Below are 90,225 nucleotides of genomic sequence, written 5' to 3'. Positions count from 1 at the left end.
TGATGAGGTGGCGTTTACCTGGAGTCACAGCCGGGGCATGTTGCACGCCAAAGCACAGTTACAGGACTTTACCGGTACCTTGCTCACAGATGGCTATGCCGCTTACACCAAAACGGTTGAACAATTAAATCAACACGAACGGCAGATTGTGCACGCTGCCTGTTGGGTACACATGCGCAGAGGCTTTGAAAAAGCCCTCGACAGTGAGCCTCACACCGCACAACAGGCATTGGATATTATCGCCACACTCTACCGGCATGAAAAACACATCCGGGATAAGCAATCAGACCTGGCCGATATCCATACCTACCGCCAACAACACAGCGAACCACTCGTGACTGACTTCTTCCGGTGGGTCTACCAACAACGACAGCGCACTGATTTACTACCCAAATCCCCCTTCGCCAAGGCGCTTCATTACACCGCTGAGCGAGAGAGCCAACTCAAGGTGTTCCTGAGTAACCCCGCGTTACCCATGGACACCAATCATCTTGAGCGGGCACTGCGGGTAATCCCCATGGGCAGAAAAAACTATTTGTTCTGTTGGTCCGAACTCGGGGCTGAACAACTGGGCATATTACAAAGCCTGATGGTGACTTGCCGCCTGCAAGGCGTCAATCCCTACCATTATCTGGTGGATGTATTGCAGCGTGTAGCACTGCACCCGGCCAAAGATGTACTCGACCTGACGCCAAGAGTCTGGAAAGAGAAATTCGCGGACAAAAAATTGACGAGCGATTTAGATAAAATGGGGTGATCCGGGTCTATATTGATCGCTTACGTTATACTACACCCGATAATTCGGGGGATTTATGGATCAGCAACTCAAACAATATCAAAAGTCGTTAATCGCGCTGACGGAGCGAGTTAGCACTGAAGAAGGCTTCAACGACACCAATGTACCAGGTGTCAGAACGTTACGCAGTTCGTCTAAAACCTGCAATAGTCCGACTATTTATGAGCCTATGGTGTGTCTGCTTTTACAAGGCAGCAAAAATTTGTACGTGGGTGATCAGAAAATTCACTACAACGAGTTAAGCTATCTCATTATCCCGATTATGATGCCGGTCACTGGTGAAATTGTGCAAGCTTGTGAAACCAGCCCCTATATCGGAATTAGTGTCTCACTGGATTTGCGAGAATTGTCTGAACTGTTGATTGACATGGCCGAACACAAATCTGAACCCTGTCAAAAAAGCTGTATTAAGATGGTCGATGCCGATGTTGAATCCATGTCAACCTTTGCACGCTTGCTCGCGTTACATGATTCACCGCAGGATATTCCGATTATGCTGCCAATGTTAAAACGGGAACTGATGTACCGTATGCTTAAAGGCCCTGCCGGTAATCAACTTCGACAGTTTTTGTTATATGACTCCAACGCTAACCGAATTAGTAAAGTCATTGAAATTATTCGTAAGAATTTTAATTCACCGCTAAAAGTGAAAGATCTTGCTGATGTAGTGCATATGAGTGAGTCAGCGTTATACAGCGGCTTTAAATCGATTACTGCAATGTCCCCGCTTCAGTATCAAAAACATATACGCCTGAATGAAGCACGTCGCATTATGCTGTATGAAGGCATTGAAGCTTCTGCAGCAGGCTATCAGGTGGGCTATGAAAGCCCTTCACAATTTAGTCGTGAATACAGCCGGTTGTTTGGTGCGCCCCCCATTACCGACATCAACCGGGTTAAACAGAATCAGTCATTGGCAACGGTATCCAGTTAACTCAGCAAACATCCCTGCTCCTTTCAGAGTGAAAACATGTAGTATGACTATTCAGAGAGTGCAGTACGCGATCTAAAACGTTGTTTGGGTACATTATTCCACTGTGTACCTGGCAAAGCATGGCGGAGAGTAACAACATAGTGTGATTAGGTGAAAATCCCTTGGTATTTATACCGTCAGCATTGCTTTACTCAGTTGCAGCGTTTGAAAAGAGTTCTTACTGGTGGTTCGAATTTCTTTCGTAATCACCAGTAAGAGAGGCTCCAATTTATTTACCTGTTTTTTGTGCTAGATAACGCCTCGTTCTGCAAACACAGATTTAGCTACTGAAGCGGCGTTCAATGCGGCTGGAAACCCTGCATATACGGATATTTGTATGATCACCTCAACAATTTCATGCGGCAGGCACCCGACATTAAGTGCTGCATTTATATGTACTTTTAGCTGAGGAGCTGCATTACCCATCGCAGAGAGTGCTGCGACGGTGGCGATTTCGCGTGATTTTAAGTCTAAGCCATCCCGGCTATAAACATCCCCAAAAGGGAACTCTATTATGTAACGTCCTAAATCTGGCGCAATATCCCTCAAAGCGTCAATAACGTTCTCGCCAGCCTCCCCATCTATTTCTTTAAGTTTTTGCCAGCCTCGAGCATATCGGTCATTCACATCGTTATTCATTTCCTGGTTCTCCCTAAAAGTTGGTTTTGGCAGGATTGAGCAGCCACCTAAAGCGAGATGGCCATAACAAACAGCAATTAGGATTGTCGACGTTTTTAGAAAACTACGCCTTGATTTGTTTGGCATTTCTTTGTTTGTCAGCACCGTAACACCATTCATTGCTCTACCGTGACTCTTAGGCTACAGCTTAGAGTTTACTCTCAGTCAAGCATTCTTTTTTCTCCAGCTCGGATTGATAAAAATTAATCTTATCTTTAAGTTTTTCGAGATGTAGTTGCTGTGTTTGAATCTGCTCACTGAGCTTTGATGAATGGGCCTTAAGCATGGCATGTCGTGAAGCTAGTGTGGCTTTCCCCTGTTTGCGCAACTCCGCATATTCGCGTATTTGTTTAATCGGCATCCCTGTGTCTTTCAGGCGTTGGATAAATTCAAACCAAACTATATCTTTTTCCTGGAAATACCGGTGTCCACTCGATAATCGGTGAATATCATCCAATAACCCCACCTTGTCATAATAGCGAATGGTATGAGGACTAATATTCAGTCGCTTAGAAAATTCCGCTACATTCATAATGCTCTCTCTTTAACGGCTAGTTATATTATTACGTTAATCAGGCCCTGAGTGCATACAGCCCGTGGTATTGCCGATGGGATAGTTATTGTAAACGTTGTGTGACGAGCCCGGTATTAAGCAGAAGCGTTATTGCCTGCGCTCGTTTATTCACACAGAGTTTCTTAAAGAGTTTCTTGAGATGAAATTTCACTGTGTTTTCTGAAATACCAAGCTGATTGGCAATTGCCTTATTTGAAAGCCCCTCACATAACAATTCTGCAAGCTGAAATTCTCGATGTGATAACACTAATGCGTTTTGATGTCGAACAGCGCTTCGTTCAGATTTTTGAGCTCTGTAAATTTCAATTAACTGACGAACCATTGGGCTGCACTCGTGCCAGTAATGATTGCGTATCTGTCCGATAATCCCTTCAAATGCGTCGGGTAATAACATTAACACTTGCACCAGATTATGTGTATGCACCTGTTCGAGCAGAGTAATTGCTGTGCTACAAGCTTGTTCAGAATGACCTTGGCCGTGTAAGCAAACACATTTCAGCCCTTGCGAATAAGCAAACTCAAATGGCGCATGAATGTTGTGTGACTCCTGACAGCTGTATTCTGCGTATTCGCAGGCTTTGCTTAAAAAATGCTTTTTATAGAAATACAAACACAGTGCATTAGCCAATGTGAGTCTGATTGACCAATGTACAATGGCATCTTCCTGCTTTAACAATCCTTCCCAGGGCAACACTGAATCTGGCAGTTCATTGGTTAACACCGCCACTTTTAATGCTGATATATTGAGGTATTGACGCAATACGGTAAACCGTCTTTTACGCGCAACAATCAACCCTCTTTCAATATGCTCGCGGGCCTGTGTGACGTTATTATTCAACAGAGCAATATCTATCGCAGCCTGATAACAAACAATATATAACTCCACCCAACAATCCATTGATTCCAGTACTGGCAAGCATGAGCCAAGCGCCCTGCTCGCCTCCTCCTGCTGGTTTTGCTGGTAAAAAACCAACGCCATACCAGCCTGCGACATATATTTAAGTCCGGTATCAAGTCCAAACAGCTGTTTAGACATGTCTTCTGAACGTGTAAAAATATCTTTCGCTTCGTCTAAAAAACCGCGGTATAACAGACTCAGACCACAATGAATTAACAGATAGTTCACCCCCACCTGACACTGCCCGAGTTGCATCTGCGTAATGGCCTGGCGAGCGTAGTGTTCGGCTTTTTTAAACTCACCAATATGGTTGAAACTAATCACTACAAACGCCAGGAGAGTTGCATGCCTGACGTAGTCGTCCTCTTGCAGAGTACCGATCAGCGCCTGACACTCTTTGATCCTTGCCAATGACATTTCTTCACTACGGTAAGTCGATAGCAACACATCAATAGTATGGACATCTTTATGCAAATCATTGCCGGGTTCAATGCCTTCGACCAATTGCCTGGCGAGTTCAAAATACTCCAGTGAGGCATACAACTGACCAAATTTAATGGCCAGGTAGCTTTTTAATAAACTTAAAGTCACCGAAGACGAAATAATATCGGTAGAAAATTGATTGACCAGAGACTCTGCAATCCCAATTCCTTTTGTCATAACAATTTGCCACCCTCCCCCTTGCTTTATCAATTCTATGGCATGCTCGGGTCTATCCGCTTTAATAGCCTGGTTAACGGCCTCTAATACTTCATCTTGTATCACATACCAGGAGGATGCTCTTAAGCGCATGTCCCTGATAAAGTGACTGCCGTATGTCTGCAGTGCCTTTTTTTGTAAAAATGACGCAAATAAGTGGTGAAAACGAAAAGAAAACTGGGCTTCGTTGATCGGCAATAACAGAGCGTAATCCGTAAACAGTGGTTGCAGAATTTCCAGGCTGTTGTCACGTTGCAGCATGTAATCTACCTGCTGTGCACTAAATCTTTCCAGAAAGCAAATCCCCAGAATGATCTCCTGCGTTTCATCAGCAAGTGAGCTAAACACTTGTTCTTCTAAATAGCGATTGAGCATTTCACTACTGCCAGCAACGATATCACGGTAATTGCTTTGCGGGCGCTGACGATACCATATGCTGGCAAGCTGGGCTGCAACAGGCCATCCTTCCGAACGCTCATAAAAGGCATTCAGATCCTCTTCATTCATAATTTCACCCAGTAATTCCTGTACCTGGGTCCGGGAGAAACGTAAGTCACTGGTTTCAAGCTGCAAGGCCGTTCCTGACACTATTAAATGGCCGATATTCATGTTCGGGGTGACTCTTGAGCCCAGTAGTAAGTGGAGACCGGTTGCCTTGATGCTCAGTAATTCCTCGACAAACTGAAGTATCCGCCGCGAACGAATATGATGAAAGTCATCAAAAATAAAGACCACAGGCCTGGAATACTTGATCAGGGCATCCAGAATATCCTGACTAAAGTTATCGAGCATCTGACTGTTTGCATTGTTGCTCGATTGAAGTGATGTCCAGCTAACAATATTCAGATGGGCCATTGCAGCACTGATCAATCGGAAAAACTGATTTTCCTCGTTATCTGAGCTTTCCAAAGAAAACCAGGCTACCGTAACATTACTGTCCTGCGCTGCTACATGTGCCGCATATTGCGATAAAAATGTTGTCTTACCATACCCTGCGGGACTTACTACCTGGGTTAGCAACAGCGGTCCGGCGGTATCAATTTTAGCCATTAGATCACTACGCTGACATACCTTTAAGTGCTGTATGGGAGGTGTGAATTTTTGCTGAATCAGTGACGAGTCCTGCATAGCGATGGGAGCTTATCTACCTGTATGACGGCTGGGTTCAGCCCATTTTATATAACTACCCAAACGGGTAGTGATGTTTTTATCCTACCCCTTCGGCTTGTAGTCATCAACCTCTTATTTTCATACGCTTGTTTTCAACCGGTTGTGGCCTAAATGATCGCCCCAGCCTGCGAAAAATAATATTTGAGGATAGACCAATGCACACATCGCCCCATCCTAAACCCACAAAGCTGCGCATCGCGATACTCAGTGCGTTATTCGGCGCAAGCGCAGCTTCAGGCATTGCTTCAGCGCAAGAAGCGCCGCAGGATAAAAAAATGCTTGAGGTTATTGAAGTTACTTCACGTCAACGGGTAGAAAGCATTCAAAATGTGCCGATTGCTATCACTGCTTTTGGTGCGCTGGAAATTCAGGAAATGGGCATCGAGCGGCCGGCGGACTTTATTGGTTTAACGCCCAATGTGACATTAACCGAAGCGCAAAACGCAGGGAGTAGTTTCATCACCATTCGGGGTCTCTCTCAGGTAAGGAACGGCGAATCGCCTGTTGCCATTTCGGTTGATGGTGTTTTACAGGTGAGTCCGAATCAGTTTAATGCCGAATTGGTTGATATTGCCCAGATTGAAGTCCTTAAAGGTCCACAAGGTGCCTTGTATGGCCGTAATGCTATCGGTGGGGCAATTAATATTACCACCAAAATGCCGGATGACTTTACAACCGGTTTTGCCGAACTCGATTTAGGTAACGGTGGACTACAAATGTTAACGGCTGGTATCTCTGGCCCGGTAACCGAGAATTTCAGGTACCGTGTTTCCGGCGCGGTTAAGACGTTCGATGGGTTAATCGACAACGTATATCTTAATACCCCCGTTGATTTTCAGGATGAGAGTAGTGCCAGAGGGCGTTTTGTGTGGGAGATTAACGAAACCTTTAGCGCGGATCTAAGACTAAACTATATTGATACGGATGGTGGTGCACTTAACTATGTGTATCAGCCCTTGTTCGGTATAGATGACGCCAATGATACTACTGTGGATATCGAGGCGAATAACCTGGGCCAGAACGAAAGGACGATTTCTTCAATTGCCTTAAAGCTTGACTGGCAGGTAGCGACAGGTACCGCTACTTTTACCGCAGCACAGGACTCCATCGAAGAATATATTGCCGGCGATCAACTTCCCTACTCTCGCTACAACTCACTCACTTCGCTATTTGGCGAATATGTGCTGGACGGCACTCAGACTCAGTATCTGGATACCAACGCCGATAGCTATGAACTCAGGTTTACCTCAGATAGTGATAGTCGGCTACGCTGGATTGCGGGTGTGTATTACCTGCAAACTGATCGATTTATCTCGTCGTCTACCGGCTATGATCTGGGATTAGGTATCAATCGCATACAACGGGATCCCGGCTTGGCCACAGCATCTAATCCGCTGACAAGCTTTTTAGCCGATGATAACGACAATACTGCACAAGCTGTATTCGCCCAGATTAACTATGATCTGACCTCTACTACTGAAGTGACTGTCTCCGGCCGGTACGACAAAGACGAACGTGAGCAAATCAATAAAGCGCCGCTGAGTTTTGATACTAGCAGTGGTGAAGTACGCAAGGCTGAGTTTTCAAAATTCCAGCCCAAAGTTTCAATCGTTTATAAAGGTATTGAGGATATCAGTCTTTATGGTTCCTATGCTCAGGGCTTTCGCAGTGGTGGCTTCAATCAAAGTGGCGTTGGTGAAGCAGCTGAGAGTGTTGGCCTGGTAGGCGTCAATGATTTATACAAAGCCGAAGAAACTGAAAACGTTGAGATTGGCCTGAAAGGGAAACTGCCAGCATTAAACGCCCAGTTTAACGCCTCTGTTTTCCACAATACCATCGACAATCAACACTATTACTTGTTTGTTGGCGATGTTGGCGCCCAGGTACTGACGAATATTGATGAAGTTGAATTGTCAGGTGGTGAAATTGAATATAAACAGCAAATAACCAATGCGTTGTCATTTTATGTCAATGCCGGAATCACCGATAGCGACATCAAGGCCTATTCACTTGAGCCGGCAGCCATCGGTAATAAAGCGCCTTATGTAGCCGACTACACCTTTAATACCGGGGTCAGCTATTTAAAGCCTGTTTTCGATGGTTGGAGCGGCTCTTTCAGAGTGGACTGGGAACGTCGGGGGGCACAGTACTGGGAACCCAATAACACGACTCAGCGCAGCGCATTAAACCTGGTCAGTAGCCGTGTTGGGTTGTTAAGTGACGATGGCAAGTGGAGTGTTTTTCTGTGGGCCAAAAACCTGCTTGATGAAGAATACAACGCTGAGTACGTTTTAGGTGGTTTTGTTCAACCTGGCATACCACGATCGTATGGTGTTGAAGTTCGTTGGGATTTTGAGTAACACGATGCAATCTATCAGTTTGAATAGCGCCTTTGAAACTCGCCCCTTAGCCCAGGCTTGCGAAGTGTTGTATCAACACCTCGCAAGGGCCTGCCCAGTAGGGTTGTTTACCCTCAGTGAAGTAGACGATGAGCGGCAATTGGCGACCCGGGTTTACTCATCCAATGAAATCGTTTATCCGCTATCCGGTACCAAGTCATATCCGCAAAACGCCTGGACTGATAAAGTCATCAGAGACAAACAAATCTTTGTGGCGAATTCACTGGCGGCGATTAAGGACGTTTTCTTCGATTACGAAACCATTGCTGCGTTGGGGCTTGGTGCGGTAATTAATCTGCCGGTAATAATCAATAAGCAGCTAATAGGTTCAGCGAATATTCTCGCCGCCGAAGGACAGTATGGCCCTGCTCAAATCAATACCCTGCAACAATTTTACCCGTGGTTTACTTCAGCCCTGTTACAGTATTCGTTAGATAAAGGTATCTGAATGATGAAAAATTATGTCTCCACCGATGTGGGGGGAACGTTTACAGATTTGGTACAGTTTGTTCAGGATGAACAGGGACACCAGATAATAAAAACGTCCAAATCAGACACAACACCGCCAAATTTTGAGCAAGGCGTGCTCAATGTTATACACAAAGCCGGAATAACACTATCAGATGTCACTATGATGACTCATGGTACAACGGTCGTCATTAATGCTCTCACTGAGCGCAAAGGCGAAGCCACTGCATTAATTACTACTCGTGGTTTTAGGGATGTGTTAGAGATTGGGCGCGGTAACCGCCCCGACTTTTTTAATCTTAACTACAGTAAACCAGAACCCTTCATTCCGCGCAGTTTGCGCTTTGAAATCACCGAGCGAATCAACCATCACGGCCATATTGAAACACCATTAGCAGCGTATGAGCTTGACGCGCTAATCGTTCAACTCAGTGAACAACAAGTGAAATCAGTCGCCATTTGTTTGCTGAATGCTTATTGTAATCCGGTGCATGAGCAACAGCTCGCCGATATACTAAAAAAGGCCAAACCGGACTTGTCTGTGATTACGTCCAGTGAGATATGTCGGCAATGGCGAGAGTATGAAAGAACCAGTAGTACAGCCCTTGCCGCTTATGTTAAACCCACTGCCGAGCGATATTTACAGCACCTTCAGGATGGCCTGCATGCCGATGGATTTAACGGCAAGCTTTACGTCATGCAGTCGAACTGTGGCGTAGACACACTGGCAGCGGCTAAACAAGTGCCTATTACCATGGTTGAGTCGGGCCCTGCGAGCGGTGTAGCAGCAGCTGCATACATTGGCCGTTTGATTGGTGAAACCAATATTATCGCCCTGGATATTGGCGGTACTACGGCAAAGTGCAGCTTAATTAGTGAGAGTGCCCTGCCCATTACGTCGAATTACTACATCGAACGTAACCATAAAAGCGCAGGCTATCCCATTATGGTACCAGTGGTTGACCTGATTGAAATTGGTAATGGCGGCGGTTCCATCGCCTGGTGTGATGAATTTAACCGTTTACATGTGGGACCTCAGAGCGCTGGAGCCAGCCCTGGTCCCGTTGCTTATGGGCGAGGCGGTACCGGCATAACCACTACAGACGCTAATCTGGCCTTAGGTCGCATTAACCCGGACTTTTTCTGCGGTGGTAGTGTGACGGCCGATATGTCGCAAGTCGATAAGCACCTTGACCAACTCGCGCAACAGCTTGACTTATCTGCAGATGAACTTGCCCGGGGGGTCGTTCGTATTGCCAATAATAATATGGTTAATGCGTTGAAACTGGTCTCGGTAAACCGTGGCCACGATCCGCGGGATTTTGCGTTGGTTGCCTTTGGTGGGGGCGGTGCCATGCATGCAGCGGCGCTAGCGAAAGAATTAGGCATGAAAAAAGTTATTATCCCGGCTAACGCAGCAGTGCTCTCGGCATGGGGAATGTTGGTATCAGATTTACGCCGCGATAAATATTTAACTTACATAACCCCCTGGCAAGCACAAACACTGCCGCAAATATCTGAACAGGTAGAGCAGCTATGCCGTGAATTATTACACGCCTTCAACGCCGAGAATATCCGCGAAGATCAGGTTGAGTTTAAGGTTTATGCGCGTCTGCGATATCAAAACCAGGAACACGCCATAGAAGTTGAGATGGCGCGAACTCTTTCGTCTGATCAATTACAACAGGTAGCCAACAATTTCCACCAGGCCTATGAACAGGAATACTCCTATCGTTTGGACGTCCCTATAGAAATAATTGGTCTGCATGTTTGTGCCTCTGTCGATGTCGGCAAAATTATGATGATGCCGTTGAACAAAACCGGCCTGGACATTACGCAAACCATTAAAGGTGAGCGTTGGGTCGATTTTGATGATGACGGCCGCCATAAAACACCCCTCTACGACGGTGATTTAATGGCTCCAGGTATGCAACTGACCGGCCCCGCTGTCATTGAGCAATCTGGCACAACAATCGTTATTCACCCCCAGCAATGTGCTGAACTTGATGAATATGGCAATGTTATTATTCATTTGCCCGAGGAAGTTTAATGATGAAAATTGATGCGATCACGCAGGAAATTATTCAAAGTTCACTGCGGGCAACCAGTGAAGAAATGTTCTTAATGATAGCTAAAACCGCCATGAGCCCAATTATTTATGAGGTGCTGGATATGGCGACAGCAATAACCACCGCTGAAGGTGAACTGGCCAGTGCAGGCTCAGGGATCCCTGCATTTGTTGGAGCTCTGGATAAAACGGTGCAGGTTATCATTGGTAAGTTCGGCCTTGAAAACATTAAAGACGGTGATATCTATGTGACGAATGACCCCTATTTCGGTGGCGTCACCCACCTCAATGATGTGATCTTTGTTAAACCTGTCTTTGCCGAACAACAGTTAATTGCATGGACTGCGAATATTGCGCACTGGAATGATGTATCAGGAAAATCCGCTGGTTCAATGAGTCCGGATGCCGTAGATATATACCAGGAAGGGATCCGTATCCCGGCAATTAAAATATTTCAGGACGATCAACCTATTGATAGCGTACTGGATATTATTACCCACAATTCACGTATGCCTGACTTTTTGCAGGGTGACTTATGGGCCCAGATTGCTGCACTTCGGCTAGGCACTCGCCGTCTGCAAGAGCTGTCCAAAAAATTTGGTGTTGCCCTGTTTCTTGCTGCGCTAGACAACTATCTGGACTTCGGTGAAGCGAAGGCAAGAACAGCAGTTTGTAATCTGCCTGATGGTACCTATCAACTGACTGAACCACAGGACGACAACAGTCAGCTGGCTGTTTCTATTTCCGTTAATAACGAGCACCTGACCATTGATTTAACCCAGGCACCTGCTCAGGTGCCCGGTCCATTGAATTTGTCCCGCGATGGTACCCTGTTGGCCTGTCGAATGCTGCTATTATCGCTGGTGGGTGACCGCGATGTAACTAACGGAGGTTCGTTCAGAAACCTTGAGGTAATTACTCGTCCGGGCTCTATTTATGATGTTGAGGCACCCGGTGCCTGCGGCATTTATTTTGAAACTATGATCCGTCTTAACGATGTATTATGGCGTTGCCTGGCTGAGCAAATTCCAGGCGCGTTACCGGCAGGCAACTTTGCATCAATATGTGCCACCATTTTAGGAGGGCAACACCCTGATAGCGGCCAACATTATTCGATAGTAGAGCCCGAGATGGGGGGATGGGGAGCAAGTGCTATGGGCGACGGCGCTAGTGCTGTATTCTCGGCCATGCATGGTGATACTTTTAATTGCCCGGCCGAAATTGCCGAAGTCCGGTATGGCGTAGCGGTTGATCAGGTTGCACTAAACCCCGAAGAGTGCGGAGCTGGCGAGTATCGTGGTGGCAAAGGCATCGTTGTGGATTACCGTATTAAATCGAACGATAGCTTCTTAACCTGCGCTTATACCCGCTCTGTTGTGCCACCCTGGGGTCTCAACGGTGGATTCGATGGTACGACAAACCGGATAGAGATTTTGCGTCCCCAACAGGCCCCCACCCGTCATGCCATGGAAAGTGAGCTCAGTTTGCAGGCTGGTGACACGGTACGAGTGATTACGGCTAATGGCGCAGGCTACGGCGATCCGAAAAAACGCAATCGAAAAACACTTCAGGACGATATTCGAAATGGCTATATTTCAAAGGACTATGCAATTGAGGTTTACGGCTGGTAACCACTGTAAGTAAACTTCACTCTAATGACTTTGAGCGATAAACGGGGGCTTTCTCAGACCCGTTTATCGCCGGAATTAGTGCCCTTCACCAGGGACATCAGCGACATTAAATTCTAACCGTTCTCAGCTACGGTCTTTTGGGTACATTTAAAGCAAAACTAGCAAGGCCATACTCGTTAATGGCGTCGAAAGCTTCTATCGATAGATCAGGATTTTCTAGTATGATTAATTTCCTGCCATATAAATTGTGTTCTTTCAGCGTGGCAGCGTAATATTTTTCAAAATGCTCACTAAATAAACCTTGTGCTATCGCTTTTTTTAGCCCCAACTGTAAACGTTTATGAATTCTGGGATGATTCACACTCACAAAAGCAAAGTCAGCCTGCGGGTAGATAATTGATATATACTTATCTACCTGGAGTTCATACTCCTGGTAGGTTACCAACTCCTGATCAACCTCATGCATGCTTCGTAAAAAGCAATCGAAACGACCTTTATGTAACATCGGGAACAACTGTTCGTACACAGGACTATGCATAACCTTTAGCCCATTGTATTCCAGTATTTCTCTGTCCGGCCAGTGCGACCCCACTCCAACAACAATGCGGTTATTCATAAAGTCAGTTAATGATGTTATTTTTTTCAGCGACCTGGCGGTTTTATTTTGCAAACACACTCTGAATCCGAGTAACCCTCTGTCTAATGGAACATAAATAGGTAGGCCCAGCCTTTCACGTTCGCTGCTAATGCCTGCAACCATTACGTTAAGGAGCTCACCTTCTGCCAAACTAATAAATGCCCGACCCTGTTCAATAACCCGCGATGGTCTTATTGTGTAAGGTCCGAATTCCGGTTCACTTAATTTGGCTGCCATCTCTATAATGTCAATTAACGCGATTTTTTCATAGGTTCTGTGCCAAACGACAATATCATCAGCACCATACACAGAGCGCATTCCAATAAATATAAGAATAAGTAAAACTATCTTTCGCATCATTGTTTATTCTGGTGATTGACGAAACTGAATATCCCATACTGATTTATACTATTCAACGCATCCGAAGACAGTAAGGGGCTATGTAAAAATAATATCTTGCGCTCGTAGAGTTGATTATCTGCTATCAGTTTTCTGAAATATTTATTATAAATTTCCTGAAATGAGCCGTCAGCATAAGCTTGTTCAAGTCCAAACTGAACCGCCTCAACTAGAGCCGACGCATTTTTGCGAAAGTACAGTATGTCCGCCTGAGGGTACACCAATACAAAATCGGCTTCGATAAGGAGATCTTTAGCCTCCGCAAATTCTGACTGAATCTCAAAAATACTTCTCGAATAACAAACGTTTTGGTTTTGTCTGGTATAGTCGAGGCGTTCGGCATGGGAATTAAGTTCAACTATGGGAATGTTATTTGACTGCAAAATTTCACTGTCTGGCCAGTTTTCGTCAGTGACAATGCTTAAGGATAAGTGCTTAAAATCGGTATTTTTATTGACTAAAGAATAAGCCGGTTGAGCGGCTTCGCTGATAAGGCAAAGTCTGACGCCTAACAATCCGCGCTCAAGGGGGAAATACAACGGAATAAGACCTTCTTCACGAGCTAAATTTGACGCGGAAATCATGGCATCAAATCCGGCTTCGTCATTCTGGAGCCGTTCAAACGCTCGCTTATAACTGCTGGCGTTGGCCGGTAGCAGTTTTATTTTACCAAACCGGGATTCTGCTTTAAGCAACGCGTTGGATATCTGTTCTTTGTAGACTTCGAATTCTAGATTGTCTGACCACAAATACAATTCGCGAACTTTAAGCTCTTCCGACAACACATTCAGGCAAACCGCCATGTTGATTATTACCAGGAGTAGTGCCCGAATCAAACCTGTAAGCACCCACTTTTTTCGTGAATTTCGGTTATCTATGCAGTTCACCGGGCTAGTCCATAATGTAATATGCTGACTATTAATTGTATAACATATTAAAACACTTTAAATTACTTGCAATAGTATTTTAGTAATCCAAAAGGCTGAAGAAATGAAATTAAACCCTGTAAATAAAAGCGGATTACATTTACTTAAAATAGTAGCGTTGTCACTTTTTATGCCACTTACTGTTCATGCCGACAATAAGCCAGTTAAGGTTACGTTAATTACTGATAGCAATTATAAGCCGTATAGTTATATGGAAAGTGGCAAATTATCGGGTATTACTGTTGATTTGATTAAAAAAGTGGATGAGGCACTTCCTCATTATGATATCCAGCTTCAACCTATGAGCTGGCAAGACGGGCTTCGTAAGGTGAGAGATGGCGAAACACTGGGAATTGTTGGCACGTATTACTCCGGCCCGCACCGTCCGTGGATCTACCCTTATTCACAGCCACTTTTATCAGAGCAAGTAGTTGTTATATGTCGACCAGATGTGCAGCTTGCTACTCCAGTTTTATGGCCAGACAGTTTTGCCGGCTTGTTAGTATTAAATATTGCAGGCTACGATGGCTGGCTTGATTTCGATATAAGAAATAAGCGCAATACACAGCTCATCAACTTTTTAGAGGTCCCCTCTATTTCAACTGCTTATAAGATGTTAAAAAGTAGCAATGCCGATTGCTCACTCACTGAAAAAGCCTATGTAGAAATGACGATTGCCAATGAAACCGACAAAACTGAATACATTCCCAAGGTTGTTACTGACGTTTCGTCTAACTCCGTACATTTAGGCTTTTCCTTTAAGGCGATAGAATCCGGTAAATACCCTTTTGCTTATGAGTTTGCCAGGGCATTTGATATCGCATTGTATACAGTACAAAATTCCAAAAAGCAGTGATTCTCAGAATGTTTACCCTAAACATAAGAGCGGATTTCATTGATTTGCCATTAAACCAAAGAGCCTATTGTTATTTTGCGCATTGCCGAAATTCCGTATAAAAAGCGATTCTAAGACGGTAGAGCTGAGGGGGCAAAAAAACATGAATTTTAGCTAACGTTTAACAGCATTATTGCTGAAGATGTACTTTCAGAATTTCATACAACTCAGGGCGGTTTTCCTTAATCTCCTGAGCACTGAGCCCCTCTAATGAATGCGGGTACTTAAGCCAGGCTTCTGTTTCATAGAGATAATAATCTGGCACCAGTTCGGTTTGATTACGCTGTGGCTTGTAATATGGCACAGCTACACGAATATCCTCCGGCGTATTAAGGCGGCACAAATCAGTCAGTTTATTAATGATGGCTTGCACGGAACGGCCGCTATCAAACACGTCATCAACTATTAACAGCTTGTCCTGATGCTGAATATTCTTAACCAAGTAGTTTAAGCCATGTACTTTGACTTCTTTGGCCTGATCATCAATACCCTGATAGGAAGACGTTCGAATAGCAATGTTATCGGTTTCGATGCCATGAAACGCCAGATATTCCTGCACCGCTATGCCAATGGGGGCGCCGCCACGCCACACAGCAATAATAAAAGTCGGCTCAAACCCTGAATCATAGACCTGAGCTGCCAGTTTAAATGAATCATCCAGCAACCCCTGGGCATTTAAATATGTTTTGCTTTTCATTGCTTGTCCTGTAAAAGGTATTAACTAACCGGCCAGTCAAGTGCTATGGTAGCCTTAACATGGCATTGTGTCACACTGGAGATGCTCGGTGGAAAAGCGTTATCTTGAAGAACAACAGATTATTGAAGATTCTTTTCGTTTAGGGGTTCAGATTTTTGAAAGTGGTTTTCGGCCTACCTTTATTGTGGGCTTGTGGCGCGGCGGCAGCGCTGTAGGCATTTACGTGCAGGAGTGCCTGCAAACGCTGGGCGTACAAACGGACCATATAGCGTTAAGAACCTCTTATCCAGGATTGCCCGAATACCAGAATATGGTAGAAACGCCTGAGCGCATACGAGTGCATGGAACCCAGTACCTTATTGAAAATCTGAATATTGATGACGGCTTGCTGATTGTTGATGACGTGTTCAGTTCGGGCCATAACATCACTGCGGTGATTAATCGCTTAAGTACCAAGCTCAAACGAAACATGCCCGAAAAAGTCCGAATAGCCACCCTTTATCAGCGAAGTGGATATAACCGCACTACCCTCAAGCCCGACTTTTGCCTGCATGAAACCTCAGACTGGTTGGTATTCCCCTACGAATTAAAAGGGCTGAGTCATGAAGAGATCGCAGCCAATAAGCCTTATGTAGCGCCCTATTTACGAACCTGACTATCTGATATTACATCTTGATTAGTTTATTAAGGTAAGCTTTTAGCGGCGTGTTGATAACTTTGATTTCCGGGCTGTCATTTATTTTAAGGGCGGTAATTAATATCGACTTTAGATACTGAAACTCCTCAGAAATTTCGGGAATATCGAGGCGTTTTGTAAGCGTTTCCAGCTCTGCATCGCTAAGTTTTTTACGGTTAATGTAACGCCGGATATAGCTACGCCATTCATCAACATGGCTAATTTCCAGACGTTCCGGAAAAACTCTGAGATCCTCAATATCCTGCTTAAAATCATGTGGCGGCTGCGGTTCGTTGAGTAGATAACGGTAAGTAAATAGCGTGACGATTTCATTGTTGTTGTTCTTATGCATTGGCTTTACCTGCTTTGCTTGGCTTATTGCCTTCTACGCATGAAAAGCTCATCTGTATCACCTCCGAAGGGCAAAGCGTCACACACCAGAGGCCGTCAGTGGCTTCTGAAAATTGTGGCCAAAACGCTATACAAATGGTTCATATCAATAGGTTTACCAATATGCTCATCGAACCCCAGTTGCAGGTATTTTCGCACTTCATCAGCCATTACATCTGCCGTTAGCGCGATGACGGGCAGATTCGGGAATTGCGCTTTAATTTCCTTGCATGCCTGAACACCATCCATCACCGGCATTTGAATATCCATCAGCACCACATCATAACTGCCCTTCTTGCTGTTAACAGTATCCAGCGCCAACTGACCATTTTCTACAATATCAAAGCTCACATTGGTCGACTCCAGCATAGACTCAATGACGGTCTGATTAATCATATTGTCTTCTGCTATTAACACGTATTTGCCGGTAAAGTCGGGTACCGTCAGGCTTGAAGGTAATTCGGCTTCCCTGGCCAGGTCGGTCTGCGGTAATGGCAGTTCCACCGTTATCCGGGTGCCCTGCTGTTCGGCGCTTTTTAGGCTGAGTCGTCCATCCATTATGGCTACCAGACCATGGGTGATAGCCATACCAAGGCCGGTACCACCAACCTTACGTGTGCTGGATGCATCGGCCTGAGAGAAGCGCTCAAAAATCTTACCCTGCATCGTTTTACTCATGCCGATACCTGTATCGGTTACTTCTATTACAATTTGTTCTTGTTGGTTACTGACGGGGGCAAGGCTTAACCTGATGATTACCGAACCCGACTCGGTAAATTTCACCGCATTAGATACCAGGTTAACAATGATTTGCTTAACCCTAACCGAATCGCCCAGCCAGCCATCCTGGAAGGAGCTCTCAACCTCCACCTCCAGCTTCAGTTCTTTGCTCTGTGCCAGTGCTTGAAGATCCGACACGGCAGACTCGGTAATTTCCAGCAGTGAAAATGGTTGTTCCTCGAGTTCGAGTTTATTGGCCTCAATTTTGGAGTAGTCGAGTATGTCATTGATGATGGTTAACAGGTGTTTAGCTGAAAATAATGCTTTGCTGACCCGTTCTTTGGTTTGGCTGGCTAAATCTGCACGCTCCAGCACCTGCAGAGTGCCCAGAACACCATTCATCGGCGTTCGGATTTCGTGGCTCATATTAGCCAGAAACTCGCTCTTAGAACGGTTGGCGCTGTCAGCATCCACTAAAGCTTTTACCATATTTTTATTATGTAAGTGGGCGCGATACAGCATGAATATGGTCATAACAATGATAACGACCAGAAAAAAACTCACAATAACTAGTACCACCTCTAAGGAGTAAACCGAGGGTTCTTCATTCACCAGTTCAGCGCCAGGCGGCAACGCATCTGCATCAATATCCCAACGGTCCAGCTGCTGTGCGTTGAATTGCTGGCTGACCACATTATTTTGATGAACAGGCAACTGCTTACCGGCAGCCAGGGCAATGGCGGCATCGGCAATTCTTTCCGGTACCACGACAGCGCCACCGGCATAACGGCTCACATTATGAGCAAATATGGTAAACACAGGATTCCTGGTTTGCGTGGTTAACCAGTTATGTACTGTCTCCCAGTTACGTTCATGAAATTTATAGTTGATGTATATAATCGGCGTACCTGCTTCGCTATTGTGTAATGCAGTCAGCGTTTGCTTTGGGTTTTTTCTGGGATTGAAGTAGCTTAGCTTAATCCCGGCAGGCACCTTGGATTCGAAATTATGCACCAGACCATTATCCTGCTCCAGGCCAATATTGCCATGTACTAGTAATATTTCGGTAGTATCGGGCAGCGCCGCTAATATCTGTGAGTAAGATAACTCAGGCTCATAATCTGAGCGCACCAGCGTGCCCGATCTGGGATTCCAGTCAATGTGTAAAAAAAAGCGTTCTGCATTGGGTAGGATGCTCGGGTTGGTATCCACAAATACACTGGCATGGCGACCAATTGCTATCAGTCTGGAAAAGCTCGCGTTATGTTTATCACTAAGGAGGTTTTGTAATTGATAGTTAAAGTTATCGAGAATGGTTTTTCTGACGTCAGGTCCAAAATCTTCAACGGAATCGGCGTAATAGGCCGGTACCGTTAACACCAGGATATTCTCCGTCGCAGACACCTGCCCCATTAATCGGTACATCATTTTGACTTCAAAATCAGACTCATTAAACGAGTTAACCAGGATAACACTATAGTCTTCGACTTGTCTGGCAGATGTGCTGATCGAAAAAAAGAACAACAACAATACAAAAAGTCGCAACATCATAATATGCAATCACTATTAGAAAATACGAGCCTTAAGCGATAGGTTAAGGTTAACCAAAGGCAATTTCATTTAGACTAGCTAATTTTTGCAATATTGTTAATTTATTTTATTCGCGGAAAATCTCCTTCACGTTCTATCCATATTAGGCAAAAGTTTGGTTAAACACCGCCGTTACCACCGTGTATAATGCGGTGAGTTTTACCGGTAAAACAGAATCATCTATGGCTACTCCCCTTACCTACCTGTCTCATTATCCGCATCATTTGCAGGATCAGATTGCTCAACTATTGGATGCCAACAAGCTTGGAGACTGGCTGCGCGCTCGCTATCCCCGGGTGCATAACATGAATAACGATAAAGCGTTACGTGATTATGCAATGGCAATCAAAAATCAGTACATGAAAAAAACACAGCCATTGAGTAAGGTAATTTACGACAATAAAATTCACATTGTTAACCATGCACTGGGCCTGCATTCTTATGTTTCGCGGGTTCAGGGCGGCAAGCTGAAAAGTAAAAATGAGTTAAGGGTGAGTGAGCTGTTTAAAACTACCCCGGAAGCTTTTTTAAATATGATTGTGGTGCATGAGCTCGCCCACCTGAAGGAAAAAGAACATAATAAAGCTTTTTATCAGCTGTGCCGGCACATGTTGCCCGACTACCATCAAATTGAGTTTGACGTTCGTGTGTACTTAACCGAGCTGGAAAATACCGGCCATGTATTTGTACCACCCACTGCCTGAGATAAACCATGGATTTTGAATTTTTAACCGATGTCACCGGGGAACCGCTGGCAAAATGCGATGTGGAAAGTGAATACTTTGGTGACTGGCTAAGCCATGATATTGGTGCAGACACTGAAGCTGTTACCAATCTACTGACAGCGATTGAAAAGTTACTCGCCAGACAGCAAATGGAATTTGAATATACCGGCAAAATTTATCACCTGATGATAGCCGACGACGAAGTAGAACTGTTCCTTAATAACACCGAACTCAATCACAGCGAGTTCGATGTAGATTTAGCTGAAGGCCCCGTTTCAGGCTGTGGTCTGATGGATTTTGCTAATCTGCTCGAAAACTGGCTGGCGTTTATTCGTTAGAGCCTTACACAAGGTGTTCAAATTGTAACAGTTTTTCTGTAGTTAAGTGCATTCCTTAGAAGTACAGTGATTAAACATGTTTAGCGCAGCAACACATCTGGCTGTGTGAGCTGACGACAATGAATGATCTTTAATTTCTTAATGGAGTGTTAGTAGTGCGCTACTTATTAACCTGTTTGTGTGTGTTGCTGCTAAGCGGCTGTGGCGGTGATGATGGCCCTGATGATCTGCAAGCCTTCGCCGCCCGCCAGGCAGAAAGGCGAGGTTTTACTGCTGTCCCAAACCAAGACAATGTCTTGCTGGCTGATCTGGATTTGAGTACTGAGCAGGATTACGCAGAAGTTCGATTGGTTTTTTCCGATTCAGTCGCTTCAGATTATGCAGTGATTAAGTCATTCGATGCCGATATTAAGGCGTCTTTAAGTGAAGCCCTATTATAAGCAAAATGAAGACGGTTACTTAACGCTAACGATATGGTCTGATTATAGCGGTAACTCAGGCGTTGACCTGGTTCAGCAAACCCTGGCAACTAAACAAACTAATATGGTGTGTTAGCCGCATTACCCTGGCACCATGAATAGCGGTTGGCCCAGAAGATCCGCTTGGTCATGGTGTCATGGGTATCGTGTTGATTGAGATACATGGCACCCAACAAGTAAGCTTCCAGTTCGCCCTGATTACTACACTGCCATTGCTTAACTGCTTTTGAATGCCACTGAACGTGATGCACCAGTTCATGCAGCAAAACCTCTTTAAAATTGGGGTTGTCTAATGGATTGTCATAGTGGCGGGCATTAGTAACCGACTGCGGGTCCAGAATATAAATAGTACCATAAGCGCCATCCTCAAAAGCATAGAGTGCTTTGAGCCGCATATCGACATCCGATTCAGGCGCTACTCCGTCGGCATTTCGATAATATTCCTCAGTGAGTTCTTTGTGACTCAATACCACAACTTCAGGATGCGGCAGCTCATGCGTACGATAGTTCGTATGCATCTCAATCCAGCTTAGCAGTGTGGTGATCAATAACTCCATATCTGGCCCGGGCAATAACCTGAGTTATTATCATTACGTTAAAGCTGATGAAAAAGTGCACCAGTTACGCTGCGCAGAATAAAAAAGCCGGCTATCAATGATAGGCCGGCTGTTGAATGTGGTTGGATACCATTCAAAACTGGTTAGGTGTATACCCCTAAAAAACTCTCCGGCACATGCAGAGACTGTGAAAATGCGGCATGGCCAAGTTCATCCATGGTCCAGGTTAATAGCGGCATATCCGGATAATAGGTATAACCGTCGCAGAAAACTTCGTTGCGATTACCTGATGGATCGAAGTAATAGACCGTTTTAACCTGAGTCACACCATGGCGGTCATTCATTTCAACCGGTATTTCATACTTGCCAATCAGATCAGCAGCTCGAATATGATCCTGGGAGTTTTCAAGGCGGAAGGAAACATGGTGAATCAGGCCGGGATTGGGGTTTACCCCAAAAGCAATGTCATGAGCCCGGCTAGAGCAGCTAACGAAGAACAATACTGTATTGCCCTCACCATCAATAACTCTCTCGGTATAGCTAAAATCAAATACTTCGGTAAAGAGTTTTAAGTTTTGGTCAGCATCTGGCCCAACGATAAACACATGATCCAGACCGTTTATGCGAAAACCTCGACACACATCATCATCGGGGATCACATCAGGATTGTGCGTACCCAATGAGTTACCCACCTGCTCTTTTTCGGCAAACAGATGCATTTCATGTCCGGTGGGCAGGATAAACTTTAAGCGGCGACCACTTTTAGGGTAAACGCCAGCATCCACACGTTCTACCTCAATGCCAAAGTCGATAATTTTCTTTTCTAGATCATCCAGAGTAGCATCGTCGTATACTTTAAAAGCGATATGATCCAACCCGGCCTGATCAGTCTCCCGCAATACCAGACTATGGTGATCGTGTTCCGCCCAGGCTTTAAAGTAAACCAGGCCATTATCGTCTGTCATCATCTCGTGTAAGCCCATCCGGGTACCGTAATGTTGTTTGGAGTCGGCCATATCCAGTACTCGCATCTGAACTTCAGCCAGTCTTAGCACACCACGCATTGACATATTCACCACCTTGTATTTGTTACATTTTTTATGACTGTGGAATGAGTTGGCAACAACTTGTTAAACTTATTGTGTCGCTGACTTACTTTTTGTACTGGTGAAAACAATCCAGCGTCCAATGGTAGGTGTTTGTTATACCTGGGTTTACGTAACAGATAAAAAATAAACGATACGATCACTCAGGTTAAACGTAGCTACCTTTACCAAGCCATTCGTTAACATAGTGTAAACTTACACGCGCTTCGATTGGCTGGGAAATACCTTTTACTCGCCACTTCTATACCCTGAAGGTATACTCCCTTTTGTTAGTATGGTTTCTTGGGTATGAATACACGAGTCTCATTGTGTCGTTTGTGATTACGCCAGGCGATACATTTGCGGTTCAGTAATGATGACTGCCCCTCTCTCTGCCCTTCAGTTGTACGTTTTCTTACAGATTTTTGCTTGTAAGAAAAGTGTCGAATTTTAAAATAAGTCGATTTCAACGACCGGCAAGGAAAAGCTTAACATGAGAATAAAACTGATAGCGGTGGCTACAATGGCATTGTGGCATGGCGTCACGCTGGCAGACGAAATGATCCTCAACAATTTCACCCTCGTGTCGGCACATCTTAATGCTGCTCAGAAAAATACGCAGGTAAGAATTGTCGATGGCGTTATCACCGAGGTAACCACTGTTCCGCTGCGGCCATACAACCCCGCTGCCACTATTATTGAAGGTGAAGGTAAATACCTTACGCCCGGTATTATGGATAGCCACGTGCATGTAGGCAGTATCCCGGGGATTGGTTTTCTTGATTCGCCTAATGCCAGGCAGTATGCCGGGATGGTTGATGAGTATTTAACGCAATTACCCAGAAGCCTGTTGTATTTTGGGATTACTCAGGTACTTAACCTGGGGGGTAGTGATGGAGAATCCAGATTTACCGCTGCACAGCAACACCCTGATTATTTTACATGTCAGTCCATTCCTGTGATTGGCGGTTACCCTCACCTGTCTGCAGAGTTTACTCTGCAAAAGGCTAAATATTTTGTCATTGAAACCCCTGCTAAGGTTACTTTACCTGACAATATAGATCCTGCCCAACATACGCCGGAAGCGGTGGTGACTGCGATAGCCAAAACAGGCTCACCCTGCATCAAAATATACATTGAGGATGGATTTGGCGGGGCTTCTCACTGGCCGCTATTAACCGATGATACACTGCAACGCATCCGCAAAGCCGCAGATAAAGCTAATCTGCAGATTTGGGCCCATGCCAATGCCCTCGACATGTATCAGATTGCCCTGGAACATAAGGTAGATGGAATCGCCCATGGCCTATGGAACTGGCAATGGCAGGCTGCCCCGGATAACCCACCGGTTAACGCCACCCTAGACAGGCTGATTAACACAGATACCGCCTATATGCCTACTATCCAGGTGATGCTATCGCTGCAGGGGATGTATGATAACAGCACGCTCAGTGACGAACGGCGAAAAAAAGTGTTACCTGCAGCGCTGCTTCAATGGTATTCGACTCATGAAGGGCAATGGTTTAAACGCGAAATCAGTGCAGATTTTGGTGGATTACCCGACGCCAAAGTATTTGAACTGAGTGGCTATGGGGTAAACCGGGCTAAACAGGCTGCCGCTTATCTTGCCAGCCACAATCATCCATTGCTACTGGCTTCTGATTACCCGTCAAGCCCCTCTTTTGCGGCCGCTCCGGGGCTCTCTACCTATTATGAAATGCAACAAATGGCCGCGACGGGAATAAGCGCGTCACAAATCTTTGCCGCAGCGACTATAAACGGCCCACAGCAATTTGGATTGGAAAACCAGTATGGCACCATTGAGCCGGGAAAAATCGCAAACTTGCTTATTCTGCACAAAAATCCGAAACAAGACGTGGAAAACTGGCAAACCATCGACACCGTTATCCTGCATGGCGAACTTATCCAGCGTGAGTCACTGGCCGTTACCCCAAATGAGGGGTAACTGGCTCAGTGTTAAAACAGAGACAACAGCCCTTCTGCACCAACCATAACTATTTCAAAGGCAATAAGGATGATAATGATCCACTCTAAAAACGAAGAGTGCTTATGCTTAAGTTCGTCGGCCAGCATATCGAACAATTCGTGGATAACATTAAGTTTGTTCGATAACAGCTCAACCCGGGGGCGAATATCAAGATACTTCGCTGCCGTATTGTAGGCCAGTTCGTAAACCGGGTATTCCCAGAAAAACTCAGGGGTATCGAGCAGATTATAATGCAGGAAAATGTCGCTTTTAGTGCTAAACAGATGCCCGCGAATACTGGCGATGTCACGTCGCCCCAGCTTGATAGAGCCGGTCTCGGCGAGCACTTTGGGTAAGTGACTGTATTCAGCAATAGTATGCTGAGCTCTGAGTTCATAATCATTAAGCTTGATGGACTGCGCCAGCGCGTGACTTATCGCCAGACGGAGCAAAGGATCATCCGACGATAGCGTAATATGGTCTTTTTGCAGCTTGACCTCACCGGCACCAACGGTAAACCGAAAATGCTCCTGATGTTCACCAGCCAGCAACTCGCTTTGAATCTTTAAGCGATGTAACAGCGACAAACGTTCATCTTCGTCGATGCCCCAGAAAACCATAACACCGTAGTCAAATACCCAGGCTTCGCCACCTGGTAGCTCGATCAGTGAGGCGTCGCGATAACGGGTACCAATATCAATCGCATAGTCTGAAGTCAGCTGACTTTCCGGCAATGCGTAAACGGAAACACGGTCATTAGTAAATTGCATGAATGCTGTAACCAATAGATGAAAACCGCGCGATTATGCGCTTTGTCGGTCCATCTACCTATGACATTCAGAGTGGAAAATATTCTTCGACAGGACAAATTATTTTCATCGGCACAATAATGGTAAAACGCAATTCGCTAGCTGAGCGTATAGTCGTTGGGATCGTAAAAACGAAAGTTGTTTTTACCCTGGCGTTTTACTTCATAAAGTGCCGCGTCGGCATTTTCTATTAGCGCGTGTTGCTCGGTACCATGGTTGGGAAATATTGAGATACCAATACTCACGCCTACCTGTAAACGGTGGCCATTAACATGCATTGGCGCTTCGAAAGCACGGATAATGCGGTTGGCTACCTCTCTTATTGCCCCTTTATCAAGTGGTTTGTAGAGCACAATGGCAAACTCGTCGCCGCCCAGACGGGCAATTAAATCGATTTGCCGGCAGTTTTCACGAAATTCCTGAGCGATAATATGCAGGAGCTTATCCCCGGTCTGATGACCATAATTATCGTTAACGGATTTAAACCTGTCCAAATCGAGGATCATTACGCCGAGTAGCGCACTATCCCGCTCAGCCATAGAAATGAATTTGTCAAAGGTGGCATAAAACTGGTTGCGGTTAGCCAGCCCGGTTAGCTGGTCCGTCATGGCCAATTGCTTAATTTTTTGCTGCGCTAGTTTGCGTTCAGTGATGTCCTGAACAATGCCATGGGATTGCACTACGTTGCCCATCACATCACGATCGTGCACGCACTTCTCATGTACCCAGCGCACCTCGCCATTATCCTGGCGGGTGATACGATGCTCCACATCAAACGGCGTATTCGTGGTTTTAGAAAGATCAAACCGCTGCAGCACGTATTCTCTGTCATCAGGATGGATGACGGTGATAAAGAGTTCTTTACTGGTCGAGCGGACAGACTGGGGAAATCCACAAATGTTGTAGATTTCTTCTGACCAAACCAGCTTTTCAGTTGTCTGATTCCAGTCCCAACTACCAATATGACCAACTCGCTGCGCCTGGTTAAGGGTTTCTTCAGTGCGCTTTTGCGCCGTAATGTCGGTACGAATGGCGATATATTGATAAGGCTTGTCGTGTTCATCCAGCACCGGAACGATGGTGGCATTTACCCAGTAAAAGGTACCATCTTTCGCCCTGTTTTTAATATCACCGTGCCATACATTGCCGCTGGAAATCGTCGACCAAAGCGCTTTGAAGAAGCCTTTGCTATGATAACCCGAGTTGACAATTCGATGATTCTGACCAAGTAGTTCCTCGCGAGTAAAGCCGCTTATCTGGCAGAACTTATCATTAACATAGATGATTTCACCGCTTTTACCTGCGGTACTCACTATGGCGTGTTCATCGAGCGTTCGTTTTTGCAACGCAAGGTCGTTATTCACCTGCTTCAACTGACAAAGGATACGCTTTTCGTCAGCACGCATCTTAAGCAGACTCTTCTCATAGGGCTGGATGACTAAGAAGTAAATCACCGGCATGGAGAGCAAAGCAAGGAATGCTGCATCAACCAGTGCATATTGCCACGGCGATAACTCAGTAGGTAATGCGTAAAGCCCAACCATTATCATTGTTTCAACAACAATAATAACCGTCAGAATTTTGATAAACAGTTTTTGAGTACCGATTAGCTTTAACTCCTGAATAACCTGACTATCACTGCAGACAGACCTGCATAATACCAAATGCAGCCACCGGCTAAGGACAAGTATCACAAACATTATAGCGCAAGATTAGCCTATCTAAACGCCCCGAAAAGATAGTTTAGTTCGAATCGGCGGTGAATTCCGGGAGTTATAACCAGCCGTTTTTTTCCCTTGAGCGGGTAAAACCAGCACGCTAATTTGCTTGGGAGTAGTGTAAAAACAGACCTGAACATTCCTTAATAATAGCCATGCGGGTGCTTGCTACACGCGTGAAACAATCGTTTCATAGAGGAACCAGCCAACTATTCTCCTTTCCGGCCGGATGCTACCAACATTGCTTTTACGGGAGAAACACACTGAAAACCTGGCATAAAGCGTTACGCGTAACCATTTATGGTGATTATATAACCAAAATCCCGATGTATTGCCAATCTGCAGAGTAAGCTCCTTGTCAAACAACCCACCCCCGACGCGTTCCTTTTTGGGTTCCAATTGCTTTTTCAAACGTATTTTATTCGTAGCTAATAAAACCAATCGCAGTATACACCTGGTGTTCTATTCCTGAAGAATAAAAGGCTCCTGTGATGAGTTAAACAGTGAGGCGTGGCAGACAGAGGAGAAAAACAACGACAGAGGATTTTAAATTTCGGTGATAGAAAAACAATGCTCCCCTGGTGTAAGGGGAGCTCGTCAATCAATCAGGCATTCACGTCGACAACAATTCGACCCTGCACCTGACCTGACAGAAACTGAGGAGCAACCTCAAGCGCTTCCGCCAGGGTAACCTGTTTGGTAATGGTCGAGAGGCTGCTTTCAGGTAAGTCTTTTATAACCCGTGCCCAGGCTTTCTCACGCACCGCCAGGGTTTGTGTCACACTGTTAATCCCCATCAGTTTTACGCCGCGCAGAATAAATGGCGCTACGGTAGCCGGAAAGTCCATACCCTGAGCCAGACCACAAGCTGCAACCGCTCCTTCAGACTGAGTGGCAGCACAAGCATTCGCCAGGGTGTGACTGCCTACCGAGTCGACGACTCCTGCCCAGCGTTCTTTAGCCAATGGGCGGCCGGGTTCACTGAGCGTTGCACGATCGACTACCTCTTTAGCACCCAGGGCTTTTAAGGTATCCGCCTGTTCCAGGCGGCCTGTGGAGGCAACTACCTCATAACCAAGATTCGCCAGAATTGCGATGGCGGTGGTGCCTACTCCACCATTTGCACCGGTAACCAATACCTCTCCCTTATCGGGCGTAACGCCCTGTGACTCAAGTGCCATTACACACAACATGGCGGTATAGCCGGCAGTGCCCACGGCCATAGCATGCTGACTGGATAGACCCGCAGGCATTTTTTGCACAAAATCAGCGTTAATACGGGCTTTTTGGGATAACCCACCCCAATACTGTTCACCAAGGCCCCAACCATTTACCAGCACTTTATCGCCAGCGGAAAATCTCTCTGAGCGGCTTTCCAGCACTGTCCCTGCTAAATCAATACCCGCTACCATAGGGAATTGTCTGACTACCGGGCTTTTACCGGTGATACCCAGCGCATCCTTATAGTTTAACGTGCTGTACTCCACTGCTATCAGGACATCTTCATCCGGTAATGCCGACTCATCGAGCTCGGTAATCTGTGCGGTGTAGTCCTGATCGTCTTTATTAATATAAATCGCTTTAAACATCGTGCCCTCCAGGGTTAACGCTTGATAGTAAGTTGATGGATAAAACCATCGGCAAATTTTTGCATTGGTGAGCTGGACTGCATTACCTTGGCAGTCAGAATGGCGCCTTCCCAGCCAATCCAGAAAAACTCAGCCTGCTGTAAACAGTCTGTCTCCTGCTCAATTAAACCGAGAACTTTTGCCTGCTCCAGGTTATGAGCCAGCATGGATGTCCAATTTTTTAAACACTGAGCCAGCGGTTGCTTGAAAGACTCCGCCAGTATTGGCATTTCCTGGCCAAAGTTACCGATTAAACAACCTCTGCTAAACCGATACTTTTCCATGCCATCGATGGCTTCACTAACGAATGCCTCGATTCCTTTAAGAGGTTCTGATGGCTGAGAAGCCAGGCACCGTCGTAATTTAGCGCAAAAATACTGGTCATAACGCTCTATAACCTGCAGACCAAAATCGTCCTTATTTTTAAAGTAGTGATAAAAGGAACCCTTTGGTACGCCTACACGCTTCAGGATCATATCGATACCTACAGTGTTAAAGCCCCGCTCGGTAAGAATAGCCATGCCAGCTAACAACAATGCTTCTTTCGTATCTGCAAAATTTCTGGCTGATTTTGGGGGTCTTCCCCGTCGAACTTGCTGCATACAATACCTTTTTAGACCGACCGTCTAACTATTATAGACCGATCGGCTATAAATAAAAGTGCTCTTTGCATCAAGTAGACCTATAGCATTGTTTAATATGCCTATTTATTCTTTTATGAGGAAGGTTTTGTACTTTTCCAGCGCGCGCTGGGACTGGATAGACAGAATGGGATTTTGCAGCTTAATAATATCTCTGCCTTTGAGTATCTTAAAGGCGGATTGAGCGAAGGGTTGCTTGTTGTAAAGCGCAGACAGACTACCATCTTTTAACGCCAAATCGAGTCCTTCATGAAGCCTTTCGGCGAGCATCCGGTTGCGCTTATTAACGAAAAAATACATTGGGGATGGATAGTAAAAAGCTTTGGCCGGTTCAATCATTAATGGCGCGTTCTGACGAGATGACAATTCAAATTCCACTTCCATAACAGAACGGGGAAAGTAATCGGCCATTTTCGACTCAATCAATTTAAACATCATTGACATGGGTACTTCTTTAACGCGATAACCATTAAATCGCATAATATCGGTATCAGGCCAGCCAATTCCCTGCACTGATAAACTCTCTTTTAATTCGCTAACAGGCTTTTTGAGATAGACATTTTTATTGTCGTGGTGAATAAGAAAAACACGATAGCCAAGCAAGCCTCTTGCAAGCGGAAAAAACACGGCCTGATTCGCTTCTTCCCTTTCGATTGATGTTACCGCCCAGGTCACATCGGTTGAGCCCTCTTTAACCTGACGAAGGAGTCTATCCTGGTTGGCATTAAAAGGATCCGGCACAATTCTGAAAGGTAAACCGTTACGTTGGGTTTTATTAAGCGCCAGGGTAAGAACATCTACAAAATAAGAGTGGATAGTATTGTCATCAAAAACCCGGGCTGGCACCCGGATATTATGAACCTTGCCTTCCTCGTTTGTTGCCCACACAAAGTTACAAACCACGGTTAATACCGCGGCAACAACTGTCTTTACCAAACCAAGGCGTATAATTGATATGTTTGAGAGAGACACGATGCCCGTTTACCTGTTATATCCACTATTGCTAAGCCTAGATGGCGAAAGGTAAAAAATACAGGTAAACGGGTTATGTTTAAAAATACTGACTGTCAATCGCCTGGTGGAGTTTCACTACACCAAGCTGAATGTCATCAATGACTTCGTGGAGTCTGTCCTGAGTCAGTTCATGGGTATCGAGTTGTTGTAATTCCTCTGATAACGCTTTGACCTGCTGTGAAATACTTTCAGAGTTCGGCAGCTCCAGCAGGCATTTGCCAATTTGCATCAGGCCATGCTGAAGTGAACGCGGGAATTGTTTATTGTTGATTAAAAATTCCAACACGTCAGCACGGTTAATTCTGATACGCATTTCCTGGCGGTACATCTGATACGCCGTTAGCGACTTTAACACTCCCATCCACTGGATATTTTCGAACGCCGACTGCTCCGGTGAAAGATCCGGTAACAGCGACGCTGAACGTACATCAATAATGCGTGATGTCATATCGGTACGTTCCAGATGGCGGCCGAGTCGCAGGAAGGCATATCCTTCGCCACGCAGCATGGTTCCACCAAGCAAGCCGGTAATGGTTTGGTTGGCCACAATAATGCGATGCAGACAGTTAAACCGGTGCCGGCGGGTTAACACGCTCTGGCCATCGGCTTTGGCTGCAATATACAGATTGTTGATTTGTTCCCAGGCCTCCGATGGGATAATTTCACGAATGATCCGCGCATTTTCGCGCACTGCCGCCAGGCAGTTGATGATAGAACCGGGATTTGCGGTGTCAGTCACCATAAACTTGATTACGCTTTTTTCATCGGCTTCTTTATACAGATCGTAGAACACATCCCGAAACGACAACATGTCGATGATCGGTTCCCAACCAAGGGTGACATTACGTGGTAAGTCGAGTAAAAGGTGGGTGTTTACCTGAATCAAGCGAGCGGTGTTTTCCGCGCGTTCCAGATAACGCTCCATCCAGTAAATATGATTAGCTACCCTAGATAACATCGTTAGTCGGCCTCCATGTCTACAATCCAGGTATCTTTACTACCACCACCCTGCGACGAATTAACCACAGTAGAGCCTTTACGCATGGCTACCCGGGTAAGCCCGCCAGTGGTCACGCTGATGTCATTGCCGCTTAAGATAAACGGTCTGAGGTCAAGATGTCGGGGTTCGGCTTTAGTGCCGATAATAGTAGGAGCGGTCGATAACAACAACATGGGCTGAGCCACGTAATTACGGGGGTCACGACGGATAAGGCGAACAAATTTTTCACGTTCTGCTTTAGTGGCGTGAGGACCAATCAGCATGCCATAGCCGCCCGATTCATTAGCCGGTTTGACTACCATCTTTTCAATGTTCTCAATAACGTAATCCCGTTCGTCTTTATTAACACACTTATAGGTGGGTACATTAGGCAGTAGCGGCTCTTCATCGAGATAGAATTTAATGATCTCAGGCACAAAAGCATACACTACCTTATCGTCGGCAACGCCGGCGCCCGGTGCATTGGCCAGGCCTACGTTACCGGCTTTCCAGGCCCGCATTAATCCGGGCACACCCAGCATGGAGTCTTCCCGGAAAGCTTCCGGATCGAGAAAGGCATCATCGATTCGACGGTAAATAACATCCACCCGCGACAGGCCGTCAACGGTACGCATATACACAATGTCGTCGTCAGCGACGACTAAATCACTGCCTACCACCAGTTCGGCCCCCATCTGCTGTGCAAGATAGGCGTGCTCAAAATAGGCGGAGTTATAAATTCCCGGTGTTAGTACCACTACTTCGGGCTGTTCAATGTCGCGCGGCGACAACTGGGTAAGCATGTCGTACAACTGCGACGGGTAATCGTCAACCGGCAGAATGTTGTATTTTTCAAACATATCCGGGAACACACGTTTCATCACATGGCGATTTTCTAGCATGTAAGATACACCCGACGGTACCCGTAGGTTATCTTCCAGTACGTAAACAGTGCCATTGTGATCGCGCACCAGATCCGAGCCACAAATATGCGCCCATACCCCGTGTTTAGGTTTAATGCCCATACACTCAGGTAAAAAGTTCTTCGACGCATCCAGCAGGCTTTTAGGCACAACTCCAGCTTCAAGAATACGCTGCTCGTTGTACAAATCGTCTATAAACATGTTGAGCGCTTTTACACGCTGTTTAAGGCCCTTTTCAATTTGCAGCCATTCTTTTTTGTCGATAATGCGGGGGATAATGTCGAACGGCCAGGCTCTGTCGATTGAGCCCTCTTCTTCGGTATACACCGTAAAGGTAATACCCATTACATGGATAGCGGTGTTGGCGGCGGTTTTATATTCTTCTAATTCCTGGTCAGTAAGGTTGCGCAGGTATTTACAAATTTCTTCTGCAGCAGGACGCGGTTTATTTGCAACGCGAATGAGTTCATCGTAAAACTCCCCTGCCCGATAATTTCCCCATCTTATTGCCATCTACAATCCCTAGAGCTTATTTTCGGTATACAAAATACCATCTAAGCGACTTTTGACTGAAATTGCAACGAAAATAATGACAAATTGATGACAAATTGATCTGGAAAAATGCGCTGAATCACTCCATGCTATCGTTATTGTTTTTCGTGTGTTTTCAGAGAGTTTCCCTTGACCTATTGTTTAGCCCTAAAAGTAAATCGCGGATTAGTTTTTGCATCAGATTCGCGCACCAATGCCGGTGTCGATTACGTCGCTACGTACAGTAAAATGCGCCGTTACTGCTGGCCCGGAGAGCGCGTTTGTGTGCTGATGACATCCGGCAGCCTGGCAACTTCTCAGGCAGTTATGAATGCCATTAATCGCGACCTTAACGATCCGGACGCCGAATTCAGCTTGCGTCACGGCAAGCAGCTTTATGAAGTAGCGCAATACATTGGCAAGCTTAGTCAGGCAGAACAAACGCTGCACGAGAAAGCGATGGAAAAATCCAACGCCAGTGCAGAGTCTAATTTTATTCTTGGCGGGCAAATAGCCGGTCAGGCAGCGGAAATTTTTCACATCTATCCGCAGGGTAATTTTATCAGCGCGTCGGAAGACACGCCCTACCTGCAAATTGGTGAAACCAAGTACGGAAAGCCAATTCTGGATCGTATTATTGCTAAAACCACAACGCTGGAGGACGCCGCGCGTTGTGCTATGGTGTCACTGGATTCGACTATTCGCAGTAATATTTCTGTGGGGCCGCCTATTGAACTGGCGATGTATCAGGATGACTCTCTCGATGAGCCCTTCCATCACACCTACACCTTAAACAGCCCGATGTACAAATCCATGAAAAAACAGTGGACAGACGGCCTGCACCGCGCGTTTGAACAATTGCCCCGGTTTGACTGGGAAAAGGTTAAAGCGGACGAACCAGCAGGTGAATAAAATGGAGCTTTTCACGGGTCTTGTCGTTGATTACAAACGGATAAGCATCGTCCAGACCCATGCTGTTATTCAGAGAGTTAAGCAGGTTAGTGAGCTGATCCCAGTCGTCAATTAAGGTATCAAAACTTTCTTCATTGTAACTGGCGGTATGCGGATGATCGGCATTTAGCGGGTTGGAGAGCAACCGGTTTTCCAGACTCGTTTCATATTCGTTGGCTGTTTCCAGGGTATCTACCATATGCAGATAGTGCGCCCAGGTCTCGGCCCAGTCTTCCCATGGATGCATGCTGGCATAGGCACTGATACAGCGTTGTTGCCAGTCAGCGGCAGGCCCGTTGGCATAGTAGTTTTCCAGACTTTGCTGATAATCCTTACGCTCGTCACCAAATAACGCTCTGAAGGCCTCAATATACAGACTGCCTTTGATCAGCACATCCCAGTAATAATGGCCTGACTCATGGCGAAAGTGACCAATCAACGTACGGTAGCGTTCGTTCATTAGCTCTCGCATAGCCAGGCGCTTGGTCTCCTCGGCTTCTCTGAGGTTTATTGTAATCACCCCATTACTGTGACCGGTTAACACCGTGTTTTGCACGGTGAGTTCCCGGTCGTACAACGCCTGTACCACCTGGTCTTCGAGAAAACGAAAAGATAACCCGCGAGGATTATGCCGTTTACCTATAACCGGCAACTCAAGCTTATACAACGTGTAGAGTAGATGCCGCTTGGCCTGCTCCATTCGAAACCAGAGTTTGATGTTGTCCGGTTTCGACAAATCGGGAATGGTATCGGTAAGTTGGCAGGACGGACAAAGATTCTGTTCGATTTCAGCCGGTACCAGCCAGTTGCAGATATTCTGCTTTGCATAATTGCTGCACTGGCGGTAAGCCTGCCCATTGTGGCCAGCTATCCAGTTACCGTCTGCATCAATGTCGCAGGAGGAAATCACCTTGGCATCCGACAAAAACCCCACCGGGCGCTGGCAGGACAAGCACTGGCTATTGGCGAAATATAAAGTGTTACCACACTGACAAGTATAAGTTTTCAAATCTTTTGCTTCTGTTCTGGCAAACTGCAATTAGCTTACTAAGACTATAGTAGCAAAGGATATCACAGCAAAGTAATGACAGTTTCACTACATGACGATTATTTTGCTGTGGTGTGTCGTGAACGGGCACTACTGCAGCGCTTTGAACAGTACTTTACTTCCGCCCAGTTTTTTTCCCATTTCTTACGCCACATAAACGGACGCTGGCATACCGGGCATATTTTACGGGGTAAATCCGCTTTACGCATCGTCAATAGCCGAAAGTAACTGCTCTGCCTGTTCCTGCATGGCATCCACCGTATCCTGGGACATCCGATCGAGGCTTTTATAGATAAGCCCCATTCGGTGATTTTTGCTTAGTTTATCGCGGTGCTTAATTAAAAAGTCCCAGTATAAGTAGTTAAACGGACACGCGTTTTTACCGGTCTTTTTAGACACCGCATAGCCGCAGTTTTTGCAATAATCCGACATCCGATTGATGTACTGACCACTCGCCACATAGGGTTTACTGGCCAGATTACCGCCATCAGCAAACAGGATCATGCCGCTTACATTGGGCATTTCCACCCATTCAAAGGCGTCGGCATACACCAGCAGGTACCATTCATTTACCGCTTCAACCGATAATCCGGCCAGCAAACTAAAATTACCTATCACCATTAAACGCTGGATGTGATGCGCGTAAGCATGGCGTTTAGTATCGCCAATGCACTGGCGCATGCAGTTCATATTGGTATGCCCACTCCAGTAAAAGTCTGGCAACTTGCGCTGATGATTAAAATAATTTTCCTGCTGCAGGTCCGGCATGCAGTGCCAGTAAAAACCCCGAACGTATTCCCGCCAGCCCAGGATCTGACGAATAAAGCCTTCTACCGCATTGAGCGGTGCGACGCCGTCGAAGTAGGCCTGTTCCGCCGCTTTCATCACCTCCATGGGCAGCAATAACCCGCAGTTGAGATAGAATGACAAGTGGGAATGAAACAGCCACACGTTGCCCTCGCGCATGGCATCCTGATAATCGCCAAACTCTTTAAAGCGCTGTTCTATAAACTGATCGAGTACCTCTAATGCTTCGTCGCGGGTTACGGCATAATTGAAGTCTTTAGCATCCCCCATGTGATCGGCAAACTCAGCTTCTACCAGTTCAATCACTTCGCTGGTAATGTCATCCGGCGAGACAGTATAAGGCTTAGGCGGAGACACCTCCGCCGGTAGTGACTTGCGATTATCCTGATCGTAGTTCCATTTACCGCCGATGGGTTTATCGTCTTCCATCAACAGCCCGGTTAACTTGCGCATTTCCCGGTAAAAATACTCCATGCGCCATTGTTTGCGCCCTTCGGCCCACTCGCTGAACTGCTCAAGCGAGGCAATAAAGCGATCGTCATCGCAAATTTCAACCGGTATTTCCAGCTGATGTTGCCACTGCTGCATGCTCTTGAGTAGCCGGTATTCACCGGGAAACGTCACTACAACTTTGTCAAAACTGTGTTGGCTGCACGCGAGTTTAACTTCATTGAGCAGCGACCCCTGATTATTATCATCGTCGTAGCGCCGGTAAATAACATCGTAACCGTCGTCGCTTAACGCTTTAGCGAAGTGGCGCATGGCCGAAAATAACAACACAATCTTTTTCTTGTGATGCTTCACATAGGTGGCTTCTTCGCGCACCTCGGCAAGCAGGATATTATCCTGTGATTTGTTGCACTCCCTCAGGCACGACATCTCGCGGGAGAGCTGATCGCCCAGTACTAAACGTAATACCCCGGCCATTAATCCTCCTTAGTGTCCGCGTACGCGTCGAGTGCGCGCTGGCGCGATTGCTTGAGGTCAGCAATGGGCTTGGGATAGGTGCTGCCCAGTTCCACACCGGCTTTTTTCAATACCTCTTTGGGCGCATCCCAGGGTTTGTGGAGGTATTTGTCTGGCATGTTGGCAAGCTCAGGGCAGTATTTTTTTACATAACTGCCCTGCTTATCGAATTTTTCTCCCTGGAGTACCGGGTTAAAAATGCGGAAATACGGCGCCGCATCCGCACCTGATCCCGCGACCCATTGCCAGCTGGCAGCGTTACTGGCCCGGTCGGCGTCTACCAGGCAGTCCCAGAACCAGCGTTCACCTTTACGCCAGTCGATAAGCAGATTCTTGACTAAAAACGAGCCGACAATCATTCTTACCCGGTTATGCATATAGCCGGTTTGCCACAGCTCGCGCATACCTGCGTCGACAATGGGGATACCGGTTTTGCCTTTGGTCCAGGCGGTGTATTTTTCGTCCTGATTAAGCCACTTAAATTTATCAAACTGGCTGTTAAAATTTTTATCGGTAATGTCAGGAAAATGAAACAGCAGGTAGTAGCTGAACTCACGCCAGCCCAGCTCACTTAAAAAACAATCCAGGTCACTACTACTCTCATCGTCAAAGGCATTTAGCAGCGCATACCACACCTGATTAGGCGAGATTTCGCCAAAGTGCAGGTGCGGGGATAAGCGGGATGTGCCCCGTACCGAAGGGATGTTACGTTGATCCTGATACCCTTTTGCCGCGTGTTGAATAAATTCACTGAGTTTGTCAGCAGCGCCCTCTTCGCCCGGTTTCCAGTGTTTGGCAAATTCACTGTCCCAGTTTATCTCTGGTAGCAGTCCGGCATCATCGATGCCGTGCCCTTCATTTGCTACGTCGGCGTAGGTAATTCGTTCGGGCGCAGAAGACGGATAACGAGGGGCTGAAGCCTGCAGACAGCCTTTACGGTAGTAAGGGGTAAACACACGGTATACGCCGCCGTCCTGCTTGCGGATACTCATTGGCTCCCACAGCAGTGATCCGTTAAAGCTACTGACCAGGCAATCGCGTTCGCGCAAGGTCTGTTTTATCTCCTTGTCTCTGTCGATAACCGCCGGCTCGTAGCAACGGTTCCAGAATATCGCCTGAGCACTGAATTTATCGACTAATTCGGTGAGGATCTTCTTTGGCTCACCGGTAAAGCACTGCAGGTGACCATTAAGACGCTTGTTCAGTGAAACCAGAGAATGATGAAGCCACCAGTTTGAAGCCCCACCAGGTTGGTCAGCCTCATCGAGCTCTGTGTCAAAAATATACACCGGTACCACGGTGCCGTGCTCAACTGCTGCAAGCAATGCCGGGTTATCAATTACGCGTAAATCCTGCCGGAACCATACAATACATACGGGCTGACTCACTCTATTGTTCCTTTTTTAATCGTTGTTTTTGATGTGCCCTGCTTTGTACGTAAATAGCCTGAAAACGATCGCAATCATCACCATGGATTATGGGTTAATTTAGCCATTAAAACAGGCGGACTGTTTATTTTAAATTTTCTCATCTATGCTTAAATCCATATCGATAAGGACATCGTAAAGACTGCTATGAATATGACTTCTTCTAAAACGGGCCTGTACTGGTTCAGACACGATTTACGCCTCGACGATCAGCCGGTATTAACAGAGCTGGCTTCGCGTTGCCAAAAATTAATGCTGGTGTATTGCATCGACGAAGAATGGTTTACCCCCAATCAGTTTGGTTATTGCGCCATGGGGCACCACCGTCAGCAATTTTTGTACGAATCACTCTGTGCGCTAAATCAGCAATTAAATAACTACCAGCAAACGCTGCTGGTTGTCACCGGTGAGCCAGTAGAAGAGATTGCTCAACTTATAAAGGCTTATGGTGTTGATATACTCGGTGTCGGTGAGTATCCGGGGCTCAATGAACGGGAACAGCTTAAGCAACTCACCGCAAAGTATCCTGGGGTGCATGTGATCACGGGCAGTAATAACAGCCTGTTCAAGCCAACGAACCTGCCGTTTGAAGTAAGCGCGATGCCTGATAAATTCAGCCCGTTCCGTAAAAAAGTTGAAAAAGCCATGACACCGCTCCCTACTGTGGAGCCCGCCGCGCTGATACCTCCGCCTCCCATTGCGCTGCAAACCGACTGGCCATCACTGCCATTACAGCGAGGGAACTCTTCATCTTATAACGGCGGAGAACATGCCGCGCAGAAACAGCTTAAGTATTATTTTTTCGATAAACACCTTATTAGCCAGTACAAAGAAACACGCAACGGCCTCGACGGCTGGGATTATTCGAGCAAATTCTCGGCCTGGCTGGCCAACGGTTGTATTTCTCCGCGCCGCATTTATGCAGAATTAAAACGATTTGAAGCAGAGCACGGCGCAAACGACTCTACTTACTGGCTCTACTTTGAATTACTGTGGCGGGAATTTTTCTGGTGGCTGCAAGTAAAACATGGTGCCAAGTGGTTTGCCCCGGGCGGCATCCAACAGCAAACGACTCCAAGCATGCAGCCATCTGCTTCGTTGCTGGACTGGCAACAAGGCACCACTGACAACGCGCAGATAAATGCCTGCATGCGACAATTGAATGCGACTGGCTATATGTCCAATCGGGCCAGACAATGGGCGGCCAGTTATCTGGTCAACGAACTCGATGAACACTGGCGATATGGCGCAGCCTATTTTGAACAGCAACTGATTGATTACGATGTGGGAGCCAACTGGGGAAACTGGCAGTATCTGGCCGGTGTAGGCAGCGATCCCCGTGGTCTGCGCCATTTCAATATTGAGAAACAAGCGCAGATGTACGATCCTGACGGTAAATTCGTCAGCCTCTGGTCATGAGCCGGTTATGCCAGCCAACGTAGTTGCGCTTAACGGTTGTGATCCTTAAGCCATTCGTTTAATAGCTTTACCTGGCCACAGCGGTAAGCCGCATACATTAACCGAATGGAGTTTGACAGTACTTCGCTGTCATTCCAGCCGGTCTTTTCCTGTATTTCTTCATAACAGCTTAATGCCTCTGGCGTCACATAACCTCTGACCTGACGCTTACCGGCTTCACGCTGGCGTTCGCGGAAGCGTTTTTGTTTATCAGCATTAGCACGTGGATTTTTCTTAGATTCTGTCATGATACCCTGTATTTAGTCGAAATTTTTGTAGTGCAACAACCGCCGTTTAGTTCCCTGAATCAAAGGTGGTCACTAAGGTTGTGCACCACTTCGCGCATTTTAGCCTAAAATTAGAGTATATCCTTGCCTGACGGCAAAAAAATTACTGTTCAGAGTTGTTTAGCGTACAAGTGTTCGCTAAATTACGCACGTTAAAAATAATCGATGGGAATACAATGACAACGAAACAATCCAGTTTTAGCAAAGAAGACCTGTTAGCCTGTAGTCGCGGCGATATGTTCGGCCCGGGTAACAGCCAGCTTCCGGCTCCTAACATGCTTATGATGGACCGTGTGAGTCTGATCACTGATGAAGGCGGTGAGTTTGGTAAAGGCCAGATTATTGCTGAATTAGATATCACGCCGGATTTATGGTTTTTTGACTGCCACTTCCCTGGCGATCCGGTAATGCCTGGTTGTTTGGGCCTTGATGCCATGTGGCAGCTGGTGGGCTTTTTCTTGGGCTGGAGCGGTGGTCCGGGCAAAGGTCGCGCATTAGGGGTTGGTGAAGTGAAATTTACCGGTCAGATCCTGCCTACGGCAAAAAAAGTGACTTATAAAATTCAAATGAAGCGTGTAGTTAAACGTCGGTTATTTATGGGCCTTGCAGATGGCATTGTAGAAGTTGACGGCCGTGAAATTTACTCTGCGAAAGACCTGAAAGTGGGTCTGTTTCAGGATACCAGCGCTTTCTAACATTGGCTGCTACCTTTAGCTACCTGATAGTCTTTGTGCTAACAGTATTGCCAAGAAAAAAGCCCCTTTTACGGGGCTTTGACTCAAGAGATGTTAACGAACCACCACACCTAACTGGCGGTCTTCCATGGCCTCTCTGTACCCGCCTAACCATTCTGAGCGAGTATCGCTCGTTTGAAAGGGACATATTTCCTTAGAGCGACCGCTGATTCCTGCCTGATAGCCTTTAGCGTGAGCGCGAGTCAGTTTATCTCTTTTTTGTCTTTTCATTGAATAGCCTCATTTGTTGGGTTAACAGTGAACAGAATAGGCCAGCAACTCAATACAAAATCAGTGGTAGTGTGGCGTTTTCTGAGCACTATTTATTAGATAGTGCAAGGCTGGTTTTGGTTCAAGAGCGATTCGTTTTTTTTACGCTTGACAAACTATAACGATCTGAAATTTCTATTCATTTTATATTACATTTTTTTTTCATAATTGTTTCAGCATTTAAAAAAAATTGGTCTAAAAAGCATTGCAAGTTGGTACAGGTCGAATTATGACCACTTTTTAGATGCAATTTATGCTTATATAGCAGTTATTTAGCGCTTAATTATACGAATATTCAGGGTGTTAATTAACGATACGAGTACAAAGCTCAGCAACATCAACAAATACCACGAACTCAGCTTGGCTAGAGACACCATTTTCCATTCTTCATGCTGATTAGGGTATATCCAGATATTAGCAAATGTTGCGATATTTTCTGCCAACCAGATAAATAAAGCCACCAGAAACCAGCCAAGCAATAATGGCATATAGCGGTGTGTTTTAATGATCCGAAAATAGATACGGGTGCGGTAAAACATTACCACGGTAGCAGCCAGTAATAGCCAGCGAAAATCCGGGATAAAGTGATGCGAAAAGAAATTAATATAGATCAGGCAAACTAAAGCCACGGTGAGTTTTTTAGGTGGATAATGACTATATTCAAACTCAAATATCCGCCATACGCGGGCAATATAGCTCCCCACCGCACTGTACATAAAGCCGGTAAATAAAGGCACGTTGCCGATACCAAATACATAAGCTTCAGGATACGTCCAGGAACCAATGGCATCTGATGTCTTGAATAACTCCATCACTGTGGCCACCAGATGAAAAACAATGATGACCAGCGATTCCCTGAGCGTTTCCAGTTTTAAAACCAGCAGGACAACCTGAAATACTATCGCGGCGATGAATATAAAGTCGTAACGGTGCAATTCGTCCAGCGGATACCAGAGGTTCGTGCCTATCATTAGTGCCAGCAAAAAGCCGCCAAATATACAGGCATTGGCCTGCTTAAGTCCGAATATCCACAGTTCCCTGATAAATTGCTTCACCGTTGTTGGTTTTATTATTAGCGTTGGTCAGTAAAAAACACCCGGCTAATTGCCGGGCACTTTGAATGATTTTTGGTGTAACGGTTGTTTATTTTTTAACGCGGCGGCGGAACACGGCCAGCAACGATAACAACGCAATGCCATACCAGCTTGCTGAGGCTCCCTGGCGCTCATAAGGTGCTTCTTCAACACCATCACACTGCTCAATGCTGCCGGTGCTGTTAGGCGTAAGCTTAACGGCGACAACACGGTCTGTCTCAACGGTATCACCTGCATCGGTTAATACTTCTTCACCGGTAATGTAGCGCTGTGTTGAAATGTAGCGGGCATTGGCAATAATTTCGTCATTATCGTTTATGTCCATAGCGGTGACCAACGTATACTGCTCACGCTGTTCACAGGTAAGAAGCGTATTAAGATCAACAAACTCACCCACATTCATGTCGTACATAAAGGCGCGTAACTGACGACCCGTCTGCACATCTGACTCGTATTCGCCCTCGCCTACAACAATGCCGTTATTGTTGATAGCACGTGGAGTGACCGCGGCTGTCTGGAAGAAACCTTGCGGATATTCCGACTCACCGCTGTCGATGTTATAGATAAACATCTGGTTACGGGCCACACCGTTGTTCTCGCGCAGCACAGTACCGACAACCCAGTTATCGTCGTTAATATCTACCGCTGAACTGCTAAGGTTTTCTTCACGAGGTAACAACTCTGTGGTTTCACCATTGGCGAAGGTAGCAGCAACAATATTGGCGTAATAAGCCGCCCGGCCACCTGGTAATGTATAAATAATACGCTCACCAGTATGAGAGGTACCTACTGCGATGCCATTGTTGTTGATGGCATAAGCGGTACTGGTGTACCCCGTAGAGTCTTCATCTTCTGCCGGTTCAAACACCATACCGTACTGGGTAGAGGACAATACGTTGCCCTGGGCATCCAGTTGCCAGGTTACCGCACGGCGGTAACTGCCAGCCGTAATGCTTCTGGCCAGATTGTAGATACATAGCTCTACCGGCGTATCGCCCCGGGTTTCATCATCATAGCACTCGTCGATATCAGTTTGATAATCTTCAGTAAGCGCAACGCTGCCCCAGCCAGCCACTTGTAACGGTTCATTGATGGCAAAGGCTTCACTGAAGCCATTAATACCGGTATCGCCTGGCATCGTTGGTGGCAAAGCCGTGGTTACACCATTAGCTTCAACGAAAGCCTGAGTCAGCGTGTCGTTTACGATATAAGTAAACTCATTACTGTCTTCATCGGTGTAATCCACTTTGAAAAACGGCGTGCTGCCGGCGCCCACAAAGAAGTCGCCACCTACGGAGTCATTTACCTGGCTATAGGCACTGCGGGTGTAGTCTTCGAAGGTTTCATCAATAACGTCAAAGCCGGGGATTAAATCGGCAGTCACCGTATCGCCATGATAACTACGATAAGTCGCTAATGACTGAATAAGAATATTGATACCGTTGCTGCCACTGCGACCGTTCACAACATAGGCATACAGCGCCTGGTAGTCGGCATTACTGAATACCCCCTGTTGAACCGCTTCAGGATCTTCAAAGCGATCGGTAAATAGCTCGTTTTCAAAGTCCAGTATCGACAGGTCGATTGGCGGATTATATTCCGACTCACTCACCACCACCATGGTGCCCGTGTTATCAATGGACTGAGCAAAGTTAAAAAATGATTTGTCCTGCACCGGTGCCAGGGTTAAATCATAGGTTGCTGCAGTCGCTAATGGCGATACTGCAACGGCAGTGACCGCGGAGGTTGCAAGGATTACTGCAGATGCAAGCTGTTTTAGTTTCATTCAAAATCCTGTTTACTGCTGTCAATCTTCCAGCATACTTTCTAGTTCGTCCCAGCGCGCATAAGCCTGGGATAATTGTTCTTCACTCTCAGCTAGCGCATTGAGTACGGCGCTGGTCTGTTCGCTGTCCTGTTTAAAAAATTCAGGATCATTCACCAGCGTCTGTTGTTCTTCTACCTGTTTTTCTAATTTCTCAATTAGCGCAGGTAAGTTATCGAGTTCGCGTTGATCTTTATATGATAACTTTTTCGCCTTGCGCGGAGAAGCCTTTGCAGTCGGACTGGCTTTTTCTGATTTAGTTTCATTTTTTACCGATTTAGCGGAAGAAATATAAATGGACTTCCCCTGCCCGGCATACCAGCTCTCTATATCAGAATAACCGCCGACAAATTCCTCTACTTTGCCGTTTTCGGTAAACAGCAAACTGGAATTTACAACATTATCAACAAATTCGCGATCGTGGCTGACTAAAATCACCGTACCTGTGTAATTAATCAATAACGTCTCGAGCATTTCGAGAGTTTCCACGTCCAAATCATTGGTTGGTTCATCCAGAATAAGCACATTACTGGGTTTAAGCATTAAACGCGCTATCATCAGACGGTTTTTCTCGCCACCGGATAAAGACTTCACCGGCGCATTGACTCGCTCCGGGGTAAACAGATAATCCTGCAGATAGCTGATAACATGACGAGGATGGCCGTTGACCATTAAGTCTCGCTTACCATCAGCCACGACATCAATTACTGATTTTTCTAAATCCAGGCCCAGACGGTGCTGGTCAAAATACGCCACTTCCAGGTTAGCCCCCTGCCGACTACTGCCGGATACCGGCTCAAGCTCGCCTAACAGCAACTTGATTAAAGTACTTTTACCACAGCCGTTAGGGCCAATCAGGGCAATCTTATCGCCGCGCAATACGGTTAAATCCAGGTCTTGTACAATAGTCTTGCCTTCAATGGCATAGCTTAAGGCCTGGGTTTCAAACACCAATTTTCCGGAACGAGCCGCGGCCTGCTGCGCCATAGCTGCATTTCCAGTGAGTTCACGGCGGGCAGCGCGCTCTTCGCGGAGCTTTTTCAGCGCCCGCACCCGGCCTTCATTACGGGTACGCCGGGCTTTAATCCCCTGACGGATCCAGACTTCTTCCTGAGCCAGCTTTTTGTCAAACTCTGCCTGCTGGCTGGCTTCCACCTCCAGGTCGTGCTCTTTTTTATCCAGGTACGTCTGGTAATTACCCGGGTAGCTGGTGAGCTGGCCACGGTCTAAATCCACGATGCGGGTAGCCATGGCTCGGATAAACGCCCGGTCGTGACTGATGAACACAATGGCGCCCTGATACTGCTGCAGGCTTTGTTCCAGCCAGCGGATCATTTGCACGTCCAGATGGTTGGTGGGCTCATCGAGCAACAGAATATCCGGCGAACGTACCAGCGAGCGCGCCAGCGCTGCCTTTCGTCGCCAACCACCCGACAGCGATGCCAGCGAGGCATTGCCATCCAGTTGTAACATGGTCAGCGTCTGTTCAATTTTTTGTTCAAATTGCCAGGCATTCTGAATTTCAAGCTGCTCCTGTAGCGTCTGCAACTTGTTGAGGTTTTTTTCGCTGGGATCGTCTGTGACCAACTGAATTTGTTTGAAATAGCCTTTAAGAATATCGCCCACTTCAGCCAGTCCTTCGGCCACGTAATCAAATAAGGCAATGTCAGTGGTTTGCGGCGGATCCTGCTCAAGACGAGCAATAATGGTATCCCGTTCCACAACGCGCTGGCCGTCATCGGGGATCACATCGCCACTGATCACTTTCATCAGGGTGGATTTACCACTGCCGTTGCGGCCCACAATACATACCCGCTCGCCCGGTTGAACCACAAGTTCAACACCGTCGAGCAAAGGCGGCGTGCCAAATAGGACAGAAATATTTTTAAGTTGTAACACACTCACTTCAGAAACAGCTCCAGTTCATCGAGCGTAAACGGCCAGCCAAGTTCTACGCCGTTATCCTCACGCTTTAATACCGGTATACGCACCGCGTACAAATGATAATGGTCGGTATTATCACGGATATTATGTTTGGTAATTTGCAGTTGCTCGTAGACGGATGATTGCCTGAGCAGCTCATCCGCATCGTCACATAAACAGCACTGTGGCCCGGTAAAAAACGCTATCTTCATGATAAGGTCAACACATAGCACTGGTGAATGTTGCTGTGGCGGGCAAAATCCTGCGGAATGGTTTGTGCCGAGATATTATCAACCGCTAAGCCCAGCTCTGCCATGGCCTCGTTGTCCAGCTTAAACCCACGTTTATTGTTAGAAAACACAATCATGCCGCCCGGATTCAGACAGCGTCGAACCTGAGTTAATAACATCACGTGATCTCGCTGAACGTCCCAGGTAGTATCCATTCGCTTGGAGTTGGAGAATGACGGCGGATCAACAAAAATCAGGTCGTACTTACCATTGTGACCGACTAACCACTGCAAACAATCGGATTGTACAAAGTGGTACGCCCCGTTGAGTTGATTGAGTTTAAAATTGTCTTTCGCCCAGTTGATGTAGGTGTTGGACATATCGACTGTTGTTACCGAGCGGGCACCACCAAGCGCCGCCGCAACCGACACACTGCCGGTATAAGAAAACAGGTTTAGAACGTCTTTACCATTGGCCATCTGTCGGACTTTCTGACGGGTAATACGATGATCCAAAAACAAACCGGTATCCAGGTAATCGGTGAGGTTAACGTAGAGTTTGGCGCCGTTTTCCCACACCACTTTACGGTTACCGGTGGTATTCACCTTTTCGTACTGTTGTTTGCCTTTTTTCTGCTCACGCACTTTGAGCATGATTTGCTTAGCCGGTACGCCTGTGACTGCCGGTAAATACAGCAGTACTTCCTGCAGACGGCGACGGGCTTTCTCGGCATCAATGGTTTTAGGCGGTGCGTATTCCTGCACTACCAGGCAATCATCGTATACATCAATGGCTACGTTATATTCGGGCAAGTCGGCGTCATAAATACGGTAGCAGTTGGTATCCTGTTTTTTGAGCCAGGGCTTAAGCTTTTTAAGATTCTTTTTCAGCCGGTTGGCAAAATCGTTATCCTGACTGTCACCAAACTGTTGGCAGTTGTTGGCGTCGAGCTGATAATTAACCAGTTTACACTCGAGTTTGCCGTTCATCAGGCTGTATTCTTTATTCCCGCGCAGCTTTAACAGCCGTAATAATTCCCGGTTACTGCTTAACAACGACACCTGCCAGCCCTGCCAGTGTTGCTTTAACTGCTCGCCCCACTGAGCAAACAAAGGAATAAGTTCGGTGAGCTCACCTAAACGCTCGCCATATGGCGGGTTAGACACCAGATAGCCCGGTTCAGTTATGGCTGCAGGCGGGGTAAATTTGGTCGCATCAATCACGTTGAACTCGATGAGTTCAAACACCCCTGCCTCATTGGCATTCTGTTTGGCAATGGCGATTAATTTACGGTCGATATCGCTGGCAAATAACGTAACGTCGGGCTGAATTTGGGCAGACTTAGCGTCTTCAATTAATGCCTGCCAGTCACCTTCCCGGTGACCCAGCCATTTGCTGAACCCCCAGCGAGTCCGGCCAAGACCCGGGGCTTTATTCCTTGCCATGAGCGCAGCTTCGATGACCAGCGTACCGGAACCACACATGGGATCCAGTAACGGCTTCTCCATATTGGCAACCCAGCCACTACGCATCAGCATGGCTGCCGCCACATGCTCTTTTAAGGGGGCAAGGCCGGTATCCTGACGGTAGGCGCGCTGGTGCAGGCTGCCACCAGAAAGCTCAATACCAATGAGTACTTTATCGCGGTGCAAACGGCCGCTGATGACGATATCCGGAACGTCGCGATCTACGTTAGGGCGCGAACCGTCTTCTTCATAGAAGTGATCAACAATCGCATCTTTGATTTTTAAGGCACCGAACTGAGTATTATTAAAGGCTTTACTGCTGCCATTAAACTGTACTGAAAATGTATTATTCACGGCAAAATGCAGCGACCAGTCGACGTCGCGGGCGCTATCGTATAGCGCTTCAGCCGTGCCTGCGTTACCTTCGTTTAAGATCCAGATAACCCGGTTAGCCAGGCGCGACCACAAACATACCTTATAGGCCGCCTGTAAGTTGCCTTTTACCCTGACGCCACCACGGGCTATGGCCAGCTCTGCATCAGGGCAAAGCTCGCTTAGCTCCTGTTTGAGCAGCTCGTCGAGACCGCGACTGGTGGTAACTAAAAATCCGGGCTGAGTTTGTGAAACAGACATTAAAGGCCTTCAACCAGTTGTTTAATTAACGCTGGTCCCTGATAAATAAAAGAAGAATATACCTGAATAAGCTCGGCACCGGCCGCCATTCGGGCTTTAGCACTGGCGACGTCATGGATACCGCCGACCCCGATAATGGGCATTGTACCGTTAAGTGCTGTGTGTAATTGTTCGGTGATCAGCTGGCTTTGATTCACCAGCACCTCACCGCTTAAACCACCTGCTTCATTGGCATGCTCGAGGCCTTTCACTGATTCGCGATCCAGCGTTGTATTGGTGGCAATCACGCCGTCCATTTCTGATTTTATCAGCGACTCGGCAATGCCATTCACTTCTTCAGGGCTTAAATCCGGCGCAATTTTAATAAACAGCGGTACATACTTACCGTGCACCTGAGCCAGTGCGCCCTGGGCTTCTTTCAGACCACCCAGCAGCGCCTCCAGTGCTTCGCCATACTGCAGGTTTCGTAGACCCGGCGTGTTTGGCGAGGAAATATTGATGGTTACATAACTGGCATGTTCATACACTTTGTTGAGGCATTTTAAGTAATCGTCCAGCGCGTTAGCTTCTTCGGTGTCTTTGTTCTTGCCAATGTTAATGCCCAGCGCGCCGTCATATCGACTGGCCTTTACCTGGTCAACCAGATAATCTACGCCTTTATTGTTAAACCCCATGCGATTAATGATGGCGTTTTTTTCCGGTAAACGGAACAAGCGCGGCTTGGGGTTACCCGGCTGCGGACGAGGTGTGACTGTCCCAACCTCTATAAAGCCAAAGCCCATGGCGGCAAACGCATCAATGCACTCACCGTTTTTATCCAGGCCGGCAGCAAGCCCTACCGGATTTCTGAAGGTAACACCTGCAACCGTCACCGGCTTATCCGGAGTGTTTACCCGGTACAGTGCCGACAGCGGTGTGCGCTGGGTGCGGTGTAACCATTTAATACTGAAATCGTGGCTCTTTTCGGGTTCGCAGTTAAGCAAAGCTTTTTGGATAAGTTCGTACATGAAGTGTAATAGCGCCATAAATTAAAGCCCCGGCGGCTAATTATACCGGTCGGGGCTGTGAAGATATTGTATGCAACCTTACGCTGACAAACGCCAGCGAAAAGCAGGTATCAACCCATGGTTGCGTAGTTTACTGGTTAGACTTCATGCTTAAAAGCATCAATTCACGCAGAGCAACAGAAAACTTCGCAAAATCGTGGCTCGAGCTGGTTTTAAACTCACTCATCATATGATACCAACGTTTTAGCAAAGCTTCATTATTTTGCATCCAGTTGTCTAAAATCGCATCCGCATCTTTCGATTTACCGTTGCCGGCCAGTAAAGTGGCCACAATCGAGCGCTGCTGCCAGTCGAGCTCTTCACGATATGATGCCCGGGCGAGTGCCTGCCAGTGATTACCCACCGGTTGATTATTAATTTGCTCAAGGAACCAGTGCAGTTCAAGGGTTGAGCCTAACTGATAATACAACCGCCCGACTACATCGATGCTGTGCGAGCCCTGCTCCACTACCTGAGTGAGATCCAGCGCACTGAACAGATTACTGAAGGCTGCAACCCGGGCCGCGATGTCCTTCGGAACGCCTTTTTCCATCCAGTTTTGAGTGGCTTTCTCGAGCTGGCTGATTTCCTGTTCTACCAGATAGTTCGACAGGTTCTCACACAGGTCATTTACCGCAGGCTGATACTTCTCGATGCACTGCTGAATATCATTGCAGTTATCACCGTGGCGAATATACCAGCGAGTGCCGCGACGCATTAAACGGCGCGCCGATTCCAGCATAGACAGTTGTACCTTGGCATCCACTTTATTGTCGAGGCTTTCAATGTCCTTCCACAACTGGCCGATACTGAAGACCCCCTTAACGATACTGTAAGCATTGGTGATTTCCACAATATCTGCGCCGGTTTCTTCCTGCATGCGATAGACAAAGTTCGCGCCCATATCGTTAACCATATTGTTAGTTAACTTGGTGGCAATAATCTCTGCCCGCAGCGGATGCTGCTGCATTTGCTCAGCAAAGCGCTCGCGCAATACCGGCGGAAAGGCACTGATCAGCAACTTACCGTGATACGGATTGTCGGTAAGGGCCGGGATATTCAGCTGGTCTTTTAACACCATTTTACCGTAAGCGGTAACCACACTCAGCTCTGGTCGGGTCAGGCCGCGATTCTGTACCGCGCGGTCGGAGATTTCATCATCGTTAGGGATAAACTCCAGTTCGCGATTTAACGCGCCATCGCGCTCAAGGCCATGGATAAAGCGTAACTGCTCTTTAAGCGAGGAAACGCCGGTCATCTCGGTGACCGAGATAGTTTGGGTCTGACGGTAACAATCCTGTAGCACTATTTTAGCTACATCATCGGTCATTTCATACAACAGGTTATTTCTTTGCTTAACGGTCAGATCACCATTGCTTACTAATGCATTCAGCAGAATTTTGATATTGACTTCATTATCCGAGCAATCAACCCCACCGACGTTATCGATAAAATCGGTGTTCACCCGGCCACCATTCGCTGCGAATTCCATCCGCCCTAGTTGGGTAGCTCCCAGGTTACCGCCTTCACCGATAATTTTGGCTTGAATGTCGCACCCATTCACCCGCAACGCGTCGTTGGCTCTGTCGCCCACATCGCTGTGGCTTTCCTTTTTGCTTTTCACATAGGTGCCGATACCGCCGTTCCAAATAAGATCGACCGGCATTTTAAGGCAGTTATGGATAAGCTCCGTAGGTGTCATCAAGTTCTGACGGGTACCCAGCCAGGTTTTCATTTGTGGCGTTAAGGTAATCGATTTAGCCGCTCGGCTAAACACACCGCCGCCCTTGGAGATCAGCGATTTATCGTAGTCATCCCAGGTCAGGCTGGGGTTTTCGAATAACCGCTGACGCTCTTTATAACTTTTCGCCGCGTCCGGATCCGGATCAAAGAAAATATGCAGGTGGTTAAAGGCAACAATCAGGCGCGTATGCTCAGACAGCAACATACCATTTCCAAATACGTCACCGCCCATGTCGCCTACGCCAACACAAGTGAAGTCAGTGGTCTGACAATCGATACCAATTTCGCGGAAGTGACGTTTAACCGACTCCCAGGCACCGCGGGCAGTAATGCCCATCTTCTTATGGTCATAGCCAATACTGCCGCCTGAGGCAAAGGCGTCGCCCAGCCAGAAGTTGTATTCTTCCGAGATGCCGTTAGCAATATCCGAGAAAGTCGCTGTGCCTTTATCGGCGGCAACTACCAGGTAAGGATCGTCTTCGTCCAGTCGCACCACATTTTTCGGCGGGACAATCTCACCGTCGACAATGTTATCGGTAATGTCCAGCAAGCTGCGGATAAACGTACGGTAGCAGGCTTTGCCTTCTTCGAAAATTTCCTGACGGCTGGCACCCACAGGCAGTTGCTTACACACAAAACCGCCTTTAGCGCCTACTGGCACAATCACGGTATTTTTAACCTGCTGCGCTTTTACCAGGCCGAGAATTTCGGTACGAAAGTCTTCCTGACGGTCAGACCAACGTAAGCCACCACGAGCTACGCGGCCGCCGCGTAAATGCACACCTTCAATTTTCGGGCTATACACAAAGATTTCATACTTCGGCAGCGGCAATGGCATTTCCGGGATCAGCTCAGGCAGCAATTTAAACGACACATAAGGCTTGTCGCTGCCGTCTTCTGCCGGTTGATAGAAATTGGTCCGCAGTGTGGCGTTGATCATATCCAGATAACGACGAATGATACGGTCGTCATCCAGGTTACTCACCTGGTCCAGCGCTTCGGTAATTTTATCCTGCAGCGTTTGCTGACGCTTCTTACTCGGCTTACGGCCCGGATTAAAGATCAGCTCAAAATAGCTGATCAGCATTTCGGCGATGTGCGGATAATTCGACAGTGTATTAGCAATATAATCACGGCTGAAACTGCTACCGGTCTGGCGCATATACTTAGCAAACGCACGCAGAATGGTCACGTTACGGCCAGTCAGCTCTGCACTCAGTACCAGACGGTTAAAGCCGTCGTCTTCCAGATCGTTGTACCACACCTTGGCAAAGGCATCCTGGAATAACTGCTGGGCTTTAACCATATCCAAATCGTGGCCGCTCTTGTGCAGCATAGTAAAGTCCATAACCCACTTGAGCGTGTCATCAGCGCACTGGATCTTATAGGGGCTTTCGTCGATAACCCGTAAACCAAAGTTTTCCAGGATCGGGAGCACATCAGATAAATGAATCGGTTCAAACAAGTGGAACAGCTTTAGCTTCACTATCTGGCTGTCGGATTGCTCTTCCTGTGGCCGATAAAACAACATCCCGAGGTTTTCTTCGGGTGTCAGTTGTTCCAGCTTTTCGATATCGACTAAGGCTGCACTGGGCAGGTTTTGCTCGGTGTAAGAAGGCGAAAAGGCATTGAGGTAATTACGCTCCAACATTTTCGCTTTTGCTTCACCATAGGCCGAAGATAATGCAGACGACAGGCGGTCATTCCAGGTTTTGGTTAACTCAATAATATTCTGCTCGATATCCTTCACGTCTAATTCCGCATTGTTGTCTTCTACCCTGGCGATGTAGTGAGTCCGGGCATACACAGACTCTGAGAAAAAGGTAGTAAATTCCACTTCCCCACTGGCATTCAGCGAACGCTTCAATAATGCCTGGGTTTCCTTACGTAACTGGGTGTTATAGCGCTCTCTTGGCACATACACCATGCAGGAGAAAAAGCGGCCAAAGGTGTCTTTGCGCACGAATAAGCGGGTAATACCACGCTCCTGCATCTGGAAAATGCCGCGGATAATTTCGGCCATTTCCTCTTCCGGCGTTTGCAACAGCTCATCCCGGGGGTAGGTTTCTACAATGTTGTTAAACGCTTTAAAGGCATGGGTGTCCGGATCGAACTGCGATAACTCGCAAATCCGCCGAATTTTATCCGACAATAACGGAATATCCTTGGTACTGCTGTTATAAAAACTGGCAGAGTATAAGCCCAGGAAGCGGTGCTCGCCGGTGACCTGGCCATTACTGTTAAACTCTTTAATGCCAACATAATCCATATACGCAGGACGGTGAACCCGTGAACGGCTGTTGGTTTTAGTCAGTAATAACAGGTGCTGACTTAACGCCTCGTCCCGCGCGGTTGCCGGCAGGTTAGATAATAACCGCGGTTTATCGCTGATGGAGTTTTTCATCAGGCCCAGGCTGCTGTCATTATCCGGTGTCCACTGGTGATCGCCCTCAATGGCACTGACCGAATAGTAGCGATATCCCATCAGCGTAAAATTGTGATCGCTTAGCCAGTCCAGAAAACGCAGCACGGTATCTTTATGGGATTTATCCACCGGTAATGTTTTGGCTTTACTAACCTTACCGGTAATGGCTTTAAGCTTATCCAGCATCGGCTGCCAGTCGGCTACCGCCAGTGACACTTCGTCGATGGTGGAATGCAGCTCTGAGGCCAATTGTTCCAGATCAGCTTTACTGGTTTGACGATCAACCTCGATAAACACCACGGTTTGTCTTAAGTTGCTGGTTTGATTGGCATCGAGAAAATTTACCAGTTTGTTGCTATCATCGCGCTCAATATTCATTGGGCTGTGGATCAGCAAATGAGCGGTAATGCCCAGACGATTTAGTGCCATACGCACTGAGTCGACTAAAAAGGGGACGTCTCGGATGATCAGCTCAACAATGGTATGGCTCGACTTCCAGCCGTGCTTTTCTATTTCCGGGTTGAATACGCGTACGTGGGGTGAGCTGGCATCGAAATGGGAGAAGGTATTCCACAGGCTGAGTGTGGCACCGTATAGATCGCTGTCGTTACGATTCTCAAGGTCGTCCAGAGAGATATTTTTAAAAAAATGCCGTCCAAAGGTGTGAATATGCTCACGGCTTTTGGCATCTACTTTTTTGTCGATAAGTGAAAAAACATTCTCAAGCAAAACTGAGTAGCGCTGAGAGTTAGCTGTCATGTGCTCTACCTAATGATGATTTGTAGTTAAGTATAGATTGTACCTACATATTTTCTCGAAAATATGACGGAATTAAAAGCCCTGTTTTTACATCATATTTACATTTTGGGTAACTATTCAGATTATGCAAATAAAAAGGAGCCTGAGCGGCTCCTTTATTGGTTACTTATGCGAAAAAATTTACCTTTCGCTTCGGTTAAACCATAACAGTCTGGCCAGCGCCGGTAGCACAACTATGGCACCAAGCATATTTACCAGGAACATGAAAGTCAGCAAAATACCCATATCCACCTGAAACTTGAGTGATGAAAACACCCAGGTGCTCACGCCAATCGCCAGGGTAATACCGGTAAACAGTACTGCACTGCCCCGCTCCTTAAGTGCCTCAAGGTAGGCTTTTTCAACCGACATGCCCTGTTTAATTAAACCGTTCATGGTCGACAGGATATAGATACCGTAGTCCACACCAATACCCACACCCAGTGCAATTACCGGTAACGTGTAAACAGTGAGGCCGATATTCAGATAGGTCATTAATGCCTGTGCCAGTACCGACACCACATACAATGGTAATACTACAGAAATAGTAGCGCGTAGAGAGCGGAAACTCAGCAAACACAGGATAATTACGGCACCAAACACGTACATCATCATCGGCGTTTGCGCTGCCTGTACCGCTTCATTGGTAGCCGCCATTACACCTACCGGACCAGACGCCAGACTAAAGCGGGTATCTCCGGTCTGATATTCCTGTCTGAAATCCTTCACCGCATCAACTACCCGGGTAATGGTTTGCGCCTTATGATCTTCCATAAACAGGATGATAGGCATGACCGAGCAGTTACCGTTTAATAAACCAGACGATGTCGGCACCCGGGAGATTGCCTGCACCAACGTTTGCTGATTACGCGGCAATACCTGCCATTTTGGGTTACCTTCGTTGTAGCCGGCATTCACCACTTTCGCTACCGAAGCAAGGGATACCGCAGACTGCACACCATCCACATTGGTCATCTTCCACTGGAAGTCATCGATAGCGCGCATAGTTTCGTAGCTGGTACAGGCCTCCGGTGTGGTTTCCACCAGAACCGAAATATAGTCTACCGTCACTTCAAAGCGGTCGGTGATCAGAGCCGTGTCCTGATTGTAACGTGAGTCCTGATGTAATACCGCAGCCCCGGCCTGGATATCACCAATCTGCATTTGCTTGGACTGCACAAAACCCAGCGCAAACAGAATACCGGTAACCAGTACGATAGTAATCGCCGTATTTTTACGGGTACACACATCCAGTACTTGCCACAGACCTTCTGACTTCGATTCCTTACCGGCAAAGCGGTCGAGGTAGTGCTCCGGGAAGCGGATAAAGCTCATTAATACTGGCAACAGAATAAGGTTGGTCAGAATGATTACCGCCACACCCAGGCTGGCAGTAATCGCCAGTTCGCGAATAATACCAATATCGATCACCAGTAAAGTTAAGAACCCTACCGTGTCAGATAGCAGCGCTATGCCGCCGGGAATTAACAGTGCGCGGAACGCGGTCATTGCTGCCTGTTTGGCATTGTTACCTTTAACAACGTTTTTCTCTACCGCGTTAATCATCTGCACGCCATGACTCACGCCAATGGCAAAGACCAGAAACGGCACCAGTATCGACATGGGGTCCAGACCAAAGCCTAACGTGGTAAGCAAGCCCATTTGCCAAACCACTGCGATAACCGAACACATGATAGGCAGCACGGTGAGCATGATATTTCGCGAGAAGAAATACACCATGAAAGCCGTAATCACGATAGCGATGGCAAAGAACAGCACTACAAATTTCGCGCCGGTCGCCACATCGCCAATCATTTTGGCGAAACCGATAATATGTACACTTACCTGGTCGTCTTCATACTGCCCGCGCAGCTTGGTTTCCAGCTCATCAGCTAGTGCCAGGGTGTTAAGCGCTTCACCGGTTTCCGGATCTAACTCAAGTAACTGGGCTGTTACCATGGCACAGCGGTAGTTATTAGACACCTGACGGCCAACAATCTTGGCTTTTTCGATATTTGCGGCAACTGTCTCTAACGCTCTGGGGTTAGACGAGTCAAAATCAGCCGGGATCACCGGGCCGCCGGCAAAGCCACCCTCAACAATTTCGGTAAACCGGGTGGAAGGTGAATACAGTGAAACTACCAGTGAACGATTCACGCCGTTAATAAAAAACAACTCATCGTGAACATTCTTCAGCGTGTCGAAGAAGTACTGATTAAAAATATCACTGTCTTTGTCGCATACTGCCACAAGCACATTGTTAGCACCGCCAAAGTCTTTACGGTGCTCCATGTAGGTTTGCATGTATTCGTGGTTCAGCGGAATATTTTTTTCGAAGCCGGCATCGAGCTGCATACGTGATGCCTGAAATGCCAGCACCAGCGTGGCAAAAATAAAGAGAATGATAACCAGCGGTCGATTATTGAAAATCAGACGCTCTGAAACTTGACTAAAAGAAGACATAACTACACGTTAATCCAAAGAAAGTGAATAGATGCCATCGGCGGCAGTGACTACAGTTTGTCCGTCTACGGACACCGCATTTAAGAGCGCAGATTTACTCTCTGTTTGAGAAACACTCACCCCGGCGGCGGCTTCACAGTTAAGCGTTGGTGCCGCATATGGGTCGAACGTCGATGTTTGTAAAGGCAGTGTGGCCTTAACCATTACGCCGTTATTGCCGATAAAAGACAACTTATTCTGACCGGTGAGAATCGAGTTTAACGTGGCGGTATTACAGGTTTGCAGAGTCTCCCACTGCTCTCCATCTTCGCTGACCAGAATGTTACCGCGTAAGCCCGCAGCCACCATTAATCCGGAATCCAGCTGCACAAAATCGAAGAATGAGCCGGTGTAGTCTGACTCCAGACGCTGCCAGCTCTGACCGTTATCTTCGCTCATGGCCAGTAACCCGGCTTCACCGGCTATCAGGAGAGTACCATTCTGGCCACGAGTGATACGGTTTAAGTGCGGTAGAATTGAGTTTAACTCCATTTGATAAAACTCTTCGTCTTCCTGACGAATTTCTTCGAGATACTCGCGATCGAAAGGATTCAAAAACTCGGCGTGGCGCACGCTATCCCAGCTATTTCCACCATCACTGGTTTGATAAAACAAACCATAGGCGCCAATGGCCAGGCCACGGCGACTATCAAAAAATATTACATCTAAAAACGGGCGTTCCAGCTCGGGCTGGTACATTTGCACCTGCCATTGCTCGCCGCCATCGCTGGAATGCAGGATAATAGCATCATGACCAACGGCCCAGATATGATCCCCTATCAGGGTAACAGCCGTTAACGTAGATTGGGTGGGAACGGTGACCTGAGTAAAGTCGCTATCAGCGCGCTTTATGAGCACGTGGCCTCTCTCGCCCACAGCAACAGTGATATCGCCGGAGGCAATATCCAGTAACAGAGATTCTTTAACAAGTGGTGCCTGATAAGACTGTTCTGCATACAATGCAAAAGAAACTAACAACAGTAGCACCGAAGAAATGGATTTACGCATTAAGACGTTTAGCCTCCGGATAGTTATATCTGATTAAGAAAACGGTTGGCCAGGCCAACCGTTATTCTGAAGTGTTATCTCATGCCTTCGCGGCGCAGTGCCTGAGGCGTGAACTCCGCTTCTCTCGGAGTAATTGAGAAGTCGTACATTTTCTCCTCATTATCCAAACCAATTGCCAGGTAGCGGCGTGAGTTCAGGTCGTGATAAACATCCAGCGTAGACCACTGAGTCGGCACTTCGTAGTAGTTCACGCCATAAGCCACAGCAACACGGTACAGTTCACCGCGGTTGTCGTACATATCGGCCAGTTGGATCTGCCAGCTGTCTTCATCGATATAGAACACGCGTTTCTGATAGATATGGCGTAAGCCTTCTTTCAGTGTTGCCTCAACAACCCATACACGGTGTTTTTCCCAACGGGTTAAATCAGGATTTACGTGGTTAGGCTTAAGAATATCTTCATAGCTCACTGTATCGCCGTGCAAGGTATAGTTGTTATACGCAACGTACATTTCTTTCTTGCCTTTCAGCTCCCAGTTATAACGGTTTGGCGAGCCGTTAAACATATCGAAATCATCGGTAGTACGCAGGCCGTCGGCCGCTGTTCCTGGGGTATCATAAGCGATGTTTGGTGCCAAACGCACACGACGCTGACCGGTGTTATAGGTCCAGGCTTTACGCGGCTCCTTTACCTGATCCAGTGTTTCATGGACTAATAGCGCAGTACCCGCCAGACGCGCTGGCTTGGTTACTTTCTGTTTAAACATGAATAGCACGTTATTTTCCAGCAGGCTTTCCGGCGTGGCGTTTTCCTGTGAGTACTGAATTAACAGTTGCTCATCAAAGCCGATTACGTTGTAGTCGCCGCCAGCGGTTACCGCTGCCTGACCACCATTACGCTGAACGGCCGGGCCACGATAGCGAGCTATGTGGTTCCAAATCGCTTCCAGACCGTTGGCCGGGATGGGGAAAGGAATACCTACCGCAGCACCTGCCATACCATTACCATCATCTAACAAGGTGGCACGGGTGGCGTTTTCTTTGGTCGCATCGTAAACAAACTGTGGGTTTGATGCCGAGCGATGCGTTTTGTAAACCGGTAACTTAAAGGTGTCCGGGTAAGTCTCGAACATTTTCTTTAAGCCTTCGGATAACTGATCAGCATATTGCTGGTAGTTAGCAGCGGTGATCACAAACTCAGGCTTCTCACCCGCATAAGGGTCCGGGTGAAAGTCCCCTGCACTGTAGCCTGCAGGCGCAGAGGTAATACCCCCTGTCCACGCCGGGATAGAGCCGTCTGCATTACCTGCCTTTTCACCACCGAGTGGTGTCAGCTCGGTGCCCAGTTTAGCGGCTTCATCCGCGGTTACTTTTGCCTGTACAGGCACTGTCGTTAGCGCAACCGTCAGGGCTGCTGCAATAATTCCGATTTTTTTCATCATAATAAATACTACTCTTTATTAGATTGCATACTTGATGTTGAACGAAACAAAGTCGCGATCAGCCAGTTGGTTGGTGGTACCAATACCACCCCAGAATGCATTATAAGAGGCTGTTGCCGACCATTTACTCAAGTAATCAAAAGTGAATGAAATATTGGCTGATTTAGTATCTTCAGTAAACAGGAATAATGGATCCGGTGTAGTCCCTTTCACGTCATGAGAGAAGGTCATACGAGTCCGCAGGTTAATACCTGAAAATACATTATTGTGATCAGCCACTGCCAGTAGTCGATAACCCCAGGCATCATCCGTAGCAAATGGGTTAGTTTCAGGTCCGTTTGATAAGCCTGTGTGTAAACCAGTACGCGGATTACCTGTTTCAGTAGGCTCCAGCGACGGTGTACGGCCGGTGCCCGGCGCGTTAAGACGCACAACTGAAGGGTCCGGGAAGTCCACAATATTAACATACCCTGCTTCACCAAGCAGAACCAGGTTGTCAGTACCCAGTGCCGGACCAAATACGTGAGACACGGTAAACTGTGCCTGCCAGGTATCAGACAGCAGATACCCTTGCGCGGTTTCACCAGGTCCTACTGAACGATTAATGCCGTCCGGAAAATCATTATTGAGCTGCGAAATACCCGCCAAATCAGGACGCAAACCTGCGTTCGCTAACTGTTCAGGCATACCCATGTAGAGTAACTCTACGTCATCAATCTGCAGCGGCTCGTCCTGACGATACGCAAATTCACCGGCAAGGGCCGCAGTACCGATATTGGTATTAAAGCTGAAGCCGTACAATTTAATGTCTTCAGGATAATAGAACTTTGCTTCAGTGAAAGCCTGCAGGTCGGTAATATTATCGCGATTAATGTTATGACTGGCGATGTAGGCCAAATCTTCAGCAATGGCTGCACTGGTAAAGTTAGACGTTTCACCTGAAATTAGCGGGCGCTGGCTATGGTAATTAATGTGATAGAAACTCATTTCAGTTTCATTCAAGGCCTCAGCAAACCAGGTTAAACGTAAACCATACTGGCCCTGATCGTCTGCATCCACGTGAGCAGCGTCACTGTAACCACGAATGGCTACTTTTGTTGGGTAAGCAAGATACGCCTGGCTAATCGCCGCCTGATCACCGTTGGCGCGCAGTGCATCACCAAGGCCATTCAGCGCAGAAAGCAGGTAATCCAGGTCGATGTCCGGGTTACCGGTAAAGCCAAGCTGGACATTGTTAGCCTGACCACCCTCACCGACAAAATCATTAGTGGCAAAGTAACTACCGGCAACCGGTAACCAACTGCGTTCCCACTCATATTGGTAATAGGCCGATACGCTGACATTCTGGGTTAAACCCAATTGCGCGAAAACCATGCCTACCGGAATAAACACTTCTTTGAGTTCTGCACCAGGCGTTCGGGCGCGGGTAACATCCACAGGGTTAGTGGTACTGATACCATGCTGAATAAAGGTACTCTCACCCCAACTTACTACCTGCTCACCAACACGCACGGTTAGCGGATTATCGCCAATCCACCAGTCGCCATAAAAGAACGCGTCCAGCAGACGTACGTCTGTACACAATAATTCTTTCGCTCCTGGGTCGTCGCAAAGCTCGGTATTATTGCCGGTAATCGGGTTATCCCATGGACGATCGTTGTCCATTTGCTCAAAATCATAGAACCAGAAACCCCGCGCAAAAAAGCCAATATCGCCATAGCGAATGTCTAATTCGTGGTTACCGGAAATCTGGGTTGAGAATGCTTCGCCTGAATCATGCGCCAGGTTACCCAAATCACCATTACTGGAATAGGCACCATTAGCCAATGCCCATACATCGCCACTGGGGTAAATCACATTGGTCGCCGCGTTATAGCCAGACCAGTTAAACTGAGGGTGATTACTGTTACCAATTAAACTGTAGTCGCGGTCTTCAACGCGAATACTGGTAGCCAGTGTCAGGTTTGTATCCAGCGACACGGATACATCACCAAAGTCCCATGAAGCGGCACCAGCTGGTAGCGAGGCGGCACCTAGAAAGGCAAAAATTCCAGCTGCGATAGGCGATTTCTTAAATGCGCTAAGCCTGGTTATCATAATTTTTATACTCCTGATTCAACAGTAACCTGCTGATAAAACGACAAACTCATCGGTTTATTTAACAAAATGATTACATCATTTTACACAGATGGCAAGAACTAATCGTACCAGTTGAAAAAAAGCTGATTTTTTAATCTGTTACAAAAATAGCGTCTGGTGAAAACGTTCTTAACCGATTGATATTTATAGTTCAAATTCAGGCGATGCGCTCAAAAGATTTTATTTTATTTTGTGCACTGACCACGAGTCTGAAACGGCCATAAAAGCCTCGACTATCAATAAATTGGCGAATGCGGCCCGATGGTACCTGCACCCGCTCGCCAGAATCAGCGGTCAATACCACCACGGGTATTGAGCCGCTGTAAAGGAGCTGACACTGGTGATATGGCTCATTTACCGAAAAAAAATACACCTTATCGGAACTATGAATCATGTCCGTAGGCCAGTGCTTTGCTGACTTTTTCGTAAAGATCCTTACTTAATGAGGCATCATCAAGCAAACGTGACAGTTGCTGTCGCATCAGGGCCTGACGCGATGGAGCAAAGTGTTGCCATTGGGTTAATGGCGTGACTAACCTCGAAGCCACCTGCGGATTGGTTTTATCCAGCTCCAGCAAATAGTCGGTCAGGAATCGGTAACCACTGCCGTCATCGGCATGAAAACCTGAAGTATTATAAAACGCGAAGCTGCCAATCACCGCGCGAACCCGGTTAGGGTTTTGCTGGCTGAACTGCGGGTGCTGACGCAACAGCGTAAGTTGCGCCAGAATATCACTGCGATCACAGGTAGCATGTAAACCAAACCACTTATCCAGTACCAGCGGATCGTCGCGCCAGCGTTGCTCAAACTCATTCATCAGATTATTAAACAACACTAAATCGAACTGTTGCGCAGCTTTCAGTGCACCCAGCGTATCTGACATGTTGTCTGAACCGGAGAATTGCTCAGTGATCAAGGTTTCAGCCAGTGGCAATTCTGCCAGTAGCGTAAGCACCACATTCTTACACCGCCGTGAACTAACCTGAGCCGGCTCATAGGCATAAGAATCTGATTGATTGGTTTGGTAAATTACCAGTAACAAGTCAGACATAAACTCAGCCAAATCGTGGCTAAAGGTTTGTCTGGCTTCGTTTAAGGCATGTACATCGATATTCTCACGGGTCTGGCACAGGGTTTCAAAGCTCGGTACCACCAGGCACTCTCCGAGAATTTCCGGATTATCCTGGCTGGCTTCAACGGCTTCATAGAGCCCTTGCCAGATGACTTTTTCTATCTGCTGCGGGCTGCCCTGATAATATTGTTCAATGCACCAGTTATACAACTGCTGAATAGCATCCCAGCGGCTAAAGGCATCGTTAGCAAAACGGAAGGTATGTAACCACTCTAACGGCGTTAGATCGGAAGTCAGTTTAACCGGCGCGGAAAAATTGCCCAACGCCACCGGCGTTATATTACTCCCTTTACCGGTAAAGGTTAATTCAGTCACCGGTTTATCCAGAATAACCAGGTTATCACGGAACATGCCGCTATCTGGCGCTACGTGCTGACCGTCTGCTGCCAGAAACTCAATTTGCAACGGGATATACAGGTCGTGTTTTTCTGATTGATCAGCGGTTGCCAGGTTTTGCTGGGTCAGCGTTACAGTCAGTTTATTGCTGGCTGCATCGTAAGCACGTTTAACCTCTACCCGAGGCGTGCCTGACTGACTGTACCAGCGGGAAAAATGGGTTAAATCAATATCAGTTGCTGACTGCATGGCTGACACAAAGTCATCACAGGTAACAGCCTGACCATCATGACGTCTGAAGTATTCATCCATCCCTGCTCTGAAACCTTCAGCCCCCAATAAGGTATGCATCATCCGAATGACTTCAGCGCCTTTGTCGTAAACCGTCACCGTGTAGAAGTTGTTCATTTCAATCACTTCATCCGGGCGGATGGGATGACTCATGGCACTGGCGTCCTCAGCGAACTGATGCTCGCGCATCACCCTTACCTGCTTGATACGGTTACTGAGCGGCGAGCTCATATCGCTGCTGAACTGCTGATCGCGAAACACCGTAAGGCCTTCTTTTAAACTTAACTGGAACCAGTCTCTGCATGTTACGCGGTTACCGGTCCAGTTATGAAAGTACTCGTGGGCGATAACCGATTCCACATTAAAGAAATCTTCATCGGTAGCAGACGCCTGATCGGCAAGTACAAACTTACTGTTGAAAACGTTCAGCCCTTTGTTTTCCATGGCCCCCATATTGAAGAAATCCACGGCGACTATCATGTAAATGTCGAGGTCATACTCAAGGCCAAATACTTCTTCATCCCAACGCATAGAACGTTTTAAGGCTTCCAGGGCAAATTCGCCGCGCTGGCGTTTACCTTTGTCTACAAACAGTTCTAATGCTACCGACTTGCCGCTTTGGGTGACAAAGGTATCGGTTAACTGATCAAAGCTGCCGGCTACCAGTGCAAACAGGTAGCTTGGCTTAGGAAACGGATCCTGCCATAAAATCCAATGCGTGCCGTCGGTGTTGCTACCCTGTTCAATGGGATTACCGTTTGCCAGCATGGTTGGCAGGCTGGCTTTGTCACCGGTAATTTTAACGGTAAAACGCGCCAGTACATCGGGCCGGTCCAGGTAATAAGTGATACGGCGGAACCCCTCAGCTTCACACTGAGTGCAATATACGCCGTTAGACAAATACAGCCCTTCCAGCGCCTTATTCTCCGACGGATTAACCTGCGTCACGATGCGCAGAGTAAAGGCATCAGGCACATTATTCAGTACCAGACCGCTATCAGTTTGCTGGTAGTCACCAAAAGGTAAATCATCAATAGCAACTTCTAACAGTTGCAGGTGTTCGCCATCGAGCTCTAACGGCGCGTTGGCATTGTCCTGGCGCTTTACCTGCAGTTCGCTGACCACTTTGGTGGCAGACGGATCCAGGGTAAAGTCCAGGGCAATATCAGTAATTGTAAACTCGGGCGCGCGATAATCTTCGCGACGTTTAGCCACTAGCGTCATTGCATCTCCTAACAAGATGTTTATTTAGCTGCAGTCACGGATTGCGGTGGCTCAAGACGGAGAATTTTAATTCCCAGATAAGCATAAATCACCGCCAGAACCGGACTAATTAAGTTAAAGAAGGCAAAGAAAATATAGTCAAACGGATGCACCATTAACACGCCATGCATATAAGCACCGCAGGTATTCCATGGAATAAGCGGAGACGTAATAGTGCCGCCGTCTTCCAGACTTCGGGATAAGTTTAGTTGATGGAGGCCACGTTTGGCGTACTCATCCTTATACATACGACCAGGCATAACGATAGCCATGTACTGATCAGAAGTGATCAGGTTAGTACCAATGCAGGTCAGAATTGTGCGACTCACCATCGCACCGGCCGTTTTAGCGCCGTGTAAAATAGCGCCGACGGCACGGGTGAGTAACCCTACCCGCTCCAGTACCGCGCCAAACGACATGGCACACACTATCAGCCAGATAGTATTGAGCATGGAAGACATGCCGCCACGGCTGAGCAGGCTGTTAAGGTTGTCGTCGCTGGTATTAAAACTTACGCCGTCGAATAAGGCAGTCCAGACCACTTTAAGCGCGCCAACAGAAAATGAATCTGCACTGTCTTTCATGGTTTGAATGACATCAGGCTGGAAAATCAACGCCCACACGCCGCCTAACAATGCCCCGATACCTACAGCCGGGAAAGCCGGCATTTTACGGACCGCCAGGGTCAGCAGCACAACCAGCGGTACCAGCATAACGATATTGATGTTAAACGTATCATCCAGTAACACCTGCATTTGCTGAATTTTCTCGGCAGACTGCACGCCGGATTCACTGAGGCCGATGATAACAAATAACATCAGCGCCAGTGCAAAGCTGGGAATAGTCGTCCATAGCATGTAGCGAATGTGTTCAAACAGATCGGTACCAGCCACCGCCGGTGCCAGGTTAGTGGTTTCTGATAACGGCGAAATTTTATCGCCAAAGTAAGCACCTGAAATGATCGCACCGGCGGTGATTGCCGCCGACATATCCATACCTGCCGACACGCCCATCAGTGCCACACCTACGGTAGCTGCTGTTGTCCACGAACTACCAATACTCATTGCCACCACGGCACAGATGATACAGGTAGCCGCATAAAACATACTGGGGTTAAGCAGTTCCAGCCCGTAGTAAATTAAAGTAGGTACCGTACCCGCCAGCATCCAGGTGCCGATGAGTGCACCGACAACCAGCAGGATAAGACAGGCGCCAAGCGACACCGAAATGCCCTGAATAATGCCCTTTTCAATATCGTGCCATTTGTGGCCATTCTTCATACCAATAATGGCCGCCAGGCCAGTACCGATTAACAGCGACACCTGATTGGGTCCGTAAGAGGAATTATCGGCGAACAGGTACACGGCGGTACCGAGCATCAGAATGAGTGAAATTACCGGGATAAATGCGTCTAACAGCGTCGGTTGTTTTATTTCTCTGGTCATGGTTATTTCCTTATGCAACCGAACGATAGAACATCAGCAGAATGACCAGTGGGCAAACAAACTTCACATACCATGGCCAGATTTTCCAGAATAAACGCTTCTCCATATCCGGCGCGCTTACCTTAAGCTCAGCCAGGATTTCGTTGCGTTTCCATACCCAGCCGGCAAAGATACATAGAGCAAAGCCAAGTAACGGCTGGCTGTACTTAGTGGTCAGTGCGATAACGAAACCAAACAGCGTAGAAAAGTTAAAGATGATCAGTGCGCTGGCAGCAAAAATAACGGTTGTCACAATCATTACAGCCTTAGGGCGCGACAAATTACGGCTCTCCGACAAATAGGCCACGGGTACTTCCAGCATTGAAATAGAACTGGTCAGGGCAGCAATGACCATAAGCGCGAAGAACACGGTGGAAACCACTATGCCAATTGGCCCGATGGTATTAAATAGCGCCGGTAAGACGGTAAAAATCAACTGGTCCCCGGCAATCAGCTCGCCAGTTGCTGAGAAAATTTCCACACCATTATTAAGCGCTACATACATCGCCGGGATAATCAGCATACCGGCAATAATGGCCACACCTATATCCACCAGGGCTACCGCGGCACCAATGGTCGGTAAATCTTCTTTTTTACTCATGTAAGAGCCATACACCAGCATGGTACCTACACCGAGTGACATGGAGAAAAACGCCTGCCCCATGGCATCGATCAGCAAATCAGGATTAAGTACTACTGAAAAATCCGGTACCAAATAGGCAGCCCAGCCTTCGCTGGCACCTGGCTGAAAGCTCACATAGACAATCAGTATACCCATCAGAATAAACAGGGTTGGCATGAGGCGTACAGACCAGCGCTCAATACCCGCTTTTACACCGCCAAGAACGATATAAGACGTAAGGCTCAGAAACAGCGCACAAAAGATTAGGTTGGTGCTTAGTGAATAACTGGTAAGCCAGTCGCTGACTGCCTGAGGCGCCACTGGCCGGCTGGCCGATTCTGCAAAGAAAGCAATCATCCAGCCGCCCACAATGGCATAAAAAGCCAGAATCAACGACACTGTAACACAGCCCCACAGGCCGGTAAGCCGTCCCAGCGGGTTACTGGTGATCTGACCCAGTGAATCCACCATATTGGCCCGGTGAGCGCGGCCGATAACCAGCTCTGCCATTAATACCGGATACGCCAGCGCGAACGCCAGTAACAGGTAGACCAAAACAAAAGCTGCGCCGCCATTACTGGCTACCTGGGTTGGAAAGCCCCAGATATTGCCCAGTCCCACAGCCGAGCCGGCAGCTGCCAGTATAAATCCGATACGAGAAGAAAACTCACCACGAACCGCCATACACGTTGTTCCCTTTATTATTGTTTTATAGTTATTTTAATACTGTCGTTAGTATTTGTGATTTGTGTGTCTGATGCAATGAAAAAAGGGCTGACAGTGCTGTCAGCCCTTTAATGAAGCGAACTACTAACCGCGGGTAAGTGCGTATTTCCCCGTGTTTACCATATCAAGGGTAATGTTGGCGGCTTCCGTCAGATACGGATCCAGTTCCTCAAGCTCTTCAGGCAGGTCCTCAAGATCTTCAACAACCGGTAGTCCCATTCGGGATAAGCGCTCATTTGCACGGGTCAGTGCTTGTTGTTCGTTCTCTTTTTTCTCGGCCAGTCGCTCTGACTCAACCAGTGAAATAAAGTCTTTGTCCTTATTTTGTTTATATTTTTCGATGTCCTGCTGGATATAGCCAAACTCAGGATCCTGCATTATGCGGGCGTTGTGTTTAGCGGCCAGTACATCCAGTGCACTCTGGGTATCACCAAAGGTGGTGTAGTTAGCACGTTTGATGCTATCCCATGGCAAGGCATTTTCTTCCTGACTTTCACCCCACTCTGCCGGATCGATTGGCGATGGGAACGGAATGTCCGGCACGACACCTTTATGCTGCGTGCTCCCGCCATTGATGCGGTAGAACTTAGCAATGGTGTACTGCACGCTGCCCAGCGGATTCTCATAAAGATCGTAAATACGCCCTAACCCTTTGTGCTGTTGCACCGTACCTTTACCAAAGGTTTGCTCACCGATGATCAACGCACGGTTATAATCCTGCATCGCTGCAGCAAAGATTTCTGATGCCGACGCACTGTAGCGGTCAACCAGCACTGTGAGTGGGCCCTGATAGGCCACTTTACCGTCGGTATCCTGATTTACGCTCATGCGTCCGCCTTCATAGCGGATCTGCACAACCGGCCCCTGTTCGATAAACAGGCCGGAAACCAGCGTGGCTTCTGATAAAGAACCACCGCCGTTTCCACGTAAATCAACAATAACCGCTTTAACTTCTTCCGACTTCAGCGCATTAATTTCCTTTAATACGTCAACGTGGAGGTTGTTATAGAAGCTCGGGATTGAGATAACGCCTACCTTTTCATTCTGATGCGGGCCTGAGTCAGGCACGAACACTTCAGATTTGGCAGCACGATCTTCCAGTTTAATTTTGTCACGGATTAAGGTTATCACCGACACCGTTGTACTTTCGGTGGCACCTTTTTGCACCTGCAGGCGCACTTCGCTCCCTTTCGGGCCTTTAATCAGCTCAACCACGTCATCCAGACGCCAGCCAATGACATCCACAAACTCTTCGTCTTCCTGGGCGACACCAATAATTTTATCTTCCGGCTTAATCGCCTTGGACTTATCAGCCGGTCCACCAGGAACGACGCTCTTAATAACGGTAAAGTCATCTTCGCTCTGCAACACTGCACCAATACCTTCCAGCGACAGGTTCATGTCCATCTGGAAACGCTCGGCGTTGCGCGGCGATAAATAACTAGTGTGCGCTTCAATGCTCCGGGCAAATGAGTTCATTACCGTCTGGAACACGTCTTCGCTTTGAGTTTGCTTAAGACGCTTGATGGCTCGCTCATAACGCTTGGTAAGCAATTCTTTGATCTTATCCTGCTCTTTACCAGCCAGCTTCAGGTTTAGCGCATCGTACTTAACGCGCTGACGCCATAACTCATCAAGCTCAGCCTGATCGACAGGCCAGGCAGCCTCTTCACGGTCGTAATAAAACTTGTCGCCTTCTTTCTCGAAGTTAAATTCACCATCGAGCAGCGTTAAGGCATATTCATAGCGACTAATGCGTAATTCAAGGTTGCGATTGAACATGTCGTAAGCCACTTGCAGGTTTCCGCGCAAAATGGCTTCGTCAAATTCATCCCGATGCTTGTTAAATTCAGCAATATCGGACGCTAAAAAGATATTTCGATTTCCGTCGAGAGATTTGAGATAGCGGTCGTACACTTTCTCAGATAACGAATCATCCAGCTTGATCAGTTTGTAATGTTCACGAGTAAACAGCGTACTGATGCGCTTTGCCGCGGAGGAATGCTGCGGCTCTTGCTGGAGAATGGGCAGATCTTCGACACTATTGCCAGATGTAACCGCACCGGCTCCTACGCTTAACGCAAGAATTGCACTGGCAACGGAAATGCGAAGTATATCTTTCATATTACTACCTCTTGGAACGTGCTAAACGCAGTGTTTGCGGATTAACCTTTACTACCATCCCCGTATCCAGTTGAACATGCACACCGTCTTTTGCTACTTCGGTAATTACCGCGTGCATTGGTGCCTTGCCTAGTTTTACCGTAACTGATGTACCAACGGTTAAATCGGCATCAGACAGTTTGGCCGGGGGCGTCTTAATTGGTCTGCTATTTTTCGATTTAGTTCCGTTATTATAGCGTCCGGCAGGAGATTTACCCGCTTTATCACCGCTATTCGCCGCAGATGAGCGGCCATCTTTCTTACGATTCGACTGTGCTGCCTGCTTTCGTTTTTCAGCAGCTTTGGCTTTGCTCTCGTCCAGTTGTTTTTTGGCGTGCTCTTCGTGCTCTTCTTCTATTGCCGCATCCTGATTTCCATCCAGATCAACGCGAAAGTTCCCTTTCTTGATGCTGTACAAATAGCGCCAGCTATTTGTGTAATGGCGTAAGCTCGAGCGCAACAACGTTTTACTAACGCGTTCATCTTCGGCGAGGCGCTCGGCAAGATCCTGAAAGATGCCAATTTTAAGGGGTTTGGCTTCACCTTCTAAGGTAAAGCAATTAGGAAATGTCTCGGCAAGAAAGGCGATAACCTCTTTGCTGTTACTAAACTTCTGCGATGATTCCATCAATGTCAATGTATGTCAGTGTTAATCCAGATTGTCTGCATCATCCCAAGTTGCTAAGAGATGGTCAACCCAATCAAGCAAATCATCATCATTTACGTACAATAAATTGTCATCCTGATGCCAAATTGACCAGGTGTGGGCCAATAATTTCTCTAAACGCTCGATTTCGATGTCTTCTTCGGCGCGATCATAAACCATGTGTAACACGGTATTGAGCCGTTCTGCGGCCTCATCCGGATCCTCAAACACATCTTCCATATCTTGCCAGGTGGCCAGAACCACCTGAATATCTACCATGTGCTTCATGATATTTCCGCCACCAGAGCATCCACAATGGCCACCAGACCGGCTTCGTCTTCGGCACTAAAGCGGGATAGTTTTGGGCTATCAATATCCAGCACACCAACTAACTTGTCGTTTACCACAATCGGGATAACAATTTCTGATTCTGACGCGGCGTCACAGGCAATATGCCCAGGAAACGCGTGAACATCGTCGATACGCTGGATGGTATTGGATTGCGCTGCCGTGCCGCATACGCCTTTGCCCATCGGAATGCGAATACAGGCTGGCAGCCCCTGAAACGGCCCCAGTATTAACTGCTCTTCTTTATACAAATAAAAGCCGGCCCAGTTAACGTCGTCCAGATTGTGATAAATCAACGCGCTTAAATTAGCCAGGTTGGCAATTAAATCAGGTTCGCCGGCAATCAGGCTTTTCGCCTGTTCAATTAATTGAGGGTAAATGCTACTGTCGTTCAAACTATAATTCTCAATTGAAAAGTGACAAGACCGGCAGAGTGTAGCAGTTCCCTCAATAAAGGTTAATCGATGAAAATCACCCGGGTGATTAATTCTCGATAGCGAAGGTAACGTTCACCGCAGCCGTGGTATCGGTCTGGCCGGGTAAACTGAAAGCATCTTCCTGTTGAACACGCATTCTTACCCCAACCGGTGGCTGGTTATAAGACATGGATTCGCTAATCGAAATGACCCCGGCGATAGTTACGCCCATTTGCTTGGCGATAAGACTGGCGCGCTCTTTAGCGTCTTCCACCGCGGCAATTAGAGCCTCGCGATAAACCTTTTCGGGATTGGAGTTAATAAACTCAAACTGATCGATACGGTTAATGCCGCGTTTCATGGCACCATCAAGGACTGTATCGTAGTTTTGCAATTGATTTGAGGTTACGCGTACCTGCCTAGTAAGTACGAAGCCCTTATGTTCTCTGCCATTAGGCGTGTGTTCATACCAAGGGGATAAATTAACAGACATTGACTGTATGTGCTGTTCGGCAACGCCCTGAGACAATAAAAAGCTCACTACGGCATTAAGTTTGGCATTGGCCTGCTCGTTAAGCTTGCTCACTACCGCACCACGCTCTTCAATGACCATGGTCAGGGTATAAGCATCTGGCGCCGCCGCAACAATCCCCTGGCCAGACACCTGTAAGGTTTTTTCGTCTGCCTGAGAATGAAAACTTAACGCCAGACCCAGCGCAGCAAATGCAATGACTTTCCAATTCATAAAACAACTCCAGTTATAAGACTTGCGCAGTATGGCAACAAAAGACTTAACCTAACCTGAACTGTTAACCAAAGAACCAGTAACTCACCACAATTGCGGTGGCAATACCGGCCACGTCAGCTGCCAGGCAACAGGCTACGGCATAGCGGGAGTGTTTAATGCCTACTGCGCCTAAATACACTGCCAGCACATAAAACGTGGTTTCGGTAGAGCCCTGCATCACCGACGATAAACGCCCGGCAAAGGAGTCTGCGCCATGGTGCTGCATAGTTTCAATCATCAGTGCCCGGGCACCACTGCCACTGAGCGGTTTCATTAATGCGGTGGGTAACGCATCCACAAAGCGCGGATCAAAGCCCATCCACCCTGCTGCGGTAGCAATCATCTGGACCAGGATATCCATTACCCCACTGGCGCGTAACATGCCAATAGCGACTAACATCGCCAGCAGAAAAGGAATGAGAGATACCGCTACTTCAAAGCCTTTTTTGGCGCCATCAACAAATTGCTCATAGGTGTTATTGCCTACCCGCCAGCCGGAAATAAGCACACCGACCACAAAGGTAAACAGCAAGCTGTTGGCCACAATAGCCGACTGGCTGGCCAGTTCAGAGGCGGCCAGCTGGGCAAAATATAAAATAACCGCCGCCAGTAAGCCAAACACACCCACCAGATACAGCAACACCACACGATTAAACAGGTTAATACGCTGCACCAGACAGGTAACGATTAACCCTGCCAGCGTTGATGCACTGGTGGCCAGTAAAATAGGAATAAACACATCTGTGGGCTGGGCCGCGCCCTGCTCGCCACGGTACAGGAATACCGCGATGGGAAATAAAGTGACTGACGAGGTATTGAGCACCAGAAACAGGATCTGGCTGTTGGTGAGGGTATCTTTTTTAGGCGCCAGGGTTTGCATATCCTGCATGGCCTTAATACCAAACGGCGTTGCCGCATTATCCAGGCCAAGCAGGTTGGCCGACATATTCATGGTAATACTGCCCAGCGCCGGATGGTCGCGGGGAATGTCGGGCATGATGCGGCATAAAAACGGTGCCAGTACCCTGGAAAACTTTTTGATTAAGCCGGATTTTTCAGCCACTTCAAATATGCCCAGCCAGAAAGCCAGTACGCCTATCAGGCCAATGGCAATTTCCACGCTGAGAGTGGCCATGCTGCTTACCGCATTCATCACATCCTGAAAACCGCCGGGATTTTCGCCCCACAGGGCTTGATATAAGGTCGCCAGAAATGCGCTGACAATAAAGATAAGCCAAATTCGATGCAGCATAGATGATTAACCTGAATAATGAATAAACAACGAGCGGACAGGTTAAACCGAAAGACAGGAAAGCAGAGATTGCAGATTAACGCACTGTCGTTCTCACCTTCCCGGGTGTTACCTGACACGACAGTTTGAGATAGTAGCGTTAAAGGCTGGCAATTAACAATTTTTTATTTTGCCAGCCTTCAAACTCAGGAATTTTTTAGTCGCTCTGCGGACAACCTCTTAAAGCGGTATTATTTTAATACCGTCTTTAATGCCGCCAGACAAAAGTCGACGTTTTTGTCGGTACAGGCGGCGCCCATCAGACCAATTCGCCATACTTTGCCGGCAAAGGCACCCAGGCCTGCACCAATTTCCAGATTAAAATCATTTAACAGGCGGCCACGGACCTCAGCATCGTCTACTCCCTCAGGAATACGAACTACGTTTAACTGTGGTAAGCGGTAGGCTTTATCAACGGCCATTTCAATACCCAGTTTCTCAAGGCCTGCTACCAGCTTGTTATGCAGGGTTGCATGGCGTTGCCAGGCGTTCTCGAGACCTTCTTCGTGCAACATAACCAAAGATTCATGCAGTGCATAAATACTGTTTACCGGTGCAGTATGGTGATAAGCACGTTTTCCGCCCTGGCCCCAGTAACCAACAATCAGGTTCATATCCAGAAACCAGCTTTGCACCGGCGTTTTACGGCCTTTAATCACCTCAAGGGCCTTATCGCTGAATGAAACCGGCGAAATGCCCGGTACACAACTTAAGCATTTTTGCGAACCGGAGTAGATCGCATCAATTTGCCAGTCATCAACGGCCAGCTCGATGCCGCCCAGCGACGTAACCGCATCAACAATAGTCAGGCAATCGTACTGACGGGCTAGTGCACACATTTTCTCGGCGTCATTGCGCACACCGGTAGAGGTTTCGGCGTGAACAAAAGCTACGATTTTGGCTTCCGGGTGAGCTTTTAACGCGTCTTCGAGCTTATTGAGATCGGTTTGCGTGCCCCAGTCGTCTTCAACTACCACAGCGGTGGCACCACTACGCACCACGTTTTCGCGCATACGCATGCCAAACACGCCGTTGATGCACACGATAACCGTGTCGCCCGGCTCAATAAGGTTAACAAACGCCGCTTCCATCCCGGCCGAGCCTGGTGCGGATATCGGCATAGTTAACGCGTTTTCCGTTTTAAAGGCGTACTGCAGTAACTCTTTGGTTTCATCCATCAAACCAATAAAATCAGGATCGAGGTGACCCACGGTACTGCGAGCCATGGCATTTAACACACGAGGACTCACGTCAGACGGACCCGGGCCCATTAACGTACGTTGTGGCGGAATATGACTGCTGTATGATTTCATTGATGATACCTGCTCAGTAAAGAAAACCTATGGGCGCTATTCTGGCAATTCGGTTACCAAACCACAATCGCAGTTTCGAGCGATTAGCTGATTATCATTATTCATACAGTGAATAGAAAAGCTAGCATATGATACACGTAAGTATATAGAACATTTTTAATACACATAACCCGTGGATAAATATTGCACAAACTGGTTATATTTTGTGCATTCGCTGTCAATTAAGTGTTCAATGACTGGCGTAAAGTACTGGTTAGTATCTATAATTGATTAAAAATGGGACAGAACAAAAAAATTGTTTATAAATTGAACTATTTTGAGCTATGATTACAAATCTACAAAGACGATTTGTTCACTTCTCCCTTTGTAAAAGTTAGCGCACGGCTCAGCAATGAGCCATTCCCCTAGGCCCGGAGCTTTTTAAGTTCTGGGCATTTTTTATGGGCGAAGAAAAATTTGTCGGTGCATTGCTGCCAGCGCCAATAGCGCCAGCAGTTTGTTGACTCATGCAATATTGCCCTTCGAAGGGCAAAGGATTCTGGGATCAGTCGGTGATCCGCATCAGGCCTTCCTGCATGGTAGACGCCACCAGTTCACCCTGCTGGTTAAACAGCTGACCCCGTACCAGGCCTCTGGCGCCACCACTGGCAGGGCTCTCCATCGAATAAAGTAACCATTCGTTCATGTTAATCGGGCGATGGAACCACATGGCGTGGTCGATAGTGGCAATCGCCAGGTTACGGTCGGTAATTTGCACGCCATGGGGCTGCAGCGACGTACTTAAGAAGTGATAGTCGCTGGCATAGGACAGGGCTGCCTGATGCATGGCCTGTGAATCGCCAAGGTCTTCGTTTGCCCGTAACCAGGTATACCGCTCCGGCTTATCATTTTTTGACGTAAATGAACGCACAGCATCGACGGTACGAATATCAATGGGGCGATGGTAGCTCAGCGCTTCACGCATTCTGCGGCCGATATTCTCATAGTTACGCTCGTACATTCTGATGTCAGGTTCAACTTCTTGGGGTGCAGGCACATCAGGCATCTGAGCATACTGGTGCTGCATGCCCTCTTCCGGTTGCTGAAATGAAGCTGTCATGTAAAAGATGTTGCGGCCATTCTGAATGGCTTTTACCCGCCGGGCAGAAAAGCTTTTACCATCCCTCACGATTTCAACGTCGTAGACGACCGGCTGCTTGGCATCACCGGGTAATAAAAAGTAGCTGTGAAAAGAATGTGCAACGCGGCCCTCTGGCACGCTTGCCCACGCCGCCTTTAATGCCTGACCTAACACCTGACCACCAAATAAGGCACGAAAGCCCAGATCCCAACTCTGGCCACGATAAAGTCCCTTTTCCAGGGTTTCTAATTCCAGTAAAGAGGCAACTTTAACTTCGTTTTGCTGTTCCAAGAGTAACTCCCAATAGATAAACAGATAGGTTCACTGCCAATAAGACTGACTACCGCGCTCGGGGATTGCGAGGATAAAACTTGTCGGCACACTTTGCCCGGTGCTCAAAAAAACGCGTGTCTTTGTAAGGTAACTTCATAAAACCACAGGTGCCTTCACCTGTAAGTAGTGGCAGTGAATCAATGATTTCGTTCAGTAACGCATTAAACTCATTTTCCTTCGTATGATCAAGCAAACGATAGTAACTATGAATTTTTAAGTGCTTCTCAAGCGCCTCGAAAATAATACAGCCAGTATGGTGAATGGCATTCAGCGCTTTAATGGCCTGCATAATTTGTGGCGGCAAAGCGAGGAATTCGTCCGGATCATCACCATCCTCAAAGTACGAATGCACCCGGCTTTCAGACGTACTCAGTGACACACTGGATTTTTCATACGGGATAACGGTAGCGGCACCGGCCACAAACGGCGCTTCAATTTGTTCACGCTCAATATGCAGGGTGTTTTTGGCATCAAACAGGCAGCATTTAAATACCCCCTGACGGTGAATGGCCCGGGCCAATGTAACCACGGTATTAACGGCATGCTTAAAAGCCTGCTCTCTGGCTGGATCCTGCAGATTCAGGCTGGAATCAATGTATACGCCTTCCGGTTGCCAGTGAATAACCAGGCCGCCTACCACCGGATAACGGGCCAGGCGGCTGACCGCCGCTAAAAAACCTTTTTCAGTGGCGCCCATGCCATCCAGGTAGTTTTTGTAATACCGCTCAAACTGGGCGTCATTTAAATAGCTTAACTGGCTGAGCTCATCCGACTGCTGCTCGCTGAGATCGTTTTGCTGGCGTAAAAACGATTTGCGGGAACTATATACCACCGATTCGATATTCTTGCGCTCTTTGGCTACCCACACCGGTAACAGGGATTCGTAGCGCTCCACGCTATCATTAGCAAACACCAGGTTTTCCAGCAATTTAAGGTGTGACAGCAAATAGTCACCACCACTGTGCTGTTCTGAAACGCTGTCGCTGAGCATATAGGTAAGAATGTCAGACAGTATTTTGGGTAATCCCAGCGAGGATGGCGGGATCACCTGATGGGCAAACCGCGCCGACTGGCCGGAAGCCAGTGCATACAGAGTGCCAGCCAGCCCCTGCTCGTCAAAGCGTGGGCTTGAGCGCTCACCATTAAGCTGCGCATCGCCAATAAAGTAGATATCCCCCAACCTGGCATTGGTTTGCTGTATATCTCCCGACATTAAATCAAGCACATTGTTTTGCACCGGCTGCAGGTGTTCATCAAGCTGTGCGTAAACACTGGAGCCCCAGTCGATAAGGCTCAGGCGTTCGTTGTTTTCATCCCATACCAGGTTGGAAGGTTTAATGTCGCCATGTACGATAGGCCGGTGACCGCCGTCGAGCTCAAACTGGCGTAAATACAGCAGGATTTTACCCAGTTGCACGGCCATCTTTACAATCAGTCGCGGCCCTACAGGCCCTTCGCGTAAACTGTATTGCTCAAGGTCGATGCCCGGCGCCCGTTCCATCATCAGAATGGATTGCCTGCCCCGTTGGTAAAACTCTTTCACTGCCGGAATATGCGAGTGGCTGAGCAGCCCCTGCATAAACGCTTCTTCCTCGAGGCGGTCCTGCATGCTCACGGGCAGTGTTATGCGGGTGAATTTAAATACCAGCTCTGCACCGGCGTGATCGCGCCCGCCAAAGGCAAAGCCATAAGCGCCTTTGCCAATCAGGCTGATATCGGTAAAACCCAGGCTTTCGAGCTGCGCGATACACAGCGCAATCCAGTCTTTCAGTTTTTTGGCATCCGCATGAGAAAGCAGATACACCGACTGCTCCTCAGGAATATAAAAGTGGCGGATGCCTTTTCTGGTCATGACTCGGTGTGATTAAGCCAAACCACGTTGTGCTGGCATTGCGTGCCTAAACGTGGGCAAAGTTCAGTCAGGCTATTGGTTAAAATGGTGTCGATTTGCCAGGCCGGGTTAATAAAGCACACGCCGGAACCATACATGCCGGCATCGGCGTCTTTATCCCGGGCCAGCAGTTCTACCTGCAATACATTGTGATTAAGCCTGGAAAGGGTCTGGCACATGGCTTCAGATTCCCCCGTCTTATCGCCGGCACGGGCCGACAACAACGGATACCAAATCAGAATTTGCGCCTGAGGCCAGCGTTTTAAGCACTCTTTTACCGCGTTGATCACGGCCTGATATTCGCTGCGTGACTCATAGGGCGGATCGATAAGCACCGCGCCACGGTTAGGCTTAGGCGGCGATAAAGCGACCAGGCCTTCCAGGCCGTCACGAAAGTGACTATGAATCTGCCCCTGCCCTTTATGGCGTTTAAGCACCCCTTTTAAATTTGCAAATTCGCCGGGGTGTAATTCCATCACGTGCAATGCATCGTTGGTTCGCAGTAAATCCGCAGCCAGTACCGGTGAGCCCGGGTACTCATTGTTATTGCGATATAACGCCAGCGCGGCCAGATAATCAACGAGCAGAGGATCCTGCGGCGAGAACTGATCCAGTTTCACAACGCCGTCTTTGTACTCACCGGTTTTATTGGCTTGTTCAGAGTCGAGACTGTAACAACCCGAGCCGCCGTGGGTATCAATCAGGTTAAACGGCTTGTTTTTTTGCTTCAGGCGATTGATAACTGCCTGCCAGCAGAGATGTTTGAGGATGTCGGCATGATTACCGGCGTGATAACCGTGTTGGTAACTCAGCAAAATAGTGCTCTCTCTTGAAACCTGTTATCAAGGATCTCCGGACCGCAGATACAGGCGAAACTTGCGCGAATCGCGCAAGTTTATCGCCCGTGGCACCAAGATACCAGTGCCGTAGGTGGTTAACGTAGTTTGCTTAACATTTTGAGTGGATTGGACAGATAATCCAGCCATACATTATTAAACCGTACCATGGTAGCGCCGTCGATAACCCGGTGGTCGGCCGACCAGCTTACCTGCATCACAGACTGACTGATAACCTGTTGCTGGTCATCAAATCGCGGCAACTGCTGTATTTTACCCAGCGCCACAATGGCCAGTTCAGGGTAATTAATAATCGGTGTAGCGGTAGTGCCGCCCAGTACACCCACATTGGAAATGCTAATCGTACCGCCTTTCAGGTCACTACTACTCACTTTACCCTGCTTGGCATCGGTAACAATGCGCTGCATGGCCTCCGCGATTTCCAGCACACTCAGGTTCTGCACCTGTTTAATGTTTGGTACCAGTAAACCGGCACTACTATCTACCGCAAAACCAATATTGTGGTCGTCAAAGTAGGTCATGGCGTTGCCATCCTCACTGAGACGGGCATTAAACTGCGGAAATTCCGTTAAGCATAACGACAAGGCCTTAATGAAAAACGGCATAAAGGTCAGCTTAATATCCGCATCGGCAAACTGTGCCTTTAACGACCCTTTAAGCGCAATGAGCGGATCCATCACCAGCTCATCCGACACGGTAAAATGCGGAATAGTGCTCACCGAGCGCACCATCTGTTTTGCCATGGCTTTTTGCACCGGCGTTAACGGCACGGTGCGGCTTGCCTGCTCTGCGGTCGCGGTACTCTCTGCCTGAGAAGTGGTTTGCGCCGAATTCTGCTGACCTTGTTTCAGAGCGTTGAGGACATCCTGTTTCAGCACCCGGCCTTTTTTACCGGTTGGAGTAATGTCCTGCAGTGCCAGGTTATTTTCTTTTGCCAGGCGGCGGACTGCCGGACTGGCCGGCACCTTACCTTCAATCACTTTGGGTGGCTCGAACCCACCTTCCTGAAAACCGGTGGGTACCGTTTTGCCTGGAGCTGGCGGTGATGCCTGCACAGTGGTTTCATTACTGGCGGTGGTTGCGCCTGAACTCCCCCCGGCACCTTCCTGCTCGACCGATAAATCAAATAAAGGCTCATGCACTTTGGCAATCTGCCCGACCTCGTGATAACGCTTCATCAGCGTACCGGCATGCTTAGCGGGAATTTCCACCACGGCTTTATCGGTCATCACTTCAACCACCACCTCATCCTCGGCGACAAACTCGCCGGCATCGATGTGCCATTTTACGATTTCACATTCGACAATACCTTCACCGATATCAGGCAGAATAAATGTTTCGACGGCGCTGCCTGCGTTGTCGGCTGGCTGCATTTCGCTCACCTTCTCAGGCGCTTTCTCAGGTACTTGAGGTGCATCCGGCTTTTGTTGCTGCGAAGCCCCGCTATCGTCATTTGCAGGCTTGAGTTCAAATAAAGGCGCGTGCACTTTGGCAATATCGCCTGGTTTATAATACAACCGGGTAATAACGCCACTGTGGATAGCAGGAATTTGTACCGTGGCTTTGTCGGTCATCACCTCTGCCACTGGCTGGTCTTCTTCTACCGTATCACCTTCACTGACCAGCCACTCGAGTAGTTCGCACTCGACCACGCCCTCGCCAATATCAGGTAAAATAAAATCTGTCATAGTTACCTCAATAATTCAGCATGCGTTTAAGGGCTTCGTAGGTCTTGTATTCGTCTGGCATGTATTCTTTTTCATGCGCCAACGGATACGGCGTATCCAGACCGCACACCCGGGTAACCGGCGCTTCCAGATATAAGAAACACTGCTCCTGAATATGCGCGGTAATTTCGCTGCCGAAGCCCGAAGTCACCGGCGCTTCGTGGTTGATCAGTAAGCGGCCGGTTTTCATTACCGATTCGGCAACGGTTTGTGCATCCCAGGGTAAAATACTGCGTAAGTCGATAATTTCGCAGGAAACCCCATCTTCCAGAGCCATGTTCGCCGCTTTCTGGATAATCTCAACCTGAGCGCCCCAGGCCAGCAAGGTAATATCGGTACCTTCCTGAATAACCTCGGCTTTGCCCAGACCAATGAAATAATCATCTTCCGGCACCTCGCACACCGACGCACGATAGAGGCGTTTGGGCTCCATGAATAACACCGGGTTGTCATCACGGATAGCGCCCAGCAGCAAACCTTTAGCCTGATAAGGGTCGCGAGGCACCACAACCTTCAGGCCCGGGATATGGCTGAAGAAAGCCTCCGGTGACTGGGAATGATAATGACCACCGGCTATACCGCCGCCGTATGGGGTTCTGATGGTGAGTGAACCACAGGAAAACTGACCACCGGAGCGATAGCGAAACTTCGCGGTTTCATTGACGATTTGGTCAAAGGCCGGAAAGATATAGTCACCAAACTGGATCTCGGCCACCGGCACACTGCCCTGGGCGGCCAGGCCGTTAGCAAAACCAATGATGCCCTGTTCGGTAAGCGGTGTATTAAAACAGCGGGCTTTACCAAATTTTTCCTGCAAATGGCTGGTAGCACGGAATACGCCACCAAAATGGCCCACGTCTTCACCGAATACCACGACTTTTTCATCTTCGGTCATGGCCGTGATCAGGGCCTGATTAATTGCCTGAAGTAAATTTAACTTTGCCATTACTTACCTACCTCGCCCGATGTTTTAGGATATTTATCCGGGTAGCGTTTAATATGCTCCAGTAATGCTTCCCGCTGTGCTTTAAGGTGCCATGGCACTTCGCTGTAGACATCTTCCACAATATCGCTAATCGGATTTACCGGGACTTTTTCAGCCGTTTTAAGTGCGTCCAGAATGTCGCTCCGTACTTCTTTAAGATACTGTTCGGTGTCTTCTTCCTTAAGCCAGCCTTTATTGAGTAACCACACTTTAAAGCGCTCTATGGGATCCTTCAGGCGCCACTTTTCTTCTTCTTTTTTCGAGCGGTAACCGCTAGGGTCGTCTGAGGTAGAATGCGCAGCTAAACGGTAAGTCATGGCCTCAATCAATACCGGCTGCGAAGCTGATAGCGCAAGCTCGCGTGCTTTAATCGTGGCACTATAAACGGCCAGCGGATCGTTGCCGTCTACACGGATCGTGCGCACGCCATAGCCAATACCCCGCGATGCAATACCGTCGCCGGCGAACTGCTCTTCAGCAGGCGTAGAAATGGCATAACCGTTATTACGGCAGAAAAAGATTACCGGGCAATTGAGCACAGCCGCCATATTAAGGCCGGCATGGAAGTCACCTTCAGAAGCGGCCCCTTCGCCGAAATAGCAGATAGTTAGTGCATCATTACCCGCCAGTTTCTGCCCATAGGCATAGCCTGCTGCCTGTGGGATTTGCGTACCCAGCGGCGACGAAATGGTCATAAAGTTAAGCGCTTTATCACCATAGTGGATAGGCATCTGACGTCCTTTATTAGGATCGAGACGATTGGAAAACATCTGGTTCATAAACTGTGCGGAGGTATAACCGCGAAACGCCAGGGCGCCCTGCTCGCGATACTGACTCATGATCATGTCATCTGCCGACAATGCTGCGGCACTGCCTACTACTGCCGCTTCCTCACCGGTACTGGCCAGATAAAAACTGATCCGGCCCTGGCGCTGGGCAGCGACCATGCGCTCGTCCAGCATGCGGGTGTAGAGCATGGTGTGATACATTTTAATGGCCAGTTGCTGATTGATTTCTGGCTCTTTGGCTTGAGGATAAACCGTACCGTCTGCATCCAGAATGGCCAGCATCGGAATATCCAGTAACCCATTTTCTATTATCCTGACCTCATGTGTCATCGACACATTGCCCAGGTGATTTCTGTCGTTCATAGGGTTCCTCTAAAACGCCTTATTGTTTGAGTACACTCTAGTGCAACCAAGGCAGGAGCGTCCTGCCAAATTAACAATATGTTTACGTTTTATTAAATTAAACATCCTAATTGGATCACAAAATTTGGGATGATTATTTTAATCAGGAAAAATACGCCGCAATTCAGGCTAAGTTCAGAAGAACTATTTAGGATAAAACGGTCCAAATTACTTACATGGCACGTACAAACGATAACGAGCATTACATATCCCGCGCGGCTGTGTTAAAAAACAATCCCTACAGAACAAGGATATTGTTCTTTTCACTATGGAGTATTAATGTGAAACAATTATCATTGATCACACGTGCTGTTAGTGTCACTTTGCTGGCTAATGCCTCGCTTGCAGCCGCTCAGCAGATCTCGCCGACATCGGTCAATAAACCCATTCATCGCCTCAACCCCACAACAAACCCAATAAAAAACCAGGTTGATGGCACCCAGACCTATATTATCCAGTTGCATGAGCCTTCAGTTGCACAATATAACGGCGGCATTAAAGGTTATGCGGCAACCAATCCGAAAACCCGATTACAAACATCACGTGTAGCCAAAGCTAACCGCGGGAAGCTGGATGCATCGGCCAGTCACGTCACGGCATATCGAGATTATTTGCAACAGCGCCAACAAACGGTGCTGGGTAAGATTGCGCAAATTACCGGTCAGGCCAGCGCTACACGACAGTTGCAGTTTGCCATTAACGGTATAGTTCTACAGCTAACACCAGCGCAGGCAGAAAAGGTCAAAGCACTCAGCGGAGTTAAATCGGTAGAGGCCGACCGCAAGCTAAAACTCAGCTCCGATACCAGTCCGGAACTAACCGGCGCAACAGGCGTGTGGGCCGGTGCTACTCTGGCTGGCACCAGTGCACTGGGCGAAGGTACGGTGGTCGCTATATTTGATACCGGCATTAATACTGATCATCCTTCGTTTGCTGCCACCGGTGGTGATGGTTATACGCATACTAACCCCCTTGGTAGTGGTAACTACCTGGGCGACTGTGCGGGCAGTTATCCATCCTTATGTAACGATAAACTGATAGGCGTTTATAGTTATCCGTTGATCACCAATCAGTACGCCGATACCGACGTCTTCCCACCAGGGCTGCCCCGCAACGGTGAGGATTATAATGGCCACGGCTCCCATGTAGCGGGTACCGCAGCAGGTAATATTTTATACGACGTCCCCTCTGTAGGACTGGCGTACGATCTGGAAGAAAGCGACGGTTATGCTGGTGAATTTACTTTTGATCAAATCAGCGGTATTGCCCCCCACGCTAATATTATTTCCTTCCAGGTATGTTTACCCGGCGAAAACGACGATGAATACAACGGCTGTTACGCTAACCTGGCAGTAACAGCAATTGATGATGCTATCGCCAGCGGTGTGGTAGATGCGATCAATTATTCTATTTCCGGCGGTGATGAGGTTTGGGGCAATACACTCAGTGAAGCCTGGTTATCGGCCAATAATGCCGGTATTTTTGTCGCGCATTCTGCGGGTAATGATGGCCCGGATGCATCGACCAGCGATAAACTATCTCCCTGGCTTACCCCGGTTGCCGCCACCACCCATGGCAGAACCCTGGATCTTTCTAAGTCCATTGGCAGTTTTATCGGTGGTTCCGGTGCTCCCGCAACCATCAGTGGCCAAAGCAATACCGGTTCTATTACGGCAGATATTGTGTATGCCGGCGACTACCCTAACGCTAACGATCCAAACGGCGATCCCGCTCAGTGTCTTGAGCCTTATCCGGCAGGCACCTTTAATGGCGAGATAGTAGTCTGTGATCGCGGTGATATTGCCCGAATACAAAAAGCCATAAATGTATCACAAGGCGGCGCTGGGGGTTATGTGCTGGCTAACGTAGAAGGCGGCGCAGAAAATCTGGTGCCCGACGAATACGTTATCCCCGGGATCCACATTGCTGCAAGCGATGGCGACAGCTTAAAAACCTGGCTTGCCTCTGGCAGTAATCACCGTGCCACCATTACTGCAACAGCAGGCATCCGCTCGGTAGACAGCAGCCTTGCCGATAAGGTCGCAAGCTTCTCCTCACGCGGACCTAACACTCAGTTCAGCACGCTATTGCCGATGATAAGCGCACCGGGCGTAGATATTTACGCGGCCTATTCTGATGAACATTACGGCCATGAAACCACCGGCCCAGCCCCCGCAGACTATGCTTATCTGGACGGAACGTCCATGGCATCGCCCCATGTGGCCGGTGCGGCATTGCTGCTGCGCGAATTGCACCCGGATTGGAGTGCGGATGCCATTCGCTCGGCGCTGATGATGACAGCCGAAACCGATATTGGCTTAAATGGCAGTACCGCCCAGGCTAACTGGCTGGATATGGGAGCCGGTCGTATTCAGATAGACGCGGCTGCCAATGCCGGGTTAATTATGGAAGAAACTCAGGCTAACTATGAAGCCGCGGATCCGAACAGCGGCGGTGAGCCCAAAACGCTCAATATTCCGGCCCTGGTCGATAATAACTGCCTGATCGAATGTACCTGGCAGCGTACATTTACCGCGACCCGTAATGGCACCTGGACATTCAGTCTGGATGATATGGACAGCGGTCTGGCCCTTGAAGCTCAGCCGGCCAGTATGACGTTATCCGCAGGGCAATCGCAAACCGTAACCTTCACGCTAAGTACCTGGAACGTAGCTGACAACGACTGGGTATATGGTGATGTTCTCATTAATGGTAATGATAATAGCCCACAACATATGCCTGTTGCAGTGGTTGCTTCTAACGGCAACTTTCCGGACTTTGTAGAGCGTACCAGTCATCGGAATGCGGATTCTGCGGTCCTTGAAGATCTGTTGGCTATTGAAATTACCGATTTCACTTACGAGGTAACAGGCCTGACCATGGGCACCAAGGTGTCTGGCAATGTTGCCGAAGACAGCGATCCCAGCGATTTTTACGATAACCTGAATGACGGTGTGTATACCCTGGATGTAGTGGTTGAGGAAGGTACACCGCGGTTTGTGGCACAAACCACTGAATCAAGTGCACCGGATTTGGACTTGTATATTGCCTATGACAACAACAGCGACGGCGTTTTTGACGAGGATGAGCTCCTCGGCCTTAGCGCCGGTTACAGCTGGAATGAATACATCAGTATCGAGTCACCACCCGCCGGCACCTACAGGATATATGTCCACAACTTTACCGGCAGTGACCTGCAGCAGGACAGCTTTACCCTCGACTACGCCCTGGTAGGTAGTAGCAGCGACGGTTCGCTGAGTATCGATGCTCCAACATCAGTAGCCTTACGCGAGTCTTTCGACATGCGTATATTATGGTCACTGGACAGCAGCATTCCGGGCGATCGGTTTTACGCCAGTGTCGCTCTGGGTAGCAGTGCACAAACGCCGGATAATCTGGGGATTATTCCGGTAGATATTATCCGCGGTGAAAACGATGTGCAGCTGGCAGTAGATGGCAGCGATCGCGTGTCGCCGGGCGATACGGTAAACTACACGGTAAATGTACTGGCCAACACAAGTACCGAAGATCGTAACTACGAAATTGATGTAACCATTCCGGAAGGTACCAGCGTAGTTGCTGGCAGCGTTACAGATGGTGGTGCCGTTAACGGTAATACCATCAGTTGGTCGATTACCCAGAACGTCACAGCGGGTGTGTCAGGCTATTCGGTTACCACACCCGAAACAAACGGTCAGTGCCGGGTTGATACCAACAGTAATGATGGCTACATCGACTTGTTAGCACTGGGTTATCAGCCTTTACAAGGCAGCGGTAGTGAACTTCTCGCCGCCTTCCCGGTTGCGGTTAACGTATTAGGCGAACAATGGAATGGTATTGCGGTGTCATCCAAAGGCTTTATTACGCCAGCATCTGCTGCCGTAAACGCCTTCCCTGCTATTAACCGTATGCTGGCTGATGAGTCTTACAGTGGTGCCGTATTAGCGCCACTATGGCGAGACTGGTCTTTCACTGATGACGCGGGCTCAGGGATCACGGTAGCGACCCTTGATAATGGCGCAACAACGGTTGTTGAATGGACAGGCTTACAATCTGGCGGCCATAGTGCTGACATGCAGGTTATCCTGAATCACCATGCCGGCCCCGGTGAACCCAGTGTGATTTATGCCTACCGGAATGTCAGCAGTGGCACTGAGTCTTTAGCCGGTACTGTAGGATGGCAGGATCAGAATGGTGAGCTGGGCACTACCCTGGCCTTTAACTCTGCCAATGCCAATAACCCAGGTGGCGAAGTGGAATCGCTTATTCAGTCGGGAACGGTGTTGTGCCTGACGCCACAAACGTCCACCACTGCTACCGGCCCGGCAGATCTTGATTTCAGTCTGCAGGTAGACGCTAACGCCGAGCTGACTGGCTCGCTGGCAGTGACCGTTGCTTCACAAGTACCTAATATTCCGGGGACTCAGGAAGAAATCGGCGAAGTGAATACTGAAGTGCAAATGCACGCCGCACCAGAACTGCTGATCGACGGCAGTGAACAGGCGAGCATTAGCCTGACAGAACTACAGGCTTCAGTACTGCCAATCTCAGTTACCGATGCCAACGGCGACAATGTGAGCCTGAGTGTAGAGCAATTAAGCGGCCCCGCAGCCACGATTAACGTGGCGGGCGAAGTGGTAACGGTAACCCCTGCATCAGTCGACGCTGGTACAGCGTTACGCTTAAGGGTAACGGCCACCGATGAGTATGGCTTTACCGACACCGCTACGGTAGACATTACGGTAACGCCTAATCAGCCACCGGTACTGAGCGTTTCGGCGCCATCCAGCGTGCAGGAAGGCGCAACCATCACCATCAGAGCCAGCGCTTCCGATCCTGAAGATGATGAGATTGTGTTTACTATCAATGGTGTTCAGGGCTCTACTTTCAGCTCTACCGCGCCGGATACCGACGATAGCACCTCTGTAAGCTTTACGGTTACCGCTACGGATGGTCAGAATACCGTTACCGAAACGGTGACAGTTACCGTGACTAATCGCCCGAGTGGCGGTGGCGGCAGCCTGTCACTGGTATGGCTCGGTGGATTAATGATTGCGTTCATCAGCCGCCGCAGAAAGCGAATACACTAACTAATCAATACAAAAGTACAAGGGAGCTTTTAACAGCTCCCTTTTTTGATCATATTCATATTTAATTCCACTTGTTGCCTATAATCACTGGCTATAGGGTGTCCCCGGCTCACTCGTGAACAATAGTAGAGAACCCACCGTAGATAAGGCGCTTGCCATCAAATGGCATGGGGTTATTGGGGTCGGGCTTCATTCTGGGATCATCCATAAGCGCCTTCCACCCCTCATTCCGAGCTTCTCTAGATGGCCACACCGCCCAGGAAAACACCACCACTTCTCCCTCTTTACATTGCACAGCCTTGTAAAACGAGGTGACTTCGCCCTCGGGCACATCATCTCCCCAGTTCTCATAAATCTCGATGACACCGTGTTCTTTAAATACGCTGGCGGCGATTTTAGCTTGCTCGATATATTTGTCTTTGTTCTCTGCTAACACCGGGATTACGTAGCCATCTACATAAGTCATGGTGGTTTCCTTTTATTCAGATTTCTCAATGAAGCCCCGTAGGGGCTCGCTAAAACAACGCTTAATTCAGGCTATCACAGGTGTAAGGCTAAACTGTAGTTAATCTTTAAAAGCCGAAACACCCCAGTAGCTGTTGGATTTTTGCAGTTGCGTTAGCCCATAGCGACGAAGATGCTTTCTGATGTGGAGAATCAGATAGCCGTGTGAAAACAGGATGACTTTATCGTGTTGCTGCGCTAGTGCAATCAGCTCACTGGCGGCCAGCTTTGCGCGCTTTCTGGCCTGAGCATAAGACTCAAAACGCCCCTTTTTACCCAGCGTCCATAAAGTGCGGTTAAGATAAACCCAGCTCCATGCCCTGATGGTAAATGGCAGCTTATAGCGAGGAATATCCATCTCACGAAATAGCCTGGACTGATACTGGGGCGGACTACCGGAAAAAATTGAGCAACTATGCACGGCTCGAGGCAGATCGCTCGAAACGAGATAATGCTCGTTATACTTCGCCTGACTAATTTTACAGGGCAGGCTCTGCTCTGAAACCAGTGAATGATTATAGTTTTTCACCCAGTTGGCAAATCCCGCAGCATTCAGTAGTGCATTACCGGCTTTTTGCGGCCGGCCATGACGCACTAAAATAATTTCCATTCCTTACTGACACTCCTTTATCAGGTAATGACTAGATAACTACAAACTACAATAAGTTTTAAACACCGTGGTTTAGTGTTTGTTGTCCAGGCTGCGCTCTTCGTTTTGCTGTTGTTCTATTTTCGCGACTTTTGCTTTTTCCCATTTGGTACCAAAGGGCTCAAAAACATAAATTGCCAGGCCCGCAACTAGCGTAGCAAACGATAAGAAGACCACTATCAATGGGCCGGTATTCTCGCCACCGTTATAATTTGGCAACATAAACAATACAAACACTGTGACTAGGGGCTGTTGATCTTTACTGTACGAATTTTGGTCTATATGAAAGCATTTTAATCGCGAAACAGTCCTGCAGGCATAGTTGTTCTACGTCAAAGGGCTGTGACAAAGAGTAAAATGCTTTCATGACGACCCCTTCGGGCAGCGCCTGTGTGTCATTTATACTGTGTTGACTGTTTTTGATTTAGCCCACTAGACCTGCAAACAGTCGCCTTGTCTAAATGACACACAGACTGCTGCAAAAGTGTACAGCAAAGATCAACAGCCCCTAGAAAAGCCGTGAAAGCATAAAAATACTTGATTGTTGTTACTTTTGCCTTTGCCCGTTCATGCATTGCCTTACTGTTTTCAGAGTTAAAAACATCTTCACTACGGGGCTGATTACCCCGTTCAATTACGGCTTTTAGCTCATCCACAGAGATTTCAAACACGGATGCCAGCGATTTGAGCGTTTCTAAACCAGCGCCCTCGCCCTTTTCGACCCGTTGGATTGTGCGAACGTTTAAATTGCTTAATTGCGCCAGTTGCTCCTGCGACCAATGCCGGGGGAGTCTTAATGATTTCACAGATATTCTCTTTATTGTTGTGAATGCCGTAACACTATACACCACCGGGGATTAATGGGTAACGACAACCAGCCGACAGTTACCCGACAGCGACTAAAAACACTCGGTAACAATAACTTTATGACTTACCGACACAGGGAGCTTTGCCACGTAACTCTGTTAAAAACAAACCACCACGAATCCGGTTTAACAGGGCAAAAAACGGGTATCCTAATGTTGCGAATAATATAAAAAGAAGGGGCATAGCTACCAAGACGACGAAAAACGCACCAGGTGCTGGCGCTTCAATGCCTAACAATAGAAACAGTGCATAAAAACAGCAAAAAAATAGATCGAGAGATATCGCAAACACCGCGAATATCTTCACAATAGAGGGAAAGCTTAACTGCACCCGGTTATGTTGTTTCAACTGAGGGCCACTCACAACGGCTGTTTTCACTCCCTGTTTAACCGCGGCTATACTGTCGGTTTTGTTTTATTTAACGCGCTAAATATCTTATCGATGATCAGGTAAACAATCACTAAAACCATCAGCTTAGTGGCATAGTGAAACAAATCGGGTAATGAGGATATTGTAAAAATGGAAATATCAAAAAAAGCGGATCCCATTAATCCGGCGAGCTTTTCTATCATCACCATGACTATCAGGAAAGTAAACAATACCTTCATGAAGAATAATCCTTTTCATCCCGTTTAAGCCGTATAGCTAATCACGACTGTATCCTGTTTTAAACTGACCCTGGGGACTGATTGTCAATTACCGCTTGATTAGCTCAGCGTAACTGAATCAAACCAACTCAAATACAATAATAATGTTACCGCCAGAATAAACGACGATAGCAAAGAAACCCCAATGGGTATAACGATTAGCTGCCAGAGTTTGAGAACAAGGAATTTTCTTAACACAAAGCTGAATAACACTATCGACAGGATCGTGCCGGCGGGCTCTACCAGGCCCGAATAGTATATCAGCAAGGCCGAAATGACCTGTACTGTAAGAAACGCGCAGGTTAGCAAAAGGCTCCGTTTATTTAGCTGCTCAGTGACCTTCAGTAATCTAAGACTAATCCGAAACCCCGTAAAATTGCCCACAAAGCTGGCGACTATAAATAATAATGGAAGGCTATGTTCGGATTAACTGTTGTTGAATCGAAAAGAGCCTGTTTTCGTTAAGGTTTTCTGGATTATCCATAAACCTGAACCAACCCAGGTAGTGTTCCAAGTATTTTGTGGCTACTCCGTGAAACCGTTTCATCCACGCTTTCAGACGGCTGTGATAGGCGTTAACATTCTGAATATGAAAGACTTTATCTATCACCTTAACACCTCCCGCC

73 protein-coding genes and 1 pseudogene are annotated in these 90,225 nt (G+C 47.6%); 16 read left to right on the top strand and 58 right to left on the bottom strand.

Annotated elements, in window-relative coordinates; genetic code table 11:
- Nucleotides 1-757, top strand: a 757-nt coding sequence (tnpC, locus tag C6Y40_RS21190) for an IS66 family transposase (RefSeq protein ID WP_146129624.1), incomplete at its 5' end; no start/stop codon positions are given.
- Nucleotides 758-812: 55 nt separating this feature from the next.
- The gene (locus tag C6Y40_RS21185; RefSeq protein ID WP_105936383.1) at nucleotides 813-1,730 is read left to right on the top strand and encodes an AraC family transcriptional regulator; all 918 of its coding nucleotides are present in this window, start codon (nucleotides 813-815) and stop codon (nucleotides 1,728-1,730) included.
- A gap of 288 nt (nucleotides 1,731-2,018) precedes the next feature.
- Here C6Y40_RS21185 and C6Y40_RS21180 read toward each other — a convergent pair whose 3' ends face one another.
- From C6Y40_RS21180 to C6Y40_RS21170, 3 genes are all read right to left on the bottom strand, one after another.
- Entirely contained in the window at nucleotides 2,019-2,408 is a 390-nt protein-coding gene (locus tag C6Y40_RS21180) for a carboxymuconolactone decarboxylase family protein (RefSeq protein ID WP_205664809.1), read from the bottom strand.
- A 187-nt stretch (nucleotides 2,409-2,595) separates the two neighbouring features.
- Nucleotides 2,596-2,979, bottom strand: coding sequence for a MerR family transcriptional regulator (locus tag C6Y40_RS21175; RefSeq protein ID WP_105936382.1), 384 nt, complete (start codon nucleotides 2,977-2,979; stop codon nucleotides 2,596-2,598).
- An 85-nt stretch (nucleotides 2,980-3,064) separates the two neighbouring features.
- Nucleotides 3,065-5,668: a LuxR C-terminal-related transcriptional regulator gene (locus C6Y40_RS21170; RefSeq protein ID WP_170308553.1), complete on the bottom strand. Its 2,604-nt coding sequence runs from the start codon at nucleotides 5,666-5,668 to the stop codon at nucleotides 3,065-3,067.
- Nucleotides 5,669-5,943: 275 nt separating this feature from the next.
- Here C6Y40_RS21170 and C6Y40_RS21165 point away from each other — a divergent pair, with 275 nt between their 5' ends.
- From C6Y40_RS21165 to C6Y40_RS21150, 4 genes are read left to right on the top strand one after another with little or no spacing between them, the layout of a single operon-like run.
- Nucleotides 5,944-8,148, top strand: a complete 2,205-nt coding sequence (locus C6Y40_RS21165) for a TonB-dependent receptor (RefSeq protein ID WP_105936380.1) — start codon at nucleotides 5,944-5,946, stop codon at nucleotides 8,146-8,148.
- Between the two features lie 4 nt (nucleotides 8,149-8,152).
- On the top strand, nucleotides 8,153-8,635 hold the full coding sequence (locus tag C6Y40_RS21160) for a GAF domain-containing protein (protein ID WP_105936379.1): 483 nt from the start codon (nucleotides 8,153-8,155) through the stop codon (nucleotides 8,633-8,635).
- Nucleotides 8,636-10,705, top strand: a complete 2,070-nt coding sequence (locus C6Y40_RS21155; protein ID WP_240622047.1) for a hydantoinase/oxoprolinase family protein — start codon at nucleotides 8,636-8,638, stop codon at nucleotides 10,703-10,705.
- A complete protein-coding gene (locus C6Y40_RS21150; protein ID WP_105936378.1) occupies nucleotides 10,705-12,354 on the top strand; it encodes a hydantoinase B/oxoprolinase family protein in 1,650 nt (549 codons plus the stop codon). Before C6Y40_RS21155 ends, C6Y40_RS21150 begins: the two co-directional genes overlap by 1 nt.
- Nucleotides 12,355-12,481: 127 nt before the next feature.
- Here C6Y40_RS21150 and C6Y40_RS21145 read toward each other — a convergent pair whose 3' ends face one another.
- Nucleotides 12,482-13,351, bottom strand: a complete 870-nt coding sequence (locus C6Y40_RS21145) for a hypothetical protein (protein WP_105936377.1) — start codon at nucleotides 13,349-13,351, stop codon at nucleotides 12,482-12,484.
- Entirely contained in the window at nucleotides 13,348-14,238 is an 891-nt protein-coding gene (locus tag C6Y40_RS21140; RefSeq protein WP_205664808.1) for a type 2 periplasmic-binding domain-containing protein, read from the bottom strand. The genes C6Y40_RS21145 and C6Y40_RS21140 overlap by 4 nt, the downstream gene beginning before the upstream one ends.
- Before the next feature lie 142 nt (nucleotides 14,239-14,380).
- On the opposite strand from C6Y40_RS21140, the gene C6Y40_RS21135 reads away from it, so the two are divergent.
- Nucleotides 14,381-15,172 (top strand): substrate-binding periplasmic protein, encoded by a 792-nt coding sequence (locus C6Y40_RS21135; RefSeq protein ID WP_105936375.1) that lies wholly within the window; start codon nucleotides 14,381-14,383, stop codon nucleotides 15,170-15,172.
- 169 nt (nucleotides 15,173-15,341) lie between these two features.
- Here the strand turns inward: C6Y40_RS21135 and C6Y40_RS21130 are convergent, their stop codons facing one another.
- The gene (locus tag C6Y40_RS21130; protein ID WP_105936374.1) at nucleotides 15,342-15,908 is read right to left on the bottom strand and encodes a phosphoribosyltransferase; all 567 of its coding nucleotides are present in this window, start codon (nucleotides 15,906-15,908) and stop codon (nucleotides 15,342-15,344) included.
- An 88-nt stretch (nucleotides 15,909-15,996) separates the two neighbouring features.
- On the opposite strand from C6Y40_RS21130, the gene C6Y40_RS21125 reads away from it, so the two are divergent.
- Nucleotides 15,997-16,563, top strand: coding sequence for a phosphoribosyltransferase (locus C6Y40_RS21125; protein WP_105936373.1), 567 nt, complete (start codon nucleotides 15,997-15,999; stop codon nucleotides 16,561-16,563).
- Nucleotides 16,564-16,573: 10 nt separating this feature from the next.
- On the opposite strand, the gene C6Y40_RS21120 is transcribed toward C6Y40_RS21125, so the two are convergent.
- Together C6Y40_RS21120 and C6Y40_RS21115 are read right to left on the bottom strand one after the other, a co-directional pair.
- Nucleotides 16,574-16,936: a hypothetical protein gene (locus C6Y40_RS21120; RefSeq protein WP_105936372.1), complete on the bottom strand. Its 363-nt coding sequence runs from the start codon at nucleotides 16,934-16,936 to the stop codon at nucleotides 16,574-16,576.
- 95 nt (nucleotides 16,937-17,031) lie between these two features.
- Nucleotides 17,032-19,245: an ATP-binding protein gene (locus C6Y40_RS21115; RefSeq protein WP_105936371.1), complete on the bottom strand. Its 2,214-nt coding sequence runs from the start codon at nucleotides 19,243-19,245 to the stop codon at nucleotides 17,032-17,034.
- Nucleotides 19,246-19,466: 221 nt separating this feature from the next.
- Between C6Y40_RS21115 and C6Y40_RS21110 the strand changes: the two genes are divergently transcribed.
- The 3 genes from C6Y40_RS21110 to C6Y40_RS21100 all read left to right on the top strand — a co-directional run bounded on the left by C6Y40_RS21110 (nucleotide 19,467) and on the right by C6Y40_RS21100 (nucleotide 20,787).
- Nucleotides 19,467-19,988 carry a M48 metallopeptidase family protein gene (locus C6Y40_RS21110; protein WP_105936388.1) on the top strand — a complete coding sequence of 174 codons (522 nt, stop codon included), beginning with the start codon at nucleotides 19,467-19,469 and terminating at the stop codon, nucleotides 19,986-19,988.
- 8 nt (nucleotides 19,989-19,996) lie between these two features.
- The gene (locus tag C6Y40_RS21105) at nucleotides 19,997-20,347 is read left to right on the top strand and encodes a YacL family protein (protein ID WP_105936370.1); all 351 of its coding nucleotides are present in this window, start codon (nucleotides 19,997-19,999) and stop codon (nucleotides 20,345-20,347) included.
- Nucleotides 20,348-20,502: 155 nt separating this feature from the next.
- Nucleotides 20,503-20,787, top strand: a complete 285-nt coding sequence (locus C6Y40_RS21100) for a hypothetical protein (protein WP_105936369.1) — start codon at nucleotides 20,503-20,505, stop codon at nucleotides 20,785-20,787.
- Nucleotides 20,788-20,885: 98 nt separating this feature from the next.
- Here C6Y40_RS21100 and C6Y40_RS21095 read toward each other — a convergent pair whose 3' ends face one another.
- Nucleotides 20,886-21,383, bottom strand: coding sequence for a hypothetical protein (locus C6Y40_RS21095; protein ID WP_105936368.1), 498 nt, complete (start codon nucleotides 21,381-21,383; stop codon nucleotides 20,886-20,888).
- A 143-nt stretch (nucleotides 21,384-21,526) separates the two neighbouring features.
- Nucleotides 21,527-22,453 (bottom strand): catechol 2,3-dioxygenase, encoded by a 927-nt coding sequence (locus C6Y40_RS21090; RefSeq protein ID WP_105936367.1) that lies wholly within the window; start codon nucleotides 22,451-22,453, stop codon nucleotides 21,527-21,529.
- Nucleotides 22,454-22,961: 508 nt separating this feature from the next.
- Here C6Y40_RS21090 and C6Y40_RS21085 point away from each other — a divergent pair.
- Nucleotides 22,962-24,434 carry an amidohydrolase family protein gene (locus C6Y40_RS21085; protein WP_105936366.1) on the top strand — a complete coding sequence of 491 codons (1,473 nt, stop codon included), beginning with the start codon at nucleotides 22,962-22,964 and terminating at the stop codon, nucleotides 24,432-24,434.
- Between the two features lie 11 nt (nucleotides 24,435-24,445).
- Here the strand turns inward: C6Y40_RS21085 and C6Y40_RS21080 are convergent, their stop codons facing one another.
- The 7 genes from C6Y40_RS21080 to C6Y40_RS21050 form a co-directional block, all read right to left on the bottom strand.
- Nucleotides 24,446-25,225, bottom strand: coding sequence for an RMD1 family protein (locus C6Y40_RS21080; RefSeq protein ID WP_105936365.1), 780 nt, complete (start codon nucleotides 25,223-25,225; stop codon nucleotides 24,446-24,448).
- A 137-nt stretch (nucleotides 25,226-25,362) separates the two neighbouring features.
- Nucleotides 25,363-26,928: a sensor domain-containing protein gene (locus C6Y40_RS21075; protein WP_170308552.1), complete on the bottom strand. Its 1,566-nt coding sequence runs from the start codon at nucleotides 26,926-26,928 to the stop codon at nucleotides 25,363-25,365.
- 659 nt (nucleotides 26,929-27,587) lie between these two features.
- Entirely contained in the window at nucleotides 27,588-28,571 is a 984-nt protein-coding gene (gene acuI, locus C6Y40_RS21070; RefSeq protein ID WP_105936363.1) for an acrylyl-CoA reductase (NADPH), read from the bottom strand.
- Nucleotides 28,572-28,585: 14 nt separating this feature from the next.
- On the bottom strand, nucleotides 28,586-29,212 hold the full coding sequence (acuR, locus tag C6Y40_RS21065) for an acrylate utilization transcriptional regulator AcuR (protein ID WP_105936362.1): 627 nt from the start codon (nucleotides 29,210-29,212) through the stop codon (nucleotides 28,586-28,588).
- 105 nt (nucleotides 29,213-29,317) lie between these two features.
- Nucleotides 29,318-30,223, bottom strand: coding sequence for a type 2 periplasmic-binding domain-containing protein (locus tag C6Y40_RS21060; protein WP_105936361.1), 906 nt, complete (start codon nucleotides 30,221-30,223; stop codon nucleotides 29,318-29,320).
- Between the two features lie 79 nt (nucleotides 30,224-30,302).
- Entirely contained in the window at nucleotides 30,303-31,223 is a 921-nt protein-coding gene (locus C6Y40_RS21055; RefSeq protein WP_105936360.1) for an alpha-E domain-containing protein, read from the bottom strand.
- Between the two features lie 2 nt (nucleotides 31,224-31,225).
- On the bottom strand, nucleotides 31,226-32,680 hold the full coding sequence (locus C6Y40_RS21050) for a circularly permuted type 2 ATP-grasp protein (RefSeq protein WP_105936359.1): 1,455 nt from the start codon (nucleotides 32,678-32,680) through the stop codon (nucleotides 31,226-31,228).
- Between the two features lie 168 nt (nucleotides 32,681-32,848).
- Between C6Y40_RS21050 and C6Y40_RS21045 the strand changes: the two genes are divergently transcribed.
- Entirely contained in the window at nucleotides 32,849-33,610 is a 762-nt protein-coding gene (locus C6Y40_RS21045; protein WP_105936358.1) for a proteasome-type protease, read from the top strand.
- Here the strand turns inward: C6Y40_RS21045 and C6Y40_RS21040 are convergent.
- The 4 genes from C6Y40_RS21040 to C6Y40_RS21025 form a co-directional block, all read right to left on the bottom strand.
- Nucleotides 33,582-34,658 (bottom strand): zinc-binding metallopeptidase family protein, encoded by a 1,077-nt coding sequence (locus C6Y40_RS21040; protein ID WP_105936387.1) that lies wholly within the window; start codon nucleotides 34,656-34,658, stop codon nucleotides 33,582-33,584. The two genes, C6Y40_RS21045 and C6Y40_RS21040, sit on opposite strands and share 29 nt — an antisense overlap.
- Nucleotides 34,659-34,756: 98 nt before the next feature.
- Nucleotides 34,757-34,906, bottom strand: a complete 150-nt coding sequence (locus tag C6Y40_RS21035) for a DUF2256 domain-containing protein (protein WP_105936357.1) — start codon at nucleotides 34,904-34,906, stop codon at nucleotides 34,757-34,759.
- Complete coding sequence (locus C6Y40_RS21030; RefSeq protein WP_105936356.1) at nucleotides 34,899-36,431, bottom strand: cryptochrome/photolyase family protein; 1,533 nt, start codon at nucleotides 36,429-36,431, stop codon at nucleotides 34,899-34,901. Before C6Y40_RS21030 ends, C6Y40_RS21035 begins: the two co-directional genes overlap by 8 nt.
- Entirely contained in the window at nucleotides 36,431-37,858 is a 1,428-nt protein-coding gene (locus C6Y40_RS21025) for a cryptochrome/photolyase family protein (protein ID WP_105936355.1), read from the bottom strand. The genes C6Y40_RS21030 and C6Y40_RS21025 overlap by 1 nt, the downstream gene beginning before the upstream one ends.
- Before the next feature lie 192 nt (nucleotides 37,859-38,050).
- On the opposite strand from C6Y40_RS21025, the gene C6Y40_RS21020 reads away from it, so the two are divergent.
- Nucleotides 38,051-39,316, top strand: coding sequence for a DASH family cryptochrome (locus tag C6Y40_RS21020; RefSeq protein WP_240622046.1), 1,266 nt, complete (start codon nucleotides 38,051-38,053; stop codon nucleotides 39,314-39,316).
- 29 nt (nucleotides 39,317-39,345) lie between these two features.
- Here the strand turns inward: C6Y40_RS21020 and C6Y40_RS21015 are convergent, their stop codons facing one another.
- The gene (locus tag C6Y40_RS21015; RefSeq protein WP_105936353.1) at nucleotides 39,346-39,603 is read right to left on the bottom strand and encodes a hypothetical protein; all 258 of its coding nucleotides are present in this window, start codon (nucleotides 39,601-39,603) and stop codon (nucleotides 39,346-39,348) included.
- Nucleotides 39,604-39,818: 215 nt separating this feature from the next.
- On the opposite strand from C6Y40_RS21015, the gene fabA reads away from it, so the two are divergent.
- The gene (gene fabA / locus C6Y40_RS21010; RefSeq protein WP_105936352.1) at nucleotides 39,819-40,337 is read left to right on the top strand and encodes a 3-hydroxyacyl-[acyl-carrier-protein] dehydratase FabA; all 519 of its coding nucleotides are present in this window, start codon (nucleotides 39,819-39,821) and stop codon (nucleotides 40,335-40,337) included.
- A gap of 93 nt (nucleotides 40,338-40,430) precedes the next feature.
- Here the strand turns inward: fabA and rmf are convergent, their stop codons facing one another.
- The 29 genes from rmf to C6Y40_RS20865 form a co-directional block, all read right to left on the bottom strand.
- Nucleotides 40,431-40,607 carry a ribosome modulation factor gene (rmf, locus tag C6Y40_RS21005; protein ID WP_105936351.1) on the bottom strand — a complete coding sequence of 59 codons (177 nt, stop codon included), beginning with the start codon at nucleotides 40,605-40,607 and terminating at the stop codon, nucleotides 40,431-40,433.
- Between the two features lie 311 nt (nucleotides 40,608-40,918).
- Nucleotides 40,919-41,701, bottom strand: coding sequence for a DUF817 domain-containing protein (locus C6Y40_RS21000; protein ID WP_205664807.1), 783 nt, complete (start codon nucleotides 41,699-41,701; stop codon nucleotides 40,919-40,921).
- Between the two features lie 88 nt (nucleotides 41,702-41,789).
- Nucleotides 41,790-43,526 carry a DUF3466 family protein gene (locus C6Y40_RS20995; protein WP_105936349.1) on the bottom strand — a complete coding sequence of 579 codons (1,737 nt, stop codon included), beginning with the start codon at nucleotides 43,524-43,526 and terminating at the stop codon, nucleotides 41,790-41,792.
- 21 nt (nucleotides 43,527-43,547) lie between these two features.
- Entirely contained in the window at nucleotides 43,548-45,470 is a 1,923-nt protein-coding gene (uup, locus tag C6Y40_RS20990; RefSeq protein WP_105936348.1) for an ATP-binding cassette ATPase Uup, read from the bottom strand.
- Complete coding sequence (locus C6Y40_RS20985; RefSeq protein ID WP_105936347.1) at nucleotides 45,467-45,700, bottom strand: glutaredoxin family protein; 234 nt, start codon at nucleotides 45,698-45,700, stop codon at nucleotides 45,467-45,469. Before C6Y40_RS20985 ends, uup begins: the two co-directional genes overlap by 4 nt.
- Nucleotides 45,697-47,817 (bottom strand): bifunctional 23S rRNA (guanine(2069)-N(7))-methyltransferase RlmK/23S rRNA (guanine(2445)-N(2))-methyltransferase RlmL, encoded by a 2,121-nt coding sequence (gene rlmKL / locus C6Y40_RS20980; RefSeq protein ID WP_105936346.1) that lies wholly within the window; start codon nucleotides 47,815-47,817, stop codon nucleotides 45,697-45,699. Before rlmKL ends, C6Y40_RS20985 begins: the two co-directional genes overlap by 4 nt.
- Nucleotides 47,817-48,824 (bottom strand): quinone-dependent dihydroorotate dehydrogenase, encoded by a 1,008-nt coding sequence (gene pyrD, locus C6Y40_RS20975; protein ID WP_105936386.1) that lies wholly within the window; start codon nucleotides 48,822-48,824, stop codon nucleotides 47,817-47,819. Before pyrD ends, rlmKL begins: the two co-directional genes overlap by 1 nt.
- Nucleotides 48,825-48,954: 130 nt before the next feature.
- Complete coding sequence (locus tag C6Y40_RS20970) at nucleotides 48,955-53,790, bottom strand: NAD-glutamate dehydrogenase (protein ID WP_105936345.1); 4,836 nt, start codon at nucleotides 53,788-53,790, stop codon at nucleotides 48,955-48,957.
- A 180-nt stretch (nucleotides 53,791-53,970) separates the two neighbouring features.
- Nucleotides 53,971-56,292, bottom strand: a complete 2,322-nt coding sequence (locus C6Y40_RS20965; RefSeq protein WP_105936344.1) for an efflux RND transporter permease subunit — start codon at nucleotides 56,290-56,292, stop codon at nucleotides 53,971-53,973.
- Nucleotides 56,293-56,301: 9 nt separating this feature from the next.
- Entirely contained in the window at nucleotides 56,302-57,339 is a 1,038-nt protein-coding gene (locus C6Y40_RS20960) for a WD40/YVTN/BNR-like repeat-containing protein (protein WP_105936343.1), read from the bottom strand.
- A gap of 74 nt (nucleotides 57,340-57,413) precedes the next feature.
- Nucleotides 57,414-58,781, bottom strand: coding sequence for a DUF1329 domain-containing protein (locus C6Y40_RS20955; RefSeq protein ID WP_105936342.1), 1,368 nt, complete (start codon nucleotides 58,779-58,781; stop codon nucleotides 57,414-57,416).
- A gap of 18 nt (nucleotides 58,782-58,799) precedes the next feature.
- Entirely contained in the window at nucleotides 58,800-60,878 is a 2,079-nt protein-coding gene (locus C6Y40_RS20950) for a DUF1302 domain-containing protein (RefSeq protein ID WP_105936341.1), read from the bottom strand.
- A gap of 199 nt (nucleotides 60,879-61,077) precedes the next feature.
- Nucleotides 61,078-61,314 carry a DUF2835 family protein gene (locus C6Y40_RS20945; RefSeq protein ID WP_105936340.1) on the bottom strand — a complete coding sequence of 79 codons (237 nt, stop codon included), beginning with the start codon at nucleotides 61,312-61,314 and terminating at the stop codon, nucleotides 61,078-61,080.
- Entirely contained in the window at nucleotides 61,304-63,904 is a 2,601-nt protein-coding gene (pepN, locus tag C6Y40_RS20940; RefSeq protein ID WP_105936339.1) for an aminopeptidase N, read from the bottom strand. The genes C6Y40_RS20945 and pepN overlap by 11 nt, the downstream gene beginning before the upstream one ends.
- 20 nt (nucleotides 63,905-63,924) lie before the next feature.
- Nucleotides 63,925-65,388 carry a Na+/H+ antiporter NhaC gene (gene nhaC, locus C6Y40_RS20935; RefSeq protein ID WP_105936338.1) on the bottom strand — a complete coding sequence of 488 codons (1,464 nt, stop codon included), beginning with the start codon at nucleotides 65,386-65,388 and terminating at the stop codon, nucleotides 63,925-63,927.
- Between the two features lie 10 nt (nucleotides 65,389-65,398).
- The gene (locus C6Y40_RS20930) at nucleotides 65,399-66,733 is read right to left on the bottom strand and encodes a sodium-dependent transporter (RefSeq protein WP_105936337.1); all 1,335 of its coding nucleotides are present in this window, start codon (nucleotides 66,731-66,733) and stop codon (nucleotides 65,399-65,401) included.
- Between the two features lie 126 nt (nucleotides 66,734-66,859).
- A complete protein-coding gene (gene prc / locus C6Y40_RS20925; protein WP_105936336.1) occupies nucleotides 66,860-68,899 on the bottom strand; it encodes a carboxy terminal-processing peptidase in 2,040 nt (679 codons plus the stop codon).
- A 4-nt stretch (nucleotides 68,900-68,903) separates the two neighbouring features.
- Nucleotides 68,904-69,566: an RNA chaperone ProQ gene (proQ, locus tag C6Y40_RS20920; RefSeq protein WP_105936335.1), complete on the bottom strand. Its 663-nt coding sequence runs from the start codon at nucleotides 69,564-69,566 to the stop codon at nucleotides 68,904-68,906.
- 21 nt (nucleotides 69,567-69,587) lie between these two features.
- A complete protein-coding gene (locus C6Y40_RS20915) occupies nucleotides 69,588-69,872 on the bottom strand; it encodes a hypothetical protein (protein WP_105936334.1) in 285 nt (94 codons plus the stop codon).
- Nucleotides 69,869-70,327, bottom strand: coding sequence for a GAF domain-containing protein (locus C6Y40_RS20910; protein ID WP_105936333.1), 459 nt, complete (start codon nucleotides 70,325-70,327; stop codon nucleotides 69,869-69,871). Before C6Y40_RS20910 ends, C6Y40_RS20915 begins: the two co-directional genes overlap by 4 nt.
- An 88-nt stretch (nucleotides 70,328-70,415) precedes the next feature.
- Complete coding sequence (locus C6Y40_RS20905; protein ID WP_105936332.1) at nucleotides 70,416-71,093, bottom strand: SIMPL domain-containing protein; 678 nt, start codon at nucleotides 71,091-71,093, stop codon at nucleotides 70,416-70,418.
- 64 nt (nucleotides 71,094-71,157) lie between these two features.
- Nucleotides 71,158-72,387: a nucleoside recognition domain-containing protein gene (locus C6Y40_RS20900; protein WP_105936331.1), complete on the bottom strand. Its 1,230-nt coding sequence runs from the start codon at nucleotides 72,385-72,387 to the stop codon at nucleotides 71,158-71,160.
- A gap of 230 nt (nucleotides 72,388-72,617) precedes the next feature.
- Nucleotides 72,618-73,739 (bottom strand): pyridoxal-phosphate-dependent aminotransferase family protein, encoded by a 1,122-nt coding sequence (locus C6Y40_RS20895; protein ID WP_240622045.1) that lies wholly within the window; start codon nucleotides 73,737-73,739, stop codon nucleotides 72,618-72,620.
- A 544-nt stretch (nucleotides 73,740-74,283) separates the two neighbouring features.
- Nucleotides 74,284-75,150: an acyl-CoA thioesterase II gene (gene tesB, locus C6Y40_RS20890; protein ID WP_105936330.1), complete on the bottom strand. Its 867-nt coding sequence runs from the start codon at nucleotides 75,148-75,150 to the stop codon at nucleotides 74,284-74,286.
- 49 nt (nucleotides 75,151-75,199) lie between these two features.
- On the bottom strand, nucleotides 75,200-77,044 hold the full coding sequence (locus tag C6Y40_RS20885; protein ID WP_105936329.1) for a protein kinase domain-containing protein: 1,845 nt from the start codon (nucleotides 77,042-77,044) through the stop codon (nucleotides 75,200-75,202).
- Nucleotides 77,041-77,898 carry a 23S rRNA (adenine(2030)-N(6))-methyltransferase RlmJ gene (locus C6Y40_RS20880; RefSeq protein ID WP_105936328.1) on the bottom strand — a complete coding sequence of 286 codons (858 nt, stop codon included), beginning with the start codon at nucleotides 77,896-77,898 and terminating at the stop codon, nucleotides 77,041-77,043. Before C6Y40_RS20880 ends, C6Y40_RS20885 begins: the two co-directional genes overlap by 4 nt.
- 119 nt (nucleotides 77,899-78,017) lie before the next feature.
- A complete protein-coding gene (locus C6Y40_RS20875; protein WP_105936327.1) occupies nucleotides 78,018-79,628 on the bottom strand; it encodes a dihydrolipoyllysine-residue acetyltransferase in 1,611 nt (536 codons plus the stop codon).
- Nucleotides 79,629-79,635: 7 nt separating this feature from the next.
- Nucleotides 79,636-80,613, bottom strand: a complete 978-nt coding sequence (locus tag C6Y40_RS20870) for an alpha-ketoacid dehydrogenase subunit beta (RefSeq protein WP_105936326.1) — start codon at nucleotides 80,611-80,613, stop codon at nucleotides 79,636-79,638.
- Complete coding sequence (locus tag C6Y40_RS20865; RefSeq protein WP_105936325.1) at nucleotides 80,613-81,803, bottom strand: thiamine pyrophosphate-dependent dehydrogenase E1 component subunit alpha; 1,191 nt, start codon at nucleotides 81,801-81,803, stop codon at nucleotides 80,613-80,615. Before C6Y40_RS20865 ends, C6Y40_RS20870 begins: the two co-directional genes overlap by 1 nt.
- A 320-nt stretch (nucleotides 81,804-82,123) precedes the next feature.
- On the opposite strand from C6Y40_RS20865, the gene C6Y40_RS25460 reads away from it, so the two are divergent.
- Nucleotides 82,124-86,932 (top strand): S8 family serine peptidase, encoded by a 4,809-nt coding sequence (locus C6Y40_RS25460; protein WP_170308551.1) that lies wholly within the window; start codon nucleotides 82,124-82,126, stop codon nucleotides 86,930-86,932.
- 109 nt (nucleotides 86,933-87,041) lie between these two features.
- Here the strand turns inward: C6Y40_RS25460 and C6Y40_RS20855 are convergent, their stop codons facing one another.
- From C6Y40_RS20855 to C6Y40_RS20825, 7 genes and pseudogenes are all read right to left on the bottom strand, one after another.
- Entirely contained in the window at nucleotides 87,042-87,398 is a 357-nt protein-coding gene (locus C6Y40_RS20855; protein WP_105936323.1) for a DUF1428 domain-containing protein, read from the bottom strand.
- Nucleotides 87,399-87,497: 99 nt separating this feature from the next.
- Nucleotides 87,498-88,046, bottom strand: a complete 549-nt coding sequence (locus tag C6Y40_RS20850) for a histidine phosphatase family protein (protein ID WP_105936322.1) — start codon at nucleotides 88,044-88,046, stop codon at nucleotides 87,498-87,500.
- Between the two features lie 72 nt (nucleotides 88,047-88,118).
- Complete coding sequence (locus tag C6Y40_RS20845) at nucleotides 88,119-88,307, bottom strand: hypothetical protein (protein ID WP_146129622.1); 189 nt, start codon at nucleotides 88,305-88,307, stop codon at nucleotides 88,119-88,121.
- Nucleotides 88,308-88,480: 173 nt separating this feature from the next.
- Nucleotides 88,481-88,891: a helix-turn-helix domain-containing protein gene (locus tag C6Y40_RS20840; protein ID WP_420836949.1), complete on the bottom strand. Its 411-nt coding sequence runs from the start codon at nucleotides 88,889-88,891 to the stop codon at nucleotides 88,481-88,483.
- A gap of 118 nt (nucleotides 88,892-89,009) precedes the next feature.
- A complete protein-coding gene (locus C6Y40_RS20835; RefSeq protein WP_105936320.1) occupies nucleotides 89,010-89,330 on the bottom strand; it encodes a hypothetical protein in 321 nt (106 codons plus the stop codon).
- Between the two features lie 17 nt (nucleotides 89,331-89,347).
- On the bottom strand, nucleotides 89,348-89,560 hold the full coding sequence (locus C6Y40_RS20830; protein ID WP_105936319.1) for a hypothetical protein: 213 nt from the start codon (nucleotides 89,558-89,560) through the stop codon (nucleotides 89,348-89,350).
- A 454-nt stretch (nucleotides 89,561-90,014) separates the two neighbouring features.
- Nucleotides 90,015-90,225 (bottom strand): annotated as a pseudogene (locus C6Y40_RS20825) (IS1595 family transposase); the annotation flags it as partial.

Source organism: Marisediminitalea alba, assembly GCF_002993365.1.
Taxonomy (GTDB): domain Bacteria; phylum Pseudomonadota; class Gammaproteobacteria; order Enterobacterales; family Alteromonadaceae; genus Alteromonas; species Alteromonas alba.
Note: the sequence above shows the minus strand (reverse complement) of the source record. Positions and strands in the feature narration are given on the sequence as shown.

Bases quoted from the DNA above. Each gene is read 5' to 3' on its own strand.
- C6Y40_RS21185 (WP_105936383.1), top strand. From the start codon at position 813: ATGGATCAGCAACTCAAACAATATCAAAAGTCGTTAATCGCGCTGACG.
- C6Y40_RS21180 (WP_205664809.1), bottom strand. From the start codon at position 2,408: ATGAATAACGATGTGAATGACCGATATGCTCGAGGCTGGCAAAAACTT.
- C6Y40_RS21175 (WP_105936382.1), bottom strand. From the start codon at position 2,979: ATGAATGTAGCGGAATTTTCTAAGCGACTGAATATTAGTCCTCATACC.
- C6Y40_RS21170 (WP_170308553.1), bottom strand. From the start codon at position 5,668: ATGGCTAAAATTGATACCGCCGGACCGCTGTTGCTAACCCAGGTAGTA.
- C6Y40_RS21165 (WP_105936380.1), top strand. From the start codon at position 5,944: ATGCACACATCGCCCCATCCTAAACCCACAAAGCTGCGCATCGCGATA.
- C6Y40_RS21160 (WP_105936379.1), top strand. From the start codon at position 8,153: ATGCAATCTATCAGTTTGAATAGCGCCTTTGAAACTCGCCCCTTAGCC.
- C6Y40_RS21155 (WP_240622047.1), top strand. From the start codon at position 8,636: ATGATGAAAAATTATGTCTCCACCGATGTGGGGGGAACGTTTACAGAT.
- C6Y40_RS21150 (WP_105936378.1), top strand. From the start codon at position 10,705: ATGATGAAAATTGATGCGATCACGCAGGAAATTATTCAAAGTTCACTG.
- C6Y40_RS21145 (WP_105936377.1), bottom strand. From the start codon at position 13,351: ATGATGCGAAAGATAGTTTTACTTATTCTTATATTTATTGGAATGCGC.
- C6Y40_RS21135 (WP_105936375.1), top strand. From the start codon at position 14,381: ATGAAATTAAACCCTGTAAATAAAAGCGGATTACATTTACTTAAAATA.
- C6Y40_RS21130 (WP_105936374.1), bottom strand. From the start codon at position 15,908: ATGAAAAGCAAAACATATTTAAATGCCCAGGGGTTGCTGGATGATTCA.
- C6Y40_RS21120 (WP_105936372.1), bottom strand. From the start codon at position 16,936: ATGCATAAGAACAACAACAATGAAATCGTCACGCTATTTACTTACCGT.
- C6Y40_RS21115 (WP_105936371.1), bottom strand. From the start codon at position 19,245: ATGATGTTGCGACTTTTTGTATTGTTGTTGTTCTTTTTTTCGATCAGC.
- C6Y40_RS21110 (WP_105936388.1), top strand. From the start codon at position 19,467: ATGGCTACTCCCCTTACCTACCTGTCTCATTATCCGCATCATTTGCAG.
- C6Y40_RS21105 (WP_105936370.1), top strand. From the start codon at position 19,997: ATGGATTTTGAATTTTTAACCGATGTCACCGGGGAACCGCTGGCAAAA.
- C6Y40_RS21095 (WP_105936368.1), bottom strand. From the start codon at position 21,383: ATGGAGTTATTGATCACCACACTGCTAAGCTGGATTGAGATGCATACG.
- C6Y40_RS21090 (WP_105936367.1), bottom strand. From the start codon at position 22,453: ATGTCAATGCGTGGTGTGCTAAGACTGGCTGAAGTTCAGATGCGAGTA.
- C6Y40_RS21085 (WP_105936366.1), top strand. From the start codon at position 22,962: ATGAGAATAAAACTGATAGCGGTGGCTACAATGGCATTGTGGCATGGC.
- C6Y40_RS21080 (WP_105936365.1), bottom strand. From the start codon at position 25,225: ATGCAATTTACTAATGACCGTGTTTCCGTTTACGCATTGCCGGAAAGT.
- acuI (WP_105936363.1), bottom strand. From the start codon at position 28,571: ATGTTTAAAGCGATTTATATTAATAAAGACGATCAGGACTACACCGCA.
- acuR (WP_105936362.1), bottom strand. From the start codon at position 29,212: ATGCAGCAAGTTCGACGGGGAAGACCCCCAAAATCAGCCAGAAATTTT.
- C6Y40_RS21055 (WP_105936360.1), bottom strand. From the start codon at position 31,223: ATGTTATCTAGGGTAGCTAATCATATTTACTGGATGGAGCGTTATCTG.
- C6Y40_RS21050 (WP_105936359.1), bottom strand. From the start codon at position 32,680: ATGGCAATAAGATGGGGAAATTATCGGGCAGGGGAGTTTTACGATGAA.
- C6Y40_RS21035 (WP_105936357.1), bottom strand. From the start codon at position 34,906: ATGCGTAAAGCGGATTTACCCCGTAAAATATGCCCGGTATGCCAGCGT.
- C6Y40_RS21030 (WP_105936356.1), bottom strand. From the start codon at position 36,431: ATGGCCGGGGTATTACGTTTAGTACTGGGCGATCAGCTCTCCCGCGAG.
- C6Y40_RS21020 (WP_240622046.1), top strand. From the start codon at position 38,051: ATGACTTCTTCTAAAACGGGCCTGTACTGGTTCAGACACGATTTACGC.
- C6Y40_RS21015 (WP_105936353.1), bottom strand. From the start codon at position 39,603: ATGACAGAATCTAAGAAAAATCCACGTGCTAATGCTGATAAACAAAAA.
- fabA (WP_105936352.1), top strand. From the start codon at position 39,819: ATGACAACGAAACAATCCAGTTTTAGCAAAGAAGACCTGTTAGCCTGT.
- rmf (WP_105936351.1), bottom strand. From the start codon at position 40,607: ATGAAAAGACAAAAAAGAGATAAACTGACTCGCGCTCACGCTAAAGGC.
- C6Y40_RS20995 (WP_105936349.1), bottom strand. From the start codon at position 43,526: ATGAAACTAAAACAGCTTGCATCTGCAGTAATCCTTGCAACCTCCGCG.
- C6Y40_RS20985 (WP_105936347.1), bottom strand. From the start codon at position 45,700: ATGAAGATAGCGTTTTTTACCGGGCCACAGTGCTGTTTATGTGACGAT.
- rlmKL (WP_105936346.1), bottom strand. From the start codon at position 47,817: ATGTCTGTTTCACAAACTCAGCCCGGATTTTTAGTTACCACCAGTCGC.
- pyrD (WP_105936386.1), bottom strand. From the start codon at position 48,824: ATGTACGAACTTATCCAAAAAGCTTTGCTTAACTGCGAACCCGAAAAG.
- C6Y40_RS20970 (WP_105936345.1), bottom strand. From the start codon at position 53,790: ATGACAGCTAACTCTCAGCGCTACTCAGTTTTGCTTGAGAATGTTTTT.
- C6Y40_RS20965 (WP_105936344.1), bottom strand. From the start codon at position 56,292: ATGTCTTCTTTTAGTCAAGTTTCAGAGCGTCTGATTTTCAATAATCGA.
- C6Y40_RS20960 (WP_105936343.1), bottom strand. From the start codon at position 57,339: ATGCGTAAATCCATTTCTTCGGTGCTACTGTTGTTAGTTTCTTTTGCA.
- C6Y40_RS20955 (WP_105936342.1), bottom strand. From the start codon at position 58,781: ATGATGAAAAAAATCGGAATTATTGCAGCAGCCCTGACGGTTGCGCTA.
- C6Y40_RS20950 (WP_105936341.1), bottom strand. From the start codon at position 60,878: ATGATAACCAGGCTTAGCGCATTTAAGAAATCGCCTATCGCAGCTGGA.
- C6Y40_RS20945 (WP_105936340.1), bottom strand. From the start codon at position 61,314: ATGATTCATAGTTCCGATAAGGTGTATTTTTTTTCGGTAAATGAGCCA.
- pepN (WP_105936339.1), bottom strand. From the start codon at position 63,904: ATGACGCTAGTGGCTAAACGTCGCGAAGATTATCGCGCGCCCGAGTTT.
- nhaC (WP_105936338.1), bottom strand. From the start codon at position 65,388: ATGACCAGAGAAATAAAACAACCGACGCTGTTAGACGCATTTATCCCG.
- C6Y40_RS20930 (WP_105936337.1), bottom strand. From the start codon at position 66,733: ATGGCGGTTCGTGGTGAGTTTTCTTCTCGTATCGGATTTATACTGGCA.
- prc (WP_105936336.1), bottom strand. From the start codon at position 68,899: ATGAAAGATATACTTCGCATTTCCGTTGCCAGTGCAATTCTTGCGTTA.
- proQ (WP_105936335.1), bottom strand. From the start codon at position 69,566: ATGGAATCATCGCAGAAGTTTAGTAACAGCAAAGAGGTTATCGCCTTT.
- C6Y40_RS20915 (WP_105936334.1), bottom strand. From the start codon at position 69,872: ATGAAGCACATGGTAGATATTCAGGTGGTTCTGGCCACCTGGCAAGAT.
- C6Y40_RS20905 (WP_105936332.1), bottom strand. From the start codon at position 71,093: ATGAATTGGAAAGTCATTGCATTTGCTGCGCTGGGTCTGGCGTTAAGT.
- C6Y40_RS20900 (WP_105936331.1), bottom strand. From the start codon at position 72,387: ATGCTGCATCGAATTTGGCTTATCTTTATTGTCAGCGCATTTCTGGCG.
- C6Y40_RS20895 (WP_240622045.1), bottom strand. From the start codon at position 73,739: ATGAAATCATACAGCAGTCATATTCCGCCACAACGTACGTTAATGGGC.
- C6Y40_RS20885 (WP_105936329.1), bottom strand. From the start codon at position 77,044: ATGACCAGAAAAGGCATCCGCCACTTTTATATTCCTGAGGAGCAGTCG.
- C6Y40_RS20875 (WP_105936327.1), bottom strand. From the start codon at position 79,628: ATGACAGATTTTATTTTACCTGATATTGGCGAGGGCGTGGTCGAGTGC.
- C6Y40_RS20870 (WP_105936326.1), bottom strand. From the start codon at position 80,613: ATGGCAAAGTTAAATTTACTTCAGGCAATTAATCAGGCCCTGATCACG.
- C6Y40_RS20865 (WP_105936325.1), bottom strand. From the start codon at position 81,803: ATGAACGACAGAAATCACCTGGGCAATGTGTCGATGACACATGAGGTC.
- C6Y40_RS20855 (WP_105936323.1), bottom strand. From the start codon at position 87,398: ATGACTTATGTAGATGGCTACGTAATCCCGGTGTTAGCAGAGAACAAA.
- C6Y40_RS20850 (WP_105936322.1), bottom strand. From the start codon at position 88,046: ATGGAAATTATTTTAGTGCGTCATGGCCGGCCGCAAAAAGCCGGTAAT.
- C6Y40_RS20845 (WP_146129622.1), bottom strand. From the start codon at position 88,307: ATGTTGCCAAATTATAACGGTGGCGAGAATACCGGCCCATTGATAGTG.
- C6Y40_RS20830 (WP_105936319.1), bottom strand. From the start codon at position 89,560: ATGAAGGTATTGTTTACTTTCCTGATAGTCATGGTGATGATAGAAAAG.